The following is a 112,674-nucleotide window of genomic DNA, read 5'->3' as shown; positions in this document are numbered from 1 at the left end:
GCTCGGCGTCCAAGGTCTCCCGGATCGAGACCGGGCACACCACCGCGACACCCCGCGACGTGCGCGACATGCTCCGCATCTACGGGGTGGTCGGCGCGGAGAGCGACGAGCTGGTGCAGATCGCCCGCGAGGCCCGGCAGAAGGGCTGGTGGCATCCGTACAGCACGGTGCTGGTCGGCGCGTACGTCGGTCTGGAGGCCGCGGCCAGCCAGATCCGGGCGTACGAGCAGCAGGTCGTGCCCGGCCTGTTGGAGACCGAGGAGTACGCCGGGGCGATGATCCGCGCCGCCCGGCCGGACTTCACCGCCGAACAGATCGAACAACGGGTGCGTGTCCGACTGGGCCGTCAGTCGTTGTTGACGCAGGACGATCCGGTCGATCTGTGGGTGGTGCTCGATGAGGCGGTGCTGAGCCGGCCGGTTGGCGGCGACGCGGTCATGCGTGGCCAGCTCAAGCGGTTGGTGGAGGTGGCCGAACTGCCGAACGTGACGGTGCAGGTCCTGCCCTTCGAGGTGGGTGCGCACGCCGGCATGGACGGGACCTTCACGATCCTCAGCTTCCCCGAACCGAGTGATCCGGATGTCGTGTACGCGGAGAACGCCACGGGTGGGCTCTTCCTGGAGAAGAGCGACGAACTGCAGAAGTACAGCTTCATCTTCGATCACATTCGAGCAGCGGCCATACGACCGGAGGAGTCCGTCGCACACATCGCGAAACTGGCAGAGGAGCCGCTGTGGAAATGGCGACCAAGGAGTTCCCCGTGGACCTGACACAGGCGACGTGGTTCAAGAGCTCGAAGAGCGGGCCGAACTGTGACAACTGCGTAGAGGTCGCTTACGTGACCGGGGCGGTCGGTGTCCGGGACTCGAAGGACAAGGCCGGCCCGGCCCTGGTCTTCGCGCCGGGGCACTGGCACGCCTTCGTCGCCGGCACCAGGGGCGAGGCCTTCGGCCGGAGCTGATCGGCCCGACGGAGCACGGTCCCGCCCGGCAGCGTCGCCGGGCGGGACCGTTTCGTCCCCGCACCACCGGCGCCCGTCACCCGTCGCCAGTTCCGTTCCGCCTCGTTGAACCGCACGGATCGGCAACCGAACGAGGCAGGCGAGACGGATGACGACGATCGGTTCAGAGAATCTCACCAACGGCCCGGGCAAGCCCGAGCGGTTCGGTGGCAAGTACCGCGGAGCGCGCCGGGACACCGTCCTCACCGAGGTGGTCTCCGGTGACGGCGAGGAGATCGCCGGCCGGGAGTCCGGCGCGCCGGAGCAGGCCGCGCCGGCGCTCTCCCTGCCGTCGCTCGACCCGAACCCGCTCACCGAGCCGTCCTTCCCGCCCAGCGGGTGGCCGATGGAGCAGCAGGAGTCCCTGGTGGACCATCCGCTGCTGCGCGGGCTGCTGCTGGAGCTGCCGCCGAAGGGCAGCGTCCCCCCGCCCGGCTGGCTGGACCGGTGGTTCGAGGCGACCCGGGCGATCCTGGAACTGCTATACGTGCAGGGCGCGAGCCGGACGCGCTGACACCGCCGGCACCGCGCCGGCCGGCGGCATCGCCCGCTCGGCGAGCCGGTTGTGCCGCAGCGCGTGGCGTACCCCGATCGCGGCGACACCGAGCACCGCGACGGTGATCGCCGGACCGGCCACGCCCGGCGCGGCGAACAGGTCGAGCCCGACGGCCGGGAGCATCGCCGCGAGCACCGCGAGCGTGGTCGCGTGCAGCGGCAGGGCGATCAGCGGGTGCGCGGCGGCGGCCCGCAGCCCGTGCGGCGCCGGGGTTCCCGGCGCGGTGGCGAAGGCGCCCGCGCCGGCCCGCAGGCGACGGACCCGGCGTACCGTGCAGACCGCGACGAGCGTGGCCGGGACCGCCGCGACGGCGAGCCCGGCGGCGGCCCGGTCCAGCGCGGTGTCGCCGGCGCTCTGCAGGCCCGCGGCGAGCGCCCCCACGGTCAGCGCGAGGCCGGTCAGCACCAGGGCGGACAACCATCCGGTACGCCGGCGCAGCGCCCGGGCGCGGTCCAGCCCGGGCAGGCCCTCCGCCACCAGGGCGGCGGCCAGCCAGACGGCGGCGACGGGGAGCAGCACGGCGAGACGGTCATCCATGGGCCCAGCCTTGCCCAGTTCGACGTCCACCGAATCCGGGACGCCACCCCGGTCGACCCGGAACGTTCTCCCGTAGGGGACGCCGGGGTCAGACGTCGAACGTGGCCGGACGCGCGGTGGCCGGCGGCGGCGGGGTGGCCTTCCACAGCCCGGTCTTCTGGGCCGCCAGCCGGGCCAGGTAGGCCGGGTTCAGGATGACGTAGCGACGCCACAGCCGCTTCGGCTCCAAGCCGAGTCGCCAGAACCACTCCAGCCCGGCGCGCTGCATCCACGGCGGCGGGTTGCGCAGCAGCCCGGCGTGGTAGTCGAACGCCGCGCCGACGGCCATCAGCGGCATGTCCAGCAGCGGTCGCATCGCGTACGCGAAGACCTCCTGCCGGGGGCAGCCCAGTCCGACCAGGACGAGACGGGCGCCGCTGGCGCGGATCCGGTCGGCGATCTCGGCGTCCTCGCCGGGGGCGACCGCCCGGAACTTGGACGGCTCCACACCGGCGATCTTCAGCGCCGGGAACCTGCGCTCCAGCGCCGGGATCAGCCGGGCCAGGGTCTCCTCGGTGGACCCGTAGAGGTAGACCGGCAGCCCCTCGTCGGCGAACCGGGCCAGCACCCGCAGGGTCAGCTCCGGGCCGTAGACGCGGTCGGTGAGGCCGGCGCCGTGCAGCAGGTTGAGCGCCCAGCGCACCGGCTGCCCGTCGGGGGTGACCACGTCGAACGAGTTGAGCCGGGCGTTGTGCGCCGGGTCGAGCACGCCGGTCATCACGCCGTGCACGGCGAGCGCGGTCAGGGCCAGCGGACGCCGCTCGCGGGCGGCGTCGACCACCGCCTCGGTGGCCCGGGCGTAGTCGGTGGCGTCGACCCCGACGCCGAGCACGTTGCGCTTGGTGGCGGCGGTCATGCCTTCGGCACCCACTTGTCGGCGTTCGCCTCGTGGATCTCCCGGAGGATCATCGGCACGTCGTAGGTGATCTTCCAGGCCGGGTAGTGCTCCTCGAACCGGGCCATGCTGCTGACGTACCACTGGTGGTCGCCGGTGCGGGCCTGCTCGACGTAGTTGATCTGCGCCTCGCGGCCGGTGATCTCCTGGGCGATCCGGAACGCCTCGATGTGCGAGGTGTTCGAGTGCCGACCGCCGCCGAGGTTGTAGACCTGGGCGGAGCGCGGCTCGCGGAAGAACGCCTCGAACGCGGTGAGCACGTCGTGCGAGTGGATCGCGTCCCGGACCATCTTCCCCTTGTAGCCGAAGAGGTTGTAGGTCCGGCCCTCCATCACGCAGCGCATCAGGTACGCCAGGAAGCCGTGCAGCTCGGCCGCGGAGTGCGCCGGGCCGGTCAGCGTGCCGCCCCGGAAGCAGGCGGTCTTCATGTCGAAGTACCGGCCGTACTCCTGGACCATCACGTCGGCGGCGACCTTCGAGGCGCCGAAGATCGAGTGCAGCGACTCGTCGATCGACATGTCCTCGGTGATGCCGCCGTACCAGTGGTGGTCCTCGGGCAGCTCGTAGCGGGTCTCCAGCTCGATCAGCGGCAGCGTGTTCGGCCGGTCGCCGTAGACCTTGTTGGTGGAACAGTGGATGAACGGCGCGTCGATCGCGTGCCGCCGGGTGTTCTCCAGCACGTTGAGCGTGCCGCCGGCGTTCACGTCGAAGTCGGTGTAGGGCTCCTTGGCGGCCCAGTCGTGGCTCGGCTGGGCGGCGCTGTGGATGACCACGGCGATGTCCTTGCCGTAGCGGGCGAACACCTTCTCCAGGCCGTCGCGGTCGCGGATGTCCACCGCGTGGTGGGAGTAGGCCGACCCGAGATCGGCGGCGAGCCGGTCGAGGCTCCAGGCGGTCGAGCCGTCCTCACCGAAGAAGTACCGCCGCATGTCGTTGTCGATGCCGACCACGTCGAGACCGAGGCCGGCGAAGTGCCGGGCCGCCTCGGAGCCGATCAGACCGCCGGAACCGGTCACCAACGCGACACTCACACGCCACTCCTGGTCCATGGGAGGCAGGGAAACCATCGGAGCATAGCGTGACGTCCGGTACGCCCCGATACGGCGCGAGGGCCCCGCAGACTGCGGAGCCCTCGTTCTGGTGGGGATGGGGGGAGTTGAACCCCCACGTCCTTTCGGACACACGGACCTGAACCGTGCGCGTCTGCCATTCCGCCACATCCCCGTGGCACGACCGGAACACCATATCGCATCCCTCACCCGCCATCTGCGGCAGGTGTCGGGACATATTACGCTGTCCACTGGTCACGCCACGAGCGGTCACCGCTCGTGGCGGGCGAAACTGTAGCACGCTCGCGGGCCTGGTCACGAACGGGCCGACGGCAGCCGGCCGAGCGGCGTGTGAGCTGCGGAGGCGGTGTCCGGATACCATCATTGCCTCGGGACCCGAGGAGGAGCCGGTGAGCGTGCTGCAACGCTTCGAGAAGCGTCTGGAAGGCCTGGTCGAGGGGGCCTTCGCCAAGGTCTTCAAAGGGGTGGTCCACCCCGTGGAGATCCTCAACGCCATGCAGCGGGAGGCCGAGGCGCACAAGGCGATCCTGGCCGGTGGGCGCACGTTGGTGCCCAACCGCTACGTGATCGATCTCTCGCCCTACGACCACAGTCGGCTGGCGCCGTACGCCGCCGCGCTGGCCCAGGAACTGGCCCAGTCGCAGGCGGAGTTCATCGGCGAGCAGGCCTGGACGGTCTACGGCGACGTCATCGTCGAGGTCGAACGTGGTGAGGGGCTGGACACCGGCATGTTCCGGGTGACCGCCGAGGTCTACACCGGCGGCGACGTCGCGCCGGTCTCCGCGCCCGGCGGCTACGACCAGGGCGGCTACGACGCCGGCCCGGCGTACCCGGCCTACGACCAGGGTGGCGGCTACGGCCCGCCGCCCGGCCACGGCGGCGGGCGCAACGTGCGGCTGGTCTCCGGCGACGGCCGCACCTACCCGCTGCAGATGGGCTCGACCGTGATCGGCCGCGGCGACCAGGCCAACCTGCGCCTGCCCGACGTCGGGATCTCCCGCCGGCACGCCCGGCTGGACTTCGACGGCGGCCAGGTGGTGCTGACCGACCTGGGCTCCACCAACGGCACGATGGTCAACGGCCAGCGGGTCTCGGCGGTGGCTCTCAACCCCGGCGACATGATCCAGCTCGGCACCACGACGCTGACCTTCCGCGTGGACGGCTGATCCCCGTTGCCGGAGCTCGTCATCACCGTCGCCCGGTTCGGGTTCCTCATCCTGCTGTGGATCTTCGTCTTCACGGTGGTCGGCGTGATCCGCCGGGACCTCTTCGCGGGGGCCCGGTCGGGTCGGCTGGTGGCCGCGCCACGGGGGGTCGGCGCGTCGACCAACCAGCCCGCGCCGCCCGGCAAGCCGGCGAAGGCCAAGCGGGGTCGCGCCGCCCATCAGATGGTGGTCACCGCCGGTCAGTTGGCCGGCACCCGGATCACCCTCGGGGAGGCCCAGATCACCATCGGTCGGGCGGAGGACTCGACACTGGTGATCACCGACGACTACGCGTCGGCGCGACACGCCCGGCTGGTTCCGCGCGACGGGCAGTGGTACGTGGAGGACCTCGGATCGACTAACGGCACCTACCTCGATCGCGCTAAGGTCACCGGACCAACCCCCGTCCCCCTCGGCGTGCCGATCCGGATCGGCCGCACTTCCCTCGAATTACGGCCATGACTCTGACCCTGCGCTACGCGGCCCACAGCGACCGCGGTCTGATCCGAGACGGCAACCAGGATTCCGTCTACGCCGGACCGCGGCTGCTCGCCGTTGCCGACGGCATGGGCGGCATGGCCGCCGGTGACGTCGCCAGCAACATCGTCATCGGTGCCATGGCGCCACTCGACGAGGACGTCCCCGGTGACGCCCTGGTCGACGCGCTCCGATCCGCCGTCGGCACCGCCAACCAGCAGCTCCGCGACACCGTGGACGCCAACCCGCAGCTGGAGGGGATGGGCACGACGCTCACCGCGACCCTCTTCTCCGGCAGCAAGCTCGGCATGGTCCACATCGGTGACTCCCGGGCCTACCTCCTGCGCAACGGCGAGTTCGCGCAGATCACCAAGGACGACACCTACGTCCAGATGCTCGTCGACGAGGGGCGGATCAGCGCCGAGGAGGCGAGCAGCCACCCCCAGCGTTCGCTGCTCACCCGCGCGCTCGACGGCCGCGACGTCGACCCGGAGTACAGCGTCCGCCAGGTGCTGCCCGGTGACCGCTACCTGATCTGCTCCGACGGCCTCTCCGGCGTGGTCAGCGCGGACACCATCGGCGACACCATGCGGGAATATCCCGACCCGCAGCAGTGCGTCGAGCGTCTGGTGCAGCTCGCGCTGCGCGGCGGCGGCCCGGACAACATCACCGTGATCATCGCCGACGCGACCGACCAGGACATCGTCGAGGCGTCCCCGATCGTCGGCGGCGCCGCCGCCCGGGACCGGGGCATGGCCACGTCGGCCGACGACTCCACCCCGGCCGCCCGCGCCTCGGCGCTGTCCGCCCCGCGTCCGCCCGCTCCGGAGGAGCCGGCCGACAACCGCGACGACGAGGCCGAGCAGCGTCGACGCCGGCCGCTGCGCACGATCGCCATGGCGCTCGCGCTGGCGGTCATCGTCGGCGGTGGCGTCTTCGGCGGCTGGACCTACACCCAGCGGCAGTACTACGTCGGCGCCACCGACGACGGCCAGCTCGCGGTGTTCCGCGGGGTGCCCGGCCAGGTGGCCGGGCTCGACCTGTCGGACGTGCACGAGCGCAGCGGGTCCCGGCTCGACGACCTCACGCTGGCCGCGCAGGAGCGGGTGAAGCAGGGCATCCAGGCCAAGAGCGAACCGGATGCCGAGCGTCGGCTGGCGGAGCTGACCAGCGACGACCCGGCCAACCCGAACCTCAAGCCGCTCTGCCCGCCGAGCCCGACGCCCGGCACGCCTGGTCCCACCCCGGTGGCGACCGCCGGTGCGCTGAGCCCGGCCACCCGCACCCCCGTCCCGCAGGTCTCGGCGTCGGGCACGCCGACTCCCGCGCCGACGTTGACCACCACAGCCGACGCCGTACCCTCCGACACCGTTCCGCCGGCGGACCCCGCCGGTTGCCGGTCGCCGGAGTGAGCGCCGGCTCGATCCCGAGGACGCATCCGTGACCGCAGCCGCCGTGCCGGCAGCCTCGCCCGCCTCGACGGGCGAGCAGTCCGGCGTACGCCTGGCCCGGTCCCGGCGTAACGCCGAGTTGTCCCTGCTCCTGCTCGCCATGGTGCTGGTGGCGGCCTACTCGGCGATGATCGAGGCGAAGGCGCTGGACACGATCACCGGGGATTTCTGGATCCCCGCCGCCGCGCTGGGGCTGGTCTTCCTCGGCCTGCACCTGGTGATCCGGTGGCTGGCGCCGTTCGCCGACCCGGCGCTGCTGCCGGCGGTGGCGCTGCTCAACGGCATCGGGGTCGGGTTCCTGCGGCGCTACGACCTGGCCCAGGCCGCGCCGGCGGAGCGGGCCGACCTGGCCATCTTCGCCGGCACCGGCGGTCGCCAGCTCGCCTGGACCCTCGCCTCGGTGGTGCTCGCCGCCGCGCTGCTGGCGATCCTGCGCGACCACCGCACGCTCTCCCGCTACGCCTACACGCTGGGCCTGGCCGGCATCGTGCTGGTGATGATCCCGGCGGTGCTGCCCGGCCGGTTCTCCGAGATCAACGGCGCCAAGCTCTGGATCATCGTGCCCGGGCTGGGGCAGATCCAGCCGGGTGAGTTCGCCAAGCTGGCGCTGCTCACCTTCTTCGCCTACTACCTGGTGCGCAAGCGCGAGGTGCTCTCGCTGGCCAGCCGGCGGGTGCTGGGCATCGACTTCCCGCGCGGGCGCGACCTCGGCCCGGTCCTGGTGGTCTGGCTGGTCAGCCTCATGGTGCTGGTCTTCGAGAAGGACCTGGGCACCTCGCTGCTCTACTTCGGCATGTTCGTGGTGACGCTCTACATCGCCACCGAGCGGGTCAGTTGGCTGCTCATCGGTCTGATCCTGTTCTTCGGCGGCGCCTACCTCGCCTACCTGCTGGGCAGCACGGTGGGTGGACCGTTCGCCAACTTCTACGACCGGGCGCAGATCTGGCTCGACCCGTTCGCGGAGCCGTACGACCGGGGCTACCAGCTCGTCCAGGGCCTGCTCACGCTCGGCACCGGTGGCCTCTTCGGCGCCGGGCCGGGTGGCGGCCAGCCGACGCTGCTGCCCGAGGTGCAGACCGACTTCATCTTCGCCGGCATCGGTGAGGAGATCGGCCTGTTCGGCCTCTCCGCGCTGCTGGTGGTCTACCTGCTGATCGTGGAGCGGGGCCTGCGGGCCGCGCTGGCGGTGCGGGACTCGTTCGGCAAGCTGCTCGCCGGTGGCCTGGCGTTCACCCTCGGCCTGCAGGTCTTCGTCATCGTCGGCGGCATCAGCAAGCTCATCCCGCTGACCGGCCAGACCACCCCGTTCCTGTCCGCCGGTGGCTCCTCGCTGATGGCGAACTGGCTGCTGATCGCGGTGCTGCTGCGGGTCTCCGACGGCGCGCGCCGGCCGGTGACCGGCGGTGGTTCGGCCGCCCGGCCCGCCGGTGCCCCGCCCGAGCAACTGCACGGCGCCCCCACGGAGGTGATCCGGCCGTGAACGCACCCCTGCGCCGCGTCGGTGTGGTCGTGATGATCCTCTTCGGGTTGCTCTTCGCGAACCTCAACTGGATCCAGGCCTACAAGGCCGACGAATACCGCACCAGCGACTACAACGGCCGCGTCCAGGTCGCCGAGTACGACCGCAAGCGCGGCAACATCGAGGTCGGCGGCACCGCGTACGCGCTGAGCAAGGAGACCGGCGGGGAGCTGAAGTACCTGCGCACCTACCCCGAGGGGGAGATGTACGCGCACGTGCTCGGCTGGAAGCCGGTGAACGGCAGCGCGAGCGGCATCGAGCGGGTGGAGAACGACTTCCTCGCCGGCACCAGCGACGCGCTCATCGCCAACCGGATCAAGGACATGTTCACCGGGGACGAGACCGGTGGCGGCAACGTGCTGCTGACCCTCTCCAAGCGGGCCCAGGAAGCGGCGTACAAGCAGCTCAACGACAACCAGGTGGGGGCGAAGAAGGGCGCGGCGGTCGCCATCGACCCGCGTACCGGCGCGGTGCAGGCGTTGGTCTCCATGCCGAGCTTCGACCCGAACCCGCTGGCCAGCCACTCCAGCACGGAGGCCGACCGGGCCTACAACGCGCTGGAGAAGGACAAGGACCGGCCGCTGGCCAACCGGGCGCTCGCCGAGACGCTGCCGCCCGGCTCCACCTTCAAGGTCATCATGGCCGCCGCGGCGCTGGAGAACGGCATCGGCCAGCAGACCGAGATCCCGGCCGGATCGAGCTACACCGCCCCCGGCGCCGGCAAGCCGATCAAGAACGCGGCGCCGTCGATCTGCCCCGAGTCGCAGGTGACGCTCCGGGAGGCGGTGACCGAGTCCTGCAACACCGGCTTCGCCCAGCTCGGCGTGCGCCTCGGCGCGGACAAGGTCAAGGAGAAGGCCAGCCAGTTCGGGTTCGAGCAGGAGGACCTCACGGTCGGCCAGACCGGCGGGGGTGGCCTGCCGGTGGCCGCCAGCCGCACCGGTGACATGCAGAACCCGGACGGCAGCACCGACCAGGCCGCGCTGGCGCAGTCGTCGATCGGCCAGAACAACGTCCGGATGACGCCGCTGCAGGGCGCGATGGTCGCCGCCGCGGTGGCCAACGGCGGCAGTCAGATGCGCCCGTACCTGGTGAAGCAGCTCCTCGGGCCGGACCGCACCACGGTCTACGACGCCGCCAAGCCGCGCGAGCTGCGGCGCCCGGTCAGCAGCCAGGTGTCCGCCGATCTGCGTTCGATGATGCAGAACGTGGTGAAGGAGGGCACCGGCCGCCGGGCCGACATCGACGGCTACGTGGTCGGTGGCAAGACCGGCACCGCCGAGTCCGGCCCGGGGACGCCGGACCACGGCTGGTTCATCGGTTTCGCGCTGGACAAGGACGGCACCCCGCTCTCCGCGGTCTGCGTGGAGCTGGAGCAGGCCGGCAGCGGCGGCAGCGCCGAGGCGGCCCGGATCGCCGGTCGGATCATGGCGGCGGCCATCGCGGACTCCGGGAGGCGCTGACGTGCTCAGCCCGGGGGTGCAGCTCGGCAACCGCTACCGGCTCGACGAACGAATCGCCAGCGGTGGCATGGGCGACGTGTGGCGTGGCACCGACCAGGTGCTGGGCCGGACGGTCGCGGTCAAGAGCCTGCTTCCCGCGCTGCTCGACGAGCCGGGCTTCGCCGAGCGGTTCCGCGGCGAGGCGCGGACCATGGCCACCATCAACCACCCGGGCGTGGTCGACGTCTACGACTTCGGCAGCGACCAGCAGATCGCGTTCCTGGTCATGGAATACGTGGAGGGCGACGCGCTCTCCGCCACCCTGGGCCGGGTCGGCCGGCTCACCCCGGCCCGCACCATGGCGCTGCTGGCCCAGGCCGCGGACGCGTTGCACGCGGCGCACGAGAAGGGCATCGTGCACCGCGACGTGAAGCCCGGCAACCTGCTGGTCCGGCCGAACGGCACGCTGGTGCTCACCGACTTCGGCATCGCCCGTTCGGAGCTGGTCGGCCAGCTCACCGCCGCCGGCTCGGTGCTCGGCACCGCCTCCTACATCTCGCCCGAGCAGGCCACCGGCGCGGTCGCCACCCCCGCCTCGGACGTGTACGCGCTCGGCGTGGTCGCCTATCAGTGCCTGGCCGGTCGGCGCCCCTTCGAGGGGGAGAATCCCCTCGAGATCGCCATGAAGCACGTACGCGACAATCCGCGGGCGCTTCCCGGCGACATCCCGCCGCAGGTGCGGGCCATCGTCGAGCGGGCCATGGCGAAGGACCCGGCGGCCCGCTGGCCCAGCGCCGCCGCGTTGGCCATCGTCGCCCGGCAGGCGAAGCTGGCCCTCTCCCAGCAGGCGCGCGGCGGCCGTCCGATCTCCGGCGTACCGGCCTCGCCGGCCGCGCCCTCCGCGCGGGCGCAGGTGCCGACCCCGGCACCCCGCCCGCAGCCCCGCCCGCCCGTGACGCCGGCCCGCCCACCGGTGGGGCCGCGCCCGACCATGGTCGCGCACCCCGCCCCGCAGGCCCGCCCACCGGTGGGTCCGCGCGGTGCGGCGCCGGTGCCGCAACCGCGCCCCCCGCACAACCCCAACCCGATGGGGTACGGTCGCCCGCCGGCCGCGCCGCCGCCGGCACCGCCCCGCCGCTCCCGTTCCGGGCTCTGGACCACCGCGATCCTGGTGGCCGTGCTGGTCATCCTCTGCTCGGGGGTGATCTCGTTCTGGTACCGGAAGTACGCGGCCGGTGCCGCCGACGCACCCGGTTCCGTGAGTGTGAGCGTGACCTCCGGCGCGGTGCGGGCGTACGGGGGCGACTATCCGGTCCGCACGTCGTACCGTCGTGAGGTACGCCTCCAGCCGGCCGGCGGCGGTTCGACGACGAGCGAAGGACGAGAGACGCGATGACAGCGCAGGCCCGCCTGCTCGGTGGCAGGTACCAGGTCGGCGAGCTGCTGGGCTACGGCGGCATGGCGGAGGTGCACCGCGGTCGCGATCTCCGGCTCGGGCGGGACGTCGCGATCAAGATGCTCCGTGCCGACCTGGCCCGCGACGCCACCTTCCAGATGCGGTTCCGCCGGGAGGCGCAGAACGCCGCCTCGCTCAACCACCCGGCCATCGTCGCCGTCTACGACACCGGCGAGGAGACCGCCCCGACCGGCGAGACCCTGCCGTTCATCGTGATGGAGTTCGTCAACGGGCGGACCCTGAAGGAGGTCCTCGGCGTCGAGGGGCGGCTCCAGCCGCGCCGGGCGCTGGAGATCTGCGCCGACATGTGCGCCGCGCTGGAGTTCAGCCACCGGCACGGGATCATCCACCGGGACATCAAGCCCGGCAACGTGATGCTCACCCAGACCGGTCAGGTCAAGGTGATGGACTTCGGCATCGCCCGGGCGCTGGCCAGCGGCGCCACCACGATGACGCAGACCAGCGCGGTCATCGGCACCGCGCAGTACCTCTCCCCGGAGCAGGCGCGCGGTGAGGCGGTCGACGCCCGGTCCGACGTCTACGCGGCCGGCTGCGTGCTGTTCGAGCTGCTCTGCGGGCACCCGCCGTTCGTCGGGGACAGCCCGGTCAGCGTCGCCTACCAGCACGTCCGTGAGCAGCCGCCGACGCCGAGCACGATCAACCCGGACGTCAACCCCGCGGTCGACGCGATCGTGTTGAAGGCGCTCTCCAAGAACCCGCTCAACCGCTACCAGAGCGCCGGCGAGATGCGGGCGGACCTGCTCCGCGCCGCGGCCGGCCGGCCGGTGCTGGCCACCCCGGTGATGCCGGCCGAGGAGACCATGCCGATGGCGGCTGCCGCGGGTGGCTACCAGGCGGCACAGCAGACCCAGATGATGGGCCCGCAGACCCGGCAGCAGGCGCCGGCCCGGGTCGGTGACCCGCGCAAGCGCCGGACGTCCTCCTGGGTGATCGCCACGTTCGCCGCGCTCGGCGTGCTCGCGGTGATCGCGCTGGGCACCGCGCTCTGGCTCAACCAGTCCGGGGCGGAGAAGGTCTCCGTGCCGCAGTTGGTGGACCGCACGCAGGCCGACGCGCAGACCGCGCTCAGCCAGGCCGGGCTGCGTTTCGTCCCCGGTGACCCGGTCAAGAACGCCGAGTGCAAGAAGGGCACCGTGGTCGAGCAGAACCCGCCGTTCGGCCAGCGGGTGGAGAAGAACACCGCGGTCACGGTCCAGGTCTGCGCCGGCCCGGACGACGTCACCATCCCGCAGGGCCTGGAGGGCGGCACCTACACCAGCGTGAAGGCGACGTTGGAGGGCCTGGGGCTCACCGTGGTCCGTAAGGACATCGCCGACAGCGCCCCGAAGGATCAGGTGGTCAAGGTGTCGCCCGACGAGGGCAGCACGGTGGCCCCGAACACCAAGGTGACGCTCGAGGTCTCCAAGGGCAACATCGCCGAGGTGCCGGACGTCCGCGGTTTCACCGAGGACCAGGCGAAGAAGCAGCTCGAGAACGCCGGCTACAAGTACAAGGTGGTCGACGGCGAAGAGGTCGAACCGGCCAAGGCGGGCAAGGTCAGCGGCCAGTCCCCGTCCCCCGGCAAGAAGCTGGCCAAGGGTGAGACGGTGACCATCGAGGTCGACGTGCCGCTGCCCGAGGAGACCCCCAGCGCGACGCCGAGCGGCACCCCCGACGCGACGCCGACCACGCCGGGCGGCGGTGGCGGCGGCCTGCCCTTCCCGACCGTCCCGCCGGCCCGAGGCAACGGCTGACAGACGCAGACGTGGCGGCGCCCCACCCGGGGGCGCCGCCACGTGGCGTGTCCGGCCTCAGGCGGTGGCGAAGGCGGCCCGGCGGCGCGCGTCGACCTCGGCGGCCAGCTCCGGGGCCCGTTCCAGCGCCGCCGGGAAGCCGCACGTGGCCAGCCAGTTCGCCAGCATGAGGTGGCCACCCTCGGTCAGCACCGACTCGGGGTGGAACTGGACGCCCTCGATCGGCAGCGTCCGGTGCCGCATCGCCATCACCACGCCGGAGTCGGTCCGGCCGGTGACCTCCAGCTCCTCGGGCAGCGTCTCGGGCAGCACGGCGAGCGAGTGGTAGCGGGTGGCGGTGAACGGGTCGGGCAGGCCGGCCAGCACCCCGACGCCCTGGTGGCGGACCTCGGAGGTCTTGCCGTGCAGCAGTTCCGGCGCGCGGGTCACGGTGGCGCCGAACGCCTCGCCGATGGCCTGGTGGCCGAGGCAGACCCCGAACAGGGGCAGCTTGCCGGCGTACTCCCGGATCACGTCCAGGCAGACGCCGGCGCGGTCCGGGCTGCCCGGGCCGGGCGAGAGCAGCACTCCCGCCGCGCCGGCCCGACCGACCTCGGCCACGTCGATCTCGTCGTTGCGGCGGACGTCGCAGTCCACGCCGAGCTGGCCCAGGTATTGCACGAGGTTGAAGACGAACGAGTCGTAGTTGTCGATCACCAGGACGCGCATCGGGTCACCTGTTCGGGGTGGAGGGCGGGGCGTTGTTCGTCTCGGTGCTGTAGGGCAGTTCCTCGTCCTCGGCCGGCTGCCCGCTCGGGTCGGTGAGCTCCCCGGTGCCGCCGCCGGGCACCCCGGAGTCCTGGGTGACCTGCACGTCGTCGAAGGGCAGCAGCGGTTCGGCCCAGGGGAAGACCACGAGCCAGAGCAGGGCGATAGTGGCCACGGCCAGCAGCATCGACCCGATCAGCTTGCCGGGCAGTCCCCACGGCAGCTTCCGCCAGATCCACGAGTACACGCCTCAGCCCTCCAGCTCGGCCGGTCGGCCCGCCGACTTCGCCTGGGCGTGGTCGAAGCGGGCGTGGATGATCAGCCGCTGGTAGTTGTCGAACTTGGGGTTGCAGGTGGTCAGCGTGAGCAGCTTCTCGGTCGCCCTCGTGCCCGGCTTGCCCGGCACCGGCGCGACCACCTCGACCTGCGACGGCTTGACGATGCGCTGCTGGTAGACCCGGTAGACCAGCCACTCGGTCTTGGTCTCGACCACGATCGCGTCGTCCGTCTTCAGCTCGTCCAGCCGCCAGAACGTGGATCGGATCCGGTGCCCGGCGACGGAGAAGTTGCCCACCTCACCGGGCATGGCGCTGTCCGGATAGTGGCCCGGTGCGTACCGGATGTCGTCCGGGGTGACCCCCTCGACCACCACCCAGTGCTTGTCGAGCTTCGGGATGAAGAGGCCGGCGACCGGCTTGCCCTCGGCCGGCGGTTTCGGCTTCACGCTCGGGCCGGTGGTCGGGCCGACCGTCGGGTCCGCCGCCCACTCCTGCGCGAGCTGGCCGTTCAGGTCGTTCTGGTGGGCGTCGACGATGACCGACTTGCCCCAGATCTCGTAGCCGGCGAAGAGGAGCACCACCAGGCCGAACGTGATGAGCAGTTCCCCCGCGCCCCGGACGATCGTGCGCACGCGGGAGCCGGCGGTGGGCCGGGTCAGCTCGGAGTAGACACTCTTGTAGCCCTCGCCGGTCTGCTCCGGCCGGAGCTGCACCACCCGCTCGCCGCGCCGCGGTCGCGGCGGCTCGGCCGGCGGCTCGCCGCCGTCGTCGCCGCCCGTGTCGGGCACCGGGGGCACCGCACCCATCAGCCCGGTGGCGTCGAGCCGCGGGTCGGCCGGGGGCCGGCTGACCGGGCGCAGCACCGCGGTCGCCCCGGGGTCGGCCGGCGGGGTCGCGTCCGGGCCACCCGATCGGGGTACGCCCGTGTGCCGCTCGGCCGGGTCGGTGCGCCGCCGGGACCGCTCCGCCACCGGCGGGATGAAGTGGGTCGGCCCGTCGCCCGGCGCGGCCGGTCGCACACCGGCGGCCGGTGCGTCGCCCCGTCGATCCGGTGCGGTCCGGGACCGGCCCGGTGTCGCCTCGGCGTCGCCGCGCCGGCCCGCTGCGGCTCCCGGCCGGTCCGCTGCCGTCTCGCGCCGCCCCGCTGCGGCTCCCGGCCGGTCCGCTGCCGTGCCGGGCCGGCCCGGCGCCGCTCGGCCGTGCTCCGGCGGGTTGAGGGAGCGGTCGGGTGCGCCGCGGCCGTGCTCCGGCCGGGTGGGGAAGCGTTCGGGTGCGCTGCGGGCGTCGCGGTCCGGTGCGGCAAGAGGGCGGTCGGGTGCCGCCCGGCCGCGGTCCGGCGGGGCCGGAGGCCGGCCCGGTGGGGTGGCGGTCCGGCCGGGTGCGGTGGCGCCACGGTCTGGGCCCGAGCGGCGGTCGGACATGCGGTCGTCGGCCGGGTGGTCATACGCTCCCCGGCCCGGGGCGTCGAATCGCCGCTCGACGGCGGGACCGGCGGGCCGCCGGGTCTCGCCGGCGCGTGGTCCGGCGGCGTGTCGCTCCGGCGGCCCGGCGGCGAGTCGGGCCGGCGGCGGGGCACCGGCGGGCCCGGGCGGGCCGGCGGCGGGTCTGCCGGGCGTGTTCCGGCCCTCCCGGTTCGCGGCGGGCCGGTCGGGGTGACGCGACGGCGGGTACGCCTCGGCGCGCGACGCGGCGCCCGGCGGGCGAGCCTGGTTGCCCGGCCAGGCGGGCGGTGGCGGCGGGGCCGGTCGGGCGGGGCCGCGGCGCGCCGGAGCGGAGTGCGGCGGGCCGGCGTCCGGCCAGGGCAGGTCGAGCGGCGGTGGGGGCGCCGGGCGCGGGGCTCTCGGCCGCGCGGGGCGCTCGACCTTGGGAAGGAACGCGGTGGGTTCCTCCGGCCGGGTCCGGCCGCGATCGTCGCGCTCCCCGGGGTCGTCGCCGTTCACCTGGGCACCGTCGCGGACTGCAGCGCGGTGGAGTCCTCGAAGGCCGGCACGGTGACGGTGGAGACCTGCTCGCGGTAGCCGAGCTGGTAGTGGTCGGCTACTTCCTTGAACACCCGGACTCCCTCAGAGGCGGCGAGCGCCCGCTGGAACTCGGCGGGGTCACCGATGGCCACGATCTTGAAAGGAGGGGAGTAAACCCGGCCGTGCAGCAGCAGGGTGTTACCGACGCAGCGTACCGCGCTGGTGCTGAGCACGCGGACGTTCATGATTGACATGGCTTCCGCGCCGCCGGCCCAGAGCGCGTTCACCACCGCCTGCACGTCGCCCTGGTGCACGACCAGGTCGTCGTTGCTGGCGCCCTTGGGCAGCGGCTGGCCCGGACCCCAGTCGGCGTCGTTCAGCTCGATCGTGATCCCGGGGCCGGTGAGCGCGGTGAACCCGGCGGCCTGCCGGGTCGCGGCGGCGCGGTCCCGCTGCGTCTTCACCGGCCCGTCGGTGCCCGCGAGGGCCTCGGTCTGTTCCTCGACCTCGTCGCGCAGCCGGGCGGCCTTCGCCTCGCTGGCCGCCACCTCCTCGCGCCGGTCCTCGATCAGTTGGGTGAGCTGCGGGCGCCGGTCCTCGCGCAGCGAGGTGCCGCCGGCCGTGGTCGCGGTGGTGGTGAACAGCAGCCCGGCGGCGGCGGCGATCAGGGGGACGCCGATCGACCAGCCCGGGCGGCGCTGGCGCGCTCGCCGGGGCAGCAGGCCGGCGACCGCGCGGCGGAGAGCCTTCTGCCAGGACGCGGCGCCGGACGTGTACTCCACCGGGCGTTCCCTTTCCCGTCGTCTCGTTCCGGCCCGCAGCGGTGCGAACCGTCCTGCTCGACCCGAAAAGTCGGCTCTTTTCGGTCACTCCGTGCACCGGCCCGACCCCATTCGTGGCCTGGACGGTCCTTCCGGACTACGCTAGCTGTCGAAACATTATTGGCCATGGACCGTCGCCCCCGCGCCCGGTTGTCAGGCCGGACGAGGTCGTACCCCCCTCTGGAGAGCGTCGTGCCCAAGTCTCAGGTCCGCAAGAAGAAGGTGTACACCCCGCCGACGGACGTGCGTCCGACGGCGACGGCGTCGACGCGCAAGCCTAGCCCGATCTGGCTGCCGGTCACGGCCGTCGCGTTGATCGTGGTCGGCATCGGCTGGCTGGTGCTCTACTACCTCTCCGAGCAGGCCTACCCGGTCGCCTCGTGGGGCTACTGGAACCTCGCGGTGGGCTTCGGCGCGATGGTCTCGTCGCTGATCCTGCTCTCCCGCTGGCGCTGATCCGCCCTTCGCGTCCCGGCACACGCCACGCCACGCCGCCCCAGCCCGGCATCCGGGCGGCGGTCCACCTAAGGTGTCCGCAGGCGGCGTGGCCGATGCGAGAAGACTCACGTTACTGCTGAGTAACCTTCCGCGTAGGCTGCACTGACAAGTAGCAGACCCGGGAGGCCAACTCGATGGGCAGCGTCCAGATCGTCACCACGATCCTCGCGGCCGCCATCACCGCCGTTGCGGTGGTGCTCGCGGTACGTGCGGTCATGAAGATGACGGCCGTCATCCGGCTCGGGCAGCCGGCCCCCGAGCGGTTCGCCGACAAGGGCGCCCGCACGACGAAGATGCTGGTGGAGACCGCCGGCCACACGCGCATGCTGAAGTGGAGCGTGGTCGGGGCCGCGCACTGGTTCGTGATGGTCGGCTTCATCGTGCTGTCGCTGCTGGTGCTGGAGGCCTACTTCGAGGTGGTCTCGACCGGCGGTGGGCTGCCGATCGTCGGGCACTGGACGGTCTTCGGCCTGGTCACCGAGTGGATCGGCATCCTCGGCCTGATCGGCATCGTGGTGCTGATGGCGATCCGGCTGCGCAACCGGCCCAACCGGCCGGAGAACCGCTCCAGGTTCACCGGCTCGACCATGTGGCAGGGCTACTTCGTCGAGTGGGTCGTGCTGCTGGTCCTGATCTTCGGTTTCGTGATCCGCGGCTTCAAGGTCGCCACCGACCACTTCGAGTACCCGGTCTGGGCCACCCCGCTCAGCCACGCGGTCGGCGCCGCGCTCCCGGCCTGGCCGGCCGGCGTCAGCGTGGCGGCCCTCATCAAGATCGTCATCTCGATGACCTGGCTCATCGTGATCTCGCTGAACGTCACCATGGGCGTGGCCTGGCACCGTTTCCTGGCCTTCCCCAACATCTTCTTCAAGCGCGACCCGGAGAAGGCGGCCGGCTCCGGCCTGGGCCCGCTGCGCCCGATGACCAGCCAGGGCAAGCCGCTCGACTTCGAGGAGGCCGACCCGGAGAAGGACCAGTTCGGCGTCGCCCAGGTCGAGCAGTTCACCTGGAAGGGCCTGCTCGACTTCAGCACCTGCACCGAATGCGGCCGCTGCCAGTCGCAGTGCCCGGCCTGGAACACCGGCAAGCCGCTGTCGCCGAAGCTGCTGGTGCTGAGCCTGCGCGACCACGCGTACGCGAAGGCGCCCTACCTGCTGGCCGGCGGCGGCAAGGACCTGACCGGTGAGGAGAAGGCCACCGAGGCGCAGCTCGCCCACATGGACGTGCTGGCCCTGGCCGAGGCCGACCGGCCGCTGATCGGCACCGCCGAGGAAGGCGGCGTCATCGACCCGGACGTGCTCTGGTCCTGCACCACCTGCGGCGCCTGCGTCGAGCAGTGCCCGGTGGACATCGAGCACGTCGACCACATCGTCGACATGCGCCGCTACCAGGTGCTGATCGAGTCGAGCTTCCCCTCCGAGGCCGGCGTGATGCTGCGCAACCTGGAGAACAAGGGCAACCCGTGGGGCGCGCCGCAGAACACCCGCGAGGACTGGACCAAGGGGCTCGGCTTCGAGGTGCCCCGGGTCGGCGAGGTCGAGGACTTCGAGTACCTGTTCTGGGTCGGCTGCGCCGGCGCGTTCGAGGACCGGGCCAAGAAGACCACCCGCGCGGTCGCCACGCTGCTCAACGAGGCAGGCGTCAGCTTCGCCATCCTCGGTGAGGGCGAGACCTGCTCCGGTGACCCGGCCCGCCGGATCGGCAACGAGTTCGTGTTCCAGATGCTCGCCCAGCAGAACGTCGAGACGCTCAACGAGGCGTTCGAGGGCCGGGAAAAGGCCAAGCGCAAGATCGTGGCCACCTGCCCGCACTGCTTCAACACGCTCGGCAACGAGTACGGCCAGCTCGGCGGCGAGTTCGAGGTCGTCCACCACACCCAGCTCCTGGCCCACCTGGTCAGCGCCGGCAAGCTCACCCCGGTGCAGCCGGTCGACGGCGGCGTGACCTACCACGACCCCTGCTACCTGGGCCGGCACAACCGGGTCTTCGCCGCTCCCCGCGAGGTTCTGGGCAGCGCCATCGGCGATGGCCGAGGTGGCGCAGCGACCGATTCCGGTGCGGGCCGCGACAGCGGCCTCGTCGAGATGCCGCGCAACAGCGAGCGCTCCTTCTGCTGCGGTGCCGGCGGCGCGCGCATGTGGATGGAGGAGAAGATCGGCAAGCGGATCAACGTGGACCGGGTCGAGGAGGCCATGTCCACCGGGGCGAAGACCATCGCGGTCGGCTGCCCGTTCTGCTCGACGATGCTCAACGACGGGGTGAACGGCAAGGGCGCCGGCGAGGACGTCGAGGTGGTCGACGTGGCCAGCGTGCTGCTGCGCTCGGTCAAGCCCGACGCGCCGGCCGGCGAGAAGGAGACCGCGCCGGCGGCCGGCTGAGGCGTACCCCGGCCGAGCGGCCGGACCACGACGGCGGCGGCACCCGTGCGGTGCCGCCGCCGTCGTGTCAGCTCGTCGTGGTGACGCTGATGGCGGCGGCGGTGGTGGTCGCGACCATCAGCGCGGCCTGCATCTCCTCGATCGCCTTCTTCACCGCGGCGGAGGCCCAGTCGCCCGCGGCGATCTCGGTCACCCGTGCCTTGACCCGCTCCTTCGGCAGCTCGCGGAAGAGCTTGCGGTCCAGGCCGACGGCCCGGGTCAGGGCGAGCAGCGCGGCGGTCCGCGCGTCGACCGGCCCGTCGCCGACCAGCGCGGCCACCATCCGCTCCCGGGCCGCCGTCTCCACCGACGGCTCCGCGCCGGTGGTCGAGGGATAGCGGGTACGCGGGAAGACGAGCAGCACCCGGTCGGACTCCCGGCGCAGCACCCCGCCGACGACCAGCCCGTCGAGCACCCGGTCCGGCAGCCCCTTGGCCAGCTTGCCGATCCAGTCCTTCGGCTTGCGCGGCCGGCCCGACCCCATGGTGGTCAGCGCCTCGTCGAGCAGCGGCACGCCGGTCGGGCTCGGGTCGGTCACCACCAGCCGCTTGTCCGCCACCTCCACCCGGCGGGCGAGGGCCAGCTCCAGCAGCACCGCCCCGGCGAGGCCGTAGTCGAGGTGCGGGCGGCCGAGCCGGTTGACGCCGCCGTCGTCGTACGCGAGCAGGACCAGTTCGTCGGTGAGCAGCAGGCCGTCCATCCCGCCACGGTACGGGTGACCCGCCACCGCCGCTCGCGTGCCACAATCACGCGCATCGACGGCCTGCTGGTTCTGACGCTGTTGCCCCTGGTCGGCTTCGTGCTGCTGACCGCCGGCAACGCCTTCTTCGTCGCGGCCGAGTTCGCCCTGGTCACCGTCGACCGGGCGGAGATCGACAGGCGGGCCGACGAGGGGGACGGCCGGGCCGCCACGGTCCGCCGGGCGTTGCGGGACCTGTCCTTCCAGCTCTCCGGCGCGCAGCTCGGCATCACCATCACCGCGCTGCTCACCGGCTATCTCGCCGAGCCCGCGCTGGCCCGGCTCGTCGCGCCGCTGCTGCACCCGTTCGGCGGGGCGGACCGGTTCACCGGCCTGCTCGCCCTGGCGCTGGCCACGCTCGTCTCGATGCTCTTCGGCGAGCTGGTGCCGAAGAACCTGGCGCTGGCCCGGCCGATGCCGGCCGCGCTGGCCACCGCGGCGCCGATGCGCGGCTTCTCCCGCACCTTCGGCTGGCTGATCCGGCTGCTCAACGACTCGGCCAACCGGTTGGTCCGCCGGCTCGGCGTGGAGCCGCAGGAGGAGCTGGCCAGCGCCCGTTCCCCGGAGGAGCTGGGGCTGCTGGCGGCGATCTCGGCGCGGGCCGGCGCGCTGCCGCCGGACACGGCGATGCTGCTGCGCCGCACCATCCGCTTCGGCGACAAGCGGGCCGCCGAGGCGATGACCCCCCGGGTGGACGTGATCGCGTTGCGCGCCACCGTCTCCGTCGCCGAGCTGCTGGATCTGGCCCGGCAGACCGGCCGGACCCGGTTCCCGGTCTACGAGGAGACGCTCGACCTGGTGACGGGCGTCGCCGGGGTGCCCGACGCGCTCGGTGTGCCGCTGGCCCGCCGGACCGCCACCACCGTCGCGTCGGTCGCCCGGGAACCGGTGTACGTCCCGGAGAGCCTCGACCTGGACGGGGTGCTGGCCGCGCTCAAGGACGCCGGCGCGGACCTGGCCATCGTGGTCGACGAGTACGGCGGCACCGACGGCGTGGTGACCGTGGAGGACCTGGTCGAGGAGCTGGTCGGGGAGATCGCCGACGAGTTCGACCCGGCCGCGGTGGACGACCTGGGGCCGGCGGAGCTGACCGTGCCGGGCGGCGAGCGGACCGTCCTGGTCGACGGCGTGCTGCGCGCCGACGAGCTGGTCGAGCAGACCGGTTTCCGGCTGCCCGACGGGCCGTACGAGACGCTCGGCGGCTTCCTGATGGCCCGGCTCGGCCACATCCCGGTCCCCGGCGAGTCGGTCGACGAGGCCGGGTACGAGTTCACCGTGGTGGAGGTCGACCGGCACCGGATCGAGCAGGTCCGGGTGGTGCGCCCCGAGGAGCCCGACGACGGTGCCTGAACTGCTTGTCGCCCTGGTGCTGCTGCTCGGCAACGCCTTCTTCGTGGGCAGCGAGTTCGCGTTGATCGCGTCCCGCCGTACCGTGATCGAACCGCTCGCGGCGGCGTCGAAGCGGGCCCGGTGGGCGCTGGCCGCGATGAACCAGATCCCGCTGATGATCGCCGGAGCGCAGCTCGGCATCACGGTCTGCTCGCTGGGTCTCGGCGCGATCGCCGAGCCGGCGCTGGCCCACCTGCTGGAGGTGCCGTTCACCGCACTCGGCCTGCCGGCGTCCGCGGTGCACCCGGTGGCGTTCGTCATCGCGCTGGCGGTGGTGGTGTTCCTGCACACCGTGGTCGGCGAGATGGTGCCGAAGAACATCACGCTGGCCGGCCCGGAGCCGTCGGCGCTCTGGCTCGGCCCGGCCATGCTCGCCTTCTGCCTGGCCACCAAGCCGCTGCTGCTGGCGATGAAGTGGTCGGCGCGGCAGGTGCTGCGGTGGTGGCGGGTGGAGGCGACAGACGCGGTGAAGACCGTGTTCACCGCCGAGGAGTTGGCCGGGCTGGTCTCGCAGGCGCGCACCGAGGGGCTGCTGGACGCCGAGGAGCACGCCCGGATCACCGGCGCGCTGGCCCTGCACTCCCGCACCGCGGCGGACGCGCTGCAACCGTGGTCCACGGTGACCACCGTCGCCGAGGACGTCTCACCGGCCTCGCTGGAGGTGCTGGCCACCCGCACCGGCCGGTCCCGCTTCCCGGTGGTGCAGCGGTCCACCCGCCGGGTGCTCGGCTTCGTGCACGTGAAGGACGTTCTCGGGTACGCGGGCGCGAGCCGTCGGGGTCCGGTGCCGGCCGAGGTCTACCGGCCGCTGGCCGTGGTGCCGCCGGACCGTACGCTGGCCGACCTGCTGCTGGCGATGCGCCGCGAGCGCCGGCACATGGTGCTGGTCAGCGACGGTCGGCGGCCCCTGGGTGTGGTGACGCTCGACGACGTATTGACGGCCATCGTCGGCAAGTGAATGAATACCCTTGGTGTGCAACTGATTGCGGACACGTGATTGAACAACGGGCCACCTTGATTCCTGGTGGGTGCCTTCCCTAATGTGATGCACCGACCGTTGTGGGTCGTCCGCCTCGACCTTCCCTCTCGCGAGGCGCCCGCCGGTCGGTTGCAAAGGAGTCCGTGCCGGTGGCAACCATGCCCCCTCAACGTCACGCCCCGAGCGCACCACCCGGCCGGCCGGCCGGGTTCCACCGGGTGGTACGCCGTCTGGTCACCCTGGTCGCGGCCGTCGCGGTCGGCGCCGGGATGCTCACGGCCCCCGCGCACGCGGCGCCCTCGGTGGACGAGATCGACGCGCAGATCGACAAGCAGTGGGAGAAGCTCGAACCCACCATCGAGCAGTACAACAAGGTCCGCTCCCAGCTCAAGGTCAACAAGAAGAAGTCGGCGGACCTCCAGAACAAGATGGTGCCGCTGGAGCTGGCCTCGACGCTGGCGATGAACAAGGTCGGCGACATCGCCGCCCGCTACTACATGCGCGGCCCCTCGCAGGAGATGGGCGCGCTGCTGGTGAGCACCAAGCCGGGCACCCTGGCCGAGCAGCTCGTCATGCTGGACCGGCTCGCCGACGACCAGCGCAAGCAGATCGCCGGCGTGCTCGCGGTGCGCGACAAGTACAACGCGCAGAAGCAGAAGCTGGACGCGCTGATCGCCACCGAGCTGAAGCAGGAGGCCCAGCTCGCCTCGCAGAAGAAGCAGATCGACTCCGAGATCAAGCGGCTGACCGCGATGCTTCCGGTGACCTCGATCCGGCCGGCCGGCTGCCCGGCGGTCGACGGGGTGGTGAGCAGCGCCGCGCGTACCGCCATCAAGACGGCGTGCGCCCAGGTCGGCGACCCGTACGTGTGGGGCGCCACCGGACCGAACTCGTTCGACTGCTCCGGCCTGACGCAGTACGCGTACAAGGCGGCGGGCATCTCGCTCACCCACTTCACCGGCGCCCAGTGGAACGAGGGCCGCAAGGTCTCCCGCTCCGAGGCCAGACCCGGTGACCTGGTCTTCTTCGGCAGCGACCTGCACCACGTCGGGCTCTATCTCGGCAACGGGGTGATGGTGCACGCGCCCCGGACCGGCAAACCGGTCCAGGTGTCGAGCATCAGCACCCAACCGCTCGCCGGCTTCGTCCGGGTCGCCTGACCCGCACCGGCCTCGACGGAGAAGGCCCCCGGTCCACCTGGACCGGGGGCCTTCCTCATGCCGGTGGCGCTATCGCGGCGCGCCGACCGGCGACGGCAGGATCAGCACGTCGGCGAGGTCCACGAACATGATCCGGTGGCCGAACTGGACCTGCACGTAGCGGTTCTTGCCACGTACCACGGTCCGGTCGCCGGGTGCCGTGCCGTCGAACGAGACGGCCCGGTAGTACTCGCCGGGCAGCACGCCGCCGACCGCGTACCGCTGGCCGGCGGCCAACGTGTACTGCAGCGGGGAGATGGTCTGGTAGGGGATGGTGTCCGGGTAGGCGGCCTGCTCCGGGTAGGCGCGGCCGTACACCGGGATGGTGGCCTTCCCGGGCCGGGGGGTCACCACGAAGCCGGTCGCCCACTTCGCCGTCGGCGCCGAAGCCGGGTTCTGGAACCACGCCTTCTGGCCGAGGTACCAGATCGCCGTCCAGTCACCCTGCCGGCCGGCCAGCGCGTACGTCTGTCCGGCGGAGGCGCGGGCGCCGTGGTCCGAGATGTACATCGTGTCCGGCGTGCCGTCCGGGCGCAGGCCGAGGTCGTTGACCAGCGGGGCGTCCGTGCTCGGCGCGGTCCGCAGGACCACCGCGGAGGAGCCGCGCGACGGGCAGGTCTCGGCCGGCGGGGTGGGCGTCGGTACGCCCGGCGGCTGCTGGTTGCAGCCGACGAACGCCGGCCGGTTGGTGGCGAAGTCCGGGTCGATGGTGACCAGCCCGGTCCGCGACGTGCCGGTGGTCCGGAACGGCGCCTTCATCAGGTCGAAGTAGTGCGACCAGTCCCAGTAGGGGCCCGGGTCCCAGTGCATGCCCTTGACCGTGCCGGCGGTGGTGCCGGGCACGTTGTCGTGGCCGATGATGTGCTGCCGGTCCATCGGGATGCCGAACTTCTGCGCCAGGTACCGGACCAGCTTGGCCGAGCTGCGGTACATCGCCTCGGTGTACCAGGTGCCCTGCCCGGCGAAGCCCTCGTGCTCCAGGCCGATGGACTTGGCGTTGACGTACCAGTTGCCGGCGTGCCAGCCGACGTCCTTGGCCTTGATGTGCTGGGCGACGTAGCCGTCCACCGAGCGCAGCGTGTAGTGCCAGCCCAGGTAGTCGGCCCGCTTCACGAGGTCGACGCTGGGGGCGAAGTAGCCCTCGGTGTCGTGGATGACGATGTACTCGATCTTCTGCTGCTTGGGCCGGTTGCCCAGGTCGTGGTTGCCGTAGTCGCCCGGGTCCGCGCTGAGCTGCTCGTACGGCGCGGGGATCCACTCGCAGGCCAACCGCACCGGGCACTCCAACCCGTCCGGTCGCGCGGCGTGCCGCAGGCCGAGCCGGGCCAGGCCGGCACGGTCCGGCTGCGCGGTGGTGGCGGCCAGCGTGACCCGCTGCCCGTCGTCGGTGGTGCGGGTGGCGCCCTGACCGAGCTGGTCGTAGACCTCGTCGGCGAAGGCCGCCGCCGCGTCGGCGGTGTCCGCGCCGGAGTAGCGGGCCACCGCGCCGTACCAGGCCGCGGCGTCGCTGCCGGCGCCGACCGGCCCGCCCAGTGCCTTCTGGTACGAGGCGAGCAGCGCCGCCCCGCCGCGGATGTTCGCCGCCGGGTCGGTGCGCAGCTTCTGTGCGTCGAGCCCGGTGAGCGTCGCGGCGGCGTCGAGCGTCTGGAGCGAGGCCTTCGGCAGCGGCGTCTCCCGGGCCGGCGCGGCGGCGGTGGCCGGGTCGAGGGTGAGCGGGCGGGCGTCGTCGCCGCGCGGGTCCTCGTCCTCGTCGACGTGGGCGCTGCCCGGCGTGGCGAGGACGTGCGCGGCGTCGGTCAGGTGCATCGGGCCGTAGCCGCCGCTGGTGCTGGGCTGGCCGGGGTGGACGTCCCAGCGGGACTCCAGGTAGGAGACGCCGAGCAGCACGTCCTGCGGTACGCCGTACTCGGTGGCGGCCGCGGCGTACTGCTGCTGCCGGTCGCCGGTGGGTGGGGCGGACTGCGGCGCGGCGGTCACCGGGCCGGTGGTCGCCAGCGCGGTGGCGGCGGCCACGGCGGCGGCGAGCAGTATCCGTCTGCCCGACGGCGGGGGTGAGAGGTGCATCGAACCTCCTGGACAGGGATGGGGGTCACTGCGTCCCCACCCTCACTCCGGGCACCCGCGTCGGTCAATACCTTTCCGGTGCTTAATGTTGCATGAAAGAAAGCTTCACTCGTGTCTCGCGTCAGATATTCGGCACGGAGTGTCACGGCCGTTCGGGTTGCGGATCGATAACAGAGGTCCCTACTCTGGTCAATCGTCGGCCGCCAGTCTCATCGTCCACCCCGGGCGGTGACGGTCCGACACCGCCGAGTCGCCCACGGGCGAACCGGGGACCCAGGTACCTGGGGTGAATCCGCAGCCACTGCGGTAGGGCGGCTCCCTTCCCGCCCGAACCCGTCAGCTAACCCGGTAGGCGGTCAGACGAAGGAGTACGGACGCCCGGTGGCACTCCATGCCCCGCGGCCGACGTCGAGCCGGTCTGCCGACCGGTCCGCCGTCGTGCCGCGTTCCCGCTGGTCCCGCTGCACCACCACACTCGCCGCCCTGGTCGGCGCCGCGGTCGTCCTGACCGGTGGCGCGACGGCGGCCCACGCCGAACCCTCGGTCGCCGAGATCGAGGCCCAGATCGACCGCGACTGGAACAAGCTCGAACCCGTCATCGAGCAGGTCAACTCCGTCCGCGAGCAGCTCGCCGCGCGGCGCCGGCAGGCCGACGCGCTCGGTAAGCAGATCGCCCCGCTCCAGGCCCGGGTGGACGCCGCGCTGGGGCAGGTCGGCGGGCTCGCCGCCGACGCGTACAAGGGCGACAACCTCTCCACCGTCAACGCGCTACTGGGCAGCCGCTCGCCGAGCGAGCTGGTCAGCGGCCTGGAGATGCTCGACCGCTTCGCGCACCACCAGCAGGAGCAGGTGCACGACATCGCCGAGCTGCGCGACGAGCTGGCCGCGAAGAAGAAGCCGCTGGACGCGATGGTCGCCGACCTGAGCCGCACCGAGGCGCAGCTCGCGGCGAAGAAGAAGCAGATCGACGCCGAGATCGCCAGGCTGCAGAAGCTGCGGCTCAAGGTGTACGGCAACGGCGGTGGCGGCAAGCTGCGTCCGGCCCCCTGCCCGTCCGGGTATCCCGGCGGCGCGGCCGGCGTGGCGGTCAAGTTCGCCTGCGCCCAGATCGGCAAGATCTACGTCTGGGGCGCCGCCGGCCCGGACCACTTCGACTGCTCCGGCCTGACCATGGCCGCCTGGGCCAAGGCCGGGGTCTCGCTGCCGCACAACGCCCGGCAGCAGCACGACGTGACGAAGCGGGTCAGCCGCGCCGAGCTGCGCGCCGGTGACCTGGTCTTCTACTACGGCGACCTGCACCACGTCGGGATGTACGTCGGCGACGGCTGGGTGGTGCACGCCTCCCAGTCCGGCAAGCCCATCACCATGAAGCGGTACGACGACGGCGACATCAACAGTTACGGCCGCCCCGGCTGAGATGTAAGGAGGGGCCCCCGCTTAACGCATTCTGCATAGGCGGGGGCCCCGCTTAACAGCGGCGGAGATCGTCAGCGCGTCGGCCAGGTGCGCCAGCTCTGCCAGGAGCGGCTCGGCGTCGGGCCGCGCTGGCCCTGGTAGCGCGAACCGTAGACGGCCGAGCCGTACGGGTGCTCGGCCGGCGAGGACAGCCGGAAGATGCACAACTGGCCGATCTTCATGCCCGGCCAGAGCGTGATCGGCAGGTTCGCCACGTTGGACAGCTCCAGCGTGACGTGGCCGGAGAAGCCCGGATCGATGAAGCCGGCCGTGGAGTGGGTCAGCAGGCCGAGCCGGCCCAGGGACGACTTGCCCTCCAGCCGGCCGGCGAGCTGGTCGCCCAACGAGATGACCTCCAACGTGGAGGCGAGCACGAACTCCCCGGGGTGCAGCACGAACGGCTGCCCCTCCGGCACCTCCACCATCGACGTCAGGTCGTCCTGCTGCATCGACGGGTCGATGTGGGTGTAGAGATGGTTGTTGAAGACCCGGAACAACCGGTCCAGGCGTACGTCGATGCTGGACGGCTGCACCAGCGTGGGCTCGAAGGGCTCCAGCGCGAGCGTGCCCGCCTTGATCTCGGAGACCAGGTCGCGGTCGGAGAGCAGCATCGGAACACCATAGCGACCGGTACGGGTGACCTGCGTGTCGGACTGCACTCTCGTACACGTGTTCGATAGAATGTCGGCATGGCTTCCTGGTCCGAATTCGCCGCCGACGAGCCCCGCCTCGCCGCCGAGATCCGCCTTCTGATCCAGCAGTACGGGCCGGGCTTCGGCTACCTCGCCACGGTCCGCGCCGACGGCGGCCCCCGGGTGCACCCGGTGTCCCCGCTGATCACCGACGACGGGCTCTGGTGCTTCGTCATCGACTCCCCGAAACGGCGTGACCTCGAACGCGACGGCCGCTACGCGCTGCACTCGTTTCCGCCGGAGGAGAGCGACGACGAGGCCTACGTGGCGGGTCGAGCCCGTCCGGTGGCCGACCCGGCCACGGTGGCCCGGCTGGCCCGGCTCGGCCGGGCGGCCCCGCAGGGCGACTGGCGGCTGTTCGAGTTCACCGTCGACGTGGCCATGCTGACCCGGCGCGATCAGGTGGCCCGTCCCGGCGCCGGCCGGCCACAGGTGCGGCTCTGGCTCGACCCGCACGACGCCACCCCGGTCCGGCGACGCGACCCGCTCGTCGCGGAGGGGCGACGCGGCCGGCACGGCTTCGACACCCGCCGCCCGGCCGCCTGACCCGGCCCGGAACGACAGGTGCCGGCCCCGTCCGAGGACAGGGCCGGCACCGGTACGCGATGCGGCAGGTCAGGCCGCGCGGTAGGCGTTCCACGCGGTGAGCATGCGGCTCGCCTGGCCGGCGGTGAACTGGTACATGCAGGAGTCGTACGTGTAGTCCATGAAGTTGGTGATCGGGTCCTTGCCGGCGGTCGAGCAGGTGTCCCGGCCGGTCGGGCACTGGTACGCCGGGGAGGCCTCGGCCGGGGTGTCGGAGACGCTGTCGCCCGAGCCGGAGCAGCCACCCTGGAAGGTGTGGTAGAGGTTCAGCCAGTGGCCGATCTCGTGGGTGCCGGTGTCACCCTGGTTGTAGTTGGTGGCGGTGCCTCCGGGCAGCGACTCGTTGAGCACGACCACGCCGTCCATCTTGTCCAGCGTCCGCTTCGGGAAGGTCGCCCAGCCGAGCAGGCCGTCGCTCAACTCACCGAGGTACATGTTGAGCGTGTTCTTGCCGCCCGTGCGCAGCGAGGTCTTCATCGACCGCTCCGCCGAGGAACCCTGCACGATCGGGTACCACGACGCGTTGGTCACCCGGTTGATCTTCGTGAGCTGGAAGGAGAAAGCGGTGGGCGCGCCGCCGGTCGAGCCCGCGTAGGCCTGGTTGAGCACGCTGATCTGCTGGTTGATCAGCGAGTCCGGGATGTTGCCGCCGGCGCGGGTGCTGTTCTCCTGGATGACGTGCACGACGACCGGGATGGTCACGGTCGCCAGCGGGGCGACGGCGCCGGTCCGGAAGTTGGCCCGCTCGCGCTGGGCGGCGGCGAGGTCGGCCTCGCGGTCGCGTACCTGCTTGGCGGTCAGGTGGTTGGGGTCCAGATTGGCGTGGCCGCCCTTGGCGACGCGGGCGTCGGCGTGGGCGTCGGCCGGCTCGGCGCAGACGCCGGCCGGGGCGGCCGAGAAGGCCGAAGCAGCGGGGACGACGCCGACGGCCGCGGTGCTGAGCAGCAGCGCGAGGGTCGACGTCGCGACACCGGCGGTACGCCGGGTCAGCAGGTTGGGACGGAGTCCCATGGGCCCACCTCTTTCTGACGGCGTGACCGGGGGTGTGTCACGCCGGGTCGGAAACGTGGAGCAGACGTTACATCGCATCGACGGATTTGAGAACGGCCATATGTTGCCGGGATGCAACATTCCTTGATCAACTGGCGGGGTCGGTCCGGCGGGGGTGCCTGGGTGCACGGGGATGGTGACCTCAGGTACAGTGGTGCCGCCTGCGGGTGTAGTTCAATGGCAGAACATCAGCTTCCCAAGCTGACAGTGCGGGTTCGATTCCCGTCACCCGCTCCACGATCGAGGCCCTGGTCAGGACGACAGTCCCAGCCAGGGCCTTCGACGTTCCACGGTCACCGATCACGCGACGTGCCCTCAGGCCTCGGTGTGCTCGGCCGCCGCCTGCGAAGGGGCGTAGGCCTTCCGGTCGGCGTCGCCGCGTGTGTCGGCCGCAGGAAGTCCGGATGGGCCGTTGCCCTGCATGAGTCGCCTCATTGCCCGCGTCAAGATCTTCCAGGGCAACAGGGCTTCGCTCCAGCTACGGATGTCGAACGACTCGATCACTCTCGGCGCCCTCTCGAAGAGGGATTCGCCGTTGGGGAGGCGGGCCAGAGACCAGCAGAAGAGCAGCCAGGTGACGAAGGTGAGGTAAAGAAGGCCGGCTAGCAGGAGTACGAACGCTCCAGCAGCGTAGAGCGCGACTACGTCCATGACGTCAGTTCCTTCAGCTACGTCGAGTAATGATGAGCGGCGAGGTCGGCTCGTACCTGCAGCCAACGTGGCGACCGTGTGAGGTCGCAGCACCCTCCCTCCGTCGACCAGCGTCCTGTCGCCTGTCTTGCATCAACACCTCGACGTGGCGTCGATATGGAGCGCCCGTCCCACCCGGACCACACTTGGTCACTGCGGTGCGAGAACTCCATAACGAGTCACGTCGTGCTCACGGCAGCATGCCACACCGTCACCACCTTCTTCCAGGGCTGGACTGGGCTGGCCGTCGGGTTGGACGCCTGGGCCCGCGAGGATCGCCCCTAGAGTTCCGGCATGGCCTTCTTCGCCGTACATCGGAACGGCCGGCCGGCGACCGCCGACGACCTGGCGCCGCTCGCCTTCGCCGGCAACGCCCACTTCACCGCCGTGCAGGTGCGCGACGGCCGGGTGCGCGGCCTCGACCTGCATCTGACCCGCCTGCGGGAGGCCTCGCGGGAGCTGTTCGGCACCGCGCTGCCCGACGACCGGGTGCGCGCCGCGATGCGGACCGCGATCGGGGCCGGCCCGCCGGACGTCACGCTGACCGCCACGGTCCATCCGGGCGAGGGCGAGGGCGAGCTGGACCTGCTGGTCCGGACCCGGGCCGCCGCGTCACCGCCCGCCGGGCCGCTGGCGCTGGCGGCGTACGAGTACGAGCGGTTCCTCCCGGCGGTGAAGCACGTCGGCGAGCTGGCGAAGAGTCACCTCGCCCGGCGGGCGGTCCGGGACGGCTTCGACGACGCCGCGTTCGTGGACCGGACCGGCCGAGTCAGCGAGGCGACGATCTGGAACCTGGTGTTCGCCGACGGCGACACGGTGGTCTGGCCGGAGGCGCCGATGCTGGTCGGCACCACCATGGGCGTCCTCCGACGGCAGTTGGCGCGGCTCGGCGTGCCGCAGCGGACCCGACCGGTGACGCGCGACGACCTGCCCGGCCTGGCCGGGGCGGCGGTGCTGAACTCGTGGACGCCGGGCGTGCCGGTGTCCCGGATCGGCTCGGTGACGCTGCCGGACGCCCCGGCGTTCCTGGCCACGCTGCACCGGGCCTACGAGGCGGAGCCGCCGGTGGAGGTCTGAGTGGTCAGGTCGAGGACGTGCCGCAAAGCCGGCTTCCCGCCCCGCTCCACCTCGCCGTCCGGCACGAAGCCGGCACGCCGCAGCACCGCCAGCGACGCCGGGTTCGCCAGCGCGGCCGAGGCGACCAGCCGGCGCAGGCCGTACTCGGTGCGGGCCAGGTCGCAGACGGCCCGCACGCCGTGCCGGGCCACACCGCGCCCGGTGGCGTGCTCGGCCACCCGGTAGCCCAGCTCGGCGCCGCCGTCGGCCACGTCGAAGAGGTTGAACCGGCCGAGCACGGCACCGTCGTCGTCCACCAGCAGGTGGAAGTGGCAAATACCGCGCTCCTGCTCGTCGAGCAGGGCCGCGTGCCGGTCGGCGAACCCGGCGAAGTACGCGTCGCCCCGGTCGGCGACGAACCGGGCGAAGTAGGCCCGGTTCTCCTGCTCGAAGCGCAGCAACGCGGGCGCGTGGTGGGCGGCGAGGCGTTCGAGGTGCGGCACCGGGTCAGGCTAGCGAGTCGTAGCTGCGCAGTTCGACCGTGTTGCCGTCCGGGTCGCGGACGTAGATCGAGGTGCCGGTGCCCCGGGCGCCGAAGCGCGGCACCGGCCCGGTCAGCACCGTGAACCGCCCGGACTCCATTTCCGACGCCCAGTCGACCGGCGCCACCACCAGGCAGAAGTGGTCCACGTTGGATCCGTCCGGCTCGCCCGCCACCAGGTCGATGATGGTGCCGGCGTCGACGCGTACCGAGGGGAACGGCACCTCGCCGGCGCGCCAGCGGTCGACCCGCACCGGCGCCAGGCCGAGCGTGCCGCAGTAGAAGTCGAGGGAGCGCTCGACGTCGCCCACCGTGAGCACCAGGTGGTCGAAACCGGTCACACGCATCGTCATCAGGTCCTCCTGAGCAGGTTGGGAACACCGTCAACACTGGTCGGAGGCGACGGCCGGACCAAGCCCCGAGCGCTCTACCATCGTTGCCCGACAGTCAACGAAGGGAGCGCCCGATGCTGGAGCGGTACGAGATCGAGGCGTTCCTGACCCTCGCCGAGGAGTTGCACTTCGGGCGCACCGCCGAGAAGCTGCGGGTGACCACCGGGCGGATCAGCCATGTGGTGCGCAGGCTGGAACGGCGGATCGGCGCGCCGCTGTTCGAGCGGACCAGCCGGATGGTCCGGCTCACCCCGATCGGCGAGCGCCTGGCCGAGGAGATGCGTCCACTGGTGGCCGGCATCGAGGACGCGGTCCGGCGGGCCGTGGAGGCCGGGCGCGGCCTCACCGGCGAGCTGCGGGTGGCGTACGTCGGTGAGTCGACCGCGCCGGTGCTGCTGCGGGCCGTGGCCCGGTTCACCGAGCGCCACCCGGAGTGCGAGGTGCACGTCCACGAGGCTCCGCTGGCCACCACCCGGTCCAGCCTGGTGGACGGCACGATCGACGTGCTGATCGCCTCGTACCCGTTCGACGGGATGGCGAACGGCCCGGCGCTGCTGCACGAACGCCGGCTGCTCGCGGTGGCCGCGGGTCACCCGCTGGCCGGCGCGGAGTCGGTGTCGCTGGAGGTGCTCGGCGACCATCCGGTGATCCAGTACCCGGCGGTCACGTCGGCCGCGTTCAAGCAGGACCGGACGCCGGACCGGACGCCGGCGGGCCGCCCGGTGTCGAAGGGCCCGGCCGGCGGCAGCTTCTCCGAGATGCTGGCGCTGGTCGCGCTCGGGCGCGGGGTGCTGCCGGTGGGCGAGCAGACCCGGCACTACCACGCCCGGCCCGACCTGGCCTACGTGCCGATCCACGACGCGCCGCCGATCCGTCGCGGCCCGGTGTGGCTGGCCGGGAACACCACCACCCGGGTACGCGAGTTCGTCCGCGCGGCGGTCGACGCCAACCCGCTGGAGGCGGACTGACACGGTCGTACCCGGCTGGCAGCATCGGCGTCATGCGGGACGAGATCCGGGCGCTGGTCGAGGCGCTGCCGCCGGGCGACGAGCTGGAGACCCGGCACCGGCGGGAGGCGCTGACCTGGCTGGCCGGCACGGAGGACATCTTCCGCCGGGCCAAGCCGCGCACCCCGTCGCCGCACCTGGTCGCCTACTTCCTGCTCCGCGACCCGTCCGACGGCGCGGTGCTGCTGGTCGACCACCGCGCCGCCGGGATGTGGTTGCCCAGCGGGGGCCACGTCGAGCCGGGCGAGCACCCGGTCGACACGGTGCGCCGCGAGCTGCGCGAGGAGTTGGGCGTACCGGCCGTCTTCGCGTCACCGCTCGGCGAGCGTCCGGCGTTCCTCACGGTCACCGAGACGGTCGGCCCGCCCGAGCAGCGGCACACCGACGTCAGCCTGTGGTTCGTGCTGGCCGCCGACCGCGACCAGCGGTTCCGCCCCGACCCGGTCGAGTTCCGGGGCATCCGCTGGTGGACGCCGGCCGAGGTGACCGCGGCGCCGCCCGGCACGGTCGAGCCGCACCTCGGGCGGATGCTCGCGAAGCTCGCCGGCGTGCCTTGACCCGGCCCCTGCGGCAAGGCCCAGCGTGGTCCGCGCCGGCCACCGGGGCCGGCGCGAGGAGGGCGACATGCGGCTGCTGACCATCGGGGCGTTCGCCCGGGCGGCCAGCCTGACCGCCAAGGCGCTGCGGATCTACGACGACTGCGGGCTGCTGACGCCGGCCGCCGTGGACCCGCACTCCGGCTACCGCTACTACACGCCGGAGCAGCTCGACCGGGCGCGGCTGATCGCCGCGCTGCGCCGGGCCGGCATGCCGTTGGCGGAGATCCGCACCGTGTGCGGCCTGCCGCCGCAGGCCGCCGCCGAGGCGCTGGACGCCTGGTGGCGGCGGGTCAGCGCGGACACCGCCGCCCGCGGCCGGACCGTCGCGCTCCTCGTCGACCAGCTCACCGAGAGGGGCCGCACCATGTCCGAGAACACCACCTTCCGGTACGCGACGCGCTGCGAGACCGGCACCGTCCGCGACTCCAACGAGGACACCGCGTACGCGAGCGACACGCTGCTCGCGGTCGCCGACGGCGTACGCGGTCCGGGTGGGGCCGCCGCCGGCGCCGCCGCGGTGCACGCGCTGCGGTCGTTGGAGCGGGCCGACGCGCCGGCCGCCGACCTGCTGGCCGCGCTGGCCGACGCGGTGGCCCGGGCCGACCGGGCGGTACGCGCCCAGGGCGGCGACGACGACCGACCGGCGAGCACGCTCACCGCGATCGTGCGGCGGGGCACCCGGCTCGCCCTGGTGCACGTCGGGGACACCCGGGCCTACCTGCTGCGCGGCGGTGAGCTGTCCCGGCTCACCCAGGACCACACGTACGTGCAGACCCTGGTCGACCAGGGGCGGCTCACGCCGGCCGAGGCCGGCGCCCACCCGCAGCGGGCGCTGCTGGCCCGGGCGCTGGGCGCGGGCGGCGAGGTCGAGGCGGACCTGGCGCTGCGCACGGCGCTGACCGGCGACCGCTACCTGCTCTGCTCGGACGGCCTCTCCGCGACCGTCGACCCCGCTGCGCTGCACGCCGCGCTGGCCGGGGCGGACGACCCGGAGACCGCCGTCGGGAAGCTGGTCGACCTGGCGTACGCGGCCGGCGCGCCGGACAACGTCGCCTGCGTGGTGGCCGACGTGACGGAGTGATCGACCGACCCGGGCCGGGCCGACCGGCCCGGGTCGTACCCTGGCGATCATGCGAATTGGCATCGTGATCCTGCCCGACCAGCGCTGGTCGGAGGCGCGTCACCGGTGGGCCCAGGCGGACGAGTGGGGTTTCGACCACGCCTGGACCTACGACCACCTGGGCTGGCGTGACCTGGTCGACGGGCCCTGGTTCGACTCGTGGACGACGTTGACCGCGGCGGCGACGGTCACCTCCCGGATCCGCCTCGGCACGCTCGTCGCCTCGCCGAACTTCCGCCACCCGGCGGCGTTCGCCCGCCAGGTCACCGCGCTGGACGACGTCTCCGGCGGCCGGGTGCTGCTCGGGCTCGGCGCGGGCGGCATCGGGTTCGACTCGGCGGTGCTGGGCGGGGAGACGCTGCCGCCCCGGCAGCGGGTGGACCGGTTCGCCGAGTTCACCGAGCTGCTCGACCTGATCCTGCGCGAGGACGGCACGACCTGGCGTGGGGAGTGGTTCGCCGCGGTGGATGCCCGCAACAACCCCGGTTGCGTCCAGCAGCCCCGGGTGCCGTTCGTGATGGCGGCGAACGGGCCGCGCTCGATGCGGCTGGTCGCCCGGTTCGGGCAGGGCTGGGTCACCACCGGGCTCGGCGGCGACGACCTGGAGGCATGGTGGGGCACCGTGGCGGAGTTGTCCGACCGGATGAACCAGACGCTCGAGGAGGCCGGTCGGGATCCGGCCACGCTCGACCGCTACCTCTCGCTCGACGCGGCCCCGGTCTTCTCGCTGACCAGCGCCGGCCTGTTCGCCGAGCAGGTGGCCCGGGCGGCCCGGCTGGGCTTCACCGACGTGGTGACGCACTGGCCGCGCGCCAGCAGTTGGTACGCCGGCGACGAGGCGGTGCTCGCCGAGGCGGCTGCGCTGCTGCCGGAGTTGCGCCGCTAGCTGTTAGGCGGGGGCCCTTCTTATGCAGAATGCGTTAAGAAGGGCCCCCGCCTTACGTGCCGACGCTGCGTTCGGCGGACGCCAGCCGGAAGCGCAGGCAGACGATCCGGCTGTCGTCGGTCACCGGCGTGCCCTGCCGGGCCCAGTAGGCGCCGTGGCCGGCCCGCCACTCCTCGATCGACCGGTCGCCTTCGCCCTCGGCGCGGGCGAAGTCCCACGGCACGTCGGCGAAGCGCACCACCTCGACACCGGTGATCTCGACCACGCCGACCAGCGCGTCGTGGTCGTCGACCAGGGCCAGCCGTTCGCCGACGTGCTCCAACTCCTCGTTCTCCTCGGCGTACTCGCCGATCAGCCCGGCGGTGGCGGTCTTCACGCCGGCGAGCACGAGGTTGTTGAGGTCGGCGCGCAGCCCGCCGGGGGTGCCGAGGGCGAGCGCGCGCAGTCCACCGATGCGGGGCCACATCCTGCCGAGGCTACTCAGATCAGCCGCCCGGCGTGGGCGGGTGCGGCCAGCACCCGCTGGTCACCTGTCGTCGCGTAGGTCTCCAGCACCGCGTCGGCCAGCTTCACCACGTGCTCGTCGCCGTGCCGGGCCGCCCGGGCGAACACCTCGTCCGGGTCGGCGGACCCGCCGACCGGGGCCGAGGCGGCCGGCGTGGGTGCGGCGTACACCGAGGTCACGGCCGCCGTCGCGGACCAGGCCGCGGCGACGCTCGGCGCCCGCAGCGCCGGGTCGAGGGCCGGCAGGGTACGCAGCACCGCGGTCGGCGCGGTGACCGCGTGCACCAGCATCACCGGCTCACCGTGCCCGAACCGCAGGTAGTCCAGCGCGGCCCGATGCACCATCTCGGTGAGCGTGCGAGCGGCGTCGTCCGGGTCGGCCGGCGCACGCAGCGCGGTCACCGCTCCGGCCCATCCGGGTACGCCGGTCAGCCGGCCCAACCGTTCCCGGATGCCGCCGGTCCGTTCGGCGATCCGGGGCACCCCGGCCAGCGCCGACGCGACGTCGGAGTGGCCGGTGAGCGGGCCGGCGCCGGGCACCGGCTGCCAGCGGGCCGCCCAGTAGCCGAGCGCCTGGCCCAGTTCGGCGCGGCGGTCCGGGGTCTCCCCGTCGACGTGCAGCACCCGCACCGCGTGCCCGACCCGGATCACCCCGTGCGTGGCGCCGGCCGCGATGCCGGGCAGCAGCCGGGGCCACCACTCGCCGAGCACCTCCCGCCACGGCCGTTCGCGCAGCTCGCGGTCGAAGTGGTGGAGCCAGTCGCCGGTCCGCTTCGGGTCACCGAGCGCGGCCCGCCAGTCGTCGATCGGCCGCAGCCCGCGCGGCAGTTCGTCCAGCCGGCGCAGGTAGCCGTCGAGCCAGCGGTGCACGCGCGCGCCCTGCCCGTGCCGGACCAGCGCCTCGGCGGCCATCGGCCCGTGGTTGGAGAGCCAGCCCTCGAACTCGGGGCCGGTGCGGTGCAGCCGGTGGTACGCCTCGTCCAGGATGTCGTCCATCAGGCGATCGTCCGGGTTGAAGCTTCCTTGAGGTCAAGCGTCGGGAAGCTGGTCGCCGGTGAGCAGGGCGCGCAGCCGTAGTCGCCCGGCCACGGCGGGCGGGCAGCTCGACACCAGCGCGACCGCGCCGACCGGTTCGGCGGCGGCTTCCCGGACCAGCCGGTGCAGCGCGTCGAGCTGGGCGCCGGTGTCGACCCAGTCGTCCACCAGCAGCACCCGGTCACCCGGGCCGAGGCGCCGGCCGTCCACGCCGATGCGCAGCCGCTGCCCGCGGTGGTCCGGCGGGGTCTCGGCCCAGCGTGTCGCCCCGATCCGCCGCCGCCCGCCGCCCGCCTTGTACGCGGGCAGGAAACCCGCGCCGGCGGCGACCGCGACCAGCGGGCCGAGCAGCAGACCGGTCACCTCGGGGGCGATCACCACGGTCGGCCGCGCGTCGGGGTGCAGGCCGGCCAGCGCCGGCCCCACCTCGGCGAGCACCCGGGGGTCGTGCCACCAGCCGGTGAGGTCGCTGACCAGGTGGCTGCTCTCCGGCCCCGGGTCGGCCCATCGGAACAGCTCGACCAGGCGACGGTTCAGCACGCGTTCCATCCTGCACACCTTCCACCGTTCGGCCCAGCGGTAGTGGCTTGATCGGCTACACGTACCAGGGTAAATACGGGCATACCACCATGATCACGTTGACTTCGGAAGTGCTTCTCTCGTTACGGTCCGAGCCGGTTTGTTGAGTTGACGAAAGGACCGGGCCGGTGGCTGGTAGGCACCTTCGTACCCGCAGATTGTTCTCCTCGCCCGCCGGCATCGCCGCCACCGCGGCGGTCGGCGTGGCGCTCGCCGTCGGCGGCACCGTCGGCGCGGTGCAGCTCACCTCCGGCGAGCCCACGGACGCGCCGGCCGCCGTCGAGGCGCTGCCCAGCACGCTCGCCCCCACCTCGGCCGCGCCGTCGCCGAGCGCGTCGGCCTCGCCGAGCCTCAGCGCGTCGCCGACGGCCAGCCCGAGCGCGAAGCCGACCCGCACCCAGGCGGCGTCGCGTGGCAAGGCCCGGACCGCGGCGCCGAAGCCGACCGCCACGAAGAAGAAGGTCCCCGCCCCGACGGTCGTGGACAGCGGCTCCTGCGGCGCGTCCTTCTACGACGAGGGTCAGATGACCGCCAACGGCGAGACGTTCGACCCGGACGCGCTGACCGCGGCGCACAAGACGCTGCCGTTCAACACGAAGGTCCGGGTCACCAACCCGGCCAACGGCAAGTCCGTGGTGGTCCGGATCAACGACCGTGGTCCGTACATCGACGGCCGGTGCCTCGACCTGTCCCGCGCCGCGTTCGCGGCCATCGCCTCGACCGGTCTCGGTGAGGTGGACGTCCGCTACGAGGTGCTCGGCTGACCGGCCCGTCAGGCAGAACTTCCGCGACGGACGGGCCAGGTTCATTCTCCGGCTCACATCCATCAGGCATGCTGTCCGATGTACGCACTCGACCCTTCCAGCCGGGCCACGGCCCGCTGAGCCCCGGATCCCGCGCCGGCCTCGGCGCGGCCCTCGCGCTGCTCGCGATCGTGTCCGCAGTGGAGGCGGGTGACGGTCGGCCGGCGCACTACCTCGCGCTGATGGCCGCCGCGCCGGTGCTGGCCGCCGCGCTGGCCTCCTGGCGGGTGGTGCTCGCGGTGGGCGCGCTGGCCACCGCGGCCGGCATCACGTTCGCCGTGTGCGAGCGGGGCGCCTCGCTGGTGACCGCGGTCAACGTGGCCGCGATCGCGCTGGTCACCGCGATCGCGGCGGCCACGGCGGCGGTGCGGCAACGTCAGGCCGAGCGGATCGCGGAGCTGTCCCGGCTCGCCTCGGTGGCCCAGCAGGCGGTGCTGCGTCCGCTCGGGCCGCAGGTCGGCACGCTGGCGGTGGCCGCGCGCTACATCTCCTCCACCGCGACCGCCGAGATCGGCGGCGACCTCTACGAGGTGATGGACACCCCGTACGGCGTCCGCATGATCATCGGCGACGTGCGCGGGAAGGGTCTGGACGCGGTCCGGTTGGCCAGCATCGTGCTCGGCTCCTACCGGCACGTGGCCTACGAGCGGGCCGACCTGCGCGCGGTGGTTACCGACCTGGACCGGGCGGTGGCCCGCAACGTGGGCGACGAGGACTTCGTCACCGCCGCGCTGGTCGAGGAGCGCGGCGGCACGCTCACCATCGTCAACTGCGGGCACCCGTCGCCGCTGCTGCTGCGCCGGGGCCAGGTGATCCCGCTGGAGCCGCCGGCGCCCGCGCCGCCGCTCGGGTTCATGCCGGTGGTCCGGCCCCGGGTGGAGCGGCTGGAGCCGGGTGACCGGCTGCTGCTGTTCACCGACGGGCTGGGCGAGGCCCGGCGGGACGGTGAGTTCTTCCCCACCGCCGACCGGGCCTGGCGCCTGCTCGGCCACGGCACGGTCGGCGACGGGCTCGCCTCGCTGGAGACCGCGCTCGTCGAGTGGGTGCACGGCCGTCTCGACGACGACATCGCCCTGGTCCTGATGGAATACACCGGCCCGCGCAGTTCCGCCGCGGCTCCGGTGCCGAGCTGGGAGGTCGGCACCGCCGACGGGTGAACCGGAAGTGTGTAATCGCTGTCACTTCCGAGATCGGGTTGTCGTTGCCTACCGGCGAGTAATACAGTCTGGAGTTACTGATCGGTAACACCTGTCCGGAAGCGGGGCCAGCGAGCATGACCCACTACAAGAGCAACCTTCGGGACCTCGAGTTCAACCTGTTCGAGGTATTCGGGGCGGACCGGACGTTCGGCCAGGAGCCGTACACGGATCTGGACGTCGACACCGCCCGCAGCTTCCTCTCCGAGGTCGACCGCCTGGCCCGCGAGGACCTGGCCGCCAGCTACACGGACAGCGACCGCAACCCGCCGGTGTTCGACCCGGCGACGCACACCGCGCCGCTGCCGGAGTCGTTCAAGAAGTCCTACCAGGCGTTCATGGACTCCGAGTTCTGGCGCCTCGACCTGCCCGAGGCGCTCGGCGGCACGAACGCCCCGCGCGCCCTCTGGTGGTCGCTCGCCGAGCTGGTGCTCGGCGCCAACGCCCCGGTCTGGATGTACGCCTCCGGCCCCTCCTTCGCGCACGTGCTGCACGTCGAGGGCAACGAGGAGCAGAAGAAGTGGGCCCGGCTGTTCATCGAGAAGCAGTGGGGCTCGACCATGGTGCTCACCGAGCCGGACGCCGGCTCGGACGTGGGCGCCGGCCGCACCCGGGCGGTCCAGCAGCCGGACGGCACTTGGCACATCGAGGGCGTCAAGCGCTTCATCACCTCCGGTGAGCACGACCTGAGCGACAACATCGTGCACTACGTGCTGGCCCGCCCGGTCGGCGTGGAGGGCGTGGGCGGCCCCGGCACCAAGGGCCTGTCCCTCTTCGTCGTGCCGAAGTTCCACTTCGACGGCGAGACCGGCGAGCTGGGCGAGCGCAACGGCGTCTTCGCCACCAACGTCGAGCACAAGATGGGCCTGAAGGTCTCCAACACCTGCGAGGTGACCTTCGGCGAGCACGGTGTGCCGGCCAAGGGCTGGCTGCTCGGCGACAAGCACGACGGCATCCGCCAGATGTTCATGATCATCGAGTACGCCCGGATGATGGTCGGCACCAAGGCCATCGCCACGCTCTCCACCGGCTACCTGAACGCGCTGGAGTACGCCAAGAACCGGGTGCAGGGCGCCGACCTCATCCAGCAGGCCGACAAGACCGCCCCCCGGGTGACCATCACCCACCACCCGGACGTGCGCCGCTCGCTGCTCCTGCAGAAGTCGTACGCCGAGGGCCTGCGCGCGCTGGTCTGCTACACCGCGAGCTGGCAGGACAAGGTCGCGATCGCCGAGGCGGCCGGTGACGAGAAGGCCACCAAGCTGGCCAAGCGGGTCAACGACCTGCTCCTGCCGCTGGTCAAGGGCGTCGGCTCGGAGCGGGCGTACGAGCTGCTCGGCCACGAGTCGCTGCAGACGTACGGCGGCTCCGGCTTCCTCCAGGACTACCCGCTGGAGCAGTACGTCCGGGACGCCAAGATCGACACCCTCTACGAGGGCACCACGGCCATCCAGAGCCTCGACCTGATCTTCCGGAAGATCGTCCGGGACAACGGCAAGGCCCTGATGGCGGTCGCCGGCGAGATCCAGGAGCACATCACCTCCGAGGCCGGCAACGGCCAGCTCAAGGAGGAGCGCCAGGCGCTCGGCAAGGCGCTCGGCGAGATCCAGAACATCCTCGGCGTGATGACCGGCTGGCTGGGCGAGGCCCAGGCCGGCGACGCCCGCGCGCTCTACAAGGTCGGCCTGGGCAGCCGCCGGTTCCTGCTGGCGATCGGCGACCTGGTGGTCGGCTGGCTGCTGCAGAAGCAGGCGGACGTGGCGCTCAAGGCGCTGGCCGGCGAGGTCTCCGCCACCGACAAGGCGTTCTACACCGGCAAGGTGGCCGCCGCCCGGTTCTTCGCCCGCGAGGTGCTGCCCCGTATCGGCGCGGACCGGCGGATCATCGAGGGTGCCGACCTGGAGATCATGGACCTCCCGGAGGAGGCGTTCTGACCCCTTCCGGGGTGATCCTCCCCTGAAGCATCATTCTCCCCCTCACGACGACGGCCGGCGGACGACATCCCGCCGGCCGTCGTCGTTGGTGGCTCACAGGTGGATAGGCGCGCCGGTGGGCGGGTAACCGTCGCGGACCACGACCGGAGCACGCCCAAGGGCCATCGCACGGGGGAGTGCAGCGCACATGGGCATTGGCAGCGCCATCTTTCTCATCGCGCTCGGCGCGATCATGACCTTCGCCATCCGGGCCAACGTCTGGTGGATCGACCTGCGCGCGGTCGGCTGGGTCTTCATCCTGGCCGGGCTGGGCGTCCTGCTGACCACGCTGTGGTTCTGGCAGGACCGCCGCAAGCGGGCCCGCACCCTCATCGTGGAGGAGAACCGGCTCTCGCACCCGACCGCGATGATGCCGCCCCCGCCCGACCCGCCGCCGCCGACGGCCCCGCCGTCCTGACCCCGAGTTGTTAACAGGGGCCCCCTCCTCTACCGAATGCGTTAAGCGGGGGCCCCTCCTTTCACCTCAGCCGCGGGCGGTGTGGCGGGTGAGGAGAGGGGTGTGGGTGAGGGTGGGCCAGGGGGTGGCGGGGCGGTGCACCGCGATGTCGGTGGTGCGCAGGCCGTCCGGGTCCGCTCGGTCCGGGTCGAGCAGCGCCGACAGCAGCGAGATGCCCGGGTTGTGCGCGATCAGCAGCACCGTGCCGGCCGCCGGGTCGACCGACCGCACCAGTTCCAGCAACTCGTCCGGGTGCGCCTCGTACGCGGTCGGCTCGTACCGCACGGCCGGGGTCGAACCGGCCGGGCCGCCCTCGGCGGGTGACCCCGTCATGCCCATCGCCACGCCGTGCCAGGTCTGCCGGGTGCGCCGGGCCGGCGAGCAGAGCACCACGTCGGGCAGCAGTTCGTGCCGGGCCAGCCAGGCGCCGGCCGCGGCGGCGTCGGCGTGGCCCCGGGCGGTCAGCGGCCGCTCGGCGTCCGGGGCGTCCGGGGACTGTTCGGCCTTGGCGTGCCGCAGCAGCACCAATGTCCGCTGGCCGTTCCTGCCGTCCGTCATGCGCCCAGCTTGCCTGATTGACGATCAGAGCGCCTGGGTATGTCGATGCGTGCCGCTACCTCATCCATGGCCGCGGCGGGCAAACGCCAGCAGGACGCCAAGGAGGCGACGTCATGGGCATCGGTGCCAGCATCTTCCTCATCGCGGTCGGCGCGATCTTCGCGTTCGCCGTCGACGCCAACCTGGGATGGCTGAACCTCAACGTGGTGGGCTGGGTGCTCATGCTCGCCGGGCTCGCCGGCCTGCTCACCACGCTCTACTTCTGGAACAGCCGCCGCCGCGTGGTCGCCGCACCGGTGCGCGAGCAGGTCGTCGCGGAGCCGGTGGTGCCGGTGCAGGGCGACCGGGTCGTGCGCGAGGAGTACCGCGAGGTGCGCCGTCCGGGCACGGGCTACCCGGCCTGACCCACACCCCGCAGACCCGAGGGCCCCGCAACGGCGCGGGGCCCTCGTGCATGTCCGGGTGTCGTCGCGGCCGGTTCAGGCGAACAACGCGAAGTAGATCGCGATGTGGTGGCAGATCGCGGCGACCAGCGTGCACGCGTGGAAGAACTCGTGGTGGCCGAAGACGGTGGGCCACGGGTTCGGCCGGCGCAGCGCGTAGAACACCGCGCCCACGCTGTAGATCGCCCCGCCCACGCTCAGCAGCACCAGCGCGGTGACGCCGCCGACGTGCAGGATCTCCGGGAGCATCGCCACCGCCACCCAGCCGAGCGCCAGGTAGAGCGGCGCGGAGACCCAGCGCGGCGCGTGCGGCCAGATCATCTTGACCGCGACGCCGGCCAGCGCGCCGCCCCAGACCAGGCCGAGCATGATCGTGGCGTGCCGGGTGTCCAGCAGCAGCGCGCAGAACGGCGTGTAGGTGCCGGCGATGAACACGAAGATCATCGAGTGGTCCATCCGGCGCATGATCTGGTAGCCGCGCTCGGACCAGACCCGCCGGTGGTAGAGCGCGCTGGTGCCGAAGAGCCCGCACACGGTGAGGCTGTAGATCAGGCAGCTCACCAGCGGCGCCCACCCGGGCCGGGTGGCGGCGATCGAACACAGCACGATGCCGCAGACGAGCGCGACGAAGAACGCGTACGCGTGGAGCCAGCCGCGCATGCGCGGCTTTCCGATGTCGACCGGCCGGAGCCGGAGCGGTGCGGAGGTGGTCACGACATCAGGTTACGACACCGTAGGTTACTTGCAAGTAGTGTGGACCGTCACGCCGGACGGCGCGAGGATGACCGGATGCGGATCCGGCCCGTCGGCGCGCACGCCCTGCTGCTCGACTGCGACGACGCCGAGCAGGTCGAGGCGTGGCGCGCCGAGCTGTGGCGCCGCCGGGCGGCCGGCGACCTGGCCGCCGTCGACATCGTCCCGGCCGCGCTCACCGTGCTGCTCGACGGCGTGCCCGACCCGGAGACGACCGCCGCCCGGATCGCCGGCTGGCACCCCCGGGCCACCGCCGCCGGCGCCGACGCCGCCGAGGTCCGGGTGCCCACCGTGTACGACGGTGCGGACCTGCCCGCCGTCGCCGAGCACTGGGGCGTGGACGTGCCGACCGTGGTCGACCGGCTGCGGCGTACCCGGTTCCGGGTCGCGTTCTGCGGCTTCGCACCCGGGTTCGCGTACCTCGCCGGGCTGCCGCCGGAGCTGGCCGTGCCGAGGCTCGCCACCCCGCGTACCCGGGTGCCGGCCGGCTCGGTCGCGCTCGCCGGCCCGTACGCGGGCATCTACCCCGCCGCGTCGCCCGGCGGCTGGCTGCTGGTGGGGCGGACCGAGATGGTCCTCTTCGACGTGCACGCCGACCCGCCGGCCCGGCTCACCCCCGGCACCCCGGTCCGGCTGGTGCCGGCGTCGTGATCGAGGTGCTGCGCGCGGGCGCGCTCACCACCGTCCAGGACCAGGGCCGGCCCGGCTGGGCCCACCTCGGCGTCCCGCGCTCCGGCGCGCTCGACCCGGCCGCGCTGCGCCTGGCCAACCGGCTCGTCGGCAACCCGGAGCAGGCCGCCGGCCTGGAGATCACGCTGACCGGCTGCGTGCTGCGGGTCACCCGGGCGGTCACCGTCGCGCTCACCGGCGCCCCCGTCGACGTGTACGTCGAGCACCCAACTCGCCCCGGGTCGACCACCGGTCGGCCCGAACGAGACCCGGTCGGCCCGGCGTCGGCCCGCCTCGGTCCGGCGTCGGCCCGCCTCGGTCCGGCGTCGGCCCGCCTCGGTCCGGCGTCGGCCCGCCCCGGCCCGAGGGCGGTGGCCGGCGATGCCGAGCCGCCTGCCGGGCGTATTCGGCGGCCCGGGGACGTGGGGCGACCGCTGTCGCTGCCGGCCGGGGCGGTGCTGCGGATCGGGCCGGCCCGCGTCGGCGTGCGGACCTGGCTGGCCGTCAGCGGCGGGATCGCGGTCGAGCCGGTGCTCGGCAGCCGGTCCACCGACACGCTCTCCGGCCTCGGCCCGCCGCCGCTGCGCGACACCGACCGGCTGCCGCTCGGCGCCCCGACCGGACCGCCCGCCCCGGTCGACCTCACCGTCGGCCCGCCGGTGCCGGCCGAGGTGCGGTTGACCGTGCGACCCGGCCCCCGGCGGGACTGGTTCACCCCCGAAGCGGTCGACCTGCTGTGCCGCGCCGCGTACACGGTCACCCCGGCCAGCAACCGGGTCGGCGCGCGGCTCGCCGGCGCCGCCCTGCCCCGCGCGGTGGCCGGCGAACTGCCGAGCGAGGGCCTGGTGCTGGGCGCGGTGCAGGTGCCGCCGGACGGCCAACCGCTGGTGTTCCTGGCCGACCACCCCACCACCGGCGGCTACCCGGTCCTCGGGGTGGTGGACGACGTTACCCCGCTCGCCCAGGCCCGGCCAGGGACTACGGTCAGATTCCATGGACCTCAACGCTGACCTCGGCGAGGGATTCGGGAGCTGGCGGCTCGGCGACGACGAGGCGCTGCTCGGGCTGATCAGCTCCGCCAACGTGGCCTGTGGCTTCCACGCCGGTGACGCGGCGACCATGCACCGGGTCTGCGCCGCCGCCGCCGAGCGGGGCGTCGCGGTCGGCGCGCAGGTCGGCTACCGGGATCTCGCCGGCTTCGGCCGCCGGCACATCGCCTACGACTTCGCCGAGCTGCGCGACGAGACGATCTACCAGCTCGGTGCGCTCGACGCGTTCTGCCGGCTCTACCGCACCCGGGTGCGCTACCTGAAGCCGCACGGCGCGCTCTACCACGCGGCCGCGTGCGACGAGGCGCAGGCCGCCGCGCTGGTGGCGGCGATCAGCGGGTACGACCACGAGCTGCCGGTGCTCTGCCAGCCCGGCACGGTGCTCGCCCAGCTCGCGGCCGGCGCCGGCCTGCAGGTGGTGGCCGAGGGCTTCGCCGACCGCAACTACCTGCCCAACGGCACGCTGGTGCCCCGTGGCGCCCCGGACGCGCTGGTCACCGACCCCGACCAGGTCGCCGTCCGGGCGGTTCGGATGGCCGTCTCGCGGACCGTTGTCGCCGTGGACGGCAGCGTGGTGCCCTGCCCGGTCGAGTCGATCTGCCTGCACGGGGACACGCCGGGCGCGGTGCGGTGCGCGGAGCTGGTGCGGGCCGCGTTGGTCGACGCGGGGGTCACGCTCACTCCGTTCGCGTGAAAGGAGGGGCCCCCGCTTAACGCATTCTGCATAACCGGGGGCCCCTTTTAACACTCACTCGTCCAGGCCGCGCAGCACCAGGGGCAGGCGGGTGGCGCCGGTGGGGACCACCCGGACCGGTACGCCCCAGTCCTGGCGGGTCAGGTGGCAGGCGGCGTGCTCCACGTCGGCGTCGCAGGTCGCCGCCTGGGCGGTCACCTGCAACACGCCCTGCGCCACGTCCCCGCTGACCACCAGCCGGCGGGACAGGTCGGTGGTCGTCCCCGCCCCCTCCACCAGCAGCTCCGGCGGGGACGCGGAGACCACCAGCCGGGTCGACGGCCCGTACGTGTCGTCCAGCTTCTGCCCCGGCGCCGGCGTGAAGATCACGTCCAACGTCAGCTCGCCGGCCGTCACGTCGGTCGGCTTGCGCTCCAGCCGGTGCCGCGGCCCGGCCACCGTGTTCGCCCCGGCGGCGGTCAGCGCACCCGGCGCCAGCCGGGTCAGCCGGTGCGCGGCCGACTCCACCACCAGCACGTCGCCCTCGGCGGTGACCACCAGGTCGCTCGGCTCGGCCAGGCCGTCCGCCACGGTGCCGACCTGGCCGGTCTCCGGGTCGAAGCGGCGCACCGCGCCGTTGTACGTGTCCGCGATCAGCACCGACCCGTCGGGCAGCGCGCACACGCCCAGCGGATGCTGGAGCAGCGCCTGGTCGGCCGGCCCGTCGACGTGGCCGAAGTCGAACAGCCCCTGACCGACGGCGGTGTGCATCTCGCCGTCGGCGACCCAGCGGATCGCGCTGGTCTCGCTGTCGGCCACCCAGAGGCGGGAGCCGTCGGCCGAGACCGACAGCCCGGAGGGCTGGGCCATCCAGGCGTCCGCCAGCGGACCGTCCCGCAGCGCCTCGACCGTGGTGCCGGCGTACATGCCGGCGGTCCGCTTGATCGGGTCGAACCACCAGAGCTGGTGGATGCCGGCCATCGCCACGACCACCCGGTCGTCGTACCAGGCCACGTCCCAGGGGGAGGAGAGGTCGACGGCGCGGGCGTCGTGCGCGTGGTCGTCGACCGTCGAGCGCCACTGCCGGCCGGTGCCGGCCACCGTGACCACCTCGCCGACGGACAGTCGTACGCCGCGCAGCAGGTGGTTGACCGTGTCCGCGACGACCACGTCGTAGCCGGCCACCTCGGCGACGTGCGGGGGCAGCAGGCAGAGCCCCTGCGGCTCGGCGAAGGTGGCGGCGGTCGCCGGGCCGTCGGTCCGGCCCCGCCCGCCCGCACCGATCCGGCGGAGCACCGTCTCCCCGTCCGCGGCCACCTCGACCAGGGAGTGCCGGGCCGAGTCGGAGACCAGCAGGTTGCCGCCGTCCAGCGCGACCGCCTTGCCCGGGAAGCGCAGCGCCGTCTCCGGCTCGGCCGGCGGCACGTACGGGCCTTCGCCCCGGTGCAGGGTGCCCTTCGCCTCGTGCGTGGCGATCAGGTCGTCGATCAGCCGGGCCAGCCCCTCGGCGTGTCCCTCGCCGGCCATGGTGGCCACCACGTACCCCTCGGGGTCGACCACCGAGAGCGTCGGCCAGGCCTTCGCCGCGTACTGCTGCCACATGTCCATCTCGGGGTCGTCGAGCACCGGGTGGTGCACGCCGTACCGCTCGACGGCCGCGGCCAGCGCGTCCGGGTCCTTCTCGTGCTCGAACTTCGGCGAGTGCACGCCGACCACCACCAGCACGTCGCCGTACTTCTCCTCCAGCGGGCGCAGCTCGTCGAGCACGTGCAGGCAGTTGATGCAGCAGAAGGTCCAGAAGTCCAGCAGAAGGATCTTGCCCCGCAGGTCGGCCAGCGTGAGGGCCTTCCCGCCGGTGTTCAGCCAGGCTCGGCCGCGCAGCTCGGGGGCGCGCACTCGGGGAGTCATGCCTCCATCGTGCCGCACCCTCCCGTCCCACGGCCCGGGGACCGCCGGGTGAAGAGCCGCACACGACATCACGAAGCGCCCGCCCCCCGGGCTGGGGACGGGCGCTTCGCGGAGGCGTTACTGGCCGGCCGGCTTCAGGCAGAGCACCCGGTTGGTGCCGCCGCCCTGGAGGACGACCGTGGGCTGGGCCAGGTCGGCGCACTTGTCCTTGTTGTCCACCTTCGACACGATGGTGAACGCGCCCGGCTGGCCGCAGTCCGTGGCCACGGCGGTCGAGCCGGACTGCTTGATGCACGAGCCGACCGCCGGGTCGAAGCCCGCCGGCTTGTCGTCGCCGTTGATCTTGCCGAGCAGCGCGAGCAGGCCGAGCGGCACGGCGAGGATGAGCACGGCCGCGACCAGCACGGCGGCCAGCACCCGACCGTTGCGTACCTTCGGCGCGGGCGCCTCCGTCTGCGGCTCCGCATCCGGCTTGAACGCGTCGAAGCGCCCCTGGTCCGACTCGCCGGACGGCCCGTCCGACCAGGCCGGCGGTGCCTGCTGCGGCGACGGCGGGAAGGCGGGCGGGAAGCCGCCCGGCTCACCCCCGGGACCCTGACCGGGTACGGCGACCGAGGCGCGCCCGCCGGCCGACGGACCGTACGAGTCCCGCTGGCCGCCGGGACCACCGAACGGGTCGGGGCGACCGGCGGACCCGTGGAACGCGTCCTGCTGACCGCCGGGGCCCCCGTACGGGTTCTGCGGACCGCCCGGCGAGCCGAACGGGTCACGCGGTCCGCCGGCCTGCTCGCCGTCGTGCGGGTGCACGCCGTTGGCGGGACGGTTGTTGCCGGGCGGGTCGACGAAGGACGGCACGCCGACCGGGAACGGCGACGGGCCGGCCGGCGACGACGGCTCGGCGTAGCCACGCGGTTCGTCGTCGTCCGGACGGGACTGCGGGCCGCCGAAGCCGGCCGGGCCGTCCTGGCCGGGGTAACCGTGCTCGTCCGACCGGGACTGGCCGCCGAAGCCGGCCGGACCGTCCTGGCCGGGGTAGCCGTGCTCGTCCGACCGGGACTGCGGGCCACCGAAGGCGGGCGGGCCGTCCGGGCCCGGGTAGCCGTGTGCGTCGTCCGACCGGGACGGCGATCCACCGAAGGCGGACGGGCCGTCCTGGTTCGGGTAGCCGGTGGCGTCGTCCGGGCCGTCGGTCTCCTCGGGCTCCGGTCGGGCCGGCCGGCCGTACACCCGGGGCTGTGGCGTCGAGGCGCCGGTCGAGTGCACGGGCTGGTCGGAGGGCGGAGCGACCCGGCTGGCCACCGGCACCGAGGCGCTGGCCGAGACCGCGCCGGCCGGGCCCGCCTCGGGCGAGGTGCGCGGGCCGGGAACGACCGGGCCGGCCGGTGACTGCGGCTCCTCATGGCCGGGCCGCGAGGAGCCCCAGCCGGCGTCGCCGCGCTCCGGTTCGTACGCCTGGGGTTCACGCTCGGCCGGCCCGAACTGCGCGGCGGCCGGGTGGTCGGCGGGCGGCGAGGCGGCCAGGGCGGCGCCCGGCACGCGCTGGCCCTGCGCGGGCAGCGGCACCGCGTTGCCGGGGGCGATGCCCGGCGCGGGCGCCGGCTGGTAGGCCGGGGCGTCGTCGGCCGGCTGCCAGCCGCGCGACGGCGCCGGGTCGGCCTCGTCGGCCCGGCCCCACGCCTCGGCGGGCGACCAGGGCTCGGCGTCCGGCACCGACGGGCGCTCGGGGAGCCGCTCGTCCTGGTTGCCGCCCCAGCCGGTCGACGCGTCGGGGGTCGGCACGGACGCGCTGGCCCGGGCCGGCGCCTCGGCGGCACCCCAGCCGGGCTGCGCCGGCTCGTCCGCCGGCCGCTCGGGCTCGCGCTGCGGCGGTACGGCCGCGGCGCCGTTCCAGCCGGTCGTCCGGGGCTGCTCCGGCTCGCCCCAGGCGTTCGCCTGCGGCGGCTCGGCCGGAGCGCCGGCGCGTCCGCCCGCAGCCCAACCGCCGGAACGGTCGGGGTCGTCGTCCCGGTTGGACTCGTCCCAGCCGCCGGGCCGGTTCTCGGCCTGCGGCGCGGGCCAACCGCCGGAGCGCGCCGGGTCGTCGTGCTGCTGCCCGCCGGCCGGACCCCAGCCGCCGGAGCGCTGCGGGTCGTCCTCGGAGCGACCGTCCTGGTCGGACTGCTCCGGAGTGGACCAGGCCTGGTCCGGGCGGACGGCGCCCGGCACGGAGACCTTGGCGGCTGCCCGGGCGGGCGGGTCGGCGGGCGGCCAGGTGGCACTGCCCTGCTGGCCGGGCGGGGCCCAGGCCGGCTGCGGGTCACGCGCGGTCCAGCCGCCGGAGCGGTTGGGGTCGTCGTCCCGGTTGGACTCGTCCCAGCCGCCGGGCCGGTTCTCGGCCTGCGGCGTGGGCCAGCCGCCGGAGCGGTGGGGGTCGTCCGACGGCGCGCCGGCGCCGGCGGCCCAGCCACCGGAGTGGGTCGCATCGTCGCCCTGCGGCGTGGACCCGCCGGAGCGGTGGGCGTCGTCCGGGCCGACGGGGGTGACCCAGCTCTCGTTCGGCACGGTGGCCGGCGCGGGGACGTAGCCGGTGCCGCGCGCGCCGGAGTCGCCGGGCTGTGCCCAGGCGGGCTGCTCGCCGGACTGGCCGCCCGCGCCCCAGGCGGGGCGGTTCTGCTCGGCGGCGGCCCAGGCCGGCGGTGCCGGCTCGGCGGGGTTGTTCGGCGGCGCGGCGGCCCACGTCGGCGGCGTCGGTCCGGGGCGGTCCGGGCCGGCCTGCTCGGCGGCGGCCCAGGCGGGCGCGCCCTGGCCGGGCCCGCCCCAGGCTGGCGTGCCCTGCTCGGGCCCGCCCCAGGCGGGCTGCGGGCCGCGACCGCCCGGCTCGCCGGGCGGGGGCACCTGGGCGCTGGCCCGGCCGGAGACCTGCTGACCCGGGGGCGGGCCCCAGGCGGGGGCTGGTCGTCCGCCGCGGCCCAGGCCGGGGCCGACGGGGCGGGCCGACCGGCCGGCGGGGGCGGGGCCCAGCCGAGGTCGGGCGTGCCCTGGTACCCGTTGTCCTGCTGCGCCGGCTGATCGCCGTACGGCACCGGTCCGCCGGTGCCCGGCGACACCTCGCCCGGCTCCTGGCCGGGGCGGTGCGGAGCCTCGGACGTCATGGGTGCGCCTCCTCCATCACAGGTCGGCCGCCGGTGCCGGTCGGGTACCGACGGCACGGCTGCCGGCGTCGCCGGCGGGTACCGGCCGTGCGGGCTCCCCGCACGGTATCCGGTGGTCGCCGGAGCGTGCTCGGGGGAGCCTCTGCCGTCACCGAAAGTCACCGGACGACGTCGATGAGTTTCGCTGTCCCGCGTCGGTCCGGAGGCGGCCGGTTGGCGGCCGTGCCAACCGTACCGGGCGGTGCGGCGAGGTGGAATCCCGGTGCCGAACGACGCGGAACGCCGAAGACCCGCCCGGCGTGCCGGGCGGGTCTTCGAACTGGAGGAGGTGAGGAAGGTCGGTGGCGTCAGCTCATGTGACGCTGGGCGATGGCGAGAAGCTCCTCGCGGACCGCGGGCGAGTTGGCGGAACGCAGCGCGTGCTCGATGGCACGGGCCCGGCGGTTGGCGTCGCGGCGGGTGCGGATTCGCTCGATCATGCTCATCTTGGGTCTCTCCTCCTGGCTATTCGGTTGTCAGCCCCTTGATGTCTCTATTTAAGCGCACTAGGCCGCCGATTGCCATCGATTACAAGGTGAGCTGAGCCACCCGCCTAAGGATCGTAGGTCCACAACCCCATCGAGCCGACGATTTCGCTACCCAACGGCAACGGCCGGTGTGCCGGGCGTTCACCCGTGGCACACCGGCCGTCGCCGGAACGGTCGATCAGGTCCAGGCGAGCAGTGCCGCCTCCGGGTCGGCCAGGAAGTCCCCGATGTCGCGCAGGAACTTCGAGCCCAGCTCACCGTCGACGATCCGGTGATCGAAGGAGAGGCCGAGCGTGGTCACCAGGCGCGGCTTCACCTTCCCCTTGTGCACCCACGGCTGCTCGCGTACCGCGCCGAAGGCCAGGATCGCCGACTCGCCCGGGGGCAGGATCGGCGTGCCGGTGTCGACGCCGAAGACGCCGACGTTGGTGATGGTCAGCGTGCCGCCGGACATGTCCGCCGGGGAGGTCTTCCCCGCCTTCGCGGTCTGCACCAGGCCGGTCATCGCGTCTGCCAGCTCATGCAGCGAGAGCCGGCCGGCGTCCTTGATGTTCGGCACGATCAGACCGCGCTCGGTGGCCGCCGCGATGCCCAGGTTGACGTATTCCTTGACCACGATCTCGTCGCCGGCCCAGGTCGAGTTGACCATCGGGTGACGCTTGACCGCCAGCAGCACCGCCTTGGCCACCAGCAGCAGCGGCGAGACCCGGACGTCGCGCCACTCACGCCGGTCGCGCAGCCGCTCCAGCGCCTTCATCGCCCGGGTCACGTCGACGGTCAGGAACTCCGTCACGTGCGGGGCGGTGAACGCCGAGCGGGACATGTTCTCCGCGGTCAGCTTGCGTACCCCCTTGACCGGGATGCGCTGCTCGCGGTCCCTGCCGAAGCTCGCGGCCGACGCGGCCGGGGCCGCGACCGCCAGCGGCTCGGCCGCCGCCGGGGCCGCGCTCGCCGCCCGCTGTACGTCCTCGCGGGTGATCGAGCCCAGCGGACCGGAACCGGTCAGCGCGGCCAGGTCGACCCCGAGATCCTTGGCGAGCTTGCGGACCGGCGGCTTGGCCAGCACCGGACCGGAGACCCGACCGTTGCCGTTCACGGCCGGCGCGGGTGCCGGCACGGGCGCGGCCGGCGGCGGGGCGACCGGAGCCGGGGTCGTGGCCTGCGCCGGCACGTCGCCCTTGCGCGGCCGGCGCTTGGCCGGCGCGTTGCGCGGGCCGTAGCCGACCAGCACGGCGGTACGCCCACCCGGGGCGGCGCCACCGATCAGGCCCGGCTCGACCATGCCCTCGGCCGGCGCGACCTCCACCGCGGCCAGCGACGCGGCCGATGGGGTCGGCAGCGCCTCGGCCGGCGCGCCGGTCGTGGACTGCTCCAGCGGCCCGGCGTTCGGGTCGGTGTCGATCGCGATGATCGGCACGCCGACCTCGACCGTGGAACCCTCCGGGTGGAAGATCGCCTGCACCCGCCCGGCCCACTTCGCCGGGATCTCCACCGCCGCCTTCGCGGTCTCCACCTCGACGATCGGCTGGTTCAGCTCGATGTCGTCGCCCACCTTGACCAGCCAGGCGAGGATCTCGCCCTCGGTCAGGCCCTCGCCCAGGTCGGGCAGGTTGAACTCCTTGACCCGTGACATGGCGCTCACCAGCCGAAGGTGCGGTCGACGGCGTCGAGCACCCGGTCGAGGTCGGGCAGGTACTCCTCCTCCACCCGGGCGGCCGGGTAGGGGATGTCGAAACCGGTCACCCGCAGCACCGGGGACTCCAGAGAGTAGAAGCACTCCTCGGTGATCCGGGCCGCGACCTCCGAGCCGAGGCCGAGGTTGCCCGGGGCCTCGTGCACGACCACGCACCGGCCGGTGCGCTTCACCGACTCGTACGCGGCGGTCAGGTCCAGCGGCGACAGCGTGCGCAGGTCGATGACCTCCAGCTCACGGCCGTCCTCGGCGGCGGCGGTGGCCGCGTCCAGCGCGGTGCGCACCATCGGGCCGTACGCCAGCACGGTGGCGTCCGTGCCGGGCCGGGCGACCCGCGCGGAGTGCAGCGGGTACGCGTCGGCGAGCGGGGCGTCCAGGTCGACCGGACCCTTCTCCCAGTAGCGCCGCTTCGGCTCCAGGAACACGATCGGGTCGTCCGACGCGATCGCCTGCTGGATCATCACGTACGCGTCCTGCGGGTTCGCGCAGGTGACGACCTTCAGGCCGGCGGTGTGCGCGAAGTAGGCCTCGGGGGACTCGGAGTGGTGCTCGACCGCGCCGATGCCACCGCCGTAGGGGATCCGGATCACCATCGGGATCCGCACCTTGCCCTGCGAGCGGTAGTGCATCTTCGCCACCTGCGACACGATCTGGTCGTACGCCGGGTAGACGAAGCCGTCGAACTGGATCTCGCAGACCGGCCGGAAGCCACGGATGGCCAGGCCGACCGCGGTGCCGATGATGCCGGACTCGGCCAGCGGGGTGTCGATCACCCGCTGGTCGCCGAAGTCCTTCTGCAGGCCGTCGGTGATGCGGAACACGCCGCCGAGCTTGCCGACGTCCTCGCCCATGATGACGACCTTGGGGTCGTTCTCCAGGGCCCGCCGCAGGCCGGTGTTGAGTGCCTTGCCGAGGGTGAGCGTCTCCGTGGCCATCAGTGCGCGCTCCCCTCGAACGACTCCATGTACTGCGAGAACCGCGCCCGCTGCTCGTCCAGCTCCGCCGAACCGTGCGGGTAGACGTGGTCGAACATGCTGACCGGCTGCGGGTCGGGCATGTTGAGCACCCGCTCGCGCAGGTGCACCGACTCGGTGCGGGCCTGCTCGTCGACCTCGGCGAAGAACGACTCGTCGACGATCTGCTGCTTGAGCAGGAACGCCTTCATCCGGGCGATCGGGTCCTTGGCCTGCCAGGCCTCGACCTCGCTGGCGATCCGGTAACGCGTCGGGTCGTCGGAGGTGGTGTGCGCGCCCATCCGGTAGGTGTACGCCTCGATCAGCGACGGGCCCTGGCCGTTGCGCGCGGTGTCCAGCGCGTGCCGGGTCACCGCGTACGAGGCGAGCACGTCGTTGCCGTCCACCCGGACACCGGGGAAGCCGAAGCCGCCGGCCCGCCGGTAGAGCGGGACGCGGGTCTGGCGCTCCAGCGGCTCGGAGATGGCGTACTGGTTGTTCTGGCAGAAGAAGACCAGCGGCGCGTTGAACACGCTGGCCCAGACGAACGCCTCGTTGACGTCGCCCTGGCTGGTGGCGCCGTCACCGAAGTAGGCGATCACCGCCTCGCCGTCCTCGCCGCCGGTCTTGCCGTCCATCGCGACGCCCATGGCGTACCCGGTCGCGTGCAGGGTCTGCGCCCCGATCACGATCGTGTACATGTTGAACTTGAACTCGTTCGGGTCCCATCCGCCCTGGTCGACGCCGCGGAACAGGCCGAGCGGCATGATCGGGTCGATGCCGCGGCAGTAGAGGACGCCGTGCTCCCGGTAGGTCGGGAAGGCCATGTCCTGCGCACGCAGCGCCCGGCCGGAGCCCACCTGCGCGGCCTCCTGGCCCAGCAGGCTGGCCCACAGGCCCAGCTCGCCCTGCCGCTGCAGGGCGGTCGCCTCGGCGTCGAGCTTGCGGACCAGGACGAGGTCCCGGTAGAGGCCGCGGTACTCGTCGTCGGTGAAGTCGACGCGGTACTCGGTCCCGTCCGGACCGAGCGCGGTCTCGATCCGCTCACCCTCGGGGGTGAGCAGTTGTACGAGTTCCGGTTCGCCGGTCGCGGCGGCGCGCCTGGTACGGGGTGCGGCCCGCTTGCTGCGGGTGGCGGCCCCGGGGTCGCCCTTTGCCATCCGTCTCTCCCTGTCTGTCTGCGCCGCGCCGGGGGTGACCCGAGCCGCGCACCTCGTGCGCCCGCCCGGCTGCTGCCGGGTCGGTCCCTGGCGACCGCGCCTAGCCCCGGTGAGGGTTGCCGCGCGGCGTGAGCCGGGGTCCGTCGGGGGACCCAGGCCCGGGAGCGCCGGCGCCGTTCCGCACCAGCCGCGGGGTGCGCGGAGGTGGCGGCTGCGTTGCCGTCGTGCCTGAATGATTGCAGAGGAGGTGAGCGGGCCCACAGTATGGCCTCCCCCGCCGGCGAGGTTCCATCGGGTTCATGACGCATAGACGCTTTTGTCGGATACGCCACCTCGGGCCGTCGGACAAAGTGTGTGTCGACACGCGGTTGCGGCTGGTGAACTGAGCGTCACTGAGCCAAGCTGACGGGGAGCCATCGCGCGGCATTTGTCCCAATATCTGCGCGTGCTCGCCCGTCCCGTCGACGCGTACGAGGAGTGTGCCGGTGTACGAGCCAGAGGGTCCTCCCGGTGCTCCCTTCCTCGGCCGGCACCGGGCGACGTCCACCACCCGCTACCGCCGGGTGGTCGGCGCGCACCGGTCTCCCGGGGCCGGCGGCCCCAGCCGCGGCTACCTGCTGACCGTGGCGCTGCTCGCCGGCACCGCGTCGATGCCGATCCTCGCCGCGATCAGCACCGGCACGGCGTCCGTGGGAAACAGCGCCCTGCCCGACGCGGGCACCCGGTTCATCCCGACCCCCTCGGTCGGGCCGGTGGTCATCCCGCTGCCCCAGACCACCCAGGGCCCCGCGCTCCCGGTGCCCACGCCGGCGGTCGGCGTCACCACCATCGCACCCCCGCGACCGGTGCTCCCGGCGGCCCCGTCCCTGCCCGACGACAGCGACCTGGGGTCCGGCCACCGGTCCCGACCGTCCGTCGCACCCCCGCCGCCGCCCGTGTCCGGCCGACCCACACCGGTCCGACCGCCGCGACCCTCCCCGGTGCCGTCCCCGTCCCCGTCGGACCCGGTCACCCCGAGCCCGACGCCGGAGCCGTCCGCCACCACCGCCACGCCCGAGCCCACCGGCACCACGTCCGAGCCGACACCGAGCGACGGACCGGAACCGACCACCACGCCGCCCGACGGGTCGCCGACGCCCAGCCCCACCACCGCACCCACGGCCACGGCCACGGCCACCGCGACCGCTACCGCGGAGCCGAGCCGGTCTCCGCAACCGAGCCGGTCCGCGACGCCGAGCGCCACACCCGCGTGACCCGCCCGGGCGCACGCACGGTGCTCCGGGGCTGCGCCGGCCGCCAGCTCTCGCCGCCGGCCGGCGCGCGCGTCAGGCGGGGTCGTCGGTGAGCCGGTGCCGGTTCGCCTCGATCCAGGCGTTCAGCGCCTCCGGATCGTCCGGGTCCACCCCGTCCGCCATGAGCTGCGCCACCGCCGCGGTGGCCGGGCTGCGCCGCTCACCGGTGCTGTAGAGCCGGGCGAACTCCGGGATCATCTCGGTGATCGCCTCGTCCGTCCGGGCAGCCGCGGACTGCGACAGCCCTCGCTGCCGGGCCGCATACGCCGCCCAGGCGCGCAGCACCCGGGGCAGCATCGCGGCGTCGTCCATGTCGAGCACGGCACGGCGGTGCACCCAGTCGAGCAGGAACAGCTCGGCGACCATCGGGCTCCACCGCATCGGGTCCGCGTCCGGGAAGCTCGCCGCGTGGTCCAGCAGCAGACCCAGGCAGAAGTGCAGGGAGGCCAACTCGCCGTCGGCCACCTCGGGCAGGCCGAAGCGGTTCGCCTCGGGCGCGTCGAGGAAGGCGCGCACCAACCGGGTCCGCTCCTCGTCCGTCGGCGGCGGCGTGACGGTCGGACCGGCCGGCCGGGCCGGCGCGGGCAGGGCGGCCAGCCGGGCGCCCACCAGGGCCCGGTCGGTGGCGAGCGAACCCTGGGCGGGCAGCTCGCCGAGGTCGTCGGTGACCGCCAGGTGCCGACTCACCTCCGCGTGCATCCGCGCCGGGTCCTCGGTGCGGAACCAGGTCAGCTCGTCCTCGGTGCAGATCTCCCGGGCCTGCTCGACGATCCGCTCCGCCGGGCCGCCGACGAACACGTCCTTGGTGATGCCGATGTTGTGGTCGACGAGGGCCACCAGGGCGTGCTCCGGGCCGCCCTGCTCCTCGTCGTCGTAGGCGAACGTGGCGAGGTAGGAGGTCTGGTCGCCGTACACGTCGCCGTAGGCCCAGGTGCCGGTGAGGCGCACCCGGCCGAGCTGGCCGGCCCAGGCCGGGGCGAGCGCGCCGGGCCGGACCCGGGCGGCGCCCTCGGCGTCCGGCACCAGGGTGGCGAAGACGGCGCGGATCGTGGTCGCGGCGGCGCTGCGCCGGCGAGACGTGGCGGCCAGGAAGCCGGCCACGAACTCGCGGACGGCCTGCTCCCGGTCGTGCTCGGCGACGGCGTAGACGCTGCCCAACAGCGCGGCGCCGAGCATCTCCGCGTCCAGCGCGGAGTCGAGCCTCGTCACGTTGCGCGCGGCGTGCAGCACCGCGTCGTAAGGGGTCTGTGGCGTGGCCATGCATCGACCCTACGCCGCGCGGTCGGCCACCACACCGGCCAGCGCGCCGGGTTCAGCGCCGCTCGGCCTCCCGCAGCGCCTCCCGCGCCGTGCCGTAGCGCGCCAGCACCGCCCAGACCGGGTCCAGCACGTGCTTCTCGCCGACGCTGCCCACCGAGGTGAGCAGGCGCTGCTCGGCGCGCCGCCGGGCCCGCCGGGCCGCCCACCCGACCACCGGCCGGGTCAGCACCGCGACCAGCAACCCGGCCAGCAGGCCGCCCAGCAGCAGCACGGTCGGCCAGGGCACCTCGCCGAGCCTCGGGTGCTCCAGCGGCGGCAGGCCGAGGAAGCGCAGCGCGTAGCCCAGGAGCAGCCAGAGCAGCCCGCCCAGCGCGGCGAGCGTGACCAGCCACTGGATCCCGCCGACCACCCGCCACCAGGCGGGCCGTCGGTCCATGCCCAGGTCGGTGGCGGCCACCGCGTGGTCCAGCGCGCCCGGCAGGTCGGTCAGCCGGGACCGGGCCGCGGCGGTCACCGCAGCCGGCCAGGGCGCCGGCAGGTCGGTGCTGGAGCGGTCGGCCACCGCCCGGATGGCCAGGTGCAGCGACGAACGCTGCGCGGCCGTCGGATCGGGTACGGAGGTGGCCGAGATCAGGCTCTCCGCCGGCGCCTCCGGGTCACGCCCGGGCAGGTGCAGCCGGCGCAGCGGATCCGGGCGCAGCTTCCGCCAACTCCGCACCAGCGGCCAGCCGGTGCTGCTCACCGCCCGGTGCCGGTAGGCCCCCTCGACCGCCTGCGCCACGGTCGGCACGCCGGCCGCCCCGGCGAGCGCCCGGGTCAGCTCCTGCGCCGAGGCGTCGCCCGGCCGGGTGCGCGGCGGCTCCGGGCCGACCAGCGGTTCCAGATCGGCCACCACGGCGTCCACGTCCCCGGAGAGCCGGCGCAGGGCGGCCTGCCGTTCCGCGACCGTCCGTTCCAGCTCGGCCCGCAGCCCGGCCAGCCCGGCCGGGTCGGTGGCCACGGTGGGCAGCAGCGGCACCCCGCCCAGCCCGTCGGCGTCGAGCAGCCGGCGCAGGTCGTCGAGGACCGTGGGCAGCTCGGTCGGGTGCAGCCGGTCGGCCTGGTTGAGCACCACCACGGTCACGTCCTTGTGCCGGTGGAACTCACGCAGGTAACTCGTGTGGATCACCCGGTCGGCGTACTTCTGCGGGTCGACCACCCAGACCACGAGGTCGACCAGGCCGAGCAGCCGGTCGACCTCCAGCCGGTGGTGCTGCTGCACCGAGTCGAAGTCGGGCAGGTCCAGCAGGACCAGACCGTGCAGGGTGGACTCGTCGTCGCCGTCCAGCGGGCTCTCCCGGACGAACCGGTGCCGGGGCAGCACGCCCACCCAGTCGAGCAGCCGGACCGCGCCGTCGAGCGGACCCCACACGCAGGCATGGGCCACGCCGGTGGTCGGCCGGCGCACGCCGACCGGGGAGAGGTCCATCCGGGCCAGCGCGTTGAACAGGCTGGACTTGCCGCTGCCGGTGGCGCCGGCCAGGGCGACCACGGTGTGCCGGCCGGAGAGCGCGAGCCGGTCACCGGCCCGCTCGACCACCGTGTGCCCGGCGACCAACTGGGCGTCCGGCACCTGGCCGTCCACCGCGCGGAGAAAACGCTGGACCGCCTCCAGGCGCGCGATCAGGACGTCCGGGTCGACCCGCTGGTCGGCCCGGAGCGCCTCGCGCACCCGTCCCACGATATTGGTCATGGGCGGTCGCCGTCCTGTTCGGTGGTGGGCAGCAGCGGGGCGTCGCCGGCGGCGGACAGGCCGCTGCGGTGCCGGGCCCGTTCGACGGTCACCGCGGCCCGTCGCAACGCCTCGCCGGCGTCGGTGGCCGGTCGCGCGGCCTCGGTGCGGGCCAGGAACCGGGCCGCCTCCTCGGCCATCAACGCGCCGACCCGGTCGAGCAGGTCGACCCGCGCCTTGCGGGACAGGTTCCGCACCGCCTGGTCGCCGAAGATGGCCTGGAGCACGGTCTGGCCGGCGACCGCCGTTCCGGTGCCCGCGGCCACCTCCAGCCCGGTCGGGATGAACGCGGTGGAGGCGAAGACGCCGATCATGACGGCCAGACCGGTGGCGTTGACCGCGTACGCGGCCGTGCGGGCCACGAACCGCCGGTCGCCGCCCTCGACCCGGACCAGCTCCAGCACCCCGCGCTGCCAGTCGCGGACCAGTTGCTCGGCGCGCGCCGGCAGGTCGGCCGAGGCGTGCGCCAGCTCCGGTTCGAGCAGCGCCGCGCCGGCCGGATGCGCCTTCCACCCGGTGTACGCGTTCTCCGCCGCCTCGGCGGCCACCCCGCGCAGCAGCGTGACCAGTTGCGACTCGATCGCCGTGCGCAGCTCCGCGGACGGGGCCGGTCGCCCGGTGACCGCCGCGACCATCCGGTCGCGCAGCCGCCCGATCCGTGCCTCCAGGCTGCGGAAGAACTCGCCGGTGCCGATGAACTCCTGCCAGCGGGCCAGCACCTCGCCCCGGAGCAGCCGGCCGTCCTTCAGCCCCTGGTCCACGGTGCGCTCCGCGCCCCGGTAGGCGGCCCGGACCCGTTCGTCGAGCGCCTCGGCGGCGGCCACCTGCTCGTCGGCGGCGTCGGCCAGCCCTTCGACCACCGGGTGCAGGGCGGCCAGCGCGCCGTCGAGCGTCTGCCGGACCACCGCCGAGCGGGCCTCCGCGTCACCGGCGAGCCGGGCGAACCACCCGCTCAGCGGGGCGGTCATCCGGTCGGGCAGCAGCCCCTGCCCGTCCACCCAGGTCTCCGGCAGCACGAACAGCGGCGCGCTGCCCAGCTCCTGGCTGGCCAGCATCTGCGACAGGTGGGCGGCGATCTCGTCGGCCGCCTCGGGCGGGACCCGGTCGAGCACCATGGCCACGGCGGTGCCCCGGGCCCGGGCGCTGCGCAGCAGCTCCCAGGGGACGGCGTCGGCGTAGCGCGCGGCGGTGGTGACGAACAGCCACAGGTCGGCGGCGGCGAGGAGCTGCCCGGCGAGCGCCCGGTTGGCGTCGACCACCGAGTCGATGTCGGGGGCGTCGAGGAAGGCCAGGCCCGGCGGCAACGCCGGGGCGGTGACCAGTTGCAGGGTGCCGGCCTGCTCGCTCGGGTCGGTGGTGCGGGTCAGGCCGGGCAGCAGCTCGCCCTGGCGGAACCAGGCCGCGTCGGCCGGGTTGCAGACCAGCACCGGGGAGCGGGTGGTCGGGCGGAGCACGCCGGCCGCGCTGACCCGGGCCTGGACCAGGCTGTTCACCAGCGTCGACTTGCCGGCGCCGGTGGAGCCGCCGACCACCACGAGCAGCGGGGCGTCGAGGCGGGCCAGCCGCGGCAGCAGGTAGTCGTCGAGCTGGTCGGTGAGGCTGCGGGCGGCGTGCCGGGCCGATTCGGCCGACGGCAGGGTCAGCGGGAAGCGAGCCGCGTCGATCGCGGACCGCAGGCCGGCGAGCGCGGCGGGCAGGCCCGAGGCGTCTCCGCCGGGCGGGTTCTCGCCGTCGGCGGTTCCGGTGCGGGCGGCGACGGCGGGCGCGCCGGCACGGGTGGCGGGATCGCCATGCGTCGTCACCGCTAAAGCGTGCCCGACCGACGCAAGGTAAGACAACCGGACGGTAATAACGGTCAGGTTGCGCCGAGTCGACTCAACCTCGACTTGCGGTTTGCCGGCGGCGTGGCACTATTGAGTCAAGTTCACTCAACTTGTGGTGTGGCCGCCTCCGGGCGACCCCGCCGGGCAGGCCGTCCGGCCTGCTCACCCGTTACGAAGCGAGGAAGCGAACATGGCACGTGCGGTCGGCATCGACCTCGGCACGACGAACTCCTGCGTCAGCGTTCTCGAGGGCGGTGAGCCCACCGTCATCGCCAACGCCGAGGGCTCGCGGACGACTCCCTCGATCGTCGCGTTCGCCCGCAACGGCGAGGTGCTCGTCGGTGAGGTCGCCAAGCGCCAGGCGGTGACCAACCCCGACCGGACCATCCGCTCGGTCAAGCGGGAGATCGGCACCAACTGGACCGTCGACATCGACGGCAAGAAGTACACCCCGCAGGAGATCTCCGCCCGGACGCTGATGAAGCTCAAGCGGGACGCCGAGGCGTACCTGGGCGAGCAGATCGCGGACGCGGTGATCACCGTCCCGGCGTACTTCAACGACGGGCAGCGCCAGGCCACCAAGGAGGCCGGTGAGATCGCCGGCTTCAACGTGCTGCGGATCGTGAACGAGCCGACCGCGGCCGCCCTGGCGTACGGCCTGGACAAGGGCTCCAAGGAGCAGACCGTCCTGGTCTTCGACCTCGGCGGCGGCACCTTCGACGTGTCGCTGCTGGAGCTGGCCGAGGGCGTGGTCGAGGTCAAGTCGACGAGCGGTGACAACCAGCTCGGCGGCGACGACTGGGACCAGCGGATCATCGACCACCTGGTGAAGACGTTCCGCGGCGAGCACGGCATCGACCTCTCGCAGGACAAGATGGCCATGCAGCGGCTCAAGGAGGCGGCCGAGAAGGCCAAGATCGAGCTGTCCGCGGCCACCACCAGCAACATCAACCTGCCGTACATCACCGCCGGCTCGGCCGGCCCGCTGCACCTCGACGTGACGCTGAGCCGCGCCGAGTTCCAGCGCATGACGCAGGACCTGCTGGACCGCTGCAAGGGCCCGTTCGAGCAGGCCGTCAAGGACGCCGGGATCAAGGTCTCCGACGTCGACCACGTCATCCTGGTCGGCGGCTCGACCCGGATGCCGGCCGTCACCGACCTGGTCAAGCAGCTCACCGGCCGCGACCCGAACAAGGGCGTCAACCCGGACGAGGTCGTCGCCGTCGGCGCCGCGCTGCAGGCCGGCGTGCTCAAGGGTGAGGTCAAGGACGTCCTGCTGCTCGACGTGACCCCGCTGAGCCTGGGCATCGAGACCAAGGGCGGCATCTTCACCAAGCTCATCGAGCGCAACACCACCATCCCGACCAAGCGCTCCGAGGTCTTCACCACGGCCGACGACAACCAGCCGTCGGTGCTGATCCAGGTGTTTCAGGGCGAGCGGGAGATCGCGGCCTACAACAAGAAGCTCGGCACCTTCGAGCTGACCGGCCTCCCGCCGGCGCCGCGCGGCGTGCCGCAGATCGAGGTCACGTTCGACATCGACGCCAACGGCATCGTGAACGTGCACGCCAAGGACCTGGGCACCGGCAAGGAGCAGAAGATGACGATCACCGGCGGCTCCTCGCTGCCGAAGGACGACATCGAGCGCATGCGCCGGGACGCCGAGGAGCACGCCGACGAGGACAAGCGCCGCCGCGAGGAGGCGGAGACCCGCAACGTCGCCGAGGCGCTCCAGTGGCAGACCGAGAAGTTCCTCGCCGAGAGCGGCGACAAGCTGCCGGCTGAGAACCGTGACCAGCTCAACGAGGCGCTCGGCGAGCTGCGCAGCGCCCTCGGCGGGCAGGACATCGACAAGATCAAGGCCGCGCACGAGAAGCTGGCCCAGGTTTCCCAGCAGGCCGGCTCGCTGCTCTACGCCCAGCAGCAGGAGGGCGAGCCGGGTGCCCAGGGCGCTCCGGGCGCCGGCGCGACCGGCCCGGGCGCCGGTGCCGGTGCGACCGGTGGCCCGCAGGCCGGCGGCGCCGACGACGTGGTCGACGCGGAGATCGTGGACGAGGACAAGAAGTGACGATCGGTCCCCGACACGACTCGCACGGCAGAGGGATGAGGTAACCGCATGACGGACAAGCCACGAGCGGCCGACCCGGGCTCCACCGGGTCGGCGCCGGGTGGCTCCCCGGGCGCCGGCAAGGACGCCGGCGACGAGCCGCGGGTCGTCATCCGCGACAAGCGCAAGCTCGGCAAGGTGACCGAGGAGCCGGCGAACGACGCCTCGGCCGCCGACGCCGCCGCCGACGCGCCCGCCGAGGGGCTGGTCGAGGAGGCCGAGGTCGTGGTCGACGAGATCGTCGGCGAGGCCGACGTCTCCGGGCCGCCCGTGGTCGACGCGCCCGCCGAGCCGCACGGGGAGAGCGCCGGCACGGCGGCCCCGCTCGGCGCCGAGCTGGAGTCGCTCCGCGCCGACCTGGAGGAGCGCACCCGCGACCTCCAGCGGGTCTCGGCGGAGTACGCCAACTACCGCAAGCGGGTCGACCGCGACCGCAACCTGGTCCAGGAGCAGGCGACCGGCGGGGTGCTCACCGCGCTGCTGCCGATCCTCGACGACCTGGACCGGGCCCGCGAGCACGGCGACCTGGTGGGCCCGTTCGGCAGCGTGGCCGAGCAGCTCACCGGCGCGCTGGGCAAGTTCGGCCTGACCGCGTTCGGCGAGCAGGGCGACCCGTTCGACCCGACCCGGCACGAGGCGGTGGCCCACCAGACCTCCGCCGACGTGACCGAGCCGACCTGCGTGCAGGTCATGCGCCGGGGCTACCAGCTCGGCGAGCGGCTGCTGCGGCCGGCCCTGGTCGCGGTAGCGGACCCGGAGTAGTGCCGACCCGTGACGTCCCGCCCGCCCCTGTCGGGCGGGCGGGACGACCGGGACTCGACCCGTGGAAGGGGGTGGACCGGTGAGTTCCAAGGACTGGATCGAGAAGGACTACTACGCCGCGTTGGGCGTGGACAAGTCCGCCTCCTCGGACGACATCAAGAAGTCGTACCGGAAACTGGCCCGGGAGTCGCACCCGGACCACAACCCCGGCGACACCGGGGCCGAGGAGCGGTTCAAGACCGTCTCCGAGGCGTACGCGGTGCTCGGCGACGAGAAGAAGCGCCGCGAGTACGACGAGATGCGGTCGCTCTTCGGCTCGGGCGCCTTCCGGCGTGGCGCCCGCGGGGCGGGCCAGCCCGGCGGCACGCCGTTCGACGTCTCCGACCTGTTCGGCGGGGGTGGCGGCGGTGGCGACGCCCGGTTCGGCGGGGGTGGCTTCACCGACCTGTTCAGCACGATCTTCTCCGGCGGCGGCGCCGGTGGCGCGGCCCGCGCGCGCGGCCCGGCCCGGGGCCGGGACGTCGAGGCCGAGGTGGCGCTCGACTTCTCCGACGCGGTCCGTGGCGTGACGCTGCCGCTGACCCTGCGCGCGCCCGGCGTCTGCGACACCTGCCACGGCAACGGCGCGAAGCCGGGCACCCAGCCGGTGGCCTGCCCGGTCTGCCACGGCGCCGGGGTCACCACCCGCAACCAGGGTTCGTTCAGCTTCTCCGAGCCGTGCCGCAACTGCCAGGGCGTCGGCACGATCGTCGAGGAGAAGTGCCCGGAGTGCCACGGCACCGGCGGGGTCACCAAGACCCGCACGTTGAACGTGCGCTTCCCGGCGGGGGTGGCCGACGGGCAGCGGATCCGGTTGGCCGGGCGGGGTGAGCCCGGTGAGCGGGGCGGCCCGGCCGGTGACCTGTTCGTGCACGTGAAGGTCCGCCCGGACGAGCTGTTCGGGCGTACCGGGGACGATCTCACCCTGAACGTCCCGATCACGTACGCCGAGGCGGTCCTCGGCACCGACCTGCGGGTCCCGACCCTGGACGGCACGGTGACCCTGCGGGTGCCGCCGGGTACTCCCGCCGGACGGGTGCTGCGGGCCCGGGGCAAGGGCGTCGTCCGCAAGGACGGCCGCGCCGGTGACCTGCTGGTCACGCTGGACGTGGTGGTCCCGGCGACGGTGTCGGACGAGGCGCGGGCGGCGCTGGAGACCTTCGCGGCGCAGACCCCGCCCGCCGCGCGGGAACATCTCGAAGCGCGGGTACGTCGATTCAGTTGACGGCGGCAGCGGAGGTGAGCGGGCATGTCGGAGGAGTACGCCGGGTCGGGTGACCCGGCCTACGAGGCCAAGATCTTGATGATCTCGGTGGCCGCGCGGATGGCGGGCATGCACCCCCAGACGCTGCGCCAGTACGACCGGTTGGGGCTGGTGCAGCCCGGCCGGGCGGCCGGCGGCGGCCGACGGTACAGCGTCCGGGACGTGGTGCTGCTCCGCGAGGTGCAGCGCCTCAGCCAGGACGACGGGATCAACCTGGCCGGGGTCAAGCGCATCATCGGGTTGGAGCGGCTGCTGGAGGAGGCGCAGCAGCGGGTGGCCCGGCTGGAGGCGGAGCTGGACGCCGCGTACCGGCGGATCGCCGAGCTGGAGTCGCTGGGCGGCTTCCCCCGCGGCGACCTCGTGCCCACCAACCGCACCTCCACCGCGCTCGTCGTCTGGCGCCCCCGCCGCACGCCCGACCGCTGACGTTCCTCGTCCGTACGAAGGCCGGCACGCCCCCAGCCAGCTCGTGCCGGCCTTCGTCGCGTCTGTCCGCGTCCGGTCCGGGTTGCGGAAAGCGGGGTGCGACGAGGTGGGGTGCACTACGCTGCTGATCAGGGATAAAAGCCCTGAAACGGAATCCGGGCTGGCGGGGGGAGCCATGGCGGAACCGGCGAAGAAGGTGGCGGAACGGGCGGAGGAACGGCTGGAGAAGGTGGCCGAGAACGTCCGCGAGCGGTTCGACCGGGTCACCGAGGGTCGCTTCAGCGACAAGGTCAAGGAAGGGCGTTTCGCCGACCAGACCGACCACGGTGTGGACCGGGCGAGGGACGACGAACGCCGCAAGAAGCAGGGCGGATCGACCTGACGATCCGTCGACGTGCGGGCCGGGACCCACGGGGGGTCCCGGCCCGTTCGCCGTCCCGTCCCCCGCCCACCCCACACGTGATCAAGGACTTCACGTCCCTTTCCCGTCGATCTTGGAGTTGTGGCACCTCGATTTTCCCCGCAAAGGGGACATTCCTTGGCACCACAAGTCCAAGATCGACGGGGTGGGGCGGGCGGGGGCGAGGCGAGGCCGGGTTAGAGGCGGCGGTTTTCGCGGACCAGGCCGCCCTCGCACCAGTCCCGGTAGACGAAGAGGTCGGGGCGGGCGAGCAGCACCCGGCTGTTGTGCGCCCAGTTGCGCATCAGGTCGTCGCCGACCCGCTCGGCCTGCTCGACCAGCTTCCGGAAGCGCCGCTTCGGGTGGGCCCGGAAGTTCGTCCGGATGCCGTCGGCGGCGTAGATGTAGAGGCAGTGCAGCGCGAACCGCCGGGCCGGACAGCTCTGGTCCATGGCCAGGTCGAACAGCGTCTGCACCAGATGGTCACCGGCGACCAGCAGGTCCCAGTCCGGCGGCATGGAGGCCAGCGGGACCGAGTCCGGCTGGTAGGCCCAGGCCCGCAGTTCGGCGGGCGAGGGGTCGACCGGGTTGGCGAAGCCGTGGAACGTCTCTTCCTGCACGCTCACCGGCCGACCTTCCGCGTTCGCTGGCGGGGGCGCTGGCCACCCGCGGACCCTGGCTGCTGGGGCGACACGTTAACGCGGTTGGGCGGAGCAGTGGTAGACCTTCCCGGAATCAATTTGACAACCGTTGGCCGGGCCGGACCGCTGAGTCGCGAGTCCGGCCCGGCCGAGGTCAGTCGCCCACCCTCACCTGGGCGGCGGCGGCCCGGGTGGCGGCGGCGCGTTGGCGCAGCCACTGCTTGAACCACGGGGTGTCCGGCAGCCGGGCGAGCAGCGGGCCCGTCACCACCGTGATCAACACGTACGCGGTGGCGAGTGCGGCCAGCTTGGGCTCCACCGGGTAGACGGCGGAGACGGCCAGCCCGGCGATGACGATGGAGAACTCGCCGCGCGGGGTGAGCGCCAGCCCGGCCCGCCAGCGGCCCGGCTCGGCGATCCCGGCCCGGCGGGCGGCCAGGTAGCCGGTGGCCACCTTCGTCGCCATGGTCGTCGCGGCCAGCAGCAACGCCGGCAGCAGCACCGGCGGCATGTCCAGCGGGTTGGTGACCAGCCCGAAGAACACGAAGAACACGGCGGCGAAGAGGTCCCGCAGGGGCGAGAGCAGTTCGGTGGCGTGGTGCGCGACCGGCCCGGACAGCGCGATGCCGACCAGGAACGCGCCGACCGCGGCGGAGACCTGGAGCTTGGCCGCGAGCCCGGCGACGAGCAGGGTCAGGCCGAGCACCCCGAGCAGGAGCGCCTCCGGATCCTTGGCGGAGAGCGCGGTGGAGATCAGGTGCCCGTACCGGATCGCCACGGCCAGCACGACGACCACGGTGAGCACCGCGACGGCGAGCGCGAAGCCGCCCTTGACCAGGCCGACCCCGGCGAGCAGCGCGGTGACCAGCGGCAGGTAGAGGGCCATCGCCAGGTCCTCGATCACCAGGACGGAGAGGATCACCGGGGTCTCCCGGTTGCCGACCCGGCCCAGGTCGCCGAGCACCTTGGCGATCACGCCCGAGGACGACACCCAGGTGACGCCGGCGAGCACCACGGCGGCCACCCAGCCCCAGCCGAGCAGCAGCGCGAAGGCGAAGCCGGGGAGCGCGTTGAACACGGCGTCGATCAGTCCGGCCGGCGCCGCCGAGCGGAGGTTGCCCACCAGCTCGTTGGCGCTGTATTCCAGGCCGAGCATGACCAGCAGCAGGATCACGCCGATCTCCGCGCCGACGGCGAAGAACTCCTCGCTGGCGTTGAGCGGCAGCAGGCCACCGTGCCCGAACGCGAGGCCGGCGAGCAGGTAGAGCGGGATGGGCGAGACGCCGACGCGCCGGCTCAGCCGGCCCAGCAGGCCGAGCAGGAGCAGCAGCGCCCCGACCTCGATGAGCAGGATGGTGGTTTCGTGCATACGCGTCAGCCGTCCGGATCGGTCTCGGCGAGGATCGCCGTCACGCCGTCGAGACCCTGGCGGGTGCCGACCACGACGACCACGTCACCGGCTTCGAACCGGAAGGTGGGGTCGGGCGAGACGTTCACCTCGCCCTGACGCAGCACGGCCACGATGGACGCGCTGGTCCGGGTGCGGGCCTTGGTGTCGCCCAGCCGCCGGCCGACGTACTTGGAGCCGGCCGGGATCACGATCTGCTCGGTGAGCAGCCCGGCGGCCTGCTCGCGCAGCCCGGAGAGCTGACCCAGCATCAGCGACGCGCCGAGGATGTCGGCGAGCGCCTCCGCCTCGTCGTCGGTCAGCGGTATGTCGTGCTGGCAGGAGTCGGGATCGTCCGGGTCGTAGAGGACCAGGTCGCGGCGGCCATTGCGGTGGGAGACCACGCCGAGCCGGCGGCCGGACTCCGTCATGAGGTCATGACGTACGCCGATTCCGGGTAAGGCGGTCTGTTCGACACGTACTCGCACGCCGGTGAGGCTACCTCTGCCCGGCTCATGCTGCTCCCGGGGTCGATCGACCGACCGATCGTCGCGGGATCAGTGGGTGTCGTCGCGGGAGGTGACGTAGGTGCCCTTGCCCTGGTGTCCCTCGACCAGACCTTCGGCCTGAAGGATCAGCAGCGCCGAGCGGACCGGCTCCGCGGAAACCTGGTAGTGCGCGATCAGTTCGCGCAAGGAGGGCAGCTTGTCGCCCGGCGCGTACTCGCCCGAAGCGATCTTGTCTCTGATGTCCTGCGCGATTCTCTGACGGTCCGAAACTCGGGGCATGGCGACAACTCCTGGTAGGCCCCAAGATCTTCCCACGAGCGCGACCGGTCAGCCAACACTTCGCGTGCTAAGCATGCTCACTCCTTGTCATGCAATGCTTTGCATTGTATGTTGACGATGCGGTCGCCGTCGGCGAAATGCCTGGTAGGCAACCGGCCTCCCCGGTTGGCAGCCGTGGTCGGCACGACTGGTCGCGCGGCCAGTCGTGCCGCTCCCTTCATCCGTGAGCCGTCACGAGGAAGGTCAGTGTCTTGCGCAATCTCCTGTCGATCCGGTCCCAGCTCCGGGTAGCCGGACTGTGTCGATGACCGGGCGGTATGTGATCCACCTGCCGGTACGCGCACCCGACCTGGCGCGGGCCAAGATGCTCGGTCGCACGGCCGGCCGGTCGCTCGGCTTTCTCGCCGTGGTCGAGTTGGGCGGGATCACCGTCTCGGCCGAGGACGACCAGTGCGTACGCCACTGGGTGTTCTGCGACCGCCAGCTCGACGGCGGCCGGCGCTGCGTGCTGCGCGCCGACCACCTGACGCCCTGCACCGCGCGCCTCCCCGGCCGCTGACGATCGGGTGCGCCCGCCGCCGCCCGGCGACAGGCGCACCCGACCGTCGGCCGCGCTCAGCGGAGGCCGGCGAAGAACTGCCGGATGTCACCGACCAGCACGTCGGTCGCCTCGTGCGCGGCGTAGTGCCCGCCCACGCTGCCGCGCTCCTCGGGACCGGCCTCGAAGGTGTGCCAACTGACGATGTCGGCGTGGTCCCGGTCGGCGAACCGGCGGATCGACTGGAAGTCGCCGGGGAACATCGCCAGGGCGGTCGGCACCGTGGTCGGCCCGGTCGGCTGCTCGGTGGCGTGCGCGTCTTCCCAGTAGAACCGCATCGACGAGGCGGCGGTGCCGGTGAACCAGTAGATCGCGACGTTGGCCAGCACGAAGTCGGGGTCGAGGCTCTCGTCGAGGAGCTGCCCGTTCCAGGCGAGCAGGCCGACCGGCGAGTCGGCGAGCGCGAACGCGAGGGTCTGCGGCTGCTGGCTGTGCACCTGGTTGAAGGAGAACTTGTTCTCGTAGAACCACTGGAGGTGCTGCAGGGCGGCCTGGTCGGCCTCGGTCAGCCCCTCGAACTCCGCCGGGTCGCCGGACGGGAACGAGAAGAGCTGGGTGACGTGCACGCCGAGCACGTGCTCCGCGTCGAGTCGGCCCAGCTCGGGCGAGACCATCGAGCCGGCGTCGTTGCCGACCGCGCCGTAGCGCGGGTAGCCGAGGCGGGCCATCAGCTCGGCCCAGGCCCGCGCGGTGCGGAACCGGTTCCAGCCGGCGCTGCGGGTCGGACCGGAGAAGCCGAAGCCGGGCAGCGACGGGATCACCAGGTGGAACGCGGGCGCGGCCGGGTCGGTCGGTTCGGTGAGCGGCGCGATCACGTCCAGGTATTCCACCACCGAGCCAGGCCAGCCGTGGGTGAGCACCAGCGGGGTGGCGTCCGCCCGGGGCGACCGGACGTGCAGGAAGTGGATCTCCTCGCCGTCGATCTCGGTGACGAACTGCGGGTGGGCGTTCAGTCGGGCCTCGACCGCCCGCCAGTCGAACGTCTCCCGCCAGTAGGTCGCCAGGGCGCGGACCCGGTCGGTGGGCGTGCCGTAGGCGGCGCCGACGCCCGGCAGCTCGCCCGGCCAGATGGTCCGGTCGAGCCGGGCGGCGAGGTCGTCCAGGGCGGTCTGGGGGATCTCGACGCGGTAGGGGCGGATGGTGGCGTCCGACATGACTGCTCCCTCGGAACGGAATGTTTCGTTCCGTTTTACAGTAGCAGAGCGGAACGATCCGTTCCACTGTTATCCTCAACGCATGCCGAACCCGACCGACGCCCCGCCACTGGCCGGCCGACGAGCGCAGGCGGCGCGGAACGACGCCACGATCCTGGCCGCCGCCCGGGCCGTCTTCCTGGACGATCCGAAGGCCCCCGTCGCCGCCGTCGCCGAGCGGGCCGGCGTCGGCATCAGCGCCCTCTACCGGCGGTACGCCGGCAAGGAGGACCTGCTGCGTACGCTCTGCGACGACGGGCTGCGCCGGTTCGTCACGGCGGCCGAGGAGGCCGCCGTCGAGCCGGACGGCTGGGCCGCGTTCGCCGGCTTCCTGGAGCGTGTGGTCGATGCCGACGTGCACTCCCTCACCGTGCACCTGGCCGGCACGTTCACCCCCACCGAGGAGATGGGTCGCACCGCGGTGCGCGCGAACGAGCTGGTCGAGGCGCTGGTCGAGCGGGCGCGGAGCACCGGGCGGCTCCGGCCGGACGTGGTGCCGCAGGACGTCGGGCTGCTGCTGGAGGGGTGCGCGGCGATTCGCGTACCCGATCCGGAGCGGACCCGGCAGTTGCGCCGCCGCCACCTCGCGGTGCTGCTGGCCGGCCTGGCCGCCCCGGGGCCGGCGCTGCCCGGCCCGCCACCGGCGGCGGGCGAGTTCGACTGGCGGTGGCGGTCCGGCGGCAAGTGACCCGGGTCACACCCCAGGAGTTGAGCGGAATAGACTCAAGTCTGGTTGTGTCGTTCCCAGTGGACACGCCGATCCCGGGGGAGCCCATGAACACGGAACGCCTCACCACCAAGAGCCGCGAGACCATCACCGGTGCCGTCGCGCTGGCGAACCAGCGCGGTCACGCCACCGTGGAGCCCTGGCACCTGCTGCTGTCACTGCTGGACACCGACGGCTCGACCGCCGCGGGCCTGCTGCGCGCCGTCGGGGCCGACCCGGCCGAGCTGCGCCGGGTCGCGCTGCGCTCGGTCGACGCGCTGCCCGCCGCGCGGGGGTCCAGCCTGGCCGAGCCGACCCTGGCCCGCGAATTCGTCAACGCCATCGGCGCCGCCGAGCAGATCGCCCGGCCGCTGGGCGACGAATACACCTCCACCGAGCACCTGCTGGCCGGGCTGGCCCGGGTCGGCGGCGCGGTCTCGGTCGCGTTGAAGAACGCCGGCGCCACCGAGGAGAACCTGGTCGCCGCGTTCCCGACCGTCCGGGGCGGTGACCGGCGGGTCACCACCGCCGACCCGGAGCAGACCTACCAGGCGTTGGCCAAGTACGGCGTCGACCTCACCGCCAGCGCCCGCGACGGCAAGATCGACCCGGTGATCGGCCGGGACTCCGAGATCCGCCGGGTGATCCAGGTGCTGTCCCGGCGCACCAAGAACAACCCGGTGCTGATCGGCGAACCGGGCGTCGGCAAGACCGCCATCGTGGAGGGCCTGGCCCAGCGGATCGTGGCCGGCGACGTCCCCGAGTCGCTTCGGGACAAGAAGCTCGTCTCGCTCGACCTCGGCGCCATGGTCGCCGGCGCGTCTTACCGCGGGCAGTTCGAGGAGCGACTGAAGTCCGTCCTGGAGGAGATCAAGAACTCCGACGGCCAGGTCATCACGTTCCTCGATGAGCTGCACACCGTGGTCGGTGCCGGCAAGGGCGAGGGCTCGATGGACGCCGGCAACATGCTCAAGCCGATGCTGGCCCGTGGCGAGCTGCGGATGGTCGGCGCGACCACGCTCGACGAATACCGCGAGCACATCGAGAAGGACCCGGCGCTGGAGCGCCGCTTCCAGCCGGTGCTGGTCGGCGAGCCGACCATCGAGGACACCATCGGCATCCTGCGCGGGCTCAAGGAGCGCTACGAGGTGCACCATGGCGTACGCATCACCGACGCCGCGCTGGTCGCCGCCGCCGCGCTCTCCGACCGCTACATCACCGACCGGTTCCTGCCGGACAAGGCGATCGACCTGGTCGACGAGTCCGCGTCCCGGCTGCGCATGGAGATCGACTCCCGGCCGGTCGAGGTGGACGAGATCGAGCGGGCGGTGCGCCGGCTGGAGATCGAGGAGATGGCGCTGGCCAAGGAGCCCGACGCCGCCTCCGCCGAGCGCCTGGAACGGCTGCGCAAGGAGCTGGCCGACAAGCGTGAGCAGCTCACCGCGCTCTCCGAGCGCTGGCAGACCGAGAAGAGCCACATCACCAAGCTCTCCACCGCCAAGGAGGAGCTGGAACGACTCGGCGGCGAGGCCGAGCGGGCCGAGCGCGACGGCGAGCTGGAACGCGCCGCCGAGCTGCGCTACGGCCGGATCCCCGCGCTCCAGGGCGAGCTGAGGCAGGCCGAGGAGGAGCTGGCCCGGCTCCAGGCCGACGGCGCGATGCTCAAGGAGGAGGTCGGCGCGGACGACATCGCCGCCGTGGTCGCCTCCTGGACCGGCATCCCGGCCGGGCGGCTGCTGGAGGGCGAGACCGCCAAGCTGCTGCGGATGGAGGAGTCGCTGGGCTCCCGCGTGGTCGGCCAGGCCGAGGCGGTCGGCGCGGTCTCCGACGCGGTCCGCCGCGCCCGGGCCGGCGTCGCCGACCCGGACCGCCCGACCGGCAGCTTCCTCTTCCTCGGCCCGACCGGCGTCGGCAAGACCGAGCTGGCCAAGGCGCTCGCCGGGTTCCTCTTCGACGACGAGCGGGCCATGGTCCGCATCGACATGAGCGAGTACGGCGAGAAGCACTCGGTGGCCCGGCTGGTCGGCGCCCCGCCCGGGTACGTCGGCTACGAGGAGGGCGGCCAGCTCACCGAGGCGGTGCGCCGGCGGCCGTACTCGGTGATCCTGCTGGACGAGGTGGAGAAGGCCCACCCGGACGTGTTCGACGTGCTGCTCCAGGTGCTCGACGACGGCCGGCTCACCGACGGTCAGGGCCGGACGGTGGACTTCCGCAACGCGATCCTGATCCTCACCTCGAACCTCGGCTCGGCGGTGATCAGCGACCTGACGCTGACCGAGGAGGAGCGCCGGGAGGGTGTCCTCGCGGTGGTCCGGTCGCACTTCAAGCCGGAGTTCCTCAACCGGCTCGACGACATCGTGGTGTTCGCCGCGCTCCAGGGCGCGGACCTCCGCGCGATCGTCGACATCCAGCTCGACCGGATGCGCCGCCGGCTCGCCGACCGCCGCCTGGGCCTGGACATCACCGACGCCGCCCGGGTGTGGCTGGCCGAGCACGGGTACGACCCGATCTACGGCGCCCGACCGCTGCGTCGCCTGGTCCAGTCCGCCATCGGCGACCGCCTCGCGAAGGCGCTGCTGGCCGGCGAGATCCGCGACGGCGACACCGTCCGGGTCGACCTGGCGGACACGAAGGACGCCCTGACAATCACCCCCGCCTGACGCCCTCTCCCGGATCCGTCGATCATGAAGTTGGCGGCGCGACACGCCGTCGCTTCCCCGGACAACTTCATGGTCAACAGCGTCAGGTCGGGGTGGAGCGGGCACTAGGAGGGCATGTTGGGGCTGGGGAAGAAAGACCGGGAGTTGGACGCGGCCGTGCGGGAACTCGCCGGGGCGGACACGGTGGCGTTCGGCGGGGTCGGGTTCGCGGGGCAGGTGCTGCCGGCCACGGACGCGTACCGGCACGTCGAGCGGGCGCTCACCGACCACCCGGAGCAGGCCCGGAAGAAGGTCGACCGGCTGCTCCGGGACGGTACGCCCGCCGGAAGGGCCTACGCGGCGACGCTGCTGGAGGCGGTCGACCCGGACGCCGGGCGGCAGGCGTGGGAGCGGCTGCGCGGCGACGACGGTGAGTTCACCACGTTCAGCGGCTGCGTGATGGGCCGGACCACGCTGCGCGACTACGCCACCGAACGCCTGGCCGGCGGCTGAACGTAGCTGACCACACACTCAGCGAACAGCACTTCGTACGGGGTGCGCGGGGTTGTTACCGTCTCCGCCGATGCACGTTGGGGGGAGGCGGTCATGAACGGTTCGGTGGCGTACGTGGTGGCCACGCTTGGGTGTCTGCTCGGGGTGGCCGGTGTGGTGGTCGCCGTGATCGCGCTGCGCAGGTCCCGTTCGGCGGCACGCCCGAAGGCGACCGCGCCCGGTGACCCGTTCCGGGACCGGGACTCGGACGCGCTGCGCGGCGACCCGCGCGCGCTCAAGCCCGGTGACATCGTGGAGATCCGCCAGGTGCCCTACACGGTGCGCGGCTCGGTGCACCTGGTCGAGGGCGGCTGGAGCTGGGCCGAGCACCTGCTCGACGACGCCGGCGGCGTGAAGCGCTGGCTCTCCGTCGAGGCGGAGCCGGACCTGGAGATGGTGCTCTGGGCCAGCGAGCCGGGCGCCACCGTCACCCCGGGCGCCCCGACGCTGGAGATCGCCGGCCGCCGCTACAACTGGGACGAGTCCGGCCAGGCCCGCTACACCGCGACCGAGGGCACCGGCCTCGACCCGCGCGGCACCATGCGCTACCACGACTACCAGGCGCCCGGCGGGGCCCGGCTGTCGTTCGAGGCGTACGGCGAGGCCGGCTGGGAGGTGAACCTCGGTGAGGAACTGCGTCGCGCCGAGGTGATGATCTATCCGCAGGGCGGCCCGGACCAGGTGAAGTGAGCGTGCTCGTCGCCCTTCGGACCCCGTACGTCGACAGCCGCGCCGCCGACCTGAGCCTGACCCTCGGCGGCCCGGAGCTGCCGGCGCTGGCCGTCCGCGACCTCGAACTGCCCGGTGGGGCCCGGCTGCGGCTGCGCCTGCTCGGCGCCTCCCACCAGGTCGTCGCCGGCGCGCTGACCGAGACGGTCGCCTGCCTGCCCGGCCACCGACCGCACCTGCCGGACACGCTGCACGACGCGACCGCCGGCTACCGCTTCACCGCCACGGTGCTGCGGCCGGCCGGCGACGGCCTGCGGACCCGGGTCGCGGCGCTCCGCGCCGAGCTGGCCGGCGACCCGTACGCGCTGGTCGGCGTCTTTCCCGGCGACGAGGACGCGGTCACCGCGCTCGCCGTCGCGCCCGACCCGCCGGCCGGCGCGGTCGCGTGGCGCACCTGGCACGCCTATCCCCAGACCAACGAGCTGGTCCTGACCGAGACGGTGGTGGAAGAGCTGTGACGTATCGACGGTGGTTCGTGGTGGGCGTGGCGGTCGCCGTCGTCGGCGCCCTGATCGCCGCCTTCGCGATCTTCTACGGCAACTTCTCGCCCCGCGGCTACGTGCAGGACCACTTCTCCCGGGCGTCCGGGCGGGACATCGGCTCGCAGGCCGTCGCGTACACCTCGAACAAGTCGCCCAGCCAGGTGTCGAAGGAGATCACCGACACCTGGCAGCCGGCCGACCAGTACGTCGACGGCAGCGGCGTCTACCTGCGCTACGACGACGACTCGGTGGTGATCCTCCCGCTCGCGGTCGGCTCGGTGATCCTGCTGGAGCGGATGCGAACCGCGTATCCCCGGTACCACGGCGTCGTCGGCAACAGCTGGGGCTGGGGCCGAGGCAGCACCGTCCGGGGCGGCGGCCCCGGCGCCGGCAAGTAGCCCGTCCGACCCCCCTCACCCTGGAGTAGTCCCTGTGGAGCATCTCGTCACCGACCTGCTGGTCACCCTCGCGTACGGCGTGGTGGGCGTCGTCCTGATGGCCGTCGGCTACCTGCTCGTCGACCTGGCCACCCCCGGCAAGCTCCACGAGCTGATCTGGACCGAGCGCAACCGCAACGCCACGCTGCTGCTCGCCTCCAACCTGCTCGGCGTCGGCACCGTGGTGGTCGCGGCCATCGTCGCCAGCGACGACGACTTCGCGCTCGGGCTGGTCGGGGCCGCCGCGTACGGGATCCTCGGTCTGGTCATCATGGCGGCGGCGTTCGTGCTGCTCGACGTGGCCACCCCGGGCAAGCTCGGTGAGCTGCTGGTCGACCCGGAGCCGCACCCGGCGGTCTGGATCTCGGCCACCGTGCACGTCGCCACCGGCGCGATCATCGCCGCCGCGATCAGCTGATGACCGGTCGGGCCGCGGCCGCCAAGGCGGAGGCCAAGGCGAAGGAGAAGCGGAACACGCTGGTGGCCTGGGTGGTCGTGCTCGGGCTGTTCGTCGGCGTGCCCTGCGCCATCGGGTTCGCCACCGCCGGCGACGGCGACACCGACGTGCCGACGCCGACGACCGAGCAGCGGACCGCCACCGTGCCGCTGCTGGCGTCCGCGTTCGAGGGCCAGGGCATCTGCTACGGCTGGCGGCTCTACGACTGGAGCACCGAGATCAGCGTCGGCTCCAACCTCGGCGACGGGACGTCGGTACGCGACGATCCGCGCTGCCCCCGCTGGATCGAGGTCTCCGCCGCCGTCCGCTACACCTCCTCCAGCAGCGAGTCGCAGGACTCGGCGAGCATCGCGGTGGACGGCTCGCCGGACATCGAGCGGGCCGACCTCTACCCGATCGCCTCCGGGCTGGACCGGTTCGGGCTGGACGGCGACGCGTTCGTCGACGAGCCCGGCTGGGCGATCACCCGGGCGACCACCGTGCTGCCGCTGCTCGCCGCCGAGGTCGGCCTGGCCGAACCCGCGCCCGCCGCCGCGACCCCGGCACCGTCCGGCTCGCCGGCCCCGCTGCCGGACGCCGGCAACGACCTGCTGCGGGACCGTAAGGGCTGGCTGATCACCGCCGCCGTCCTGCTGCTGGTCGCCGTGCTGTTCGTCGTGGTGGGGGTGCGACAGCGCCGCCGGCAGCTCCGGGGGCCGGTGCCCGCGCAGCGCGCCGGGGCGGGCGTCGCCGGGCGTACCCGGGAGAAAGCGTGACCGTCGACGTGCCCGCGCGGCCGCGGTGGCGCGCTGCCCGCGCGGCGGTCCTGCTCGCGGTCTTCGTCTGCGCGGCCTGCGGCCTGGTGTACGAGCTGGCGCTGGTCGCGCTCGGCAGCTACCTGATCGGCGACGCGGTCGGCCAGGCGTCGATCGTGCTCGGCGTGATGGTCTTCGCGATGGGCGTCGGCGCGCTGGTGGCGAAGCCGTTGCAGTCCCGGGCGGCGCCCGCGTTCGCGGTGATCGAGCTGACCCTGGCGCTGCTCGGCGGCCTCTCCGTGCTCGGCCTCTACGCGGCGTTCGCCTGGCTCGACCTCTACGGTCCGGCGCTGGTCGGCACCGCGTTCGTGCTCGGGCTGCTGATCGGCGCGGAGATCCCGCTGCTGATGGTGATGCTGCAACGCATCCGGGAGCAGTCCGCCGGCAGCGCGGTGGCCGACCTGTTCGCCGCCGACTACGTCGGCGCCCTGCTCGGCGGGCTGGCCTTCCCGTTCCTGCTGATGCCGGTCTTCGGTCAGCTCAAGGGCGCGCTGGTGGTCGGCGCGGTGAACGCGGTGGCCGGCGTGGCGCTGGTCCTCACCGTGTTCCGCGACGAACTCGGCCGCCGGGCGCGGGTGGGCCTGTGCGCCGGCTCCGTCGTGGTCGGGCTCCTGCTCGGGTACGCGTGGGTCACCGCCGGAGACTTCGAGGTGACCGCCCGCCAGCAGCTCTACCGCGACCCGGTGGTGCACGCCGAGCGCAGCCGCTACCAGGAGATCGTGCTGACCCGGTCGGTGCGGGAGGTCGGCCACGCCGACACCGACCTGCGGCTGTTCCTCAACGGCGACCTCCAGTTCAGCTCCGTGGACGAATACCGCTACCACGAGGCGCTGGTGCACCCGGCGATGCGCGGGCCGCACGGCGACGTGCTGGTGCTCGGCGCCGGCGACGGGCTGGCCGCGCGGGAGATTCTGAAGTACCCGGACGTGCGCTCGGTGACGCTCGTCGACCTCGACCCGGCGGTGGTGTCGCTGGCCCGCAGCGAACCGCAACTGCGCGACCTGAACCACCGGTCGCTGACGGACCCCCGGGTGCGGGTGCTCAACCTGGACGCGTTCGGCTGGCTGCGGACCGCCACGCAACGCTTCGACGTGGTGATCGCCGACCTGCCCGACCCGGACGAGACGGCCACCGCGAAGCTCTACACGGTCGAGTTCTACTCGCTGATCCGCCCGGTGCTGGCCCCCGGCGGGCGGCTGGTGGTGCAGTCCGGGTCGCCCTACTTCGCGCCCCGGTCGTACTGGTCGATCGAGCGGTCGGTGCGGGAGGCCGGCTTCACCACCGTGCCCTACCACGTCGACGTGCCGAGCTTCGGCGACTGGGGCTTCGTGCTCGCCGCGCCCGGCGGCACCGCGCCCGAGCTGGCGCTGCCGGCCGACGCGCCGCCGTTGCGCTTCCTCACCCCGGCGGTGCTCGCCGCCGCCGGCACGTTCCCCGCCGACCGGGGCCGGGTCGACGTGCCCGCCTCGACGATCCTGCAGCCCAGGGTGCTGGAGTACGCTCGCGAGGAGTGGCGCGGCTACTAGGTTTCGGGGCATGCGGTCACACCACCGGCTGTCCCGTCGGCTGCCGACGCGGGCGATCGACGCGGCCGCGTACCTCCAGGCGTTCGTGCTCTCCGGTGTGGTCACCGTGCTGGCCGTCCGGGCGTACCTCCAGGCCGCCGACTATCCGCAGCTCGGCGGCGGTGGGCTGCACATCGCGCACGTGCTCTGGGGCGGCCTGCTGCTCGTCGTCGGCCTGGGGATCGCGCTGGTCTTCCTCGGCGGCGGCCCGCGCACCGCCGGGGCGGTGGTCGGCGGCATCGGCTTCGGGCTCTTCATCGACGAGGTCGGCAAGTTCGTCACCGCCCGCACCGACTACTTCTACGCCCCGGCCGCGGCCATCATCTACGTCGCGTTCGCCCTGCTCGTGCTGCTCACCCAGGCGGTACGCGGGCGCACCGGCCGATCCCGGCTGACCTCGGCCGAGCGCACTGCCAACGCGCTGGACGTGGTGCTCAGCGGCCTGCCCCGCGGGCTGACCGACCGGCGTCGGGCCGCCGTGCTGCGGCTGGTGCAGGGCACCGGGCCGGAGACCGAGGCGGCCGTCTCCCGGTTGCTGGACGCGGTGCCCCGCCGGGAACCGCCGCCGGTGCGCTTCTGGCAGCGCGGCGCGGAGTGGGCCCGGCGGCTCGCCGTCTGGGCGGTCAACCGGCGCTGGCTGGTCTGGCCGGTGGTGGTCTGGCTGGTGGTGGAGCCGGTGGTGACCGTGGTGGCGGTGATCCTCGACGGCGTGACCGGCGCGCTCGACCAGGAGCGCGAGTGGGGCGCGGTGCTCGGCGTCAGCGCCACCGCGCTGGTCACCGCCGTGCTGAGCCTGCGGGCGGCCTGGCTGCTGCGCCACGACCGGGTCGAGGCGTTCCGGCTGTTCAAGCTGGCCCTGCTGGTCGACCTGCTGTTCGGGCAGGTCTTCAACTTCACGGTCAACCAGTTCGGCGCGGTGTTCGCGGTCGCGTTGGACCTGGCGCTGCTCGGTGTGGTCACTGCCGAGCACCGACGGCTGCGGCGCGCCGCCCACCACTGAGCCTTCTGCCGTGCCCACCTGGTCCGGGATCGCTACGGTGGTCATCTGATCCAGGGAGGGAGAATCATGGTCGATGCTCCGGGCACCCCGCCCCGCGCGCGTCCCAGTGTGGTGACGCTTTCCAGTTGGCTGCTCATTCTCGTCGCCGTCATCCAGGTGTTGAACCTGATCGTGACGCTGTCGGTCATCGGCACGATCCGTGACGTGCTCAAGGACGCGTACGCCGGCACGTCGGCCGAGTCGGCCGGCGACATCGCGTACGCGTTCACCATCGGCTCGTCGGTGCTGACGCTGCTGCTCGCGATCGGGCTCGTCGTCCTCGCGCTGCTGAACAACCGGGGGCGCAACGTCTCCCGGATCATCACCTGGGTGGTGGGCGGCCTCCTGCTCTGCTGCACCGGTGGCGGCCTGCTCAACGGTGTCTCCGGCGGCATGATGGGCGGTGGCGGCAACGCCAACGGTGACCTGCCCAGCACGCAGGAGATCCAGCGCCGGATGGAGGACGCGCTGCCGTCCTGGTACGGCCCGGTCAGCCTGCTGCTCGGCATCGTCGCGCTGCTCGCCCTGCTGGGCGCGCTGATCCTGCTGGCGCTGCCGAAGGCGAACGAGTTCTTCCGCAAGCCCAAGGCGGGCTGGGAGCCGCCGGTGCCGGGCGGCGCCTACCCGGCGTACCCGTCGACCCCGGGCCAGTCCGCCGACCCGGGCTACCCGTCGACCCCGGGGCAGTCGGGCGACCCGGCCTACCCGTCCACGCCGGGCCCGCAGGGCACGCCGCCGGGGACGCCCGGTGACCAGCCGCCGGCCGGGCCGACCGGCCAGTCGGGCGAGCGACGCGACCCGGAGCCGCCACCCGGAAGTTGACGGCAGGATTTCAGCGACGCCGACGATCCCTCCGAGTAGGTTGCTTCCCAACGCCTACCGGAGGGATTCGTCGTGTCGTACCCCGATCGGGCCGCGCCCCGCCGGCCGGCCACGGTCGTCGCCGCGGTGACGGTGCTGCTGCTGATGGCGGTCGGCGCCGTGGCGTACGCGGTGGCGAACCTGGTGGTGGCCGGCGGCACGGTCGAGCGGTTCCGCGCCGCCGCCTCGGGCACCGACGCCTCCGGCGGCGACGTCGACCGGGTGGCCGGCCTGCTGCGCGGCTCGACCGTGCTGGCCGCCGTGCTCGGCGTGCTGGCCGCGCTGCTGCTGGTCGGGCTCGCGCTCGCCCTGTTCGCCGGTCGCCCCGGCGCGCGGCCGGCCACCTGGGTGGTCGCCGGGTTGGGCCTGCTCTGCGGCTGCTGCGGGCTCGCGGTGCTGGTCGGGCAGCGGGCCGCCCCGCTGCGGCTCGACGCCGACGACCGGGTCACCGCCGACCTGCTGGGGCTGGTCGGTGACGCGTACCCGGCGTGGTGGATCCCGGTGAACGCGGCGCTGTCGGTGGCGCAGATCCTCGGCTACCTGGTGGTCGCCGGGCTGCTCACGCTGCCCTCGGCCACCGCCTTCCTGCACCGCCGCACGGCCCCGGCGGGCCGGCCGCCCGGCCCGCCGACCGGCTACGGCGCCACCACCTCCGGCGCTCCCGCCGCCGGGCCGACGCCCTGGGGGCCGCCGCCGGGGCTGACCTCCCCGCCGCCGGCCGGGCCGTCGTCACCGCCGGAGGACCGCGCATGACCGGGCCCGCCCGCCGCCGAGCCGTGGTCACCGGCGCCAGCCTGGGCATCGGCGAGGCGTTCGCCCGGCGGCTCGCCGCCGACGGCTGGGACCTGGTCCTGGTGGCCCGGGACTTCGCCCGCCTCGACGCGCTGGCGGCCGAGCTGGCCGGTCGGCACGGCGGTGAGGTGAAAACGATCCCGGCCGACCTGTCCACCGACGACGGTTGCGCGGTGGTGGAGCGCCGGCTGACCGACGGCTCGCCGATCGACCTGCTGGTGAACAACGCGGGGATCAGCCTGAACACCCCGTTCGTCCGCTCGGCGGTCCCGGACGAGTCCCGACTGCTGCGGCTCAACGTGCTGGCGGTGCTCCGGTTGACCCACGCCGCGCTCGGCCCGATGGTGGAACGCGGCGACGGGGCAGTGATAAATGTCTCTTCGGTTGCGGGTTTCGGTGTCCCCATGCCGGGATCGACCTACTCGGCCAGCAAGGCGTGGGTGACGAATTTCAGTGAGTCGATCGGTCAGTCGGTGGCGCCGCTCGGTGTGCGCGTGATGGCGCTCTGCCCCGGCTACACGCGCACCGGCAACCACGAGCGCGCCGGCATCGACATGTCGCGGCTGCCCGCCTGGGCCTGGCTGCGGGCTGACGAGGTGGTCGACGAAGGGCTGCGTGACCTGCGCAAAGGCAAGCTGGTGAGCGTGCCGGACTGGAAGTACAAGGTGGCCGTGGCCGGGCTGCGGCACGCGCCGAAGCCGCTGCTGCGGCGGTTCACCCGCGACACCCGGGGCCGGGTCGACCGGACGCGCGACTGACCGGACCCGGTCCCGCCACCCGGGCCGCGCCTTTGCGGACCGGGATGGACGGTCGCGCAGCGTAGCCGGGCATCGCCACTCATCGGTCGCCCACCGGGCTGACCGGGGCGGACCCCACGGACGGCGCACAGACTCGCGAAGTACGCTCTGTTGCCATGGGGGACCACGACGACCTGCGTAAATTCATCACTGACCTGGCCGTGGTCCACGGTCGGGTCGTGCTCTCCTCGGGCCGCGAGGCGGACTGGTACGTCGATCTGCGTCGCGTCACGCTCCATCACCAGGCCGCCCCGCTGATCGGCCGGGTGATGCGCGACCTCACCGCGGACTGGGCGTACGACGCGGTCGGCGGGCTGACCCTGGGCGCCGATCCGGTGGCCGTCGCGATGCTGCACGCCTCGGCCGGCACCGACCGCCCGCTGGACGCCTTCGTGGTCCGCAAGGCGGGCAAGGCGCACGGCCTCCAGCGTCGCATCGAGGGGCCGGACGTGGCGGGACGCCGGGTCCTGGCGGTGGAGGACACCTCGACCACGGGCGGAAGTGTGTTGACCGCCATTGAGGCCCTGCGTGAGGCCGGGGCGGAAGTCGTGGGTGTAGCGGTTATTGTTGATCGAGGTGCCGGCGACGCGGTGCGAGCCGCCGGATTGCCTTATCGGGCGGCCTATACGTTGGCTGACCTCGGCCTTGTGGCCTAAAAGTTTGCCGATTCGGATCTGCTGATATGCAGGCGGATCGATGCTGCTGGTGGAAGGATGGAATACGTGGGAACTGCGTTGGCTGAAATGACCATGCCTCAGATCTCGCCGCTTGCCGGCGAGCCGATCGAACGCGCCGATGCCGAGCGGCTCGCGGGGGTCCTCAAGGCCCTCGCCGACCCCGCCCGGCTGCGGCTGCTCAGCCTGATCCAGTCGGCTCCCGAGGGGGAGGCGTGCGTGTGTGACCTCACCGCGCCGCTCGGCCTCTCGCAGCCGACGGTCAGCCACCACCTGCGTATCCTCACCGAAGCCGGCTTGCTGGAGCGGGAGAAGCGCGGGGTCTGGGCGTACTACCGGCTGGTGCCGACCGCGATCGCCACGATCGCGGATCTGCTCACTCCGCCGCGGAAGCGGGCCACCAAGAAGGCTCGCTGACGTCACCGCCCGTCCACAGACGGGCCGGCCGGTCGAGGCCACGGCGCGATGGCACGCGCGCCGAACCCGGCGGGCCGTCCGAACCGGACGGGTGTGACCGGTGGCGTGCGAGGGGTGGCGCCATCGGCCGCAACGGGTGACGACTGCCGTCGCCCGACATGTCACGCATGAAGGCCGGTCCCCGTCCGGGGGCCGGCCTTCGGCGTCCGTGCCGGTCAGCGGCGGTGCTGGCCGCCGTGCCCGTGCGGGTGGTCGTCACCGTCGACGGCGTCCCGGGCCGCGTCCACCGCACCCGCCGCGGTCGCGGCGGCGATCACCGCGACCGCCTCGCCGCGCTTGCGCGCCCTCCGGTCGCGGAGGAACTCGAAGAAGATCGGCAGCACCGAGATCAGGATGATCAGCGCGACCACCGGCAGGATGTACCGGTCGATCTTGTCGCCGATGGCGTCGTAGATCTGGCGCGCCAGCAGGTAGCCGATCAGCAGGATGCCGTCCACCCAGAGGACCGCGCCGACCACGTTCCACACGAAGAACTGCCGGGCCGGCATGCCGAGCACCCCGGCCACCGGGTTCAGGAACGTCCGCACGATCGGGATGAACCGGGCCAGCACCACGGCCTTGGCCGGGCCGAACTTCTGGAAGTAGTGCTCCGCCTTCGCCACGTACTCCCGCTTGAACAGGCGGGAGTTGGGCTTGTCGAACATGCGCCGGCCGTAGCGGGCACCGAGCCAGTGCCCGAGCTGGGCGCCGGCGATGGCGCAGATCGGGCCGCCGATCATCAGACCGGCCAGCGAGAGTCGGGTGCCGTCACCGAAGATGGCGTCGGCCACCGGGGAGGCGGCCACCCCGGCCAGGAAGAGCAGTGAGTCGCCCGGGAAGAAGAAGCCGACCAGCAGACCGGTCTCGGCGAACAGGATCGCCCAGACGCCGATCATCCCGAAGGTGTGGATGAGATCCTTCGGATCCAGCGGGTTCAACGCCACGTTCTCGGAGATCATCCGGGTCTTCTCTGCTGTGTCCACGGCCACAAAGGGTACCCGGGCCCGGTCCGGCCTCGCGGCGGACCGGGCCACCTCGTCACAGGCGCGGGTCGACCGGCTCGGACTCGCAGGCGAGAATCGCGAAGACCAGCTCGTGGCGACGCCAGAGCGGGGCGTCCTCGGCCAGCGCGTCCAGCGCGGCCAGGCCCAGACCGTGCTCGCGCAGGGCCAGCCCGCGCTTGCGGCCCAGCGAGCGTCGCCGCAGCGCGGCGAGCTGCGCCGGCTCGGTGTAGCCGGGGCCGTAGATGATCCGCAGGTACTCCCGGCCACGGCACTTGATCCCCGGCTGGAGCAGCGAACCCTTCGGCGAACGGGCGGACAGGCCGGCGTACGGCTTGACCACCATGCCCTCGCCGCCGGCGGCGGTCAGCGCCAGCCACCAGTCCGTCGCCGCGGCCACCGCCGCCTCGTCGGCCAGCTCCACCACCATCCGCCGGGTCGGCGTGACGAACTCCGGGTCGGCCGCCCGGAGCCGGTCCGCCAGCGCCAGGTGCCAGCCGTGGTCGCGGTCCGCGTAACTCGCCCCGGCGCCGGCCAGCACCGCGAACGGCGCCAGCGTCACCCCGCGCAGCCCGTCGGTCGGCCCGACGTACGCCCGGTAGGCCGCCGAGTACGCGCCCACCTCGGCCGCCCGGTCGGCCATCCGGGCCCGCAACCCGTCCACCGGCAGCCCTCGCCCGGCGGCGGCGTCCACCGTGGCCAGCACCGCGGGCAGCGCCGCCCGGCCGGCCGCGCCGACGCCTGCGTACTGCTCGCGGATCAACCCGCCCGCCTTCGCCGACCAGGGCAGCAGCTCCGCGTCGAGCAGCAGCCAGTCGGTGTCCAGCTCGGCCCACAGACCGGCCGTGGTGACCGCCGCGTGGACCCGGGCCAGCAGCTCCTCGTCCAGCGGCGAGCCGAAGAACTGCCGACCGGTACGGGTGTGCACGACGCCGCCGCCGAACCGGCCCGGCTCCCGCTCCACCAGCACCACGGCCCGCGAGCCCATGTGCTTCTCCTCGCAGACCACCCGCTCCACGCCGGCCGCGCGGTAGTCGGCGAACGCCTCCGCCGGATGCTCCAGGAACCCCTCGACGGTCGACGTCGAGCAGGGCGCCATGGTCGGCGGGAGCCACACCAGCCGACCCGGGTCGACGGCGAAGCGGCTCATCACCTCCAGCGCGGCGGCGGCGTTCTCCGCCGGCACGGTCAGCGACCCGTACGCGTGGGTGAGGTGCCGGCGCCCGGTCACGTCGGCCAGGTCCAGCACGGTGTCCGGCCGCGTCGGGGCCGGCGGGACCAGCGGGCGGGCCGGGGCGTACCACTCCCGCTCGGCCGGCACCGCCACCAGCTCCTTCTCCGGGTAGCGCAGCGCGGTCAGCGTGCCACCGAACACGCAACCGGTGTCCAGGCAGATGGTGTTGTTGACCCACTCCGGCTCCGGCGTCGGGGTGTGCCCGTACACGACCATGGCCGAGCCCCGGTAGTCGCGCGCCCACGGGTAGCGCACCGGCAGGCCGTACTCGTCGGTCTCGCCGGTCGTCTCGCCGTAGAGCGCGAACGACCGCACCCGACCGGACGCCCGGCCGTGGTAGGCCTCCTTGAGCCCGGCGTGCGCCACCACCAGCCGGCCGCCGTCCAGCACGTAGTGGCTGACCAGGCCGTCGATGAACGTCTCCGCCTCGGCGACGAACTCCGCCGGCTCCGTGGCGAGCTGCGCCATCGTCTCGGCCAGGCCGTGGGTGAGCCGCACGTCCCGGCCGCGCAGCTTGCGCAGCAGCTTCTGCTCGTGGTTGCCCGGCACGCAGATCGCGTGGCCGGCCGCCACCATGCCCATCACCAGGCGGAGCACGCCGGGCGAGTCCGGGCCGCGGTCCACCAGGTCACCGACGAAGACCGCGGTACGCCCGGCGGGGTGCGTCGCGTCCACCGGGCGGCCGGCGTCGTCGCGGCGCAGTGCCCAGCCGAGCCGGGACAGCAGCGCCTCCAACTCGGCTCGGCAGCCGTGCACGTCGCCGACCACGTCGAACGGGCCGGTCAGCTCCCGCCGGTCGTTGAACAGCTTCTCGTAGCGGACCTCGGCGGCGTCGATCTCCTCCACCCCGCGCAGCACGTGCACCTTGCGGAAGCCCTCCCGGGCCAGCCGCCCGTACGACTGCCGCAGGTCACGCCGCATCCGGGTGAGCACCGGCCGGCCGTGGGTGCGGTCGGCGCGTGCCTCGGTGCGCTCCCAGGCCACCGCCTCCGGCACGTCCAGCACGATCGCCACCGGCAGCACGTCGTGCTCCCGGGCCACCCGGATCAGCCCGGCCCGGGCGTGCGACTGGAGGTTCGTCGCGTCCACCACGGTCAGCCGTCCCCGCCGCAGCCGGATGCCGGCCACGTGGTGCAGCGCGTCGAACGCGTCGGCGGACGCGGCCTGGTCGTTCTCGTCGTCGGCGACCAGCCCACGGAACATGTCCGAGGAGAGCACCTGGCTGGGCGCGAAGTGCCGGCGGGCGAACGTCGACTTGCCGGCGCCGGAGACGCCGACCAGCGCCACCAGCGCCAGCTCGGGAATGTCCAGCACGGTCATCGGTCCGTCTCCTCGTTCCGGTCGTCGCGGGTGAGCACCGCCATCTGGGTCGGGGTGCCCACCTCCGGGTCGGCGTCGCCGACACCGGTGATCGTGGCCGTGTAGCCATGGGTCGCCGCCACCCGCTCCACCCAGGCGGCGAACTCCGCCCGGGTCCACTCGAACCGGTGGTCGGCGTGCCGGAACCGGCCCGGCCCGAGCCCCTCGTAGCGGACGTTGTACTCCACGTTCGGGGTGGTCACCACCACCGTGCCGGGCCGGGCGTGACCGAACACCGCGTCCTGGAGCGCCGGCAGCCGGGGCGGGTCGAGGTGCTCGACCACCTCCATGAGCACCGCCGCGTCGTAGCCGCGCAGCCGGTCGTCCCGGTAGGTCAGCGCCGACTGGCGCAACCGGATCCGCTCCCGCTGCCGCTCCGGCAGCCGGTCCAGCCGCAGCCGTCGCGCCGCCAGGGCGAGCGACCGGTCGGCCACGTCGACGCCCACCACCTCGGTGAACCGTCGGTCGGCCACCAGCGCGGTGAGCAGCGCGCCACCGCCGCAACCCAGGTCCAGCACCCGGCGCGCGCCCGAGTCCCGCAGCGCGGTGAGCACCGCCTCGCGCCTGAGCACCGCCAGCGGGGCCCGGTGCGCCGCCGTGGTTCCGGCGCCGTCGGCGGCCGGATCGACGCTGTCGTCGGTGGGCGGCTCGTCGTCCGGGCGCAGCGCGGTCAGGCGGGCCAGGGCCGCGCCGGCCAGGGCCCGGCGGTGCGCCAGGTAACGGCGGATGATCAGAGCGCGCTCCGGGTGACCGGCCAGCCAGCCGGAGCCGGCCCGCAGCAGCTTGTCCACCTCGTCCGGGGCGACCCAGTAGTGCTTGGCGTCGTCCAGCACCGGCAGCAGCACGTACAGGTGGTTGAGGGCGTCGGCGAGCCGCAGCGTCCCGCTCAGCGTCAGGTCGACGTAGCGGCTGTCACCCCACTCCGGGTACGCCTCGTCGAGCGGGATCGGGGTGGCCGTCACGGTCCAGCCGAGCGGGGCGAAGACCCGTACCGCCAGGTCGGCGCCGCCGCGGCAGCGCAGCACCGGCACCCGGACGGTCAGCGGGATCGCGGTGGCGGCCAGCTCGGGCCGGTCCCGGGACTCGCCGCGCAGCGCCGAGCGGAACACCTTGGCCAGCGCCGACGAGAGCAGGCTGGAGGCCGCGTACGGGCGGTCGTTGACGTACTGCCCGAGGGTGAAGCCCTCCGGGGCGCTCGACTGCCGGCGGCCCCGGCCCCCACCCAGCTTCAGCGGATCCACCTCGACCAGCAGCGCCGCCGTGCACCGCGCCTCGTCCGCCTCGGGGTAGAACACGTGCGCGGCACCGGTGGGCAGGTCGAAGCTCTGCACGCGGTCCGGGTGCTTGACGAGGAGGTGGCCGAGGTCGGTCGCGGGGTGGTGGGTCGTGGTGAGGGTCAGCAGCACCTGGTTGATGTTCCTTGATCTTTGCCGTCGTGTCGTGGGGGTTTCCGGGGGAGCCCGGATATGGCGGTGCCCCGCCGACCGGTGTGGTCGACGGGGCACCCGGTGTCGTTCGGTCAGGCGACGAAGCGGGTCCTGCGGCGGCGGGAGACCACGTAGCCGGCGGCGCCGCCGGCCAGCAGCAGCGCGCCGATGCCGGCGATCAGGCCGGTGGAGGAACCGGTGATCGGCAGCGTGCCGCCGTCACCGCCACCCTGGCCGCCGTCGCCGCCCGCGGCGGCGTTGACGACGACCGCGGCGGTGTCGTTGGCCGGCTTCAGGTCACGGGTGAAGCCGCCGTCGCACTGGCAGGTGACGTTGATCTTCACCGGCCCGGTCGCGTTGGCGACCACCTTGTCGATCCGGAGCGAGAAGTCCAGCATCGCCGAGTCGCCGGCCTTCAGCACGCTGTCGAAGTAGCAGAAGTAGTGGCGCTTGCCCGGCTCGCCCGGCTCGCCCCACTCGTCGCCGTTCCTGGTGATGCAGTTCTCCGGCACGGCGACCGCCGTCGTGCCCTGCGGCACGTCGAAGCTCAGGTAGGTGACCGAGCTGCCCGACCGGTTGTAGTCGAGCGTCGCCGGGCCGTTGTTACGCAGCCCGAAGGCCGCCTTCACCGTGGCGCCGGCCTTGCCGGTCACCGAGGCGCCGAGGGCCTCGAGGTCGGTGCCGTTCTTGCCGGTCGCCGTCACCGTCATGATCGTGCCGTTGTTCTCCGGCCGACGGTCGGCCTGGAAACGCTGGGCGGTCGCCTTGCCGGGGACCAGGGTGAGGGCCAGCTCGCCGTCGGTGCCCGGCTTGCCGATGGTCTCCTGGTAGAAGCCCACGTCCTTCTGGAAGTCCTCGAACTCGGCCGGGGTCATCCAGATGATCTCGCCGTACTTGGAACTCGGGGCGTAGGTGTCCGCGCCGAGGACGTACGGCAGCGACGCGCTGAAGGTGCTGCCCGAGGGCAGTTCCTCGTCGAACGCGCAGGTGCGCAGCTCGTCGCCCGCGTAGGTGCAGTTGGAGAAGTGCTTGGCCGCGTTGAGGCCGTAGTCGTTGTAGAAGACCGCGACGGCGCCCTCGGCGGAAGTCTCGCCCGCGTTGCTGACGGTCGCCGCGGCGGTGAAGGCGCCACCCGGCGCGACCGACGTCTTCGTCTCGGGACCGGCGGCCAGGTCGACGCCCTCACCGACCCGGATCTTCGCGTCGTGCGAGACCGGCTCGCGGCCGGCCGCGGTCATGGTCACCTTCAGCGTGCCGGCGTCGCCGTCCTTCGCCTTGTCGGTGGCCTTGAGCTGCACGTCGAAGAACCCGGTCGAGCCCCACTCGTAGACCTCGACGTCGAACGGGTTGGTGCAGAGCAGCACGTACTCCGACGGCGTGCTGCAGTCGCTGCCGGACTCCTCGCCGACGGTCACCTTGCCGGCCAGGTCGGAGAAGTCGTAGCGGACGGCGACGTCGTGCAGCACCGTCGGGGCGGAGCTGAAGATCCGGGTGTCCCCGATCTTGCCGTCCGAGTTCGTGGCGATCGTGGTATCGCTGAAGTAGAGGCCCAGCTTGATCTGGGATCCGCCGGCGACGGCGGGGGTGGCGGAGGCGGCGACGAACGCGCCTGCGACGCCCAACCCGGCGAGCCAACGCCGGGTGGAGTTGCTGAGCATGAGGGGGGTCCTCCCGTGGGGGTGATCAGGTGGAGCCCGTGGATCTTAAGGATTCCTTAAGTCACCCCGCTCGCCCGTCGGCCGAACATTGACCGAACGGATGATCAACACACCACCGGCCGGCCAGGTCAGCGGTAGTCGTCCTCCTCGGCGGCGACCACCCGGGCCTGCTCCATGGCGTCCCAGTCGTCGACCTCCAGGCCCCGGTGCGGTTCCCCGTCGGTGTCGTCACCCACCGTGGCGGCCTGCTCGACCGCGTCGGCCGGCTCCGCCTCCAGGTCCCGCTCCTCCGGAGCGAGGTGGTCGCTCGGGGTGAAGTCCTCGTCGGGCTGTCCCATCGTCCCTCCCTGCGTCTCGTGCGGGCGTCTGCCACCACCGTACGGGCTGGTCGGGGCCACCGCTCGGAGCCGGGCGAACGGCGGAGTCGGCGATTGTCCCCTCCCCGGCGCACGGCCGGTGCCAGGATGGGGACGTGGGCTTCCTGATCCGGTTGGCGATCACCGCGGTCGCACTGTGGATCGCGACGCTGATCGTGCCCGGCGTGGAGGTGACCGGCCGCAACGGCGGCAACACCGTGTTCACCCTGATCCTGGTGGCGCTCGTCTTCGGCGTGGTCAACGCGGTGCTCAAGCCGCTCATCAAGGTGTTCGGCTGCGTGTTCTACCTGCTCACGCTCGGTCTGTTCGCGCTCGTCGTGAACGCCCTGCTGTTCCTGCTCACCGACTGGATCGCCGGCGTGTTGAAGCTGCCGTTCCACGTCGACGGCTTCTGGGCCGCGTTCTGGGGCGCCATCGTGGTGTCGGTGGTGAGCTGGCTGATCAGCGTCGCCGTGCCGGACAGCCTGGAGGAGCGGTGAGCGGTGCCCGGGTCGGTTGTGCCCCGCGTTCGCTCCTACGGGATACTTCCCGCGGTGGACAGCGCGGTCCGGCGCACCCGATGGAAGACGGCGGCCTGCACGGCCGAGAGCGGTAAGTAAGGAGCGTTCGACATGCCCATCGCTTCCCCCGAGGCTTACGCGGAGATGCTGGACCGGGCCAAGGCCGGCCGGTACGCGTACCCCGCGATCAACGTGACCTCCTCCCAGACGCTGAACGCGGCGCTCAAGGGCTTCGCCGACGCGGAGAGCGACGGCATCGTCCAGGTCTCGACCGGCGGCGCGGAATACCTGTCCGGTCCGTCGATCAAGGACATGGTGACCGGCGCGACGGCGTTCGCCGCCTACGCGCACGAGGTGGCCAAGAAGTACCCGGTGAACATCGCGCTGCACACCGACCACTGCCCGAAGGACAAGCTGGACAAGTTCGTCCGGCCGCTGATGGCCATCTCGCAGGAGCGGGTCAAGAACGGCCAGGAGCCGCTGTTCCAGTCGCACATGTGGGACGGCTCGGCCGTGCCGGTGGCGGAGAACCTGGAGATCGCCGAGCAGCTCCTCGCCGAGGCCGCCAAGGGCAAGATCGTCCTGGAGATCGAGGTCGGCGTCGTCGGTGGCGAGGAGGACGGCGTCGAGAACGCCATCAACGACAAGCTCTACACCACCGTGGACGACGGCCTGGCCATGGTCGAGGCGCTCGGCCTGGGCGAGAAGGGTCGCTACATGGCGGCGCTGACCTTCGGCAACGTGCACGGCGTCTACAAGCCGGGCAACGTCAAGCTGCGCCCCGAGGTGCTCAAGCAGATCCAGGACGCGGTCGGCGCCAAGTACGGCAAGGACAAGCCGCTCAGCCTGGTCTTCCACGGCGGCTCCGGCTCGCTGCTGGAGGAGATCCGGGAGGCGCTGGACTACGGCGTGGTGAAGATGAACATCGACACCGACACCCAGTACGCCTTCACCCGCCCGGTCGCGGACCACATGCTGCGCAACTACGACGGCGTACTCAAGATCGACGGCGAGGTCGGCAACAAGAAGCAGTACGACCCGCGGGCGTGGGGCAAGCTGGCCGAGGCCGGCCTGGCCGCCCGCGTGGTCGAGGCCTGCGAGCACCTGCGTTCCACCGGCACCCGGATGAAGTGACCCGCTTCGCGGGTAAGGCGGGGCCCCCGGTTAACGCGTTAGTTAACCGGGGGCCCTGCCTCTACCGGAGGCGTTAAGCGGGGGCCCCGCCTTTCACGGCACCAGGAGGGCGACCGCCTCACGGACGTCGTCGGTGAGGTGGATCGTCCGGGACAGGTCGCCGAACGGGGACGCCGCGAACAGCGGCCTCAGCAGCGACTCCACCGGCAGCTCGGTGGTCCAGAAGGCCCGGTCCAGGAAGACGTACGCGCCGCTGGCCCCGTCGGTGCCGTAGAACGTCTTGGTGGCCGCCTGGAACACCTCCTGCACCGTGCCGGCCCGCCCCGGCGCGAACACGATCCCGCCCCGGGCCAGCCGCAGGATGGTGTCCTCCCGGATGGCGTTGGAGAAGTACTTCGCGATCCGGCCGGCGAACAGGTTCGCCGGCTCGTGGCCGTACAGCCAGGTGGGGATCGCCAGGCCGCCGGAGCGGGCCCACTCGGTGCCGGGCGCCGCCGGGCGGGGCGTGGGCAGCGACGGACCGTCCGCGTACCGCTTGCGCACCGCCAGCGCCGCCGCCGTGTAGCGGTCGTGGTCGGTGAAGTCGGGCGCGGCGGCCAGCACGTCGATCGCCGCGGACAGCTCCTCGGCCGGCCAGGCCGCGAGGAACGCACCCAGGTTCGCCGCCTCCATCACGCCCGGACCGCCGCCGGTCACCACCAGGCGGTCGGCCCGCGCCAGCTCCCAGCCCAGCACCGCCGCCATCCGGTACGCGGCGCTGCCGCGCGGCACCGCGTGCCCGCCCATCACGCCCACCACGGACTGCGGCCCGTGCACGGCCAGCCACGAGCGGGTGGCGTCGGCGAGCGCGTTGTCCACGCCGTGGTCGTGCAGCCGCTGACCGAGCGCCTCGCGGACGTCGGGCAGCGCGCCGCCATGCGCCCGGAAGTGCGCGTACACCCGGGTGTCGTACATCTGGGTGAACCCGCCCTCGGCGAAGCCGGCGGCCAGGTCGTCGGCGGTGTAGAGGTGGGACGGCTGGGTGGGGTAGGGCAGCCCGGAGAACGGCGGGACCACGTTGGCGCCCCGGCGGACCAGGTCCGCGCCCACCTCCCGGTCGGTGAACCGGCAGCCCACGAAGAGGGTGCCGGCGACGTCGACGTCGCGCAGGTCGGGGACCGGGTCCAGGTCGAGGCGGAGGCCCTGCACGGTCAGGCCGGCGAGGGTCCCCTCGGCGAGTCGCCGGTCGAACTCGGCCCGGGTCTCGATCTCGTCGATGCTGGTGTCGTGCGGCTCGATGACGTCCGCGGGTGGTGGGGTCGGCACCAGATCATCCTGCCCCCACGTGGCAACTCCGCGCACAGAAGCCCGGCGGGCACGCCGCCGGGCTTCTGCGTAACCGGTTCCTGGGGAGGCTCCGGATCTGTATTTGTAGTGCAAGAACCACCGCGGCGGCATGGGCCGCGGGTACGCGTCGTCCCGCCGCAGGCGTGACGAAACCCTCAGCCGTTCAGCCGACAGGCCGGCCGGACCCCCTCGCGCGGTCGGGGGCGAAGCGGGTTGAATGGGGCGATGCAGAACCTGTTGCCTGAGCCACCGGCCACCCTGCTCCCCGTCTCCGAGGAGGCCGACGCCGCGCTCGCCGCCGCGGCCGAGCAGGGCACCGACGAGGCGTACGCCGAGGTCGCGGCCCGCTTCCCGACCTACAGCGCGGGCTGGGCGGCGCTGGCCGGCCGCGCGCTCGCCACGGATCAGGTGGTCCCGGCGTACGCGTACGCCCGCACCGGCTACCACCGCGGCCTGGACCAGCTTCGCCGCAGCGGCTGGAAGGGGCACGGCCCGGTGCCCTGGTCGCACGCGCCCAACCAGGGCTTCCTCCGCTGCCTCTACGTGCTGTCCCGGGCCGCCGGCGAGATCGGCGAGGCGGACGAGGCGGCCCGCTGCGCCCAGTTCCTCCGCGACTGCGACCCGGCGGCCGGGGACGCGCTGGCCAGCGACTGACCCGACCGGCGACGGCCGGCCCGAGCGGGCCGGCCGTCGTGCCGTCCTACAGCCCTTCCGCCACCGACGCGGCGATCTTCAACCAGGCGTCCCGGGTGGCGGCGGAGAGCTGGCCGTACCGCAGCGGCTCCCCGGTGTCGATGAGCCGCTCGTACGGCGCCAGCAGCACCGCCCGGGTGCGGGCGGCGAAGTGCGCCTGGATGGCCGGCAGGTCGATCTCCTTGCGGGACGGCGGCATCGAGACCACCGTGACCGCCTGCCGGACCAGCCGCTGCCGGCCGCTCTGCTCCAGGTGGTCGAGCATCCGGGCGGCCGTCTCGGCCGAGTCGTTCCGCGCCGACATGGTCACCACCAACTGGTCGGTCGCGTCCATGGCGGCCTGCCAGTTCTGCGCCCGGACGTTGTTCCCGGTGTCCACGAAGATCAACTTGTAGAAGCGGCTGACCACGTCCCGGATCTCCGCGAACGCGGCGGCGGTCAGCATCTCGCCGCCGGTCGCCGACTCGTCCGAGGCGAGCACGTCGAACATCCCCTCGCCCTGCGAGCGGACGTACTGCGACAGGTCACCGACCCGCCCGTGCGCGCCCTGGAACTGGCCCAGGTCGCGCAGCATGTCGCGCACCGTGCGGGCGTGGAAGTCCTGCTGCGCCCGCATCCCGAGGGTGCCCTGGGTCTCGTTGTTGTCCCAGGCCAGCACGTACCCACCGCGCTTCTGGCCGAACGTCATGGCGAGCAGCAGGATGGCCACCGTCTTGCCGGCCCCGCCCTTGGGGTTGACCACGGTCACCTGACGCAGCCCGCCGAAGTTGCGGCGGACCATCTCGATGTCGCGCTTCATCTCCTGCTCGTGGCGACCGGGCGCGAGCCGGACCAGCCCCATCCGGTTGACGACCGCGCGTACGCCCATGGTGGCCACCGGGTCGACCGGCCGGGCCTGACGTCGCCGGGCGAAGTCCTCCGCGGTCGGGGGGACCGCCTGCTGCGGCGTCCAGCCCGGCTCCGGGTACACCCCGGGTGGCAGCGCGGGCGACTGGGACGGCGGGACGGCGGACGCCTGCGGCGGTTGCGCCGCTCCGGCCTGCGCGGCCTGCGGTGCCGGCCCGTGGTGCGGGATCGGTCCGGCCTGTGGTGCCGGTCCGTGGTGGGGTGCCGGTCCGTGGTGCGGGCTCGGTCCGGTCTGTGGCGCCGGGTCGCCTGGCTGGGGTGACCCGGGCTGGTGCGGCCATCCGGGTGGATACCAGCCCGGCTGAGCCGCCGCGCCCGGCTGAGCCGCCGCGCCCGGCTGCGGCGGATAGGCGCCCGGCTGAGCCGTCGCGCCCGGCTGCGGCACCGCGCCCGGCTGCGGCGGATAGGCGACCGGCGGGTAGGCCGTGCCGTTGCCGTAGGGCGGCTGCTGCATCGGCACGCCCGGCGACGGCGGGAACGGGCCGAGCCGGGGCGGCGTCTCCTCGACCGGGCCGCCCGGCCCCTCGACCCGTGCCGTGCCGATCGACGTCCCGCCGTCCAGCGGTGGCGGACCGTCCGCCGACGTCTGGCCGTCCGCCCACGCCGGCGCTCCGAGCGCGGCGGCCGGGGCGGGATCCGTCGAGCCGGCGGTGTCGACCGTGGTGCGCTGCGGCGGCTGTGCCCACGGCGACGCGGGGCGCCCGTTCGGCGGGGTGTCACCGACACCGGCCGGCGGCGTCGCGGCGGCATCGGAACCGTTGCCGGCGGCAGCGGCGGCGGTGTCCGGGCCGACCGCCCGCTCACCCGTCACCGCCGGGCCGGGTGTGGCCGGCCCCGGGACGACGCCGGGGGTCACCGGGCCGGGTGCGACCGTCCCGTGGACGCCGCCTGAGGTCACCGGGGCGGGTACCGCCGTCACCGGGGTGTCGGGGGAGGCGGTGGCCGGGCCGACGGGAGTCGTCCTCGGCGCGTCGCCGAAGGCCGGCGGTGTCGGCTGGTCGAGCGAGAACGGAAGATCGAGGCCGACCGGCGGCTGCGGTGACCCGCCGGCACCCGGGCGGCCCGCGTGAGGCGCCGGACCGGCCTGCGGCGGCACCGGGCTGGCCTGCGGGGACGGTGCCGGACCGGCCTGCGGCGGCACTGGGCTGGCCTGCGGGGACGGTGCCGGGCCGGCGTGCGGCGGCACCGGGCTGGCCTGCGGGGACGGTGCCGGCGTGGCCCGCGGCGGCGGTGCCGCCACGGTGTGGGGCGGCATCGGGCGGGGCTGCGGCGGCGGTGCCGGAACGGCCTGCGGTGGCATCGGACCGGCCTGCGGCGATGCCGGACCGGCGTGCGGCGGCACCGGACCGGGCTGCGCCGACGGCACCGGGGCGGCCTGCGGGGACGGCACCGGGGCGTCGCCCGGCGGGAGAGGCCAGGGCGGCACGGCCGGCTGGGCCGGGGCCGCCCACGGCGGGGCGGCTACCACGCCGTCGATCTCCTCGGGCGGCCAGAGCGGTTCGACGTCCCGCTCCGGCACCTGCGGTCGGCCCGGCACGGGGGTTCGGTCGTCGTTCTCATGCACCACGCGGTTCCTCCCCATCCCTCCCGCCGAGGATAGGCGGTCCGGCCGGCCGGGCGAGCCGGGTGCGGATCGATCGGGGTCAGCCCGTCCAGACCGCCCAGGCCCCCGGCTCGGTCCACCAGGACCGCTTCCGGCTCAACTCGCCCTCGACACCGTCGTCGAGGAACGGCACCTTCTCGTCGCGGGGCACGACCGCCACCGCCCGGCCCCGGGCCCGGCGTACCTCGAGCCGGACCTTCTTCCGGCCCAACGCCGATCGGGTGACCACGGGCACGGCCACGCCGACCGCCAGCCGCCCGTCCGCCGGGTCCGGATCGGCCAGCAGGGCCACCTCGCCGAGGTGCGCGTACCCGCCGGCGTTGCCGATCGCGCAGGCGCTGATCGGCTCGCTGCCGTCGCTGAGCACCCGGCCGTCGACCTCGACCCGGGCCCGCCAGTGCAGCGGCCGGCCGGCGTCGTCGGCCGCGCCGAGCAGCGCGCCGTCCAGCGTCACCGAGCCGCCGTCGTTGCGCAGCAGGTCGAGCCGGCGCGGCGTGCCGTCCAGCACCGCCGCGGCCACCGCCGCCGGGTCGCGGGGCAGCCCGAGCTGCGCGGCCAGGTCCCGCGCCGTCCCGGCCCGGGCCGGGTCCAACGGGAGTACGCCGACCGGCGGCAGGTCGGGCAGCGTCCGGTTCTCGGCCAGGTCGGCGGGGCGGCGGCTGGGCGGCGGAGCGTACCGCCGGACCAGCCGGCGCAGCACGGCGCGCAACTGACCGTCACTGGCCGTGGCCACGATCAGCCGGGTCTTGCCGTCGGCGTCGGGCCAGGCGAGGCCGTCGGCGCGGGGTGGGCCGTCGAGGCGGGCCAGCACCTCGTCGATCTCCGCGTCCGACCGGGCGGTCACCGTGGTCACCCGCGCCCCCCGCGCGGTGAGCGCGTCCGCGCAGGCCAGCACCGGTACGCGAGGCGTCTCGCAGCGGTCGGCGTTGGGCGTGGCGGCGGTGTCGTCCGCGCCACCGCAGCAGGCTCCGCCACTGCCGCAGCCCCCACCGGGAGCGTCCCGCTCCGAGCCGAGGGTGAGCAGCACCACGTCGTACACGAAGGAGCCTCCTGCTTCTCGACGAACCCCTGCCGGTTCCGCCGTCACTACTTGTTAGCCTGACACCCCGGGCTCGCTGACCGGTCGCCACCTGGCACCCGAGCCTTCTGGAGGCGGAGAAGATGCCAGCGATCGTGCTCCTCGGCGCCCAATGGGGCGACGAGGGCAAGGGCAAGGTTACCGACCTGCTGGGTGAGCGGGTCGACTACGTCGTGCGCTACTCCGGCGGCAACAACGCCGGTCACACGGTGATCACCCCGGACGGCCAGAAGTACGCGCTTCACCTGATGCCGTCGGGTGCGCTCTCTCCGAGCGCGATGATCGTCATCGGCAACGGCGTGGTGGTCGACCCGAAGGTGCTGCTGCAGGAGATCGACGGGCTCGCCGAGCGGGGCGTGGACGTGTCCCGCCTGCGCATCTCCGGCGACGCGCACCTGATCATGCCGCACCACCGGGCGCTGGACCGGGTGGTCGAGCGCTACCTGGGCAGCTCCCGGATCGGCACCACCGGCCGGGGCATCGGCCCGGCCTACGGCGACAAGGTCGCCCGGATGGGCATCCGGCTGCAGGACCTGCTCGACCCGGGCATCCTGCGCAAGAAGCTGGAGCTGGCGCTCCGGGAGAAGAACCAGCTCCTGTTCAAGGTCTACAACCGTAAGGCGATCGACGTCGAGGAGACCGTCGAGGAATACCTCCAGTACGCCGAGCGGCTGCGGCCGTACATCGCGGAGACCCGGGTGATGCTCTGGGACGCGCTGGACCGCGGCGAGACGGTGCTGCTGGAGGGTGCCCAGGCCACCATGCTCGACATGGACCACGGCACCTATCCGTTCGTCACCTCGTCGAACCCGACCGCCGGTGGGGCGTGCGTGGGCGCGGGCATCCCGCCGACCGCGATCACCAAGGTCATCGCGGTGAGCAAGGCGTACACCACCCGGGTCGGTTCCGGTCCGTTCCCCACCGAGCTGTTCGACGACAACGGGCAGCACCTGCGCAAGGTCGGCCACGAGTACGGCACCACCACCGGCCGGGAGCGCCGCTGCGGTTGGTTCGACGCCGTGGTGGCCCGGTACGCGTGCCGCCTGAACGGCGTGACCGACCTGGTGGTCACCAAGCTGGACGTGCTGACCGGCCTGGCCAAGGTGCCGATCTGCGTCGGGTACGAGATCAACGGCGAGCGTTTCGACGACATGCCGATGACGCAGACCGACTTCCACCACGCCACGCCGATCTACGAAGAGCTCGACGGCTGGTGGGAAGACATCACCAAGGCCCGCACCGAGGACGAACTCCCCGAGAACGCAAGGCGCTACATAGCCCGAATCGAGGAGCTCACGAACACCCGGGTGAGCGTAGTGGGAGTAGGCCCAGGCCGAGAAGAAAACGTCCTCCGCCACCCCCTCCTCCCTAACCCCACCCCACCCCCACCCCACCCCCAACCCCCGAGCCCCCGCGCCGTTGATCATGAAGTTGGCGGCTGTTTTGTAGATCCACATCGCCGCTAACTTCATGATCAACGAGGCGAAGGGGCGAGGGGCGGGCGGGCGGCCCGGGAGGGAGGGGTTGGGTTGTCCACAGGGTGGGGTTGGGTTGTCCACAGGGGGTCTCGTCGGGGCCGGCTGGGCGGGACCCTCGACGGGTGGATCGCGTGGTGGTGGTCAAGCGGATCGCTGGTGAGCAGGGCGGGGTGGTCACCCGCGAGCAGGCGTTGTCGGCCGGCTTCAGCCGCCATGAGATCGACAACCTGCTGACCTCGGGACGGTGGCGGCGGCTCGCTCGGGCGACGTACGCCATCGGCGCGACCGGGGAGGCAACCCGGGTCGAACGACGTCGACGGATCCGCGCCGCGGTGCTGTCCCTGGGGCCGGAGGCGCACGCCGTCCTGGCGACCGCCGCCGAGCTCCACGCGATCGCCGGTCTGGCGCGCACGGCGACGATCCACGTCGGACTACCCGGGCGTATGGCCAGGCCGACCCGGGTCCGGGATGCCGCCGTGGTCGTGCATCAGTTCGAGCGTGTGGCCGGGGCGCTGACGTCGGTCGACGGCATTCCGGTGACCGTTCCCACGCACACGCTCGCGGACCTGGTCCTCCGCGAGCGCCGGTATGCCGCCGTGGCCCTGCTCGACTCGGCGCTCAACCGCATGGTGATCAGCGAGGACGATCTCGGTGCCATCCCCGCGCTGCTCGTGCGCCGGCGAGGTGCGGTGCACGCCCGTCGCTGCCTGGCCGAGGCGAACGGCGCGGCACAGTCGCCGCTCGAGACGCGTACCCGGCTGCGGTGCGTCGACGGCGGCGTACCACCGGATGCCCTGCAGGTCGAGGTGCGCGACGCCGACGGATACCTCCTCGGTGTGGGGGACATGGGGTGGCGGGCCGGTCGGGTGATCGCCGAGGCGGACGGCCGGGATCCGCACAGTGCACCCGGTGCGCTCTTCGAGGACCGACGACGCCAGAACCGCCTGACCAACGCCGGCTGGACCGTCCTCCGCTTCACCTGGTCCGACACGCTTCGCCCCGACTACGTCCCGCACGTGGTCCGCCAGGCGCTGGCCACCAGGACCACGCGTCGATCATGAGGTTGGCCGCGATGTCGATCTCACATCGTGCCGTCAACTTCATGATCGACGGGGTGGGGGTGGGGGTCGGTAGGATGCCCGGCGTGCGGGTTCTTCTGGTGGGTGGTGGCGGGCGGGAGCATGCTCTCGCGCTCGGGTTGAGTGCGGATCCGGCGGTGGAGGCGCTGGTCGCGGCTCCGGGCAATCCGGGGATCGCGGCGGTCGCCGCGCTGCGGGAGGTGACCCCCACCGATCCGGCGGCCGTGGCCGCGCTCGCCGTCGAGGTCGCGGCGGACCTGGTGGTCGTCGGCCCGGAGGCGCCGCTGGTGGCGGGCGTCGCCGACGCGGTACGCGCCAAGGGCATCGCGGTGTTCGGCCCGGGTGCGGAGGCGGCCCGGCTGGAGGGCTCGAAGACGTTCGCGAAGGACGTGATGACGGCCGCCGGCGTGCCGACCGCGCGCGCGTACACCTGCACCGACGCGGCGGATGTGGCGCGGGCGCTGGACGAGTTCGGCGCGCCCTACGTGGTCAAGGACGACGGGCTCGCCGCCGGCAAGGGCGTGGTGGTCACCGACGACCGGGCGGCCGCCGAGCGGCACGCGGCGGACTGCGGGCGGGTGGTGATCGAGGAGTACCTGTCCGGTCCCGAGGTCTCGCTCTTCGTGGTCACCGACGGGGAGGCGGCCCTGCCGTTGCTGCCCGCGCAGGACTTCAAGCGGGTCGGCGACGGGGACACCGGGCCGAACACCGGCGGCATGGGCGCGTACGCGCCGCTGCCGTGGGCCCCGCCGGGTCTGGTCGACGACGTGATGCGCGACGTGGTGCACCCGACGCTGGCCGAGATGCGCCGCCGGGGCACCCCGTTCGCCGGCCTGCTCTACGTGGGCCTGGCGATCACCCCCGCCGGCCCGCGTGTGATCGAGTTCAACGCGCGATTCGGCGACCCGGAGACCCAGGTCGTGCTGGCCCTGCTGGAGACGCCGCTGGCCGGGTTGTTGCACGCCGCCGCCACCGGCACGCTGGGCGCGCACCCGCCGCTGCGGTGGCGCGACGGCGCCGCGGTCACCGTCGTGGTCGCGGCCGAGGGCTACCCGCAGGGCCCGCGTACCGGTGACGTGATCACCGGCGCGGACCGCGCCGGGATCATCCAGGCCGGCACCCGCCGGGACGCCGACGGCACGTTGCGTTCCGCGGGCGGCCGGGTCCTCTGCGGTACGGCCACCGGCCCGGACCTGGCCGCCGCGCGCGACGCCGCCTACGAGTTGGTACGCGCCGTCGAGCTGGCCGGCGCCCACCACCGCAGCGACATCGCGGCGGCGGCGGTGGACGGCCGGGTCACGATTCCCGGCTGACCGGAGGGCCCGACCGGGCTACGCCGGGGCGATCCGGTCCCGGCCGACCATCCGGTCCAGCACGTTGGCGGTGGCCCGCTCGATCCGCGGGTCGCGGTGCCCGCGCCGGTTCAACGCCATGGCCCAGCCGAGCGTGCCGGTCGCGAAGACGATCGCGCCGCCGGGTGTCTCGTAGAGGTGGGTGCCCTGCATCCGCCGGCCGCCCTGCTGCGCCGGGTACGGCGACGCGCTGAGCAGGACGTCGTTCACCGGCTGGGTCGGGCGCTCGCTCGACCGGTCCAGGCGGTCCGCCTCGCCGGCGACCACGCCAGGGATCCGGTCGCCGTCGGCCACCCCGGTGCCGGCCCACACCCAGTGGTCGGCGGAGCGCACCACGAGCGGTTGCGGGGTCAGCACGATGCCGTCGTACTGCACGCCGATCAGCGCCTGCTCGGGCCGGTCGAGGTCGCGCCACCGCACGGTCGCGCCGGTGACGACCTCGGACGGGTCGGACCAGTCCTTGGCGCAGGCGACGAGGCGTTCGGGGCGGCCGTCGGCGGCGTGCGGCAGGCGGACGTGCCAGTAGACGCTGTTGGCGCCGAGGAAGGCGAGGCTGGTGCCGCCGGACCGGGCGGTCTCCGCCGCCCGGCGCATCTCCACCGACCAGTACTCGTCGTGCCCGCAGAACACCAGGCCGCGGTGGCGGGCCGGGTCGAGCCGGCCGGAGTGCAGGTCGAAGCTGGTGGCGTAGCTGACGTCGTAGCGGTTGCGTTCCAGCCACTGGATCGCGTCCTCGTCGCGGTCGAACTGGGTGGGCAGGCCCGCGCCGGGGTACGGCCGGTCGAAGGAGACCGTGCGCGCTCGGAGCGCCGGGTCGCGCCGTCCGTTCGGGGCGTAGCCGTTGTAGAGGCTCATGCCGGTCCGCCGGTCGCGGGGCCACTGGTTGTAGGCCTGCCAGGTGGTCACCGGCAGCACCACGCACAGCGCGGCGGCCCGCCGGTCGTCGCGCACCACGAACGGCGTGCACGACCGCCAGCCGTCGGCGGAGGTGAAGACCGCCACGTGGAGGCCGGAGACCCAGTCCTCCGGCACGCGCAGGCTCCAGGACACCGGCCACCGGCAGTCGAGCGCGCCGGTGGTGACGTCGGCGGGCGGCACCGGCCACGGCTCGCCGCGCAGCTCGGGGCTGGTCAGCAGCGTGCGGGCGCCGGCCCCGGCGTACCAGCCGAGGCGGTGCACGGTGACCCGGAACCGCCCGGCCGGGTTGACCGCGACGTGGAAGTCGACCGTCTCACCGGGGGCCACGCTCGTCGTCGAGGCGTACCCCTGGATCTGACGGTGCCGGTCGTCGGCGGCCCGGCCGCCCCGCGCCGGCCACCAGGGCTCGCCGGCCGCGTGGTTCTCGACCTCCACCGGCGGGGTGTGCCGCCGGGCCGGTCGCCGAGCCTCGCGGTGTTCGCCGAGGACCGGCTCGATCGGGCCGAGCGCGGCGGCGGACGCGCCGCCGAGGAGGAGGCCGAGCGCGGTACGCCGGCGGAGTCGCACCATGGTCGTGTGTTCCCCGTTCACCCACTGAAACGGGGGCAAAGGTAACACCGTGGTCTGTCCTGTGTGGTCAGCCGATCAGCCGAAGTAGCGGCGCAACTCCCGGCCGAGCACCTTGCCGGTGGCGTTACGTGGCAGGTACTTGACGAAGATCACGTCCCGGGGCACCGAGAAGCGGGCCAGGTAGCGCCGGACGTACTCGCGGACCGCCTCCGGGTCGAGCGTCTCGCCGGGACGCAACGCCAGGAACGCGGCCAGCCGCTGCCCGTACTCCGGGTCCGGCACGCCGATCACCGCCACCTCGCGGACCTGCGGCAACCGGGCGATCAGGTCCTCCACCTCGGAGGGGAAGACGTTCTCCCCGCCCGAGACGATCATGTCGTCGGCGCGACCGTCGACGAAGAGCAGGCCGTCCGGGTTCAGCCGGCCGAGGTCGCCGGTGTCCAGCAGGCCGTCGCGGCTCTCCCGGCCGGCGCCCGAGGTGTAGCCCTCGAAGAGCATCTCGTTGCCGACGAAGATCCGCCCGACCTGGCCGGTACGCACCGGCCGACCGGCCTCGTCCACGATCTCCAGCCGGGTGCCGTGCGGCGGGCGGCCGGCGCTGGTGGGCGCGGCGCGCAGCTCGGCCGGGCCGGCGATGGACGCCCAGGAGACCTCGGTCGAGCCGTAGAGGTTGTAGAGCACGTCGCCGTAGCGGTCCATGAAGGCGGTGGCCAGGTTGCCCGGCAGCGCGGAGCCGCTGACCGCGGCCACCTTGAGCGGCGGCCGGGGCTGCGGCGGCGCGACCTCCATGAGTCGTTGCAGCATCACCGGCACGGCGAACAGCGCGTCGCACGGCTGCCCGGCCAGCGCGACAAGGGTGGCGGCCGGGTCGAAGCGGCGGTGCAGCACCACGGTGGCGCGCAGCGCGAACGAGACCTGGAGCGCGGCGTACCCCCAGGTGTGGAAGATCGGCGCGGCGATCATCACGACGTCGTGCACGTGCAGCGGGATCCGGTCGATGATGGACACCAGCGGACCGAAGCCGTGCGGGGTGGGGCGGCGGGCGCCCTTGGGCGTGCCGGTGGTGCCGGAGGTCAGCACGATGGTCCGGCCGTCGCGCTCCGGTGGTTGCAGCTTGTCGCCGGGCACCGCGCCGGCGATCAGCTCCTCCTGCCGCCGCTCGTCGATCCGGTGCAGCTCGGCCGGGAGCCCGAGGACCCGGTCGGCGAACTCGGCGTCGTGCACCAGCGCGCGCAGGCCCTGCTCCTCGGCGACGGTGACCAACTGCGCCGCGGAGAGGCCGGTGTTGACCAGGACGGCGTCCGCGCCGAGCAGCATGGACGCGACGATCGCCTCGATCAGCCCGTGGTGGTTGCGGCAGAGCAGGCCGACCCGGTCGCCGGCCTGCACGCCGAGCCCGGCGCGCAGCGAGCGGGCCAGCCGCTCGGAGCGGTCCAACAGTTCCTGGTACGTGAACGCGGCGCCGTGCTCGTCCGTCACGGCGATCCGGCCGGGATCGCGGGCGGCGGCCTGGCGCAGCTCCCCGGCGAGGCTCCAGCCCCACCGGCGCAGCGCGTTGAGCTGCGAGGCGACCCGGATCGGGCGACCCGGGGTGAGTAGACCGCGTCGGGTCAGCGTGGCGACGATGAACGGCAGGTCCACGGCGCAACCTCCTTCGCGTTCGTGATCTCCCGATCATGCATCCGGGCGATCCGTCCGCCCAGCCGGCGTGATCATCAGCCCAACCTGCGGACATCCGCCGGTCGCGGACCGGCGGCCCGACCCGCGACGGGGTGCGCCCGGCACGGCGCGCCGTCGCGGGTCGGGTCGGGGTCCGCCGGCGATCAGCGGATCTGCATCCCGGAGATGGCCCGGGAGATGACCAACCGCTGGATCTCGGAAGTGCCCTCGAAGATGGTGTAGATCTTGGCGTCCCGGTACCACCGCTCGACCGGGTGGTCGCGCAGGAAACCGGCCCCGCCGAGGAGCTGGACCGCCCGGTCGGTCACCGAGACGGCCACCTCGCCGGCCTTGAGCTTGGACATGGAGCCCTCGCCGGCGGTGAACGGCCGGTTGTTGCGACCCATCCAGGAGGCCCGCCAGACCAGCAGCCGGGCCGCGTCGATCTCCATCTTCATGTCGGCGAGCGCGAACGCGACCGCCTGGTTCTCGATGATCGGCCGCCCGAACTGCACCCGGCCCTTGGCGTAGTCGAGCGCGTACTCATAGGCGGCACGGGCCACCCCGAGCGCCTGCGCGCCGACGGTCGGGCGGGACAGCTCGAACGTCCGCATCGCCGCCTGGCCGGAGGCGCGCTGCCCGGCGCGGGCCCGCGCCAGCCGCTCGTCGAGGGCATCCTTGCCCCCGAGCAGGCAGCGGCCCGGCACCCGGACGTCGTCGAGGAAGACGTCGGCGGTGTGCGAGGCGCGCAGCCCGAGCTTGCGCAGCTTGCGGGTGGCGTTCAAACCGGGCGTGCCCGGCGGTACGACGAACGCGGCCTGCCCGCGCGAGCCCAGCTCCGGTGCGATCGAGGCGGTGACCACGTGCACCCCGGCGATGCCACCGTTGGTGGCGTACGCCTTCTGGCCGTTGAGCACCCACTCGTCGGTGGCCTGGTCGTAGACGGCGCGGGTGCGCATCGACCCGACGTCGGAGCCGGCCTCCGGTTCGCTGGTGCAGAACGCGGCGACGGCCGGCTGGTCGACGTCGCCGAAGCACTGCGGCACCCATTCGACGAGCTGGTCCGGGGTGCCCGCGCCGTAGATCCCGGCGACCGCGAGGGCGGTGCCGAAGATGCTCAGGCCGATGCCGGCGTCACCCCAGAAGAGTTCCTCGCTGGCGATCGGCAGGGAGAGGCCGGTGGGGTCGGCCCAGCAGGTGGCGAGGAACTCGAACCCGTACAGGCCGACCTTCGCCGCCTCCTGGATGACCGGCCAGGGAGTCTCCTCCCGGGCGTCCCACTCGGCCGCGGCCGGGCGCACGACCTCGGCGGCGAAGCCGTGCACCCAGTCGCGAAGGTCTCGCTGCTCCTCGTTCAGGTCGAGCGAGAACTCGGCCATGGTCAGGCCTTGGGGATGTCGAACAGGTTGGCGATGTTGGCGGCCAGGCCCAGGTCGCCCTTGGCCTTCAGCTTGCCGGTCATGAACATCATCACCGGGTTGGCGCCGCCGGAGACGATCTTCAGGAACTCGACCGGGCCCATGGTGAGGCTGAGCTTCGGGTCCCGGGTCGGGGTCTCCGAGACGGTGCAGGTGCCGTTCTCGATGACGATCTCGTAGGTGTCGGTGCCGCCGTCCGGACGGCCGGTGATGTTCCAGTGGATGACCGCGTTGGTGGAGCCGGCGCGGTCGGCGCGGAACAGCGTGGGCATCCGGTTGAAGACCTCGCTGAGGATCTTGCCGCGCGCCTCGCCGGACATGATCTCGGCGATCTTGTCGTCCGGCGTGGACTTCACCAGCTGCGCGAACTCCTTCGGGCCGACGTTCGCGAAGTTGGCCGGGTCGAAGTCAGTCATGGGGGATGCACCTCTCGACTTGGTTACTCTGGCGTAACCCTACGCACGAGTAGGTATGCTCGCAAGAGTGTCCAGCCCACCGACCTTCAAGCGCCTGCCCCGCGCCGTACGCGAGCAGCAGATGCTCGACGCGGCGGTCAAGGTCTTCTCCCGGCGCGGGTTCCACGCGGCCAGCATGGACGAGATCGCCGACGACGCCGGCATCTCCAAGCCGATGGTCTACGCCTACCTCGGCACCAAGGAAGAACTCTTCGTCGCCTGCCTGCACCGCGAGGGCACCCGGATGATGGAGGCCATCGCCGGGGCCGCCGCCCCCGACCTGCCCGCCGACGAGCGGCTCTGGCGCGGGCTGCGCGCGTTCTTCGGCTTCGTCGGCGCACACCGCGACGGCTGGGCGGTGCTCTATCGGCAGGCGCGCGGCTCCCAGCCGTTCGCCGCCGAACTCGCCACCATGCGCGGCCGACTGGTCGAGGTGGTCGCCGGGATGCTCGACCACGCGCTGCGCGCCTCCGGGCGCGAGGTCGGCGCCACCGACCTGGAGGTGGTCGCGTACGCGCTGGTCGGCGCGTCCGAGTCGCTCGCCGACTGGCTGGCCGACCACCCCGAGGCGGACGCGGAGAAGACCGCCACCCGGATGATGAACGTGGCCTGGCTCGGTGCCGACCAGCTCCTGCGCGGCGTCACCTGGCACCCCGGCGCGGTGTAAGGAGGGGGCCCCTCTTAACGCTTTCGGTATAGGCGGGGGCCCCGCTTAACACCCGCGCCGCGCGGCGGCCCGGGAACGCGCCCGGCGACGAGCCCAGCGGGCGGCCTCGAACAGCCCGGTGACCGCCAGCGAGATGCCCACGCCGGCGAGCAGGCCGGTGATCGGATTGTGCTCGAAGGCCAGGCCGCCGAAGTAGCCGAGCAGCCCGCAGTAGATACCCCAGGTGCCGCACGCCAGCGCGTCGTAGAGCAGGAACGAGCGCACCGGGTAACGCACCGCGCCCATGGTGAGCGTGACCGCGGTCCGGCCGCCGGGGACGTAGCGGGCGGTGGTCAGGATCATCCCGCCCCGCCGGTCGACCGCCCGGCGGGCCCAGTCGGAACTCGCCCGCCGTCGGCTGTCGGCGGGCAGCCGGGCCAGCCGGTGCGCGCCGCCGCCGCGCCCGATGGCGTACGAGACGTGGTCGCCGAGCAGCGCGCCGAGCGCGGCGGTCACGATCACCGCCACCAGGTTCGGCTCCCCGCTCGCCGCGAAGACCCCGGCGGTGATCACCACGGTCTCGCCGGGCACCGCCGGGAAGAACGCGTCGACGGCGGTGACCGCGATGATCACCAGGTACACCCACGGTGAGGTCACCGTCTGATGCAGCAGGTCGAGCACGTCCCCCATGCCCCCATGCTCGACGCTGGGGTGTTAAGCGGGGGCCCTTCCTATACAAAATGCGTTAACAAGGGGCCCCTCCTTCTCCTCCACCGTGGGCCCGCGCGAGGTGAGCAGCACGGGCGCGCCCAGCGCCCCCTCGACCGCCGCCACCCAGCCTCCCGGCACCGACTCCAACACCGGCCGGGCGAGCATGAGCCGCCCCGTCAGCGCCTCCTGCCGCGCCAAATCCCCGGGAGGACCCGGCACGATCCGGTCCAGCCCGTCCGCGTAGCGCCGGCACATGCGCAAGTGAGGCCCGGCCAGGTCGAGGTGGGTGAGCGCCAGCCCGTCCACCCCGCCGGCCACCTCCAGCGCGTACCGGTGGGCCACCGCGTCGAAGTGCCCGAACCGGAAACCGCCCTGCCAGGGGTTGGCGGGGTTGCGCGGGTCGCTGAACGGCAGCGCCGGGTCCTCGGTGACCAGGGGCCCGGGGCCGTGCCGGGTGGTGGTCACCCGCAGCACGCCGAGCCGCTGGGCGGTGCCGGCCATCCCCGCCTCGGCGAGCAGCGTCTCGGCGTTGGCGAACGTCGTGGTGCTCCACGTGGTGTACGGGTGAAAGCCGTGCCACTCGTCCAGCAGCACCCCCTGCGCGCCCTCGAAGACGCAGGTGCCCGCGCGTAGCGCCCCGGCCAGCCAGCTCCGGTCGACGATCGCCACCCGGTCGGCGAACGCCGCGAACGCCGGCAGGCAGTCGGCGACCGGCGGCGCGTCCAGCGGCCCGAGTTCGGCGGTGAGCCGGTCGCGCAGCGCGGTCAGCCGGCGGCGCAGCACCGCCGGTTCGTGGCAGTCGGCCACCCGGGGCGCCTCGTCGGGGTGGGCGAGGCCGTACGCGACGGCCTCGCCCACCCCCAGCCCGCAGGAGCCGTGCCGGTCGGCTCCCCGGGCGGTCTCCCGGGCCCGGTTGGCGGCCCGGTGGTACGGGGTGGCCAGCAGCGCCTCGGAGTCCACGGTCAGCCGGTCGAGTGCGTCGGGCACCCCGACCGACGCGAGGTGGTCGGCCTCGGCGGCCAGCGCCAGCGGGTCCACCACCACGTGCCGTGCCAGGTGGGTCCGCACGCCGGGGCGGAACGTGCCGGCCCCGAACTGCGCGAACGTGTGCGCCCGCCCGTCGCGCAGGACGACGTTGTGCGCCGCCTGCGCGCCCCCGTTGAAACGCACCACCGTGTGCACCGGCCGGGTGGCGCAGAGCGCGTCGACGACCGTGCCCTTGCCGGCGTCGCCGTAGCCGAGGTCGACCACCATCACGTGGTTCACAGCCGGGTGACCCCGCTCCCGCCGTCGTCGGTGGGGGTGAACGGCAGCGCCGCCACCGCCCGCCGGCCGCCGCCGAGCCCGGCGAGCGCCCGGGAGACGGTACGGGTGGCGGTCGAGCCGGCCCGGTCCAGGTCGTCCAGGCCGGCGTTCAGGTCGATGGCCTGTTCGCCGAGGCCGACGGTGAGCGCGATGGTCTCGCAGACCGCGTCCAGATCGTCCAGCTCGACCGCGTTCTGCCCGAGCAGGCCGCGCCAGAAGTCGAGCACCTTGCGGTTGCCGGCGTAGTGGCTGCCGGCGGGGAGCAGGTAGTAGGTGTCCCAGCGGGCGGTCACCTCGTCCACGACCTGCCGGATCGGCAGGTCCTCGACCGGGGCGCCGCCGATCAGCCGGGCCACCTCGCGGGCCTTCAACCGGGGGTACGCCAGCTCGTCGCCGATGACGAACAGGTAGCCGCGCCGGCCCCGCTTCGTCCAACTGTCGGTGACCGTGTGCCGGGCCATGAAGTGCAGCGCCAGCTCGTACGACTCCATCATCTGCCCGCCTCCGCCGCCTTCGAGCACGATCCGGCCGAGGTCGTCGTCCATCCGGTTGTCGGACTCGAACTGCCCGATCTGCAACGGCACCCGGTCGCAGGTGGCGTCGCCGATCGCGCCGAACATGACCTGCGGGTCGCGGGCGTACCCCTGGCGCTGCAGCAGGCCGAGCAGTTGCGGCAGCTTGCGCTGCAGCACCCGGGGCACGTGGCCCATCGAGCCGGTGACGTCGAAGAGCACCGCGATCGGCGTGGACTGCGGGTGTTCGGCGGAGTCGCGGCTCTCCCGCGTCGCGTCGCGCGGGTCGAGCGCGGGGTGCACGGTGCGGGCCCCGCTGTCGCTGTAGGAGAACGCACTCCTGCCGGTGCGGCGCCGGTAGCGGTCGGCGGCGTCGTACACGTCGGTGGACCAGATTCCGCTGCCCATGGCAGCCTCCCTAGGGGTTGAGGGTGAAGGGTCGGAAGGTGCGCGGCCCGTAGAGCCGGTCCAGCACCTCGTCGAGTTCGCGCAGCAGCCGCCACGCGTCGTCGGGGCGGGCGGACAGCGCGGGTTGCCGGCAGCCGTCGGCGAAGGCGCGCAGCTCGCGGGGCGCGCGGTCGCCCATCAGCCAGATCAGGCAGCCCGCGGCCATCGCGATGTCGGTTCCCGGGCCGCAGGGCCGCTTGGCGGTGACCTCCGGGGGATACCAGTCGGCCAGGTCGGTGACCAGCGCCGGCACCAGCCCGCCCGGCTCGGCGGAGAAGCACCAGTCGACGAGCACCAGCCCGTGCGCGTCCGGTTCGATCAGCACGTTGCGGGGCAGCACCGCGCCGTGCACCACGCCGGCCCGGTGGGCCAGGCCGAGCGCGACCAGCAGCCGCCGCCACATCCAGGCCGCGTCGCGCGGGTCGACCCCCGTCGGGTACGCGCGGCGCACGTCGTCGAGGCTGTGC

The 112,674-nt window shown here is 73.3% G+C and carries 106 protein-coding genes, 2 tRNA genes, 2 pseudogenes and 1 riboswitch (2 of these 111 running past the window's edge); of the genes and pseudogenes, 60 read left to right on the top strand and 50 right to left on the bottom strand.

Translation table 11 applies throughout. The features are described from left to right. The 3 genes from H1D33_RS23780 to H1D33_RS23770 all read left to right on the top strand — a co-directional run. Positions 1–770 carry the 3' portion of a helix-turn-helix domain-containing protein gene (locus H1D33_RS23780; RefSeq protein WP_181571050.1) on the top strand. 112 nt of this gene lie to the left of the window's left edge, so only the last 770 of its 882 coding nucleotides appear in the window; its start codon lies off the left edge, out of view; the stop codon is at positions 768–770. After that, complete coding sequence (locus tag H1D33_RS23775) at positions 740–961, top strand: DUF397 domain-containing protein (RefSeq protein ID WP_181571051.1); 222 nt, start codon at positions 740–742, stop codon at positions 959–961. Before H1D33_RS23780 ends, H1D33_RS23775 begins: the two co-directional genes overlap by 31 nt. A gap of 148 nt (positions 962–1,109) precedes the next feature. Then, complete coding sequence (locus tag H1D33_RS23770; protein ID WP_181571052.1) at positions 1,110–1,514, top strand: hypothetical protein; 405 nt, start codon at positions 1,110–1,112, stop codon at positions 1,512–1,514. Here H1D33_RS23770 and H1D33_RS23765 read toward each other — a convergent pair. The 4 genes from H1D33_RS23765 to H1D33_RS23750 all read right to left on the bottom strand — a co-directional run bounded on the left by H1D33_RS23765 (position 1,482) and on the right by H1D33_RS23750 (position 4,251). Then, positions 1,482–2,093: a hypothetical protein gene (locus H1D33_RS23765; protein ID WP_181571053.1), complete on the bottom strand. Its 612-nt coding sequence runs from the start codon at positions 2,091–2,093 to the stop codon at positions 1,482–1,484. The two genes, H1D33_RS23770 and H1D33_RS23765, sit on opposite strands and share 33 nt — an antisense overlap. Before the next feature lie 88 nt (positions 2,094–2,181). Further along, positions 2,182–2,988 (bottom strand): WecB/TagA/CpsF family glycosyltransferase, encoded by an 807-nt coding sequence (locus tag H1D33_RS23760; protein ID WP_181571054.1) that lies wholly within the window; start codon positions 2,986–2,988, stop codon positions 2,182–2,184. Next, positions 2,985–4,094, bottom strand: coding sequence for an NAD-dependent epimerase/dehydratase family protein (locus tag H1D33_RS23755; protein ID WP_181571055.1), 1,110 nt, complete (start codon positions 4,092–4,094; stop codon positions 2,985–2,987). The genes H1D33_RS23760 and H1D33_RS23755 overlap by 4 nt, the downstream gene beginning before the upstream one ends. Positions 4,095–4,165: 71 nt before the next feature. After that, a tRNA-Leu gene (locus H1D33_RS23750) sits at positions 4,166–4,251 on the bottom strand. Positions 4,252–4,459: 208 nt separating this feature from the next. Here H1D33_RS23750 and H1D33_RS23745 point away from each other — a divergent pair. The 7 genes from H1D33_RS23745 to pknB are packed head-to-tail and all read left to right on the top strand — an operon-like array spanning position 4,460 to position 13,401. Beyond that, positions 4,460–5,263 (top strand): FhaA domain-containing protein, encoded by an 804-nt coding sequence (locus H1D33_RS23745; RefSeq protein ID WP_107158181.1) that lies wholly within the window; start codon positions 4,460–4,462, stop codon positions 5,261–5,263. Positions 5,264–5,269: 6 nt separating this feature from the next. After that, positions 5,270–5,764: an FHA domain-containing protein FhaB/FipA gene (locus H1D33_RS23740; RefSeq protein WP_181571056.1), complete on the top strand. Its 495-nt coding sequence runs from the start codon at positions 5,270–5,272 to the stop codon at positions 5,762–5,764. After that, a complete protein-coding gene (locus tag H1D33_RS23735) occupies positions 5,761–7,191 on the top strand; it encodes a PP2C family protein-serine/threonine phosphatase (RefSeq protein WP_181571057.1) in 1,431 nt (476 codons plus the stop codon). Before H1D33_RS23740 ends, H1D33_RS23735 begins: the two co-directional genes overlap by 4 nt. Positions 7,192–7,219: 28 nt before the next feature. Continuing rightward, positions 7,220–8,710: an FtsW/RodA/SpoVE family cell cycle protein gene (locus H1D33_RS23730; protein WP_181571058.1), complete on the top strand. Its 1,491-nt coding sequence runs from the start codon at positions 7,220–7,222 to the stop codon at positions 8,708–8,710. Beyond that, on the top strand, positions 8,707–10,212 hold the full coding sequence (locus H1D33_RS23725; protein ID WP_181571059.1) for a peptidoglycan D,D-transpeptidase FtsI family protein: 1,506 nt from the start codon (positions 8,707–8,709) through the stop codon (positions 10,210–10,212). The genes H1D33_RS23730 and H1D33_RS23725 overlap by 4 nt, the downstream gene beginning before the upstream one ends. Position 10,213: 1 nt before the next feature. Next, positions 10,214–11,587: a serine/threonine-protein kinase gene (locus tag H1D33_RS23720; protein WP_181571060.1), complete on the top strand. Its 1,374-nt coding sequence runs from the start codon at positions 10,214–10,216 to the stop codon at positions 11,585–11,587. Beyond that, positions 11,584–13,401, top strand: coding sequence for a Stk1 family PASTA domain-containing Ser/Thr kinase (gene pknB / locus H1D33_RS23715; protein WP_181571061.1), 1,818 nt, complete (start codon positions 11,584–11,586; stop codon positions 13,399–13,401). The genes H1D33_RS23720 and pknB overlap by 4 nt, the downstream gene beginning before the upstream one ends. 57 nt (positions 13,402–13,458) lie before the next feature. On the opposite strand, the gene H1D33_RS23710 is transcribed toward pknB, so the two are convergent. From H1D33_RS23710 to H1D33_RS23695, 4 genes are all read right to left on the bottom strand, one after another. Continuing rightward, positions 13,459–14,109, bottom strand: a complete 651-nt coding sequence (locus tag H1D33_RS23710) for an aminodeoxychorismate/anthranilate synthase component II (RefSeq protein WP_181571062.1) — start codon at positions 14,107–14,109, stop codon at positions 13,459–13,461. A 4-nt stretch (positions 14,110–14,113) separates the two neighbouring features. After that, positions 14,114–14,395, bottom strand: coding sequence for a hypothetical protein (locus tag H1D33_RS23705; protein WP_181571063.1), 282 nt, complete (start codon positions 14,393–14,395; stop codon positions 14,114–14,116). Positions 14,396–14,398: 3 nt separating this feature from the next. Continuing rightward, entirely contained in the window at positions 14,399–15,445 is a 1,047-nt protein-coding gene (locus H1D33_RS23700; protein WP_246411905.1) for a class E sortase, read from the bottom strand. A gap of 917 nt (positions 15,446–16,362) precedes the next feature. Continuing rightward, the gene (locus H1D33_RS23695) at positions 16,363–17,169 is read right to left on the bottom strand and encodes a DUF881 domain-containing protein (RefSeq protein ID WP_181571064.1); all 807 of its coding nucleotides are present in this window, start codon (positions 17,167–17,169) and stop codon (positions 16,363–16,365) included. A gap of 231 nt (positions 17,170–17,400) precedes the next feature. On the opposite strand from H1D33_RS23695, the gene H1D33_RS23690 reads away from it, so the two are divergent. Together H1D33_RS23690 and H1D33_RS23685 are read left to right on the top strand one after the other, a co-directional pair. Next, positions 17,401–17,664 (top strand): cell division protein CrgA, encoded by a 264-nt coding sequence (locus H1D33_RS23690; protein ID WP_181571065.1) that lies wholly within the window; start codon positions 17,401–17,403, stop codon positions 17,662–17,664. A gap of 176 nt (positions 17,665–17,840) precedes the next feature. Further along, positions 17,841–20,084 (top strand): (Fe-S)-binding protein, encoded by a 2,244-nt coding sequence (locus H1D33_RS23685; protein ID WP_181571066.1) that lies wholly within the window; start codon positions 17,841–17,843, stop codon positions 20,082–20,084. Positions 20,085–20,151: 67 nt separating this feature from the next. On the opposite strand, the gene H1D33_RS23680 is transcribed toward H1D33_RS23685, so the two are convergent. Then, positions 20,152–20,823: a GOLPH3/VPS74 family protein gene (locus H1D33_RS23680; RefSeq protein WP_181571067.1), complete on the bottom strand. Its 672-nt coding sequence runs from the start codon at positions 20,821–20,823 to the stop codon at positions 20,152–20,154. Positions 20,824–20,904: 81 nt separating this feature from the next. Here H1D33_RS23680 and H1D33_RS23675 point away from each other — a divergent pair, with 81 nt between their 5' ends. The 3 genes from H1D33_RS23675 to H1D33_RS23665 all read left to right on the top strand — a co-directional run bounded on the left by H1D33_RS23675 (position 20,905) and on the right by H1D33_RS23665 (position 24,390). Beyond that, complete coding sequence (locus tag H1D33_RS23675; RefSeq protein ID WP_181571068.1) at positions 20,905–22,212, top strand: hemolysin family protein; 1,308 nt, start codon at positions 20,905–20,907, stop codon at positions 22,210–22,212. Then, entirely contained in the window at positions 22,205–23,209 is a 1,005-nt protein-coding gene (locus tag H1D33_RS23670) for a hemolysin family protein (RefSeq protein WP_181571069.1), read from the top strand. The genes H1D33_RS23675 and H1D33_RS23670 overlap by 8 nt, the downstream gene beginning before the upstream one ends. A 179-nt stretch (positions 23,210–23,388) precedes the next feature. Then, complete coding sequence (locus H1D33_RS23665; RefSeq protein WP_181571070.1) at positions 23,389–24,390, top strand: C40 family peptidase; 1,002 nt, start codon at positions 23,389–23,391, stop codon at positions 24,388–24,390. A 69-nt stretch (positions 24,391–24,459) separates the two neighbouring features. On the opposite strand, the gene H1D33_RS23660 is transcribed toward H1D33_RS23665, so the two are convergent. Beyond that, the gene (locus H1D33_RS23660) at positions 24,460–26,493 is read right to left on the bottom strand and encodes an N-acetylmuramoyl-L-alanine amidase (protein WP_181571071.1); all 2,034 of its coding nucleotides are present in this window, start codon (positions 26,491–26,493) and stop codon (positions 24,460–24,462) included. A 233-nt stretch (positions 26,494–26,726) separates the two neighbouring features. Then, positions 26,727–26,864: riboswitch (cyclic di-AMP (ydaO/yuaA leader) on the top strand. Between the two features lie 67 nt (positions 26,865–26,931). Here H1D33_RS23660 and H1D33_RS23655 point away from each other — a divergent pair. After that, entirely contained in the window at positions 26,932–27,909 is a 978-nt protein-coding gene (locus tag H1D33_RS23655) for a C40 family peptidase (RefSeq protein WP_246411908.1), read from the top strand. A gap of 71 nt (positions 27,910–27,980) precedes the next feature. Here H1D33_RS23655 and dcd read toward each other — a convergent pair whose 3' ends face one another. Further along, positions 27,981–28,559: a dCTP deaminase gene (gene dcd / locus H1D33_RS23650; protein WP_181571073.1), complete on the bottom strand. Its 579-nt coding sequence runs from the start codon at positions 28,557–28,559 to the stop codon at positions 27,981–27,983. A gap of 78 nt (positions 28,560–28,637) precedes the next feature. On the opposite strand from dcd, the gene H1D33_RS23645 reads away from it, so the two are divergent. Then, on the top strand, positions 28,638–29,186 hold the full coding sequence (locus H1D33_RS23645) for a pyridoxamine 5'-phosphate oxidase family protein (protein ID WP_181571074.1): 549 nt from the start codon (positions 28,638–28,640) through the stop codon (positions 29,184–29,186). A gap of 69 nt (positions 29,187–29,255) precedes the next feature. Here H1D33_RS23645 and H1D33_RS23640 read toward each other — a convergent pair whose 3' ends face one another. Then, positions 29,256–30,236 (bottom strand): zinc metalloprotease, encoded by a 981-nt coding sequence (locus H1D33_RS23640; RefSeq protein WP_181571075.1) that lies wholly within the window; start codon positions 30,234–30,236, stop codon positions 29,256–29,258. Positions 30,237–30,438: 202 nt separating this feature from the next. On the opposite strand from H1D33_RS23640, the gene H1D33_RS23635 reads away from it, so the two are divergent. Continuing rightward, a tRNA-Gly gene (locus H1D33_RS23635) sits at positions 30,439–30,512 on the top strand. Positions 30,513–30,590: 78 nt separating this feature from the next. Here H1D33_RS23635 and H1D33_RS23630 read toward each other — a convergent pair. Continuing rightward, positions 30,591–30,926 (bottom strand): hypothetical protein, encoded by a 336-nt coding sequence (locus H1D33_RS23630; protein ID WP_181571076.1) that lies wholly within the window; start codon positions 30,924–30,926, stop codon positions 30,591–30,593. Positions 30,927–31,259: 333 nt separating this feature from the next. On the opposite strand from H1D33_RS23630, the gene H1D33_RS23625 reads away from it, so the two are divergent. Then, positions 31,260–32,042, top strand: coding sequence for an aminotransferase class IV family protein (locus H1D33_RS23625; protein WP_181571077.1), 783 nt, complete (start codon positions 31,260–31,262; stop codon positions 32,040–32,042). On the opposite strand, the gene H1D33_RS23620 is transcribed toward H1D33_RS23625, so the two are convergent. Continuing rightward, positions 32,012–32,524: a GNAT family N-acetyltransferase gene (locus H1D33_RS23620; RefSeq protein ID WP_181571078.1), complete on the bottom strand. Its 513-nt coding sequence runs from the start codon at positions 32,522–32,524 to the stop codon at positions 32,012–32,014. The genes H1D33_RS23625 and H1D33_RS23620 overlap by 31 nt on opposite strands. A 4-nt stretch (positions 32,525–32,528) precedes the next feature. After that, positions 32,529–32,915, bottom strand: coding sequence for a VOC family protein (locus H1D33_RS23615; RefSeq protein ID WP_220138744.1), 387 nt, complete (start codon positions 32,913–32,915; stop codon positions 32,529–32,531). A gap of 113 nt (positions 32,916–33,028) precedes the next feature. Between H1D33_RS23615 and H1D33_RS23610 the strand changes: the two genes are divergently transcribed. The 4 genes from H1D33_RS23610 (at position 33,029) to H1D33_RS23595 (ending at position 36,566) form a co-directional block, all read left to right on the top strand. Continuing rightward, the gene (locus tag H1D33_RS23610) at positions 33,029–33,922 is read left to right on the top strand and encodes a LysR family transcriptional regulator (RefSeq protein ID WP_181571079.1); all 894 of its coding nucleotides are present in this window, start codon (positions 33,029–33,031) and stop codon (positions 33,920–33,922) included. Between the two features lie 32 nt (positions 33,923–33,954). Further along, positions 33,955–34,518, top strand: coding sequence for an NUDIX hydrolase (locus H1D33_RS23605; RefSeq protein ID WP_181571080.1), 564 nt, complete (start codon positions 33,955–33,957; stop codon positions 34,516–34,518). 67 nt (positions 34,519–34,585) lie between these two features. After that, a complete protein-coding gene (locus tag H1D33_RS23600; protein WP_181571081.1) occupies positions 34,586–35,641 on the top strand; it encodes a MerR family transcriptional regulator in 1,056 nt (351 codons plus the stop codon). A 49-nt stretch (positions 35,642–35,690) separates the two neighbouring features. Continuing rightward, the gene (locus H1D33_RS23595) at positions 35,691–36,566 is read left to right on the top strand and encodes an LLM class flavin-dependent oxidoreductase (RefSeq protein ID WP_181571082.1); all 876 of its coding nucleotides are present in this window, start codon (positions 35,691–35,693) and stop codon (positions 36,564–36,566) included. A 52-nt stretch (positions 36,567–36,618) separates the two neighbouring features. Here H1D33_RS23595 and H1D33_RS23590 read toward each other — a convergent pair whose 3' ends face one another. From H1D33_RS23590 to H1D33_RS23580, 3 genes are read right to left on the bottom strand one after another with little or no spacing between them, the layout of a single operon-like run. Beyond that, positions 36,619–37,032, bottom strand: coding sequence for an ASCH domain-containing protein (locus H1D33_RS23590; protein WP_181571083.1), 414 nt, complete (start codon positions 37,030–37,032; stop codon positions 36,619–36,621). Between the two features lie 14 nt (positions 37,033–37,046). Then, the gene (locus tag H1D33_RS23585) at positions 37,047–38,066 is read right to left on the bottom strand and encodes a questin oxidase family protein (RefSeq protein WP_181571084.1); all 1,020 of its coding nucleotides are present in this window, start codon (positions 38,064–38,066) and stop codon (positions 37,047–37,049) included. A 33-nt stretch (positions 38,067–38,099) separates the two neighbouring features. Further along, positions 38,100–38,654: a phosphoribosyltransferase gene (locus H1D33_RS23580; protein ID WP_181571085.1), complete on the bottom strand. Its 555-nt coding sequence runs from the start codon at positions 38,652–38,654 to the stop codon at positions 38,100–38,102. 158 nt (positions 38,655–38,812) lie between these two features. Here H1D33_RS23580 and H1D33_RS23575 point away from each other — a divergent pair, with 158 nt between their 5' ends. The 4 genes from H1D33_RS23575 to H1D33_RS23560 all read left to right on the top strand — a co-directional run bounded on the left by H1D33_RS23575 (position 38,813) and on the right by H1D33_RS23560 (position 43,074). Then, on the top strand, positions 38,813–39,448 hold the full coding sequence (locus H1D33_RS23575) for a septal ring lytic transglycosylase RlpA family protein (RefSeq protein ID WP_181571086.1): 636 nt from the start codon (positions 38,813–38,815) through the stop codon (positions 39,446–39,448). Positions 39,449–39,516: 68 nt separating this feature from the next. Continuing rightward, complete coding sequence (locus H1D33_RS23570; RefSeq protein WP_181571087.1) at positions 39,517–40,644, top strand: PP2C family protein-serine/threonine phosphatase; 1,128 nt, start codon at positions 39,517–39,519, stop codon at positions 40,642–40,644. A 116-nt stretch (positions 40,645–40,760) separates the two neighbouring features. Continuing rightward, positions 40,761–42,617, top strand: coding sequence for an acyl-CoA dehydrogenase (locus tag H1D33_RS23565; RefSeq protein ID WP_181571088.1), 1,857 nt, complete (start codon positions 40,761–40,763; stop codon positions 42,615–42,617). Positions 42,618–42,804: 187 nt separating this feature from the next. After that, complete coding sequence (locus H1D33_RS23560; RefSeq protein WP_013283345.1) at positions 42,805–43,074, top strand: DUF6458 family protein; 270 nt, start codon at positions 42,805–42,807, stop codon at positions 43,072–43,074. A 66-nt stretch (positions 43,075–43,140) separates the two neighbouring features. On the opposite strand, the gene H1D33_RS23555 is transcribed toward H1D33_RS23560, so the two are convergent. Then, positions 43,141–43,671: a SixA phosphatase family protein gene (locus tag H1D33_RS23555; protein WP_181571089.1), complete on the bottom strand. Its 531-nt coding sequence runs from the start codon at positions 43,669–43,671 to the stop codon at positions 43,141–43,143. A gap of 113 nt (positions 43,672–43,784) precedes the next feature. Between H1D33_RS23555 and H1D33_RS23550 the strand changes: the two genes are divergently transcribed. Then, positions 43,785–44,075: a DUF6458 family protein gene (locus tag H1D33_RS23550; protein WP_181571090.1), complete on the top strand. Its 291-nt coding sequence runs from the start codon at positions 43,785–43,787 to the stop codon at positions 44,073–44,075. Positions 44,076–44,150: 75 nt separating this feature from the next. Here H1D33_RS23550 and trhA read toward each other — a convergent pair whose 3' ends face one another. Next, positions 44,151–44,828 (bottom strand): PAQR family membrane homeostasis protein TrhA, encoded by a 678-nt coding sequence (trhA, locus tag H1D33_RS23545; RefSeq protein ID WP_181571091.1) that lies wholly within the window; start codon positions 44,826–44,828, stop codon positions 44,151–44,153. 75 nt (positions 44,829–44,903) lie between these two features. Between trhA and H1D33_RS23540 the strand changes: the two genes are divergently transcribed. The 3 genes from H1D33_RS23540 to H1D33_RS23525 are packed head-to-tail and all read left to right on the top strand — an operon-like array spanning position 44,904 to position 47,279. Further along, entirely contained in the window at positions 44,904–45,518 is a 615-nt protein-coding gene (locus tag H1D33_RS23540) for a 5-oxoprolinase subunit B family protein (protein ID WP_181571092.1), read from the top strand. After that, positions 45,515–46,546 (top strand): 5-oxoprolinase subunit C family protein, encoded by a 1,032-nt coding sequence (locus H1D33_RS23530; RefSeq protein ID WP_246411910.1) that lies wholly within the window; start codon positions 45,515–45,517, stop codon positions 46,544–46,546. The genes H1D33_RS23540 and H1D33_RS23530 overlap by 4 nt, the downstream gene beginning before the upstream one ends. After that, entirely contained in the window at positions 46,530–47,279 is a 750-nt protein-coding gene (locus H1D33_RS23525) for a LamB/YcsF family protein (RefSeq protein WP_181571093.1), read from the top strand. The genes H1D33_RS23530 and H1D33_RS23525 overlap by 17 nt, the downstream gene beginning before the upstream one ends. Before the next feature lie 54 nt (positions 47,280–47,333). On the opposite strand, the gene H1D33_RS23520 is transcribed toward H1D33_RS23525, so the two are convergent. The 6 genes from H1D33_RS23520 to pdhA all read right to left on the bottom strand — a co-directional run bounded on the left by H1D33_RS23520 (position 47,334) and on the right by pdhA (position 56,630). Next, positions 47,334–49,166: an NHL domain-containing thioredoxin family protein gene (locus tag H1D33_RS23520; RefSeq protein WP_181571094.1), complete on the bottom strand. Its 1,833-nt coding sequence runs from the start codon at positions 49,164–49,166 to the stop codon at positions 47,334–47,336. Positions 49,167–49,283: 117 nt separating this feature from the next. Continuing rightward, entirely contained in the window at positions 49,284–52,040 is a 2,757-nt protein-coding gene (locus H1D33_RS23515) for an LppU/SCO3897 family protein (RefSeq protein WP_246411912.1), read from the bottom strand. A 604-nt stretch (positions 52,041–52,644) separates the two neighbouring features. Continuing rightward, positions 52,645–52,782: a hypothetical protein gene (locus tag H1D33_RS23510; RefSeq protein WP_013283356.1), complete on the bottom strand. Its 138-nt coding sequence runs from the start codon at positions 52,780–52,782 to the stop codon at positions 52,645–52,647. A gap of 220 nt (positions 52,783–53,002) precedes the next feature. Beyond that, positions 53,003–54,457 (bottom strand): dihydrolipoamide acetyltransferase family protein, encoded by a 1,455-nt coding sequence (locus tag H1D33_RS23505; RefSeq protein WP_181572615.1) that lies wholly within the window; start codon positions 54,455–54,457, stop codon positions 53,003–53,005. A gap of 5 nt (positions 54,458–54,462) precedes the next feature. Continuing rightward, positions 54,463–55,452 (bottom strand): alpha-ketoacid dehydrogenase subunit beta, encoded by a 990-nt coding sequence (locus H1D33_RS23500; protein WP_181571095.1) that lies wholly within the window; start codon positions 55,450–55,452, stop codon positions 54,463–54,465. Further along, a complete protein-coding gene (pdhA, locus tag H1D33_RS23495) occupies positions 55,452–56,630 on the bottom strand; it encodes a pyruvate dehydrogenase (acetyl-transferring) E1 component subunit alpha (RefSeq protein ID WP_181571096.1) in 1,179 nt (392 codons plus the stop codon). The genes H1D33_RS23500 and pdhA overlap by 1 nt, the downstream gene beginning before the upstream one ends. 485 nt (positions 56,631–57,115) lie before the next feature. On the opposite strand from pdhA, the gene H1D33_RS23490 reads away from it, so the two are divergent. After that, positions 57,116–57,883 carry a hypothetical protein gene (locus H1D33_RS23490; RefSeq protein WP_181571097.1) on the top strand — a complete coding sequence of 256 codons (768 nt, stop codon included), beginning with the start codon at positions 57,116–57,118 and terminating at the stop codon, positions 57,881–57,883. 72 nt (positions 57,884–57,955) lie between these two features. Here the strand turns inward: H1D33_RS23490 and H1D33_RS23485 are convergent, their stop codons facing one another. Genes H1D33_RS23485 through H1D33_RS23475 form a run of 3 tightly spaced genes read right to left on the bottom strand, consistent with a single transcriptional unit; the run spans position 57,956 to position 62,755 of the window. Further along, positions 57,956–59,182 carry a hypothetical protein gene (locus H1D33_RS23485; RefSeq protein WP_181571098.1) on the bottom strand — a complete coding sequence of 409 codons (1,227 nt, stop codon included), beginning with the start codon at positions 59,180–59,182 and terminating at the stop codon, positions 57,956–57,958. Positions 59,183–59,234: 52 nt separating this feature from the next. After that, positions 59,235–60,914: a GTPase gene (locus H1D33_RS23480; protein WP_181571099.1), complete on the bottom strand. Its 1,680-nt coding sequence runs from the start codon at positions 60,912–60,914 to the stop codon at positions 59,235–59,237. Beyond that, positions 60,911–62,755, bottom strand: coding sequence for a P-loop NTPase family protein (locus H1D33_RS23475; protein ID WP_181571100.1), 1,845 nt, complete (start codon positions 62,753–62,755; stop codon positions 60,911–60,913). The genes H1D33_RS23480 and H1D33_RS23475 overlap by 4 nt, the downstream gene beginning before the upstream one ends. A 211-nt stretch (positions 62,756–62,966) precedes the next feature. Here H1D33_RS23475 and dnaK point away from each other — a divergent pair, with 211 nt between their 5' ends. From dnaK to H1D33_RS23450, 5 genes are all read left to right on the top strand, one after another. Next, on the top strand, positions 62,967–64,844 hold the full coding sequence (gene dnaK / locus H1D33_RS23470) for a molecular chaperone DnaK (protein ID WP_181571101.1): 1,878 nt from the start codon (positions 62,967–62,969) through the stop codon (positions 64,842–64,844). Between the two features lie 48 nt (positions 64,845–64,892). Next, on the top strand, positions 64,893–65,645 hold the full coding sequence (grpE, locus tag H1D33_RS23465; protein WP_181571102.1) for a nucleotide exchange factor GrpE: 753 nt from the start codon (positions 64,893–64,895) through the stop codon (positions 65,643–65,645). A 79-nt stretch (positions 65,646–65,724) separates the two neighbouring features. After that, positions 65,725–66,909 carry a molecular chaperone DnaJ gene (gene dnaJ / locus H1D33_RS23460; RefSeq protein ID WP_181571103.1) on the top strand — a complete coding sequence of 395 codons (1,185 nt, stop codon included), beginning with the start codon at positions 65,725–65,727 and terminating at the stop codon, positions 66,907–66,909. A gap of 24 nt (positions 66,910–66,933) precedes the next feature. After that, positions 66,934–67,374 (top strand): heat shock protein transcriptional repressor HspR, encoded by a 441-nt coding sequence (locus H1D33_RS23455; RefSeq protein ID WP_181571104.1) that lies wholly within the window; start codon positions 66,934–66,936, stop codon positions 67,372–67,374. Between the two features lie 175 nt (positions 67,375–67,549). Further along, positions 67,550–67,756, top strand: coding sequence for a hypothetical protein (locus tag H1D33_RS23450; protein WP_043327580.1), 207 nt, complete (start codon positions 67,550–67,552; stop codon positions 67,754–67,756). A 215-nt stretch (positions 67,757–67,971) separates the two neighbouring features. Here the strand turns inward: H1D33_RS23450 and H1D33_RS23445 are convergent, their stop codons facing one another. The 4 genes from H1D33_RS23445 to H1D33_RS23430 form a co-directional block, all read right to left on the bottom strand. Beyond that, entirely contained in the window at positions 67,972–68,400 is a 429-nt protein-coding gene (locus H1D33_RS23445; RefSeq protein WP_181571105.1) for a hypothetical protein, read from the bottom strand. Between the two features lie 169 nt (positions 68,401–68,569). Continuing rightward, positions 68,570–69,784 (bottom strand): cation:proton antiporter, encoded by a 1,215-nt coding sequence (locus tag H1D33_RS23440; RefSeq protein WP_181571106.1) that lies wholly within the window; start codon positions 69,782–69,784, stop codon positions 68,570–68,572. A gap of 5 nt (positions 69,785–69,789) precedes the next feature. Further along, positions 69,790–70,290, bottom strand: coding sequence for a cation:proton antiporter regulatory subunit (locus tag H1D33_RS23435; protein ID WP_181571107.1), 501 nt, complete (start codon positions 70,288–70,290; stop codon positions 69,790–69,792). Between the two features lie 69 nt (positions 70,291–70,359). Further along, complete coding sequence (locus tag H1D33_RS23430) at positions 70,360–70,590, bottom strand: winged helix-turn-helix domain-containing protein (protein ID WP_181571108.1); 231 nt, start codon at positions 70,588–70,590, stop codon at positions 70,360–70,362. A 304-nt stretch (positions 70,591–70,894) separates the two neighbouring features. Between H1D33_RS23430 and H1D33_RS23425 the strand changes: the two genes are divergently transcribed. Beyond that, positions 70,895–71,149 carry a hypothetical protein gene (locus tag H1D33_RS23425; RefSeq protein ID WP_181571109.1) on the top strand — a complete coding sequence of 85 codons (255 nt, stop codon included), beginning with the start codon at positions 70,895–70,897 and terminating at the stop codon, positions 71,147–71,149. A gap of 56 nt (positions 71,150–71,205) precedes the next feature. Here H1D33_RS23425 and H1D33_RS23420 read toward each other — a convergent pair whose 3' ends face one another. Continuing rightward, positions 71,206–72,342 carry an epoxide hydrolase family protein gene (locus H1D33_RS23420; protein WP_181571110.1) on the bottom strand — a complete coding sequence of 379 codons (1,137 nt, stop codon included), beginning with the start codon at positions 72,340–72,342 and terminating at the stop codon, positions 71,206–71,208. An 82-nt stretch (positions 72,343–72,424) separates the two neighbouring features. On the opposite strand from H1D33_RS23420, the gene H1D33_RS23415 reads away from it, so the two are divergent. The 15 genes and pseudogenes from H1D33_RS23415 to H1D33_RS23345 all read left to right on the top strand — a co-directional run bounded on the left by H1D33_RS23415 (position 72,425) and on the right by H1D33_RS23345 (position 85,322). Beyond that, entirely contained in the window at positions 72,425–73,069 is a 645-nt protein-coding gene (locus tag H1D33_RS23415) for a TetR/AcrR family transcriptional regulator (RefSeq protein WP_181571111.1), read from the top strand. Positions 73,070–73,155: 86 nt separating this feature from the next. Then, entirely contained in the window at positions 73,156–75,747 is a 2,592-nt protein-coding gene (gene clpB, locus H1D33_RS23410; protein ID WP_181571112.1) for an ATP-dependent chaperone ClpB, read from the top strand. Between the two features lie 114 nt (positions 75,748–75,861). Next, entirely contained in the window at positions 75,862–76,239 is a 378-nt protein-coding gene (locus H1D33_RS23405; protein ID WP_181571113.1) for a hypothetical protein, read from the top strand. A gap of 93 nt (positions 76,240–76,332) precedes the next feature. Beyond that, the gene (locus tag H1D33_RS23400) at positions 76,333–76,968 is read left to right on the top strand and encodes a DUF4178 domain-containing protein (protein ID WP_181571114.1); all 636 of its coding nucleotides are present in this window, start codon (positions 76,333–76,335) and stop codon (positions 76,966–76,968) included. A 2-nt stretch (positions 76,969–76,970) separates the two neighbouring features. Then, complete coding sequence (locus tag H1D33_RS23395) at positions 76,971–77,465, top strand: DUF2617 family protein (RefSeq protein WP_181571115.1); 495 nt, start codon at positions 76,971–76,973, stop codon at positions 77,463–77,465. Further along, positions 77,462–77,887 carry a DUF4247 domain-containing protein gene (locus H1D33_RS23390; protein ID WP_181571116.1) on the top strand — a complete coding sequence of 142 codons (426 nt, stop codon included), beginning with the start codon at positions 77,462–77,464 and terminating at the stop codon, positions 77,885–77,887. Before H1D33_RS23395 ends, H1D33_RS23390 begins: the two co-directional genes overlap by 4 nt. 34 nt (positions 77,888–77,921) lie before the next feature. Next, positions 77,922–78,344 (top strand): DUF350 domain-containing protein, encoded by a 423-nt coding sequence (locus H1D33_RS23385; protein WP_181571117.1) that lies wholly within the window; start codon positions 77,922–77,924, stop codon positions 78,342–78,344. Next, positions 78,344–79,138, top strand: coding sequence for a hypothetical protein (locus H1D33_RS23380; RefSeq protein ID WP_181571118.1), 795 nt, complete (start codon positions 78,344–78,346; stop codon positions 79,136–79,138). Before H1D33_RS23385 ends, H1D33_RS23380 begins: the two co-directional genes overlap by 1 nt. Next, entirely contained in the window at positions 79,135–80,703 is a 1,569-nt protein-coding gene (locus H1D33_RS23375; protein WP_181571119.1) for a polyamine aminopropyltransferase, read from the top strand. Before H1D33_RS23380 ends, H1D33_RS23375 begins: the two co-directional genes overlap by 4 nt. Positions 80,704–80,743: 40 nt before the next feature. Then, entirely contained in the window at positions 80,744–81,742 is a 999-nt protein-coding gene (locus tag H1D33_RS23370; protein ID WP_181572616.1) for a hypothetical protein, read from the top strand. Between the two features lie 66 nt (positions 81,743–81,808). Next, the gene (locus tag H1D33_RS23365; RefSeq protein WP_181571120.1) at positions 81,809–82,603 is read left to right on the top strand and encodes a hypothetical protein; all 795 of its coding nucleotides are present in this window, start codon (positions 81,809–81,811) and stop codon (positions 82,601–82,603) included. A 72-nt stretch (positions 82,604–82,675) separates the two neighbouring features. Next, positions 82,676–83,345 (top strand): annotated as a pseudogene (locus H1D33_RS23360) (hypothetical protein). Positions 83,346–83,391: 46 nt separating this feature from the next. Beyond that, positions 83,392–84,192, top strand: coding sequence for an SDR family NAD(P)-dependent oxidoreductase (locus H1D33_RS23355; RefSeq protein WP_181571122.1), 801 nt, complete (start codon positions 83,392–83,394; stop codon positions 84,190–84,192). Between the two features lie 155 nt (positions 84,193–84,347). Continuing rightward, positions 84,348–84,887, top strand: a complete 540-nt coding sequence (pyrE, locus tag H1D33_RS23350; RefSeq protein WP_181571123.1) for an orotate phosphoribosyltransferase — start codon at positions 84,348–84,350, stop codon at positions 84,885–84,887. A gap of 57 nt (positions 84,888–84,944) precedes the next feature. Continuing rightward, entirely contained in the window at positions 84,945–85,322 is a 378-nt protein-coding gene (locus H1D33_RS23345) for an ArsR/SmtB family transcription factor (RefSeq protein WP_007073957.1), read from the top strand. Between the two features lie 215 nt (positions 85,323–85,537). On the opposite strand, the gene H1D33_RS23340 is transcribed toward H1D33_RS23345, so the two are convergent. The 5 genes from H1D33_RS23340 to H1D33_RS23320 all read right to left on the bottom strand — a co-directional run bounded on the left by H1D33_RS23340 (position 85,538) and on the right by H1D33_RS23320 (position 92,378). Beyond that, on the bottom strand, positions 85,538–86,320 hold the full coding sequence (locus tag H1D33_RS23340; RefSeq protein WP_181572617.1) for a DedA family protein: 783 nt from the start codon (positions 86,318–86,320) through the stop codon (positions 85,538–85,540). A 79-nt stretch (positions 86,321–86,399) separates the two neighbouring features. Then, positions 86,400–88,916, bottom strand: a complete 2,517-nt coding sequence (locus tag H1D33_RS23335; RefSeq protein ID WP_181571124.1) for a polynucleotide kinase-phosphatase — start codon at positions 88,914–88,916, stop codon at positions 86,400–86,402. Then, positions 88,913–90,361: a 3' terminal RNA ribose 2'-O-methyltransferase Hen1 gene (locus H1D33_RS23330; protein ID WP_181571125.1), complete on the bottom strand. Its 1,449-nt coding sequence runs from the start codon at positions 90,359–90,361 to the stop codon at positions 88,913–88,915. The genes H1D33_RS23335 and H1D33_RS23330 overlap by 4 nt, the downstream gene beginning before the upstream one ends. Positions 90,362–90,474: 113 nt before the next feature. Continuing rightward, complete coding sequence (locus H1D33_RS23325; protein WP_181571126.1) at positions 90,475–92,040, bottom strand: LPXTG cell wall anchor domain-containing protein; 1,566 nt, start codon at positions 92,038–92,040, stop codon at positions 90,475–90,477. A gap of 128 nt (positions 92,041–92,168) precedes the next feature. Further along, on the bottom strand, positions 92,169–92,378 hold the full coding sequence (locus tag H1D33_RS23320; RefSeq protein ID WP_181571127.1) for a hypothetical protein: 210 nt from the start codon (positions 92,376–92,378) through the stop codon (positions 92,169–92,171). Between the two features lie 134 nt (positions 92,379–92,512). On the opposite strand from H1D33_RS23320, the gene H1D33_RS23315 reads away from it, so the two are divergent. Together H1D33_RS23315 and fbaA are read left to right on the top strand one after the other, a co-directional pair. After that, the gene (locus H1D33_RS23315) at positions 92,513–92,896 is read left to right on the top strand and encodes a phage holin family protein (protein WP_181571128.1); all 384 of its coding nucleotides are present in this window, start codon (positions 92,513–92,515) and stop codon (positions 92,894–92,896) included. Positions 92,897–93,028: 132 nt separating this feature from the next. Then, positions 93,029–94,051, top strand: a complete 1,023-nt coding sequence (gene fbaA / locus H1D33_RS23310; protein ID WP_181571129.1) for a class II fructose-bisphosphate aldolase — start codon at positions 93,029–93,031, stop codon at positions 94,049–94,051. A 93-nt stretch (positions 94,052–94,144) separates the two neighbouring features. Here fbaA and H1D33_RS23305 read toward each other — a convergent pair whose 3' ends face one another. Then, a complete protein-coding gene (locus tag H1D33_RS23305; RefSeq protein ID WP_181571130.1) occupies positions 94,145–95,356 on the bottom strand; it encodes an LOG family protein in 1,212 nt (403 codons plus the stop codon). A gap of 246 nt (positions 95,357–95,602) precedes the next feature. Between H1D33_RS23305 and H1D33_RS23300 the strand changes: the two genes are divergently transcribed. Continuing rightward, positions 95,603–96,031 carry a DUF3151 domain-containing protein gene (locus H1D33_RS23300; RefSeq protein ID WP_181571131.1) on the top strand — a complete coding sequence of 143 codons (429 nt, stop codon included), beginning with the start codon at positions 95,603–95,605 and terminating at the stop codon, positions 96,029–96,031. A 46-nt stretch (positions 96,032–96,077) separates the two neighbouring features. Here the strand turns inward: H1D33_RS23300 and H1D33_RS23295 are convergent, their stop codons facing one another. After that, positions 96,078–97,787 carry a MinD/ParA family ATP-binding protein gene (locus H1D33_RS23295; protein WP_414685437.1) on the bottom strand — a complete coding sequence of 570 codons (1,710 nt, stop codon included), beginning with the start codon at positions 97,785–97,787 and terminating at the stop codon, positions 96,078–96,080. Between the two features lie 832 nt (positions 97,788–98,619). After that, positions 98,620–99,618: a diacylglycerol kinase family protein gene (locus H1D33_RS23290; RefSeq protein WP_181571133.1), complete on the bottom strand. Its 999-nt coding sequence runs from the start codon at positions 99,616–99,618 to the stop codon at positions 98,620–98,622. Between the two features lie 122 nt (positions 99,619–99,740). Between H1D33_RS23290 and H1D33_RS23285 the strand changes: the two are divergent. From H1D33_RS23285 to purD, 3 genes and pseudogenes are all read left to right on the top strand, one after another. Further along, positions 99,741–101,027 (top strand): annotated as a pseudogene (locus tag H1D33_RS23285) (adenylosuccinate synthase); the annotation flags it as partial. A 230-nt stretch (positions 101,028–101,257) separates the two neighbouring features. Next, on the top strand, positions 101,258–102,196 hold the full coding sequence (locus H1D33_RS23280) for a type IV toxin-antitoxin system AbiEi family antitoxin domain-containing protein (protein ID WP_246411914.1): 939 nt from the start codon (positions 101,258–101,260) through the stop codon (positions 102,194–102,196). Positions 102,197–102,279: 83 nt separating this feature from the next. Further along, positions 102,280–103,527 carry a phosphoribosylamine--glycine ligase gene (gene purD / locus H1D33_RS23275; protein ID WP_181571135.1) on the top strand — a complete coding sequence of 416 codons (1,248 nt, stop codon included), beginning with the start codon at positions 102,280–102,282 and terminating at the stop codon, positions 103,525–103,527. Between the two features lie 18 nt (positions 103,528–103,545). Here purD and H1D33_RS23270 read toward each other — a convergent pair whose 3' ends face one another. The 4 genes from H1D33_RS23270 to H1D33_RS23255 all read right to left on the bottom strand — a co-directional run bounded on the left by H1D33_RS23270 (position 103,546) and on the right by H1D33_RS23255 (position 108,547). Next, a complete protein-coding gene (locus H1D33_RS23270; protein WP_181571136.1) occupies positions 103,546–105,054 on the bottom strand; it encodes a N,N-dimethylformamidase beta subunit family domain-containing protein in 1,509 nt (502 codons plus the stop codon). A 75-nt stretch (positions 105,055–105,129) separates the two neighbouring features. Then, the gene (locus H1D33_RS23265) at positions 105,130–106,695 is read right to left on the bottom strand and encodes an AMP-binding protein (protein ID WP_181571137.1); all 1,566 of its coding nucleotides are present in this window, start codon (positions 106,693–106,695) and stop codon (positions 105,130–105,132) included. 182 nt (positions 106,696–106,877) lie between these two features. Then, the gene (locus H1D33_RS23260; protein ID WP_181571138.1) at positions 106,878–108,092 is read right to left on the bottom strand and encodes an acyl-CoA dehydrogenase family protein; all 1,215 of its coding nucleotides are present in this window, start codon (positions 108,090–108,092) and stop codon (positions 106,878–106,880) included. A 2-nt stretch (positions 108,093–108,094) separates the two neighbouring features. Continuing rightward, positions 108,095–108,547 carry an SCP2 sterol-binding domain-containing protein gene (locus H1D33_RS23255; RefSeq protein ID WP_091565780.1) on the bottom strand — a complete coding sequence of 151 codons (453 nt, stop codon included), beginning with the start codon at positions 108,545–108,547 and terminating at the stop codon, positions 108,095–108,097. A gap of 67 nt (positions 108,548–108,614) precedes the next feature. Between H1D33_RS23255 and H1D33_RS23250 the strand changes: the two genes are divergently transcribed. Further along, positions 108,615–109,253: a TetR/AcrR family transcriptional regulator gene (locus H1D33_RS23250; protein ID WP_181571139.1), complete on the top strand. Its 639-nt coding sequence runs from the start codon at positions 108,615–108,617 to the stop codon at positions 109,251–109,253. Positions 109,254–109,298: 45 nt separating this feature from the next. Here the strand turns inward: H1D33_RS23250 and H1D33_RS23245 are convergent, their stop codons facing one another. The 4 genes in view from H1D33_RS23245 to H1D33_RS23230 are tightly spaced (at most 24 nt apart) and all read right to left on the bottom strand, a layout consistent with a single transcriptional unit that may run on beyond the window. Beyond that, positions 109,299–109,922 carry a DedA family protein gene (locus H1D33_RS23245; RefSeq protein WP_181571140.1) on the bottom strand — a complete coding sequence of 208 codons (624 nt, stop codon included), beginning with the start codon at positions 109,920–109,922 and terminating at the stop codon, positions 109,299–109,301. A 24-nt stretch (positions 109,923–109,946) separates the two neighbouring features. Continuing rightward, entirely contained in the window at positions 109,947–111,209 is a 1,263-nt protein-coding gene (locus tag H1D33_RS23240; protein WP_181571141.1) for an adenylosuccinate synthetase, read from the bottom strand. Continuing rightward, positions 111,206–112,168 (bottom strand): hypothetical protein, encoded by a 963-nt coding sequence (locus H1D33_RS23235; protein ID WP_181571142.1) that lies wholly within the window; start codon positions 112,166–112,168, stop codon positions 111,206–111,208. Before H1D33_RS23235 ends, H1D33_RS23240 begins: the two co-directional genes overlap by 4 nt. A 10-nt stretch (positions 112,169–112,178) precedes the next feature. Next, positions 112,179–112,674, bottom strand: partial view of a BUD32 family EKC/KEOPS complex subunit gene (locus H1D33_RS23230; RefSeq protein WP_246411915.1) — the 3' portion only. 155 nt of this gene lie beyond the right edge of the window; 496 of the gene's 651 nt are visible here — the last part of the coding sequence; its start codon lies beyond the right edge, outside the window; its stop codon occupies positions 112,179–112,181.

This window comes from Micromonospora ferruginea, assembly GCF_013694245.2.
GTDB lineage: Bacteria > Actinomycetota > Actinomycetes > Mycobacteriales > Micromonosporaceae > Micromonospora > Micromonospora robiginosa.
The sequence above is the reverse complement of the archived record's forward strand: the minus strand, read 5'-3'. Positions and strand labels throughout refer to the sequence as shown.

Bases quoted from the DNA above. Each gene is read 5' to 3' on its own strand.
- H1D33_RS23660 (WP_181571071.1), bottom strand. From the start codon at position 26,493: ATGCACCTCTCACCCCCGCCGTCGGGCAGACGGATACTGCTCGCCGCC.
- H1D33_RS23405 (WP_181571113.1), top strand. From the start codon at position 75,862: ATGTTGGGGCTGGGGAAGAAAGACCGGGAGTTGGACGCGGCCGTGCGG.
- H1D33_RS23455 (WP_181571104.1), top strand. From the start codon at position 66,934: ATGTCGGAGGAGTACGCCGGGTCGGGTGACCCGGCCTACGAGGCCAAG.
- H1D33_RS23600 (WP_181571081.1), top strand. From the start codon at position 34,586: ATGCGGCTGCTGACCATCGGGGCGTTCGCCCGGGCGGCCAGCCTGACC.
- H1D33_RS23560 (WP_013283345.1), top strand. From the start codon at position 42,805: ATGGGCATTGGCAGCGCCATCTTTCTCATCGCGCTCGGCGCGATCATG.
- H1D33_RS23260 (WP_181571138.1), bottom strand. From the start codon at position 108,092: ATGGCCGAGTTCTCGCTCGACCTGAACGAGGAGCAGCGAGACCTTCGC.
- H1D33_RS23595 (WP_181571082.1), top strand. From the start codon at position 35,691: ATGCGAATTGGCATCGTGATCCTGCCCGACCAGCGCTGGTCGGAGGCG.
- H1D33_RS23710 (WP_181571062.1), bottom strand. From the start codon at position 14,109: ATGCGCGTCCTGGTGATCGACAACTACGACTCGTTCGTCTTCAACCTC.
- H1D33_RS23400 (WP_181571114.1), top strand. From the start codon at position 76,333: ATGAACGGTTCGGTGGCGTACGTGGTGGCCACGCTTGGGTGTCTGCTC.
- H1D33_RS23735 (WP_181571057.1), top strand. From the start codon at position 5,761: ATGACTCTGACCCTGCGCTACGCGGCCCACAGCGACCGCGGTCTGATC.
- H1D33_RS23520 (WP_181571094.1), bottom strand. From the start codon at position 49,166: ATGACTCCCCGAGTGCGCGCCCCCGAGCTGCGCGGCCGAGCCTGGCTG.
- dcd (WP_181571073.1), bottom strand. From the start codon at position 28,559: ATGCTGCTCTCCGACCGCGACCTGGTCTCCGAGATCAAGGCGGGCACG.
- H1D33_RS23585 (WP_181571084.1), bottom strand. From the start codon at position 38,066: ATGGACGACATCCTGGACGAGGCGTACCACCGGCTGCACCGCACCGGC.
- pknB (WP_181571061.1), top strand. From the start codon at position 11,584: ATGACAGCGCAGGCCCGCCTGCTCGGTGGCAGGTACCAGGTCGGCGAG.
- H1D33_RS23480 (WP_181571099.1), bottom strand. From the start codon at position 60,914: ATGACCAATATCGTGGGACGGGTGCGCGAGGCGCTCCGGGCCGACCAG.
- H1D33_RS23500 (WP_181571095.1), bottom strand. From the start codon at position 55,452: ATGGCCACGGAGACGCTCACCCTCGGCAAGGCACTCAACACCGGCCTG.
- H1D33_RS23555 (WP_181571089.1), bottom strand. From the start codon at position 43,671: ATGACGGACGGCAGGAACGGCCAGCGGACATTGGTGCTGCTGCGGCAC.
- H1D33_RS23340 (WP_181572617.1), bottom strand. From the start codon at position 86,320: ATGATCTCCGAGAACGTGGCGTTGAACCCGCTGGATCCGAAGGATCTC.
- fbaA (WP_181571129.1), top strand. From the start codon at position 93,029: ATGCCCATCGCTTCCCCCGAGGCTTACGCGGAGATGCTGGACCGGGCC.
- H1D33_RS23645 (WP_181571074.1), top strand. From the start codon at position 28,638: ATGGCTTCCTGGTCCGAATTCGCCGCCGACGAGCCCCGCCTCGCCGCC.
- H1D33_RS23485 (WP_181571098.1), bottom strand. From the start codon at position 59,182: ATGGCCACGCCACAGACCCCTTACGACGCGGTGCTGCACGCCGCGCGC.
- H1D33_RS23755 (WP_181571055.1), bottom strand. From the start codon at position 4,094: ATGGTTTCCCTGCCTCCCATGGACCAGGAGTGGCGTGTGAGTGTCGCG.
- clpB (WP_181571112.1), top strand. From the start codon at position 73,156: ATGAACACGGAACGCCTCACCACCAAGAGCCGCGAGACCATCACCGGT.
- H1D33_RS23505 (WP_181572615.1), bottom strand. From the start codon at position 54,457: ATGTCACGGGTCAAGGAGTTCAACCTGCCCGACCTGGGCGAGGGCCTG.
- H1D33_RS23665 (WP_181571070.1), top strand. From the start codon at position 23,389: ATGCCCCCTCAACGTCACGCCCCGAGCGCACCACCCGGCCGGCCGGCC.
- H1D33_RS23540 (WP_181571092.1), top strand. From the start codon at position 44,904: ATGCGGATCCGGCCCGTCGGCGCGCACGCCCTGCTGCTCGACTGCGAC.
- H1D33_RS23345 (WP_007073957.1), top strand. From the start codon at position 84,945: ATGGAATACGTGGGAACTGCGTTGGCTGAAATGACCATGCCTCAGATC.
- H1D33_RS23320 (WP_181571127.1), bottom strand. From the start codon at position 92,378: ATGGGACAGCCCGACGAGGACTTCACCCCGAGCGACCACCTCGCTCCG.
- H1D33_RS23270 (WP_181571136.1), bottom strand. From the start codon at position 105,054: ATGGTGCGACTCCGCCGGCGTACCGCGCTCGGCCTCCTCCTCGGCGGC.
- H1D33_RS23355 (WP_181571122.1), top strand. From the start codon at position 83,392: ATGACCGGGCCCGCCCGCCGCCGAGCCGTGGTCACCGGCGCCAGCCTG.
- H1D33_RS23380 (WP_181571118.1), top strand. From the start codon at position 78,344: ATGACCGGTCGGGCCGCGGCCGCCAAGGCGGAGGCCAAGGCGAAGGAG.
- grpE (WP_181571102.1), top strand. From the start codon at position 64,893: ATGACGGACAAGCCACGAGCGGCCGACCCGGGCTCCACCGGGTCGGCG.
- H1D33_RS23525 (WP_181571093.1), top strand. From the start codon at position 46,530: ATGGACCTCAACGCTGACCTCGGCGAGGGATTCGGGAGCTGGCGGCTC.
- pyrE (WP_181571123.1), top strand. From the start codon at position 84,348: ATGGGGGACCACGACGACCTGCGTAAATTCATCACTGACCTGGCCGTG.
- H1D33_RS23565 (WP_181571088.1), top strand. From the start codon at position 40,761: ATGACCCACTACAAGAGCAACCTTCGGGACCTCGAGTTCAACCTGTTC.
- H1D33_RS23580 (WP_181571085.1), bottom strand. From the start codon at position 38,654: ATGGAACGCGTGCTGAACCGTCGCCTGGTCGAGCTGTTCCGATGGGCC.
- H1D33_RS23335 (WP_181571124.1), bottom strand. From the start codon at position 88,916: ATGACCGTGCTGGACATTCCCGAGCTGGCGCTGGTGGCGCTGGTCGGC.
- H1D33_RS23430 (WP_181571108.1), bottom strand. From the start codon at position 70,590: ATGCCCCGAGTTTCGGACCGTCAGAGAATCGCGCAGGACATCAGAGAC.
- H1D33_RS23630 (WP_181571076.1), bottom strand. From the start codon at position 30,926: ATGGACGTAGTCGCGCTCTACGCTGCTGGAGCGTTCGTACTCCTGCTA.
- H1D33_RS23680 (WP_181571067.1), bottom strand. From the start codon at position 20,823: ATGGACGGCCTGCTGCTCACCGACGAACTGGTCCTGCTCGCGTACGAC.
- H1D33_RS23420 (WP_181571110.1), bottom strand. From the start codon at position 72,342: ATGTCGGACGCCACCATCCGCCCCTACCGCGTCGAGATCCCCCAGACC.
- H1D33_RS23415 (WP_181571111.1), top strand. From the start codon at position 72,425: ATGCCGAACCCGACCGACGCCCCGCCACTGGCCGGCCGACGAGCGCAG.
- H1D33_RS23300 (WP_181571131.1), top strand. From the start codon at position 95,603: ATGCAGAACCTGTTGCCTGAGCCACCGGCCACCCTGCTCCCCGTCTCC.
- H1D33_RS23245 (WP_181571140.1), bottom strand. From the start codon at position 109,922: ATGGGGGACGTGCTCGACCTGCTGCATCAGACGGTGACCTCACCGTGG.
- H1D33_RS23570 (WP_181571087.1), top strand. From the start codon at position 39,517: ATGCTGTCCGATGTACGCACTCGACCCTTCCAGCCGGGCCACGGCCCG.
- H1D33_RS23615 (WP_220138744.1), bottom strand. From the start codon at position 32,915: ATGACGATGCGTGTGACCGGTTTCGACCACCTGGTGCTCACGGTGGGC.
- H1D33_RS23450 (WP_043327580.1), top strand. From the start codon at position 67,550: ATGGCGGAACCGGCGAAGAAGGTGGCGGAACGGGCGGAGGAACGGCTG.
- H1D33_RS23325 (WP_181571126.1), bottom strand. From the start codon at position 92,040: ATGCTCAGCAACTCCACCCGGCGTTGGCTCGCCGGGTTGGGCGTCGCA.
- H1D33_RS23550 (WP_181571090.1), top strand. From the start codon at position 43,785: ATGGGCATCGGTGCCAGCATCTTCCTCATCGCGGTCGGCGCGATCTTC.
- H1D33_RS23255 (WP_091565780.1), bottom strand. From the start codon at position 108,547: ATGACTGACTTCGACCCGGCCAACTTCGCGAACGTCGGCCCGAAGGAG.
- H1D33_RS23760 (WP_181571054.1), bottom strand. From the start codon at position 2,988: ATGACCGCCGCCACCAAGCGCAACGTGCTCGGCGTCGGGGTCGACGCC.
- H1D33_RS23625 (WP_181571077.1), top strand. From the start codon at position 31,260: ATGGCCTTCTTCGCCGTACATCGGAACGGCCGGCCGGCGACCGCCGAC.
- H1D33_RS23510 (WP_013283356.1), bottom strand. From the start codon at position 52,782: ATGAGCATGATCGAGCGAATCCGCACCCGCCGCGACGCCAACCGCCGG.
- H1D33_RS23235 (WP_181571142.1), bottom strand. From the start codon at position 112,168: ATGGGCAGCGGAATCTGGTCCACCGACGTGTACGACGCCGCCGACCGC.
- pdhA (WP_181571096.1), bottom strand. From the start codon at position 56,630: ATGGCAAAGGGCGACCCCGGGGCCGCCACCCGCAGCAAGCGGGCCGCA.
- dnaK (WP_181571101.1), top strand. From the start codon at position 62,967: ATGGCACGTGCGGTCGGCATCGACCTCGGCACGACGAACTCCTGCGTC.
- H1D33_RS23610 (WP_181571079.1), top strand. From the start codon at position 33,029: ATGCTGGAGCGGTACGAGATCGAGGCGTTCCTGACCCTCGCCGAGGAG.
- H1D33_RS23775 (WP_181571051.1), top strand. From the start codon at position 740: ATGGCGACCAAGGAGTTCCCCGTGGACCTGACACAGGCGACGTGGTTC.
- H1D33_RS23640 (WP_181571075.1), bottom strand. From the start codon at position 30,236: ATGGGACTCCGTCCCAACCTGCTGACCCGGCGTACCGCCGGTGTCGCG.
- H1D33_RS23590 (WP_181571083.1), bottom strand. From the start codon at position 37,032: ATGTGGCCCCGCATCGGTGGACTGCGCGCGCTCGCCCTCGGCACCCCC.
- H1D33_RS23765 (WP_181571053.1), bottom strand. From the start codon at position 2,093: ATGGATGACCGTCTCGCCGTGCTGCTCCCCGTCGCCGCCGTCTGGCTG.
- H1D33_RS23605 (WP_181571080.1), top strand. From the start codon at position 33,955: ATGCGGGACGAGATCCGGGCGCTGGTCGAGGCGCTGCCGCCGGGCGAC.
- H1D33_RS23425 (WP_181571109.1), top strand. From the start codon at position 70,895: ATGACCGGGCGGTATGTGATCCACCTGCCGGTACGCGCACCCGACCTG.
- H1D33_RS23685 (WP_181571066.1), top strand. From the start codon at position 17,841: ATGGGCAGCGTCCAGATCGTCACCACGATCCTCGCGGCCGCCATCACC.
- H1D33_RS23770 (WP_181571052.1), top strand. From the start codon at position 1,110: ATGACGACGATCGGTTCAGAGAATCTCACCAACGGCCCGGGCAAGCCC.
- H1D33_RS23365 (WP_181571120.1), top strand. From the start codon at position 81,809: ATGGTCGATGCTCCGGGCACCCCGCCCCGCGCGCGTCCCAGTGTGGTG.
- H1D33_RS23440 (WP_181571106.1), bottom strand. From the start codon at position 69,784: ATGCACGAAACCACCATCCTGCTCATCGAGGTCGGGGCGCTGCTGCTC.